Genomic DNA, 104493 nt, shown 5'->3' on the forward strand with positions numbered 1-104493 from the left:
ATTACTTTAATAAAGTATAGGTTTAATAAAATAATTAATTATAATTGTTCAACAATTAAAAATGAGAGTTTTATCTCTCATTTAATTTCTTATTAAATCTAACTAAGGTTGCAATACGTCCATAATAAGTGTTCTTTTAACTTTTGTATTTCTAATTTTTGAAAATTATTTTTATATTCTCTTTCAGCAACATAACCTAAATCTCGTAATACTGTTTCACGATTAGGAGTAAAACTATAATTCATTAAATAACGTTTATTACCAATAATTTTATCTGTTAAAATTTCTTTTCCACTTACTTGACTAATAATTTCTTGTAAATTTTTTGCTTCTTTAATACCAACTTGTTCTAATGTTTTAGTTTCTTGTGCTAGTTTAATAAATTTAGTTGTGCGATAACCACGACTAATTTTATTAAGTCCAGCAAATGCAGGTAATAAATTTAAAAAAGTATTTAATTTTGTTACATTTCCTTTTAAATAATCATAAACTTGATTAATAGTAAAATCAGTTGTAGCATAAATACCAAAATTAATAGTACTTGCAATAAAATCACTTGCACCTAATCCAAGGGCTACACTTTCACTTAATCCACCAGTAAAAGGAGCAAGTGCTACTGCTATAACTTGTACACCAATCATTTCTAAAATTTCTCATCAAAAACTTTTATTTTCTTGTTGTTTACTTATTCTAGTATGTTTTGGTTTATTTATGTTTAAAAGTATTGCTGTACTAGTTGTACCGATTGGCATGATATTAATTTCCTTTATTTAAGAGTTATTTTAATCAGATTTGTTGTTCCTTTATAATTTAAGTCATTAACATTAGCAGTAATAGTTATGTATAAGTCACCTGCTTTTTGTTTTTGATTACTTACATTAGTTTTTCCTTGTGCATCACTAAAATATTTAATAGTTGGATTTGTTAAATTAGGATTTAATGATTTAAGTTCATTAGTACTTTTTATTTGTGTATTTAATTCACTATTATTGTTATTAACATTTGCAGTAATATCAGTTGTTAAACTTGTAATTTTAGTTTTTAAATCAGTTTTATCAGTATTAATAATTCCACATGCCATTCAACGTGATGTTGTTTCATTATTAGAAATATAAGGTATTGCTTGACCTGTAACTTCTCCACCAACTAAATACATTCTTCCAACTTTACCATCTGCCACTTCTTGAACATAAATAATTGTATCTTGCAACATATATCTTTTCATTGCTCTTGGCGTTGCTAAAACAAATGACATAATTTCATCATCATTTTTATCATTTTTAAAAGTCATATAGTCATCCATTACAATTTGACATAATACACCTTTAATATATAAATCATTACCATTTAATCTTAATTGTTGTGCAATTTCATTATCAGTAATTAAACCTTTATTATCTGCCAAGTAAACTATACTATCATAAAGAGCATTAGTAATAAAGAATCTACAATTTGCAATATTTCTATATTGAAATAATGTATTTCATGCCCCCAACATTGCTTCTACATATTTAATTGCTTGTGATTTTGGTTCTGTTGATTTTTCAATCATAAATTTAATTGCATATTTTGCAATTACATTAGTATTGTTATTAGCTAAATAATCTGCTAAATCATTAGCAACTTCATATTGCATACTTTGTAATAAATTTTGTCCATTTTCTGCTAATAAATCTTTTGCTGCAATTGTTTCGCCAGCAACAGCTTCTTCTGTAATTTCTTTAATAATTTTATCTGTATCAGCATATCCGACATCTATTCTTTTACTCTTATCATTTCATTGAAGAACTTTAACTTTTGGGTCTTTTGGTTTTTTAACTATAAATTCAATTCTTGTTGAATTAACCATTTCGATAGGAAAAAAACTTGCCCATGGACTATTTGATTGTTTAAAAAATTCTATAAATTCTGGTGCTTCTACTAATTTTTCGGTATTATCTAAATTTTGTTTGAATGGTACTGCCATTTTTTATTTTCCTTCCTTATAATTTATTTTTATTTTTATAATCCAATAAAGCATTTTTTATTGAATTTGGTTGATTTGTTATTATTGTTTGTGGTTTGCCACCTGTATTAATTGTTTCTTTAAATACTGGTTGTTCTTTAATTATTTTTTTAATAGTTTCTTCAATTTTTGAATTTTCTAAATTATTAGTTTTAAATTTTAAAAAATCATAAAATTCAGTTTTAACTTGATATTTTTTAAATATATTAATTATTTCTTTTTCTTTAATTTCTTGATTAAGTTTATTTAACTTATTTTCTGCTTCATTAACTTTATTTTCTATTTCTTGTTGAGCATTATTTTCAGTTAAAGGTTCAGTTGTTTGTTGAACATTATCTTCATTTTCTAACATTTACATCACCCTTTATTATTTATTTTCTTTATTAATTTTTTCATTTAATTTTGCTAATTTTTTTTGATGTTTGATAATTTTGTTATTTGCTCTAACATGTTTTGGAGTTGTGATAAATCTTTTTAATAAAACAATAATTTCTCTGCAAATTAATGTTCCAACACTTGTTCCAATAATTATTAATTCATGTAAAAATTCTTTCATCTGAATATTTTCCTTTCAATTGTTTATTTTTTAATTATTCATCAAATTGACCACCATTAATTCTTTCAATCATTGATTGTGAATTACTTATAACTTCTACTAATACAGATATTTCTTTATTGAATTCTTCTATTTTTTCTTTATATGTTTTTATTTCTTTATTATAATATTCAAGTAATTTTTCTTTATTCATAAATTATTCACCTCCTTTATAAACTCATGTGATTATAATCTCAATTTAATGAAGCATTATCGTGATTTAATGCTACTTCGCTCATATTATCACTACCGTATTGACTAGTTGTTTCACTATTAATTGTGAATCTATTATCATTTACTAATCTTGCAGTTTCATCATTAAATGATGTTTCTTGCATTTCTTCATTATGATGTGTAGTTTCCATAGGTAGTAAATTATGGATTATTTCACTTGCACCAGCAATTATGGTAGGTACTGCATAAGCATTATTAAAATCATTATTAATACCCATTGCTAGACCACTTGATATTAAACATCCACCAGTAGCCATATTACAAATCTTTCTTATTGTTTCAAATTTATTAGGTATTAACTCAGTTAATCCACTAATAAGATTTGAAATACCATAAGCATTTAAACTAATATATGTATCTCAATCCATTAATGACTGATGTTCTTGTTTATCTAATAGTAATCATGGAGGACCCTCAGTTGTAGTTGTAGTAGTTATTGGAGTTGGTGTTGTTGGAATAATAGGATTAATATTATTTTCTGTTCATTTACTATAATTTGCTAATCCAATTATTCCTAAACCCAGTAATATTTTTTTACTACTATTAATTAGTTTAGTTTTAGTATTTGGTCTTTGATTTAAATTTCATATATCTAAACCTAATTTTTTACCAAATAATAAACTATTAATTGAACCTAATACTGGATTTGCAATTACTTGACCATAATAAGCACTTGTACCAATCATTGCACAAATTGGACTTATTCCAGTTCTAATTAATTTAGTTAAAGTATAATTTGATTGATTTTCTATACTTGGCATTTTATTCTCCTTTAATTTTCTAATTTTTTAATTGTTACTTTAATTCAACCTTGATAAACATCATTATCACCAACTATTAATGCAACATTACTTTCTGGGTCAGAAACAATTATGTGTTTTGATTTAACATTTGGATATTGTCTTAAAATAATTGCTCTAATATCATTACTTGTATGAATTGCTTTTGGAAATGGTGATAATATTTCAATTTCATCTTTATTTTCAAACAAAGTAGGTAATATTATCATTAATTATTTCTCCTTATTTTTAATTTGATTAGCAATTTCACTTAATATTTTTAATACTTTATATTCATTTTTTAATTCTTTAATAATAAATATTAAAAATATTATTAGTGTTATGCTTGTTATTAATATTGGTACTATTAATAAAATTTTTCATAATATCATTTTTTACTCTTTTCATTTTTTAAATCATTTAACATTAATTGAACAAAATGCACGATTTTTAGGAATGTTTAAAGTATTAAAAATTTGACCAGTTACTATAATTTCATCATTTTTGTTTAATAAAATACATCGGTTATAAAATTTTGGGTTATTAAAAATTAAAGTAACATAGTTTAATCCATTTCATTGACCTCTAACACTATAATATAATTCTTTATTACCTTTTTCGTAATATTTTGCTTCAATAGTGTTACTCAGTTTTACTGTTAATTTGACATAATTTGATTTCTCTTTCATTTTTATAATTCCTTATAATTGGGTTTGTTTATACGCATCTTGTTCATGTTTTGTTAATTTTATATTTCCTTGATAATTTGGTATTTTATCTTTATTTTTTGGATGGTTTTCTTGATAATCTCAATTCATAATATCTTGTACTAATACCATTAATGCACCAATAATTTTAGGTGTTGCTAAGGGATTGGTTAATAATTGTTTTGGGTTTAAATAAAAATTTTCTACACTTACTAATACTTTTTTATTATTTAAAAATTTTTTAAAATATAATAATTTTTCTTTATAAATATTTTTACATTCTAAAATAGTTTTTGCTTGGAATGTTTCATGAAAAATAATATTATTAGTTTCATTTGAATAGATAATAATGCCANTTACAATTACAAAAAAAAGACAAGATTTTTATTCTCGTCTTTTGTCATTTATTTTTAATTCAAGGGTAAAAAAAGAAAGGAGCTATTTTTAAAACTTTTTAGTTACCGACATCTTCGGTACGCTCCCAAAAAAAGTTACTTAAGTAACTTTATTTATGAATTTACATTTGTTTTTGAGGCTTTTTAGTAATCTGTGTTTCTTTGTTTTACAAAGTACTAGTTCAGATTAATTCTGTCTTCAAATTTTATCATAAAATGAGCAATTGCTGTATTTCAATTTTGAATAGGCAATGTTCATTTTTTTGTGATATTTTCAATTGCTAAGTAAAAAATTTTAAAAACTGCCATATCATTAGGAAAAACTTTTTTATTTCTAATAACTTTTCGTAATTGGCTATTAACAGATTCAATAGCATTTGTAGTATAAATTACCCTTTTAATTTCTGCTGGATAACTAATAAAAACCATTAAATTTTCTCAATTTTTATATCAAGATTTAGCAATTTGTGGATATTGTTTATTTCATTTACTTTCAAATGATTCTAAAGCTTGCATTGCTTGTTCTTCACTACATGCTGTATAAATTGGCTTTAAATCGATAACTAGAGACTTTCGATGTTTGTATGAAACATATTTTAAGCTATTTCTAATTTGATGAACTATGCATAATTGATGTTCAGTTTTAGGATAAACTGATTGTATTGCCTCTGACATGCCTGTTAAATTATCACTACAAGCAATAAGAATATCATTTAAGCCTCGATTTTTCATTTCTGTAAAATTATTTAATCAGAATTTAGCACCTTCATTTTCACTAATTCATAAACCTAAAACATCTTTTTTACCTTCTAAATCAACTCCTAAAGCTATATAAACTGATTTGTTAATAATACGTTTATCCTGACGTACTTTAACTACGATACAATCAAAATAAATGATTGGATAAACACTATCTAATGGACGATTTTGCCATGCTTTGACATCATCAATGACATCATCAGTAATTTGACTAATTACGCTTTCGCTAATATCTGCGCCATCATATAACTCTTGCAACTGCATTCTAATATCTGATAAAGTCATACCTTTTGCATATAGTGAAAGAACTTGTTGATCAAAACCATCAAATCTTCTCTGTCTTTTTGTGATTATTACTGGTTCAAAATTACTATTGCGATCTCTTGGTACATCAATTTCAATTTTACCTTGTTGAGTTATTAATTTTTTTTGATGTTGTACCATTACGAACATTGTCATTATTACTGCGTTGATTTCTTTCGTGTCCTAAATAATTTTGCATCTCACAATTCAACATTTTTTCTACCAATCGTTTAGTTAATTCTTTATATAAGCCTCCCTCTTTAAAAACTGTTGTTAAATCCTCACTATTTTCTAATAATAAATCTACTGCTTTTGATATTGGATCATTGTTATTAAGATTATCTTTTTTAGCCATCTGTAACTCACTCTTTCTAGATATATAAATTATATTTACTAGAATTAATTAAACATAGTTATTTTTGTAAGTCACACAGATTACTAAACATTCCCTTGTTTTTTTTTTGAAGTCTAAAATTAAATATATTTCTTGTATAAAATAAATATTATTTTTTATTGTTCCATATTTTAAATTTATAACAATTCTTTTAAAAAAATTATTATTTTCTTTATATATTAAATTTAAAGTTTCTTCATTAAAATGATATTTTTTTAAATTATTTTTCAAAATTTGAAATTGTTCATTTGTGATATATTGATAATTTAATGGTGAAGGTAGTATATTCACTAACAATCATTTTTCATAACTTAAATGCATGTTTTTATTAATTATTCTGTTTTTTTCTTTTTAATGCAGTCAATAATATTTGTTATTAAAAATGAATAATTTTGTTTATTAACAAATTCAAGGCTTCCAATTAAAGGTTCTGTTGATAAGAGTTTCCTAAACTTTTTTGTTTCTCTACTAGACATTAAATGACTGTCTGTAAGCTCACAATATATTTCTTTTTTATTTATCAAATTTATTTTATAATCTATTTCTCCTCTATTATCATTTTTATCCAATGATTCATATGATAAAAAAAATCTTTTTAAAATCTTTTGAAGAAAGAATTAAACATGAGATAAAATCATTTATTTTTAAATTTAATGTTTTTTGTTTTTCATCTTCTCTTCTTTTTCTTCTTGCTTTTTTTGTTTCAGAAACTATACTGCCGTCTTCATATATATAATTATTGTAAGTTATTTCATTGGTAGAATAAGAAGCAATATTTTTATTTTCTATTGTATTTAATATAAATTTAGATTCTAATAATTTCATTTAATAATAACTCCATTTAGATAAAAAAATCATTAATAAATGATATTTTTTTTTGTTAATTTACTTTTTCATATTGAGCTTGTAGAAATAAGAATTGATATTAATGTTAGTTTTTACCCCATAATTCCAGCTTCATATAAATGTTTAAAGTGACCTTCTTTAACTTTTAATTCATCAAAAGTACCAACTTGAACTAAACCTTTTTCTTTTTCTAAAACTAAAATCTTATCAACAGTTTTAATTGTTGATAAACGATGGGCAATAATAATACTAGTACGACCAATCATTAATTTATTAAATTGTGCTTGTATTTCCTTTTCGACAATATTATCTAAAGCACTAGTAGCTTCATCTAAAATTAATAGTTCTGGATTTTTTAAAAAGATACGAGCAATAGCTACTCTTTGTTTTTGACCACCAGATAAGTTAATCCCACGTTCACCTAAAATTGTATTATAACCATTAGGTAATTGTTCAATGTAATCATGTAAGTTAGCTTTACTTGCAGCAATTTTGATTTCTTCTAAAGTTGCTCCTTGCTTAGTATAACTAATGTTTTCAGCAAATGTGCCAAATAAAATTTGTGGATCTTGTTCAATATAGCCAATATGATGTAAGTATTGTGCTAAGTCAATATCACGTAAATCAGTATTATTATTAATTAAAATTCTTCCTTCAGCAGGGTCATAGTAACGTAGTAACAACTTAGAAATAGTAGTTTTTCCGACACCAGTTGCACCAACAATAGCATAACTTTTACCTTTTTCAAAAGTGAAAGAGAAGTTATTTAAAATTCAGTCTTCTTTTTCATCATAGCGGAAATTAACATTTTCAAAAATAATATCACTAGTAATTTGTTTTACTGGTAAGGCTTTTTCTTTATTAACTATTTTTGGTTTAATATTAAGAATTTCATTAACTCTGAAAATTGAAGTTGATGTTTTAGCTCAATTACCTAAGAATTGAATACTTTGAATAACTGGGAAAATTAAAGTGTTGACTGCTAATAAAAAAGCAATTAGTGTTGGAATACTAATGATTTGTTTACTTACAAACATGAAACCAGCAACTAAACCAACAATGTTAATTCCTGTTAGTAATGTAATTAGTAATGCTCTAGTAAAACTTTCAAAAGTAATAGTTTTTTTTGCTGCTTGGTAATATTTAAGATGTTCATTAGAAAATCTTTTATTTTCACTTTTTTCTGTAGCATTACTTTTAATTAAAGTAATAGTATTTAGTCGATCAGTAATATCAGCATTAACTTCAGTGTAAACTTTTCTTCATTTATAGTTTAAATAACGAATAATTTGAACATTTAATACTGATATTATTAAAATTGATAAAACAATACCTAAAACAATTAATGATAATTGTCAATTTAAAGAAAAAATAACGTAAATTGAACCAAAAAAAGTCACAATTGAACTAAGCATAGTTAAAGGAATAGATTGAATATTTTCACCAATAACACTAGTATCACTAATTAGTTTTGTTAAAGTGTCACCAATTTTGCGATCTTCATAGTATGACATATCTAAATCTAGTAAATGTTTTAAAACTTTATTTCGATATTCAATTTCAACTTTAATACCAATGATGCTTCCTGTTAAATTACGAAAGTACATAAATAATCCTGATGCAATTTGTAAACTAATTAAAATATAAGCTAAAGTAGTAATTTTTTCTCATTGAAAACCATCGGGGGTAGCTAAAAAATTATTAGTAATTTTAGGAATAATCACTGAAATTATTGAAGAAGCAATAGTGGTTAGTATTGCAATTAGATAAAGTAGTGGATATTTTTTAAAGTATTTAATAACTGCGCTTAAGAAACCACTTTTTTTTATTTTTGATTCATTATAATCAGTCATGCTTTTTTTTATTTTTGCTGTTGTTTTTTCTTTTGTCGGCGAAGCAGTAATTTTTGTTTTATTTTTTTTTGACATAATATTTGATCTCCTTATTAATAATTTATTTTTTATTTGTTATAGTGGTAACCCCAATTCTTTTAATGGAATATAATTAAAAAAATAACGACAATTACTATCTATTATATAATTTAAAGTATCTTTATATTCTGGTTTTTTAAATCAATCACTTAATAAATATCAGTATTCAATTTTGCAATTTAATATTGGTAAAAGTTTTTGTCATTGTTTTCTTTTAAAATCACAAGTTTGTAGTTTTTCATCAACACTTCCAGCAACATTTTGTGTTTTAATTTCAATAATGAAAAAAGTATTATTCTTATATACAAAAATACTGTCATCTGGTAGTAATTTTTTTGATAAAAAGTAATTTCAGTTTAAATTGTGGTGTTTTTCTAAATAAACATAGATTGCATGTTTTTTGAAAATATTAGCAACATGTTCTCCCATATAAAACAATTCAAATGCATCATTTCTTTTTAAATTGTGAATTCCAATCATATTTTTAATTTCATAATTTTCCTGTTTTTTAAAAAATGAATATAACTCTTTTTCTCCTTCAAAAGCGAGACCAGTTTTTGTATTTGCACCACCGATTCGATTTTTAACCATTATTATCATCCAATCTTTTTTTTGCTAGATTAAAATATTCAATATTATTTTCAATTCCTATGAAATTTCTATTGTGTATTTTACATGCAAGACCAGTTGTGCCACTGCCCATAAACGGATCTAAGACAATATCATTTTCATTAGTACAAGCAATTATAATTCTTTTTAAAAGATCTAATGGTTTTTGTGAAGGATGTTTACCATAAATTTTTTCAAATGGTTTAGGGGTAGTTATTGCTCAAACACTTCGCATTTGCTTATCTTCATTCTTAAAATTATCTTCTTCTCATTTAGAATATTTCATATCTTTGTAATTAAAAACATGTTTAGAATTACTATCTTTTTTTGCTCATATTAATGTTTCATGACTAGCAGTAAAATTTCTACAACCAATATTAGGTGTACAATTAGGTTTGTATCAAGCTATGTCGTTAAGAATGTGAAAATTTAGTTCTTGTAAAATAAAACCACAAATATAAATAGAATGATAAGTTCCAGTAATTATTAAAGTTCCATTTGGTTTTAAAATTCTTTTGCATTCTTTAATTCATTTTTGATGAAATTTATAATTTTCAAGAAAACCTTTACTTTTATCTCATTCACCTTTATTAACAGATGTTCTTTTGCCAGCGTTAACACTATAACCATCATTTGATAAAAAATAAGGTGGATCGATAAATATAAAATCAACTAATTCATTTTTCATTTTTTTCATTTTAACAAAACTATCTCCAAAAATAAGATTTATTTTTTTAACTTGATTTGAATTTGAATTATCTATTTTAAGTTTAACTGTTTTTCCATTTTTGGTTTCTAATTCTTTACTCACTAAACTCATTATTAGTACTCCTTAGTTACAATTATTTGTTTATATTATTACAATACTATTTAGTTTATTAAACTTCCCTTTTCTTTAATATTATATATTAAATAATTAATAAATAAGTATTTTACTATAGATACTATTTGTTAATTTTTATTACTTCACGTTTCATATATTGTTAAAAACTTATTATTTAATGGTTTTTTTGTTCTAGTAAATGCTTTTTTAAAATTTCTAGATAGTATTTAAAAGCAACAGTTAAATCTTGAAAGGCAAGTTTTCTTAATTCTTCAACATAATAATGGTTACGTTCAATTGATATTTTATCTGCTAATAATACTATTAATTCTAAAGGTTTCATTTCAGTTGCACCAGTAGTGTGTTTAGCAATTGCATGAAGAACTAAATCATCATGGTACTGATAATGATTTTTTAAATACAATGCTGCTACATAACCATGTCAAATTGGAAATGGTTCTTGTAAAATTTCTTTATTATATTTTGTTAAAAATTTAGTCATTTTATTTTTACTTCATTGTTTGCAAAGGTCATGATAAGTGCCTGCAATTAGGGCTTTATTAGCATCTTCGTTATAATGAATTGCTAATTTAACAGCCATTTTACCAACATTAATACAATGTTCAGTTCTATTGTTATCCAAATTTGCTTTTAAACGCTCATAACTATATATTAAATTATTGTTAATATAATCATTAATTTTTATATCAATTTGATTAATAATTTCACCATTTCTAATTTTGGCAGAGCTAATATCACTACTTGGTCGAACTACTAAATTTTGACACTTGTATTTTGACATTAGTTCTAATGTTTTACGATAATGAGGGCGATTAACAACAATAATTTTAACTAAATTAATTAACTGTTCAATTCCTTGTCATTTATTTAAGGTATATAAATTATCAGAACCAATAATAAAAAAGAATTTGTGATTTGGATAGTTTTCAATAAAGTAGTTAATAGTATTAATAGTATAACTAGGTTGTTTACTTGTTAGTTCATAATCATTTAATTTTATTCAAGAATAGTTTTTAATAACTAAATTAATCATATCGACTCTTTGTTGATCGCTGGCACTGACACTGTCTTTTAACGGATTTTGTTTTGTTGGTAAAATTCAAACTTCATCAAGTGAAAGTTTATGATAAGCTGTATTTGCAATATTTAAATGTTGATTATGAAATGGATCAAAAGTTCCACCAAAAATGCCAATTCTTTTCATTATTTGCTAGTTCCTAATGATTCTAAAATTTCTTTATTATATTTTTTTGTTCTTATCATTTTAATTTCATGTAAATAAGGTGGATGTCCATTAATTCATGGCGTTTCTAAAATTTTTATTTTAGTAAGCAACAATGGATGATAAATAATGTTAATTAAAGTTTGAAAACCAAGGTAACCCATTCCTAAGTTAGCATGACGATCTTTATGAGCATTGATTGGGTTTTTAGAATCATTAACATGAATAACTAATAATTTATCTAATCCAATAAGTTGATCAAATTGTTGTATTACTTGTTCTAAATTATTATTAAGATCATAACCAGCATCAGATAAGTGACAAGTATCTCAACAAACACCAATTAGTTCGGGTCTTTTTACATTATTAATAATATATTGAAGTTGTTCAAAAGTAGTTCCTACTTCACTACCTTTTCCTGACATTGTTTCCAAAGCAATTTTTACAGTTTGTTTTTCTAAACATGCTGCATTTAATCCTTTAACAATTTGATCTAAAGCAGTTTGTGGTAAAGCACCAACAGCACTACCTGGATGTAAAACCAAAGTTTTAATGCCAATATCTTGACAGCGAATTATTTCTTGTCGTAAGAAATCTACTGCTAATTGGTAAGTACTTTTGTTAATACTATTAGCCACATTAATAATATAAGGAGCATGAACAATAAGATTATTAATATTAATATTTTTTTCAATTAGTTTTTCTGTAAATTCTTTAATAAATAATGCTTTGGTTGGTTTACGAATTGTATTTTGTGGAGCACCTGTATAAAACATAAACGTATTGGCATTATAACTTAGAGCTTCTTCAAGAGCACCTAATAAATATTTTGGTGCTTTCATTGAAACATGAGATCCAATAATTAATTTGTCATTTTCCATCTTGCTTCCTCTTTCATTATTAATTTTCATCAAAAAGTTTTTTTCTTCTTGCAATTGCTTGTGTTTTTTTAATTTTCTTAATTGATGCTTTAATGTGTTGTTTTCTTGTTTCTTTTTTTATTGCTTCTAAATCTTTATTAAATTTTTTCTTATAACCAGGAGTTACATTTTTATTTTTTTTAAAGCGATTAATAACATATTGCTCTTCTTTATTTCTTTCTATTTTTCGTTTATGAGCAACGATGTTGTCATTAGTAATTTCTGGTAGTAACTTATTATCTTTAATTTTATAGTATTCTATTGGAACGTTTAAATTTTTTAACTTATAAATAGTAGAATTATCACTCTTATCATAAAATACATAAGAAATACCTGAATAGTTAGCTCGTCCTGTTCGCCCTGCTCGATGAAAATAATATTCTATATTATTTGTCGGTAATTGTAAAGAGATAACATGAGATACCCCTTCAATATCAATACCACGTGCTGCAATATCTGAACAAACAACATATTGATATTCAAAATTTTTAATACGTTTAAAAGTTTGAGAACGTTCTCGTGCTGGTAATCCACCATGTAAGATTGCTACTTTTTTATTTTCTTCAATTAAGACGTTTGCAATTTCTTCAATATTTTCTTTGTTATTAACAAAAATTAAACATAAATAAGGATCAAACATTGTTAATAATGATTGTAGTTGTTTTTTACTATCTTGATGATGATGATTAATAAAAATATGTTGAATTTTTTGAGATTTATTATCAATACTAATTGTAGTAGCGTTAGTAATATATTTTTTTAATCAAGTAACTAGTTGGGGTAATATTGTTGCTGAAAAAGTCATAATTTGAGTATTTTTATTCATTTTAGTAATTAAAAAATCTAAATCTTCCATGAATCCCATATCAAATAACATATCACATTCATCAATAACTAAAGTGTTAGTGGTAGTAATTGCTAACATATTAAGTTCATATAAACGTTTTAATCTGGTTGGAGTGCCAATTACAATTTGTGGTTGATTATTACTTAAATTATTACTTTGACGAATAATATCTTTTCCACCCACTAAACAAGCAATGCTAATATTTTGATCTTTGATTAAAGCTTTTAAAAAATTGAACGTTTGTTGAGCAAGTTCACGAGTAGGTGTAATAATAACTGCTTGTGTTACTTTTAAAGTAACATTACAATTATTTAAAATTGGAATTAAATAAGTATGAGTTTTACCACTACCAGTAGCACTTTTAATAATTAAGTTTTTATTAGTTAATGCTAAAGGAATGATTTCAGTTTGGACTGGTGTTGGATTAATTAGTTTTTCTTTTTTTAAATTTTCAATTAGTCATGGTTGTAAATTAAATTGTTGAAATGACATACGTTCACCTTTTTCTTTAATGCAATATTAATATTTTATCTTATTTTTACTAAGTTCTTTAAAAAATAAGATAAAAAACTTTATTAAAAGTAATAATAATTACTATTTTAATGTTTAAGATTATTAATTTTCAAAAAATAAAAAAATACATCAGTAATTTATACAACTAATTGTTTATCTAAATTTCTAATTTAATAAAAGTAAAATGTCAATAGATTATTTGTAATCATGTAAAATTAACTTAGAAAAAATTTAAGGGCTTAGAAAAGAGGTTTGTAATTTATGTCAGAAGAAGATGAAGAAGAAAAGAAAAAGAAGAAGAAATCAACAAAAATTATTGCTGGTCTTATCGGCTCTGCAGCTTTAATTGGAGCCACCATTGCTGGTGGTATGACAGCTATTGCTGAAACAGAAGGAGAAAAAGAAGAAGAGGAAGAAAAAAATAAAAAAAAATCAAATGGTTCGATCTCTAAACATTCATCAATTAGTGATAATAAACGAATTTTAGCAGTAATTTTAAAAAGTAAAACAAATTTGTAATTAAAAACTGAAGACAAATTGAAAATGACAAGTCCAGAAACTGTAAAGGAGGTTATTAAAGAGAGACTAATTGAAAGTAATCCACAATCAAATTTAATAAAAGAAAAAATTATTTTAGGTAATTTAAAATATAATAATATGAACATTAAACCAACTACTTTAACAGTTGAAATGACTTATGATGACCCTTTAGTTATTGGAAGTGTAATTTTAAATGTAATTTATCCAAAATAAAAGATAAGAAGAACTTGTTTATAAAATGACGCAAATTTATATATTAAGAAAATTTAGGGGGTTATTTATATGCAAAATAATTTAAATATAATGTTTTTAGTTAATTGATCAGATTTTTCATTAAAGGACTGAATAATCATAGGATTATCAATATTATTATTAATGCTAACTTTTATTTTTATTTTAGTTATTTTTCTTTTTAAAAGAAAAAGATTTAATTTTAAAATAAATAATATTATAAGTGATAATTTAGTAAAAATAGGTAAAAATAATTATAAATTTTCAAGTAGAAATGCTTTTATACTCTTTAATGAAATTAAATCAATAATTTTAGATAAGCGTTATAAGTATTTTTATAAATTTAAAAAGAGATATAAAGATGGTAGTTTAAATAATGAACTTTTTGATATAGTTCAAAAATATTATTTAAAAAATGAAAAAGAATTAAAGAAAAAACCAAAACCTTTATTTGAAAATAAAAAAAATGATAAACCCAGTGATGCTGTTAATAAAAAAGATGATAAAAAAGTTAAATTTGTTTTTGATGATCAAGAAATGACAGTAAAAATTGAAGAAGATAAATAAAACTACTCAATTGAGTAGTTTTATTTATAACTATTTTTTATCTTTTAAAAATATGTATAAAAATTTAACACCAAATATTCTAGATATTATGATATAATTCTTTAAACTTAATTTAAGTTTTCAACTCATTATTTTATTTTTTTAAAGTAAATGGATTTTTTATTTTTTTGAAAGGAAGATTAAAAGATATGTATAGTAAAGTTAAAAAAATAAAAAGTATATATAAATTAATTGCTGAAATTAAAGAAGAAATAAAACTTCCAGAAGGATTTGAAGAAAGAAAAATGTACCATGCTTGAGTACAAGAACCAATTTGCAATGTTTTAGATACCACTTGATATCATGAAATTGATATAAAAATTCAAAATATTGAAAAAAGATTAAATAATAATATTAATAAAACTAGTTTAAAAGAAAGGGCGCATAACTTTAACCCTTGGAATCATAATTGGATAACAAAGAACGATATAACTATCGTTCTTTTTTTGTTAAAAGATTAAAACTTAATAAAACTGTCGTAGAAGTCTAATAGTGAGTACGAAATGTAAATACTTCTATATCAGTATAAAAGAGTTATTTAAGAATGTTAATGAAATTGTTGTTGTATGAAATTGAGATTAATTTTGCATAGAAATACACAACCACAAATCCTGTTTTATTTTCTATTTTCAAATAATTGCACCAAAAGGGGTTATGTATAACATACATACGTTATCAAATATATATTATCACAAACGAAAGTAAAACAAATAAAGAAAGGAATGATAGATATGATGTTTTCTATATTTAATTTATTATCAAGTGTTGACCCACAAACTCAACAGTTATTAAACAATTTAATGGAAGTATTGTTACCAATTTTGTATGCAATTGGTGGTTGTGGTTTAGCATTTAGTACTATCAAGTATGCTTTTAAAATTCATAGTGATCCCGAAAACAAAGGAGAGTATTTAAGACATATGGTTTGAAGTGTTTTAGGTTGTGCTTTGATTTTAATGTCATCAGGTATTGCTCATATTATTTTTGCAAGAATGCTAGGTTTATTGTAATTATGAGGTGCAATTATTGTTGACTAAGAGCAAGTTGAAGTATGAAAACTATGCTTTATGGCAACACTTTTTATAAACATATTTGTAACTATCATTTTATTGAAGAAGCAAATTTATTATTAGATGTTAAAGAAAATCTAAAAGAAAAATTAGGTGGTGAAAGTTAATGCAATTTATGTTTAATGATTTTTTAGGAATTAAAACAGCTTTTTTTCAAATACTTTATAACATTTTTGTGAAAGGGCCTTTATACATTGTTCATGGTTTAGGTGATGCTATTACTTATTTATCTGGTCAAAAAATTGTTGATAAAATTTTTGGAACAAATGGTCATTTTTTAAATATGCCTCCACAATTTTTGATTTTTTTAGCAATAGCAATTATGTTAATTGTGTTGTTTGCTGGGGGTGTAATTTTGCATGCTATGGTTCATCAAAATATACGTAGTGAAATTGCTGGTATTGCAAATCGTAGCATGGTGGTTAGCCCTAAATACTGGACCACTTTTGGATAGACAGTTTTAAATTTTTATTTGTGAAATTGGTGGTTTTAGAAATTTAGAATGTATTCTTTCGTAATTATAAAACATAATATATTGGTTTACATCATTTATAGCTTCATTGAGAGAAAAATATTGATTTGAACCTTTAGGTAGTCATTCTTGAGATAAATGAGAAAATCAGTTTTCAGATATTACATTGCCACCAATATCATAAGGTTGTTTTTTGCTTAAAATTATTTGCTTATCAGCAGCTCAATTTGTGATGTCTTGACAATAAAATTCGTTGGCGTTATCTGAGTGTAAAATAACGTTTTTTACTTGGTTTCAAGAGAATTGTTGATTTATTTTTTCAAGTGCAGGAAGGATTAAATCTTGATAGGATTTGTTTGAACATGTATTATAGCTTACAATATTATTTGAATAAAAATCAATAATTACAAAAAGATATAATCAACCTTNTTTTGTGAAAGGGCCTTTATACATTGTTCATGGTTTAGGTGATGCTATTACTTATTTATCTGGTCAAAAAATTGTTGATAAAATTTTTGGAACAAATGGTCATTTTTTAAATATGCCTCCACAATTTTTGATTTTTTTAGCAATAGCAATTATGTTAATTGTGTTGTTTGCTGGGGGTGTAATTTTGCATGCTATGGTTCATCAAAATATACGTAGTGAAATTGCTGGTATTGCAAATCGTAGCATAATTGTTATTTTGTTATTACTTTTAATTCCTTTATTTTTTTGGGTCATTAATTTTACAGTTATTTCAATAATTCACATTATTATGCCTGAATTTGTTCATGGAGAGAAATTAGCTAATATGGTTGGTGCATTAGGATTTACTGATGGATTAAATCATCAAGACTGACATTATGATGTAGGATATCCTGATATGGAAAACTACAATTTGTTTTTGGGTACACTTGGTAGTTTCTTTTGTATGATTATATTTTTCTATTTAGGTTTAAGTTTAATTCAACGAATTTTTGATTTGTTTTTATTGTATATAACTTCACCAATTATTTTTTCAACTGCAACAAGTGGTGTTAAATGACAAAAAATAAATTTGTGAAAAGATTTAGTTATTGGAAGATTTATTTCATCACTTGGAATTGTTTTGAGTTTAACTTTATTTATAAATTTAGAACCTTTAATGTTAAATGCTGGTAATGATGTAAGTGATAGTTGAATACGTCAGTCAACATTTAAATTGTTATTTATTACTGGTGGAGCTGTTGCTACATATAATTCGCAAATGTTGTTTGCTTCCATGGTTGGACAAACAGTTGGCATTATGGAGGGGATGCGTATGTTAACAACAATGAAATCTGCAAGTAGTGGTTTAAAAGCAGGAACGATTGGTATGTTTGGTCTGGGTAAAAGTTTACTTATAGGAAAAAGAAAAATGCTAGGCAAAAACAAAGATGGAGAAGGTAGTGGTGTTTTAAATAGATTACAAAGTGGTGGACTTGCAAAATTTGCAAGGTTTAGTACCAAAGCAACTGTTGGTTCAGTCTTAGCTACTGCTGGATTTATTGGTGGTTCTCTAGCTACATATAAAACATTTGGAGTAAAGGGTAGTTTAAAAAGAGCAGGTAAACACGCAATTGTAAATCCTACTAAAAAATTAGCCAATATAGTTAAATCAAAAAGTTCACAACAATATGCTAAAGGTACATCAAAACATGAATCACATAATTTAAAAAATGAACTTAAAAATCAATTTAAAAAGACTCCTTTTAAAAAAGAAGATATTGATTTATCAATAGTTGGCAGTGCAACAAATAAAAATGTTATTCATGGAACAACTGCACGATATACAAATAAACCTCGTAGTGAAGTTGACCAAAAAATTGTTGATAAGTATTTTGAAAATGGTCAACCAAATTGATATGACAATCAATCTAAAAATAATACTGAGAAAATAAAAAGTGATTGATTTGATACCAAAAACTTAGGTAAAAAACCTATGAGAAAAACAAAAAATAATTTGTTAATTGGTATGAAAAAAGATAAAAAAGGAGAAAAATAAATATGGCATACGTTTATTTAATAAAATATAAAGTTAATTATACATTTGAAACAAAATATAAAGCCTTTTGTACTTTTGTAGAGGCTAGTAATTTTCATAAAAATTATAAAAATCATTTATTAGAAAATGCGTTTATTACACATTATGAAATATTAGTATTGGAAGTTGATATGAATTGTACCAATCCAGAAAAACATTAATGAAAGGAAAAATATTTATGGAATGTAGAGAATATAGAATGGTTGGTTCTTGTGATAAATGTAGAAAACAATCTTCTTTTGGTAATAGATTATGTAATAAATGTTTTTGATTATTAATAGGTAGAAAGGAAAGTTATAAATATGAAAATTAATGGTAAAGAATATGATCGTTTTAAATTTGTTAATAGTTTTTATAGAGATAAATATAAAGAATGTAAAGAAAAAAATATATCAGATGATTTAATAAATTATGGAATGTTAAAAATATTAGAAAAACTTATTAAAAAAGAAAAAGATATTGATTATGCATTAAAAATTATTGAAGGTTGATATGCTTTTTTAGAAGCCAAACGTGATGGATATGCCTAAATTAATTTTTAAAAAAGAAACACATCAGTATTTTATTGATAATCAAGAATTAATATCAGTTTCTAGAATTATTGATAATTATTTAGGATTTGGATATAGTCATATAGCACCAGAAGTATTAAAAAATGCTTCAGTTCGTGGTAAATGAGTTCATAAACTTAATGAATTATATTTACAAAATATTAATGAAGAAAATATTATTAATAATTTATTAAAAAAATTAAAACCAGTAACAAATTCAATAAATTATTCTTATTGTAAAAAATCACTTATGTTTTTAAAAGAAAAATTTAAAGATAAAAATAATTATGAATTTATTATAGAAAAACCTATTAATGATAATGTAATTGCTGGAACACCAGATTTAGTTTATTTAAATAAAAAAGAAAATAAATATTATTTAGTGGATTATAAAACTTATGCTTGTATTGATGAAGATAAATTAAAAAGAATTCAATTACAATTAACTGCTTATTATTGTTTGCTATTTAAAAATCAAATGGATATATCAAATATTGCATATATTTATTTAACTAATAAAAATATTCAAAAAGAAATAGTAATTGAAATAACAGAAGAATTAATAGATGAATGATTAATAGCAAAATGAACTTTTAGAAAGTATTAATAATATTTAAAGGAGAAAACAAAAATGAAAATGAATAAAGAAAAATTACTTAATTATTATCATGATAAATTAAAACGACATGAAAAAGATTTAGAAGACATAAGATTAAATGAACGTTTAATTGCTAACCTTTTAATGGATGCAGAATGTATGATTGAGAGAATTAATAAAGGTGAATTTGATAATGAATAAATGTACATTTAATCAAACTACTAAATTTACTAGTTTAATACCGCCACATGATGAGCATTTTGAACAATTACAATGTGAAAATATGACAGAAGAGCAATTTGATGAATATGGTAGAGCATATTGTAAAGAACATAGAAATCAAGTTGATGAAATTAATAAATCAAGACATAAAAATTGTATTAATAAAGAAAAAATACTTAATTATTTTAGAAATACAATTGGTACAAATGGTAATTTTAATATTTTAAAAAGTCAAGAATTAACAGCAATGTTAATTTCTCAAATGATAGAAAATGGTGAATTTGATAATGAGTAATAATAAAAATGAATTAAAAATTCCTAATTTTATTAAAAGTAATAAAGAAGAATTATTAAAATTTAGAAATTATTATGAAATGATTAGAAATTCTAGTAAAGATTTAAGAAATATGAATCAACAAAGTTTATTTAATGCTTTATTTAATTTATATAAATTAAATCTTTCAATTAATCCTATTAAAAAAGAATTAGCATTAATTCCTTATGGTGATGAATTACAAGTTCAAATTCAAGAAGATGGTTGATTAACATTATTACAAAGAACTGGATTAGTAGTTGATTTTCAAAGAGAAAAAATAACAACTGCACATAAATTTAATAAAGAAAATAATAAATGAGAAATTAATCCAGCATTAATTTTTGAAAGAAAAACTATTAATACAATTGGTTATTATTGTTATATTTCACTTTTAGATAAAAATGGTAAAATTAATAATTTTTATAAAGGAATGACTGTTGAAGAAATTAATCAACATAAAGATAAATATGGCAAAACTTATAATAAAAAAAGTCAAGAATGAAAATTAAATCATATATGAACTTCTGCTTTTGACCAAATGGCTTTAAAAACTGTTGTAAAAGCATTAATTCGTGAAATTAATAAAACACCAATTATAGTATTAAATAATCAAGATGATATTAATTTAGCACTTCAATTAGACCAAGGTGTAGTAATTGATGAAGAAACAATTGCTTATAAAGATAATACTGGTGATGAAGTTAAAATTATTAATTCAAATAATGAAACTGATAATAATGATTTAAATTCTGCTTTATCTAAATTAGAAGAATTAGAAAAAGAAGAAGAAATAATAGAAAGTTTTGAAGTTTAATATGAATAAAGAAAAATTAATTATTTGATTAAATAAACAAATTAATATTTGTTTATGTGACTCTTTAAAAGAAGTAGGTAAACTTACTGCTTATTATAAAATACTTGAATTTATAGAAAAAGGTGAATTTGATAATGACTAAACAAGATATTTTAGAAATAATAGATAAATTAAAAGAATTAAAAAACTTAGATGGAATAACTATAAATATAAAAATTGAAGATATTAATATTGAAAATAATTAATATTTAGGCATTTGACATATACTGTTCTTAATTTAACTCCTATTCCTTATTTTATTTCTCGCTTAAAATATGTCAATGTAAGTCCTAAATTTTATTTTATAGTGGTTAGCCCTAAATACTGGACCACTTTTGGATAGACAGTTTTAAATTTTTATTTGTGAAATTGGTGGTTTTAGAAATTTAGAATGTATTCTTTCGTAATTATAAAACATAATATATTGGTTTACATCATTTATAGCTTCATTGAGAGAAAAATATTGATTTGAACCTTTAGGTAGTCATTCTTGAGATAAATGAGAAAATCAGTTTTCAGATATTACATTGCCACCAATATCATAAGGTTGTTTTTTGCTTAAAATTATTTGCTTATCAGCAGCTCAATTTGTGATGTCTTGACAATAAAATTCGTTGGCGTTATCTGAGTGTAAAATAACGTTTTTTACTTGGTTTCAAGAGAATTGTTGATTTATTTTTTCAAGTGCAGGAAGAATTAAATCTTGATAGGATTTGTTTGAACATGTATTATAGCTTACAATATTATTTGAATAAAAATCAATAATTACAAAAAGATATAATCAACCTTCTTTAGTATTTATTTGTTTAGTGTCCATTGATCAAATTTGATTTGAAGAGGTTGTACTTTTATAATCTTTGTTTACTTTATCCATTGTAGGTATTCACTTATTTGGATTTTTTTTGTTTTTAGGATAGTTATTTTTAGTTTGTTTTAATCCTTGAAGATTGTGATCTTTCATAATTTTTCGCATTTGTTTTGTTGATAATTCTAGATTTAAAATAATATGTTTGTATTGTTTTAATCATTCTTTAAATGCTGAAAAAATTCGTAAATAGCCATAAATTTGTCCTTTTCTTGTAAAATGAAATTCAAGTAAAAGTTGGCATAATTCTTGATATTTATGTGTACAATTACTAATTTGATTTTTTTCTTTTTTAATAGGGTTTTGTTTGTTTTTTACAAAATAATATGTTGATCGGTTTAGTTGAAGATGTTGGCAAAGATATCTAATTGAATATTGGTTTTTGCTATCATCAATAATTTGAATTTTTTGTTTGATATTTAACTTGTTAATTACTAATGCTATTTGTTTAATTTTATCCATTATTAAAAATCCTTTCATGTCAAAATTAGTGTTAATTGTATAACACAATTGTTTTTCGAATACATTCAAGTTTTTTTTAAATTAATGGTCTAGTAAAAAGGGCTAAGTAGCAAGTAGCAAGTNCAGGATAAACGTATTATTAACAAATCAGTTTATATAGCTTTAGGAGTTGATTTAGAAGGTAAAAAAGATGTTTTAGGTTTATGAATTAGTGAAAATGAAGGTGCTAAATTCTGATTAAATAATTTTACAGAAATGAAAAATCGAGGCTTAAATGATATTCTTATTGCTTGTAGTGATAATTTAACAGGCATGTCAGAGGCAATACAATCAGTTTATCCTAAAACTGAACATCAATTATGCATAGTTCATCAAATTAGAAATAGCTTAAAATATGTTTCATACAAACATCGAAAGTCTCTAGTTATCGATTTAAAGCCAATTTATACAGCATGTAGTGAAGAACAAGCAATGCAAGCTTTAGAATCATTTGAAAGTAAATGAAATAAACAATATCCACAAATTGCTAAATCTTGATATAAAAATTGAGAAAATTTAATGGTTTTTATTAGTTATCCAGCAGAAATTAAAAGGGTAATTTATACTACAAATGCTATTGAATCGGGCGCATAACTTTAATGGATAGATTCATAAAATAAAACGGATAACAAAGAACGATATAACTATCGTTCTTTTTTTTGTTAAAAGATTAAAACTTCATAAAACTGTCGTAGAAGTCTAATAGTGAAAAAAATGAACATTGCCTATTCAAAATTGAAATACAGCAATTGCTCATTTTATGATAAAATTTGAAGACAGAATTAATCTGAACTAGTACTTTGTAAAACAAAGAAACACAGATTACTAAAAAGCCTCCTATTTTTTGATATTTTATTTTCTATTTGGTTAATTTCCAACGCCATTTTTTTAAGATTTAAATAATTTTTGTCTAATTGTTTTAATCTTTCATTAATTTTGATTATTTTATTTCCTTGTCCTAGTTTTTTCATTTAAATAATTTATTCTTTGATTTACATTTTCTATGAATAAATTGTCATATCTTTTTTTCGATTTATTAATTTCATCTTTAAAATAATCAAAAGCTTCAATGCCAATTTCATTTTTATTAGTATTTATTGTTTTTAATTCAATACTATCTTCTTTTTGTTCTTTTTTTTCTAAAAACATTGTTTCTCATTCTGGATTCATTTTCTTTTTCATAATAACTTCAGTCCTGAATAATTTAAATTTTTACTGATTTCGATTTAGTACTACTTGTTGAAGGTTGATTTTGCAAATCTATACAATTTATTTCATTTTTACAATTTAATGAAAAAGTTTCTTTTGAATTTAGAAACTTAGGATTAAAAATGTCTCCTGTTATTAAACAAGGTTTATTTGAAAATAAATTCATTTGTTTTAGTATTTCACTTTTATTAATTAAAAATTTTCTTTCTTGTTTTTTATTTTGAAAAATAGGTGATTGATTAATATAATTTGCACCTAAATTAACAAATTTTTGTTTTTCATCACTTAATCTATGTTTTCACATAAGACCAAATAACTCTTTAATGGCTTCTTTATCAAGACCATCAAATTCTGGTTCTCCATTACAATTGAATTTATATTTTTCTATAAAATCAATCATTTTTTTAGTTTCTCTTAATTCTTTAAATATTACTTTATAAGTCTGTTTGTAGATTTGTTGAAATATACTTTTATTCATAAAATTTTCCTTTCAAAATAATAAAAATTTATTTACTTTTAAAATAAAGTAAATGAGTTAAAAACTTATATTAAGTTTAATTAAATTATACAAAAAATTTTCTATTTTTAATATAGAAAAAACTAAATTTTTAGGGGTTATTTGAAATTTTTGAATTTATGTTTATTTAGTAGTGTAATTTTTTTCAAAATAGTTTATTTTTTTATAACTTTTTTTGGGAAATTTTTACTCGATATTGACATTGACGTTCTTTTTCGTTGTATTTTTTTGATGGTCAAAAATTGATTTTAATTTTTTATCATTTTTAATTTCTGATTTATTTTTCTGATAATTAAAAGCAAATTTTACTTGTTCTTTATAATTATCAATGGGTTTAAATCTTGGAATATAATGCTCAGGATTTTCAAAAACTTCACCAGTTTTAGGATTTCTAACAGTTCGCTCATTTATTTTCATAACTATAAATTTACCAAAATTTATTATATTTACATTTTCACCTTTAACATTAGTTTCAATAATAATTTTAAATAATTCATTAACACACTTTTGAACATCAGTTTTATCAACTCATGTTCTCTTGTGAATTTCTTTGATTAAATCATTTTTAGTCATAAATTCACTTCCTTAAATTTTTTATTATTTTAAAAAAATAAAGGTTCTACATTTAAAAAACTAAAACCAAAAATATCATCATTTTTATTAAATTTCATACAATCGTTATAGCCACTAAGTTTTAATTTAACAAATTTATGTTTTTTTTGTAGTTGAATGAAATTGATTTGGTAAATTAAAATATTCAACTACAAAACCTGATGCATCATTCTGTTTAAAAACTATTTCTTCTAAATTTAATTCAAGAAAATATCTTTTTAAAGATCAAGATGTAGTTACTAAATCTTTAAATTCACCCTCACTATATCGTATAAATTCTTTTTCATTAATTTTAGTTCTTTCTTTATTAGCATATATATATATATATATATATATATCATACGTTTCTATATCAACTCCAACACTATTAAAAATATAATCAAAATGTTTTGTTCAATTTAAATCTAATTGACCTTCACTTTTTGTCAGTTGTTTTGATTTCATAAATTACTTTCCTTATCTTTTATAAAATATATTTATTTCTTTAATTTAATTTTTAATCCTTTATTTTTTGCTAGTTTTAGCAAGCAAATATCGTTCTTTATCCGCATTAGCTAGCGCTTGATATTTTTCTTTTTCAGTTATGTCTAATTCAATTCATTGTTTATTTAAAGATTTAACAATTTCAGTTGATTTTAAATCAGGATGAGTCAATTTGAAATCGTTTCGCTTATTTTTAAGAAAAAAGAAATAAGCATTCATTGGTTGTTTTGGAGCATTAACATCTTTTATCTTTTTAGTTCTTTTAATTTTCTGATTTTTCAGTTGCTTTGACATATAAATAACCTCCTAAGTTTTTTGATTTAAATCCTATATTTTTAATTTTTAAATTGATTTTCATTTCCTTCTTTTTTTAAAGAACAACTGGGACATTTATTAGGATAACTGACATTACAACTATGACAACTAATAGATTTATTTACTTTTTTGTTTTTACAAAATAAACTTTTTATTTTTTTAAACATTTTGCTTTTGAATCCTTTCTATGATTATTTTTATGCGATTATCATAACTAATACATTAATAAGTAATAATAATTTTACAATATTTCTACAATTAATTTTTAATATGCTTTACTTATAAATATTTAACAAATAAATCTATCCATGATTACGATTTTTTAAATTAGAATTTTTTAATAAAATAATTTCTTTTTTTAATTGTCTTATAGTGTTTCTATAATTAATTAAATCAATATTAAATTCAAGATTTTCTTTTATTTCCATTTCTTGAATTTTAATAAATAAAATACTTCTTTTATCTAATTTTACTATGTTTTTATTAATATCAATTCACTTTTGATTAACTCACTCAATTGTTTTTTCAACTGCAACAAGTGGTGTTAAATGACAAAAAATAAATTTGTGAAAGGATTTAGTAATTGGAAGATTTATTTCTTCACTTGGAATTGTTTTGAGTTTAACTTTGTTTATAAACTTAGAGCCTTTAATGTTAAATGCTGGTAATGATGTAAGTGATAGTTGAATAGGTAAATCAACATTTAAGTTGTTATTTATTACTGGGGATGCTGTTGCTACATATAATTGGCAAATGTTATTTGCTTCAATGGTAGGACAAACAGTTGGCATTATGGAAGGAATGCGTATGTTAACAACAATGAAAGGTGCAAGTAGTGGTTTAAAAGCAGGAACCATTGGTATGTTTGGTCTTGGTAAAAGTCTACTTATTGGAAAAAGAAAAATGTTAGGTAAAAACCAAGATGGAGAAAGTAGTGGAGTTTTAAATAGATTGCAAAGTGGTGGAATTGCAAAATTTGCAAGGTTTAGTACCAAGGCAACTGTTGGTTCAGTCTTAGCTACTGCTGGATTTATTGGAGGAACAGTTGCTACATATAAAACATTTGGAGCAAAGGGTAGTTTAAAAAGAGCAAGTAAACATGCAATTTTAAATCCTACTAAAAAATTAGCCAATATAGTTAAATCAAAAACTTCACAACAATATGCTAAAGGTAGATCAAAACATGAATCACATAATTTAAAAAATGAAATTAAAAATCAATTTAAAACGACTCCTTTAAAAAAAGATGATATTGATTTATCAATAGTTGGCAGTGCAACAAATAAAAATGTTATTCATGGAACAACTGCACGATATACAAATAAACCTCGTAGTGAAGTTGACCAAAAAATTGTTGATAAGTATTTTGAAAATGGTCAACCAAATTGATATGACAATCAATCTAAAAATAATACTGAGAAAATAAAAAGTCATTGATTTGATACCAAAAACTTAGGTAAAAAACCTATGAGAAAAACAAAATCTAATTTGTTAATTGATATAAAAAAAGATAATAAAGGAGAATAAAAATGGAAAAAGTAAATTTACCAAAAAGTACTAAAAAAATTCATTATCAAATTTTTCGGGGTATAAACTTGACTGATTTATTAGTATTATTGATTTTTATAAGCATATCTATTTCAATAGCGTTTTTAATTTCAATTAATATTTATTTAAAATTTTCTTTAAGTTTAATAATAATGGCACTTGGTTTTATGTGTATTCAAAAATTCAAAAATGAAACAAGAGCGTATGAAATGATTGTTCGTGCAGTTACTAATCAAAGTGCTGGGATTATGACACAAAGATTATTTAATTTTTTAATAAAAACAGTACAAGAACAAAAAACAAATAATATTAAAGGTAATAAAAATAAAATACATTTTCTTGCTACTGATTTTTGTAAATATTTTTCTATAAATCAGAATGCTTTATATAATTCTATAATTTATAAAGAAAAGCAAACTACTGTTTTAAAAAAAGAAATAGATGAATTAACCAGTTTAAAATTTGAATTTTTAGATGAAACAAATAATAAATATGATTTAATTAATTTATTTAATTCTGGTGGCTATCATAACGGCATAATATATGTGCAACCAAATACCAATCTTTTTAAAAAACATTGTATTGATTTAAAAAGAGATTATACAAATATTTTTTTACCTTATACAAAAAATATAACAAGTAAGTATTCATTGCGTTTATATGAGTATTTACGTAGTTATTTACATATGAATGCGAAAACAAAAAAAACACCAACTTATAATCATGAATGAGATTTTGAACAACTTGCTAAAATTTTAAATTTATCATTAAATAGTAATTATTTTAAAAGAATTAACAATTTAAAATCAAAAGTTTTAGAACCAGTTAAAACAGATTTGTTAAAAACAGATATTATTTTTACTTATGAATTGCAAAAAGTTGGTAGAAAATATAGCAAAATTATTTTAAATACGCATTTGGATTTAGAAAAATTTAATGCTCAAAATCCTGAATTAGAAAAAGTACCAACTAAAAAAGAATATAAAGAATATGCAAATAAATCAAAGCTAATAGCAAATTATTTTGAAAAACAAAAAAATAAAATAATTGAAAAGACAATTTTAAGTGATGAACAGGTACAAGATATTTTAAATAATATTGATAGTAATTAATTGCTCATTTTATTATAAATAAATATTTTTATTTACTTTTCTGTATAATAATAAATATAAATAATTAATAATAAATATTTTTAAATATAAATATTTAAAGAAAGGAATATAAATGAAAGTAATTACTTTTGCAAACTCTAAAGGTGGAGTTGGAAAAACAACTTTAACTTTAAATCTAATTAATGTTCTATCGCAATTAAACAAGAATATTTTGGTTTTTGATATTGATCCTCAAGCTAATTTAAGTAGAGCCTTATTATCAAATTATACTAGTAAAAAAAATATCGAATTATGGTTTAAAGACTCTGAACAGAAAGAATTATTAAATTCAATTGAAAAAACAAATTTAGAAAATGTTTTAATTGTTCCTGCATATAATAATTTGGTTTTAGAAACAAATACATATGTTACTGCTATGAGTATGGGAGAATTAATTCTTAAAAATAACTTATTTAAAATTAAGGAAATTTTAAATAAAAAATTGATTATATTTTTTTTGATTCATTTCCATCAATGAATAAAATTTTATTAAATGTTTTATTGGCTAGTGATGAAATAATAATTCCAACTGAACCACATAAATTTAGTTATGAAGGATATAAAACAATCAAAGAACCTTATGATAAAGCAATTAAAACATTAAATCAACTTGGTTAAATATAAAAAATAATATGAATTATTTTTTAATTAATAAAGTTCAAAGGAATAAAACTCATGAAGCTGTAATTGAAGCTATTAAAAATAGTGAAATTGGTGAAATGATTTTAAAAACTAAAATTCCTTTATCAACAATTAAACAAAAAGAAACTATGTTGATGAAATTTCATTCTATTACAGATAAAAATCCAATAGGCTTTTTAACAAATGAACTAATTGAAAAAGGAGTATTATAAATATGAGCGGAAAAAACAGTACATTATTTGAGAGCATACAAAAGAGTATTGACTCTGTTGATAAAGGATTTGTTAAAAAAAGTGAACTTAAAAAAGAAAACTTGTTAAATGATAAACATATTTATAGTATAGAATTGAATAAAAAGATTGTTAAAACAATTTCTATTGATCAAAAAACTCAAAATATGTTAAATGAACTTAAAGAGAATAATTACAAAGTTAATTTATCTCAATTAGTTCGTCGCGAAGTATCTAAAATATATAAAGAATTGATTATTTAAAATAAATAATAATATTTATTTTAGTAAATAAAATTATTTATTTTTATTTACTTGTATGTATAATAATAAATATTAATAAATTTGTATATTAAAAATAGAAATAAAAATACCTAACCAAAAAGGCTAGGCAATTGGGGAGATATACTCCCTTGCACAGCATTACCTGTACTAACAATTTAATTATATAATTAAATTGTAAATATGTCAAATTAAAAAGGAATTGAAATGAAAAAAATATATTGATGAGAATTAAGAAAAGGTATTGGAATAACTATTTGTATACCAGGTGATGAACATGATGGTATACAAAGCAAAAGACCCGCTATTGTTTTAAAAACACATCCAGAGTTTATAACTGTCCAACTATTATCCACACAACCAAGTCAACATGATTTAGATTGAGTTGTTATAAATAATAAAAAACAATATATTAGACCTATTTATTTAAAAAATATTACAGAAAACCAAATATCAGATTTTTGATTTGATTTTTCTAGTAGAAAACCTTTTTATTTAAATAAATCAAGCAAATTAATGAAGAACATTGAAAATAACAAATATATATCTAATTCAATAACATTAAAATTAGATGAATATTTGGAACTTAAAAAAAAGATTGTTAGACAAACTCAGCAATTAAAAAAACAAGACTCATATCTAAAAATCAAGAAATTAAAAATTGAAAATAAACAACTTAAAAATGAAATTGAATTATTAAAAAATTCTCAGTTAAAAAATCGTAATCGTGGATAGATTTCTTTGGGAATGTTTAGTAATCTGTGTGACTTACAAAAATAACTATGTTTAATTAATTCTAGTAAATATAATTTATATATCTAGAAAGAGTGAGTTACAGATGGCTAAAAAAGATAATCTTAATAACAAAGATCCAATATCAAAAGCAGTAGATTTATTATTAGAAAATACTGAGGATTTAACAACAGTTTTTAAAGAGGGAGGCTTATATAAAGAATTAACTAAACGATTGGTAGAAAAAATGTTGAATTCTGAGATGCAAAATTATTTAGGACACGAAAGAAATCAACGCAGTAATAATGACAATGTTCGTAATGGTACAACATCAAAAAAATTAATAACTCAACAAGGTAAAATTGAAATTGATGTACCAAGAGATCGTAATAGTAATTTTGAACCAGTAATAATCACAAAAAGACAGAGAAGATTTGATGGTTTTGATCAACAAGTTCTTTCACTATATGCAAAAGGTATGACTTTATCAGATATTAGAATGCAGTTGCAAGAGTTATATGATGGCGCAGATATTAGCGAAAGCGTAATTAGTCAAATTACTGATGATGTCATTGATGATGTCAAAGCATGGCAAAATCGTCCATTAGATAGTGTTTATCCAATCATTTATTTTGATTGTATCGTAGTTAAAGTACGTCAGGATAAACGTATTATTAACAAATCAGTTTATATAGCTTTAGGAGTTGATTTAGAAGGTAAAAAAGATGTTTTAGGTTTATGAATTAGTGAAAATGAAGGTGCTAAATTCTGATTAAATAATTTTACAGAAATGAAAAATCGAGGCTTAAATGATATTCTTATTGCTTGTAGTGATAATTTAACAGGCATGTCAGAGGCAATACAATCAGTTTATCCTAAAACTGAACATCAATTATGCATAGTTCATCAAATTAGAAATAGCTTAAAATATGTTTCATACAAACATCGAAAGTCTCTAGTTATCGATTTAAAGCCAATTTATACAGCATGTAGTGAAGAACAAGCAATGCAAGCTTTAGAATCATTTGAAAGTAAATGAAATAAACAATATCCACAAATTGCTAAATCTTGATATAAAAATTGAGAAAATTTAATGGTTTTTATTAGTTATCCAGCAGAAATTAAAAGGGTAATTTATACTACAAATGCTATTGAATCTGTTAATAGCCAATTACGAAAAGTTATTAGAAATAAAAAAGTTTTTCCTAATGATATGGCAGTTTTTAAAATTTTTTACTTAGCAATTGAAAATATCACAAAAAAATGAACATTGCCTATTCAAAATTGAAATACAGCAATTGCTCATTTTATGATAAAATTTGAAGACAGAATTAATCTGAACTAGTACTTTGTAAAACAAAGAAACACAGATTACTAAAAAGCCTCGTTTCTAAATCTAATAATGTAGTTTCTTCTAAATTATTTACAATTGTACTTTTACCACTACCTCATGAACCATTAATATTTAATACATTTTTTCCAATATCATTATCATCATTTTTTTTATTTGATTCTAATTCATTAAAAAATGATTTAATAAATTCATTAATTGGATTAATAGCAATATCAATCATTTTCATTTTGTCATTTTCACTTGTTAATTGCATAATTTTCTCCTAATTTTATTGATAAATATTAAAAATATTAAAATAAAAATTTAGTTATTACAATAGTCATTTACAAAATAAACTGCACAATTGTGCAGTTTTGAAGTATTTAAAATATTTACATTTTTTGTGATTTACTACTAGAACTTTGACTTTTGCTTGTTGAAGCTTCATTATTTATTTTTGATTTATCTTTTTCAAATCCAAGAGCATTGGCAACTCTTTCTCGTCTTTCGCGTTCGTTTTTTTCTCCTCACGCTTTATTTATTCTTTCAGCATCTTTTGCTTGTTTTTCTCTATCTGCTTTGCTTCAATCAATTGGTTCTCATGGCATAATTAATTTTTCCTCTCTTTATTATTTTTGAATATTTTTTTCTACCCTTAAAATATTCAAGAAAAGTATATAATTTTAAAACAAAAAATGTGTAAAAAACAATAAAAAATCACTATTTTGAAAAAATAGTGATTAAAAATTTATTACTTATTACTTATGTAAATAAACATTTTACTTTATTTCAGTTATGATTTGAAATTATTGAAGGTTGTGTGTCTTGATTGTTTACTGTGTTTCGTATAGATGAATCAAAATTATGATTATTTTCTGATTCAATACTTGAATTTTTTAAAATACTATTTGAGTTATGATTTATTGTTTTATTACTACTTATTAGTTTTTCTGGATTTTTATCTTTTCTATTGTCTAATTCTTGTTTTAAAATGTCATATTGAGTTTTTAATTTAGTTTCTAATTTATCACTAGTTAAATTTTCTATAGTTTTTTTAATGTTATTTTTCATTTCTTTTTCTTCTTTATTTTTACCAATGGTATTACAAAATGGTAATTTTCGAAGTAATTGAAAGATACTATCTTTTGTTTTTGTTTTGATTTTTTGGGTTTTGTGTGACACAAGGTTTCATAGTACTTTATCTAAGGCTCCAATCACTAAAGTAGAAACTGCTAATATTCCTATTTTTTCAGCTATAATAATACCTACAGTTGCTCCTAATATAATTGTGGGTAGATATATAGTTAAAACAATAGGAACAGATAAAAGACATAAACTAAAGATTGAAATCGCCAAAAATGTTATTCATTCAGATTTTGCTATATTTAAGTTCAATTCTTCTTGATTATTTAAAAATTTTTTAATAGGCATTTTAGAAAAAGATATATTATTTTTATTGGTTGAAGTGTCTTCAATTAATGAAAGATGATTTTTATATTTATTTATATTTTCATATTTTTTTAATTGATTAACAACTTGTATATCGCCATTTATCAGTTCTTGAAAATAAATTATTTTTTCAGTAATAGAATTATCAATTTGTACGAAAGTTGTTATAAAAATTATTTTATCTTCAATTAATAAAATTTCTTCGTACATTTTTTCAATTCTCGTTTTTTTTCTTTGTTTTTCATCATAAATTGTCACAGTATTATATTTAAACTTATCGAAATTCACATTGCTTCGTTTTATTTTTAATTTTTCATTTTCTTTTTTAATTTGCTGAATTTCTTTATCTTTTTCTAAATTACTTTGCTCTAGTTGTTCAATATATTTTTTTTGAGTTTGTATTAGTTCTTCTACAGTTGATGTTGTTCAATTTAAGTAATTGGTTAATTTTATTCAAAAATTATTATTTGTTTTTTGTTCTTTTTCGTTATCTGTTAAATTAGTAGCAACTATTTCTAAATTTTCATCAATATTTTCGGACAGGTCATCATTAATTTTTTGATCATTAGCATTAATTTTTTCAATTATTTTAAATGTTGAACCACTATGTCTTCTTTTTTCTTTAACCTCAATGTTTGTTTGTTTTTTAATATCTTCTATGGTTTTATTTTCTAATAGAAAATTATATGTTTGAGATTTTGTTTTCTCTCTCATTTTAATCTCTCCTTTTAAACATTAAAACCCATTTACTTTTAAAATAAAGTAATGGGTTAAAACTTATATATTGGATAACAACTGTATGTTATCAAATTTTGTGTATTTTACAAGTAGTTAAGTTTTAACCAAAATTGAGTTATGAAATATCAATATTATTAAATATTTCAATGTGATGTTGTTCTAGTTTTCAGTTATATGCCTGAATTTGTTCATCAACAAATTTTTTCATGTTTTCATTTGGTACAAGTCATTTGATGTGAATGTTTTGTAGTAAATAACTGCGTAAGTTATTTAATTTCAATTTAAATTTGTCTTTTGATTTGCGTGTTCGTTCAAATTCAATAACCACATCTTTGTTTTCATAATGAACTAGTAAATCAGGATATCCTTGTTTACTTTTGGTATTTCCTCAAACATCTTTTATTAAATGGCCTTCTGATTTGAGTTCTTTTTCAGTTTGATAAGAAATTATGTCATTTTGTTGACAAAGTCATTTGATGAGTAAATCTTGATGAGCTAGTTCGTTGTAATTAATTTTAATTATTTTATTGCCTTGTCCTAATTTGTTGTTACCTGGTGGTTAGCCCTAAACTTGAGAGCATGTAATAATTTTTTCTTGTTAAATTATCAATTCTAATTAACTTTTTAATTGTTAAAGATTTTAATAAAGTTATTGTAGTATTTTTATTTTTACTTAATAATAAGGCAATTTGTTCTGTGTTTAGGTATCCCCAACGGTTAATGATTTCTAGAATTTTTAATTGTTCCATTTTGTTTCAACTCCTTAATGGTTAATGTGATAACTTTTTTCAAAAGTTTTCTTTTTGCAAGCGTTTTTCAAAATCGGACTTTTTCTTTTTAAAAAGAAAAACAGGTAAAAGATATAATATTCAATTATTATTTATTTATTAATAAATCATTATAATAAAATTATTAATATTTATTTTTGTTAATCATATTTTTTTATTTCAATTTTCTTTATAAATTGATTTGCATTTGTTAATAATATTTTGCAGTATGCTTGACCAGTTTTTAAACATTTTAAATCATTTGGATGAACAATATATTCTTCAACTTCTCTTATTGAACCCTTGGAACTTTTTTTATTTTTGGTATCATATTGCTTAGTAATTTTTTCAACTGTTCTGGTTCCAAAAACTTTTGCTATATATTCAGGACTTTCAACATCACTTACTTTATGAGCTGGATATAACATAACAAAAAATGCTTCTAATAATGATAGTTGACTATTAAATGTATCTGCATTATCATGACTATTGTCTAATTTATAAATTTCTAGATAAATTTCTAGTGGATTTATAATATTACCTTTGGCTCCTGAACCATTAACTACTTGTCCATTTAAGCAATTAGTTAGATTAGTAAATTCACGTTCAGGGTCCAAAATAAATATTTTTCTATTATTTTGATATGCCTGATTTAAAAGAATTTTTTTAGTAGTAAATGATTTACCACTTCCACTTTCTCCTAAAATAACCATATTATGATTTATGCGTTGAGAATTTTTCTTAAATAAATCTCAAATAACTGGTTTTCCGGAATTAGTTTCAGCAAGTAAAAATCCTTGTTCATCTTTAAGTGGCATATCAGGAATTGGAAAGCTTGTTGCAAAAGTATCACAAGTCATTTCAATATCAGTTATTTTAGCAATATGATTTGTTCATGTATAACTTGCCAAAAGACTATCTTGTTGTAAAAATAATAAATTATTATATTTTCAACTCATAGTATTTGCTAAATCAATTAATTGTCTTTTAGTATTATTTAATGTTGTTTTATTACCATAAGCAATAATAAATATTGACATATCTTTTAAAAAATCAACATCATCAATAATTGCTTGTTGTTGGTCTAAAAAAGCATTGTAATACTGTTCTGATTCACTTTTTTGACTTGGAGTTAAAGCATATTGTTCATTGGTCTTACTTTTACTTAAAGCATTATCTAATTGTTTTTTTGCTTTTTGTTTATTAATAGGATTTAAATTAATACAAATATTTACATTACTTAAAACAAACAATTTATTTAATCAAAAATAATTTATTTGTTTTGGTAAATTATTAATAGCTCATACAAATCCTTTTTCATTTCTTCCTTGAAAATTTGAATAATTTGTTTTTATATTTTCGTTATTAAATGTAAAATTATTTCAAAAAATATTAATTTCATCTTGTAATAGTTTTTTTATATTTAAACTACTAAATGAGTTATTAGAAATTAATGATTTTAATTGTGATAATATATTTTCTTTATTTTCACTACAAAAAAACAATATAAACTGATGGTGTAGTTAATAATTTTGTTTTTTGAATTGATTGTAATTGTTCAATTTGTAAATCAATTAAATAATTATTTTCATAACTACTTCTTTTTGTTTTTTGTGATTTCAAATTATTAATTTGTTCTACAAAATCATAATTTTGATTTGTTTTTATAATTTTACATGGTATTGTAATTGTTTTTAATAAATGAGCAAAATCAGCAAGTACGGTTGCTTGTTGAGATTCATTTAATAAAGTTAAATTTATTGTTTCTAATTTAATACCGGACATAAAAAGATTGTTTTTTAAGTATTTAAATTTAACAATATTTTTATCATTTTCTAATTCAAAATTAGGATTTAAATTTACAGTTGAACTTTTACCAATCATTGTTAAATATTTAAAAGCACGAACAATAATTTCATAAGCTCTTGTTTCATTTTTGAATTTTTGAATACAAATAAAACCAAGCGCCATTACTATTAAACTTAAAGAAAATTTTAAATAAACATTAACTGATAATAAAAATGCTATTGAAATAGATATACTTATAAAAATCAATAATACTAATAAATCAGTCAAATTTATACCCCTAAAAATTTGATAATGAATTTTTTTAGTACTTTTTGGTAAATTTACTTTTTCCATTTTTATTTTCCTTTCTTAGTATCTTTATCAATATTTTTCATTATTTTTTCTTTATATTTTTTGGTTTTCTTATATTCTTTATTTAATTGATGTTTTGTAATTTGAGTTGCTTGTGTAGTCACTTTATGCTTATTCATGCCTTTTTTAAAGTTTTCAACACTTTTTGTTTTTATTATTTTTCCGATTGAAGTTACAAGTCTCATTACTTGTTTACCTGCTCTTTTTAAACTACCCTTTGTAAAAATATTGCTTATAAATTAGGTTTAGAAGATAAAAAAATTTTACTAATTGATTTAGATCCACAAGCTAACTTAACCATGGACTTTGCACAAGAAAATATTAAATTCAAAAATTCACTAATGGATATTATCACAACAAAAAATAACATTGAAAATATTGAAATTAATAAAATTATTAAAGTATCTAAATATAAAAATATTGATTTAATATCTGCACAAAAAGAATTAACTAAAAGTTCTTTAATAATTGGAACAATGTATGAAAAACAAGAAATATATAGTATTTCTGATATGTTATATCAATATAATCAAGAAACATTTGATACTTATGATTATGTATTAATTGATTATCCACCAACAATAAATGAATTAAGTTTAAATTTTCTGATTCTTTCTGATTTGGTAATAATTCCAATAAATGACGCATTAAGAGCTTTTAAAGGTATTTTAGATTTAAAAGATAATATTAATAAAATATGTAAACAAGAAAATAAAAAAACTCCAAACATGAAAATTGTTTTTAATAATGTAAAGGAGAGTTTTAATTTTGTTACAATAGAAAAATGAATTCAAGATGAAAATTTAGGAAATTTAGTTATAAAAAGTAAAATAAAATATTCTGATGCCTTTAAAACAATTGAAAATGAATTAAGCAGCATTTGAACTAATCCTTATTATTGACGTCAAAAACAAGCTTATGAAGAACTTATTGCAGAAATTATATAAAAAAATAAAAAACACCTAGTTATTTCTAACTAGGAGAAGTCGGGAGATATACTCTCTTGCACAGCATTACCTGTACTAAACAAATTAATTATATAATTAATTTGTAAATATGTCAAATTTAGAACTAGAAAGTAAGAAAAAAATGCAAGTAAAATGAAGACAACTACAAAAAGGAACTGGCATAAAGGTAACAATTACTGGAGATATTGATGAATTAGGTAAGCAAAAGTATCGTCCAGCCATTGTTATTAAATCCTATCCAAGTCATGTTAAAATACAACTTCTTAGTACAAAAAAAGGTATAGATACTTATTATAAATGTTTGATTGGTAATAAAGTATCTTATGTTAGACCGATTTATCATGTAACAATCAGCCATTCTGTAATTCACAGTTACTGATTTGAAAAAGGAAAAAGAATTCAAATTAATAAAAAGAATGTTTTCTTTCAAAAAATTATTGAAATGGAATATAAAGAAATTTTTGATAAAGAGTTGAATTTACACCAATTGCATAAAGAAATTCAGCAGCTTAAAAATGAGATTGAGTTATTGAAAAATTCTCAGTTAAAAAATCGCAATCGTGGATAGATTCATTTAAAAATAAGCATATGAAGAATTCATTGCAGAAATATTGTAAAATTATAGTAAGAAATTTAAGGGGGAAAAAATATGTCAAATAAAATTAAAAGACCAATGAATGCTTATATGCTTTTTAGTAAAGAAAAAAGAGCAGAAATAATTCAACAAAAACCTGAACTTAAATCAAAAGTTGCAGAAATTGCAAAATTGATTGGTAATCATTGAAAAGAAATGACAAGTGAAGAAAAATCTAAATATGTAAAAATGGCAGAAGAAAACAAAAAATATATGAAAAAGAAAATAAAAAATAAACAGCCCTAAATTAGGGCTGGGAATGTTTAGTAATCTGTGTGACTTACAAAAATAACTATGTTTAATTAATTCTAGTAAATATAATTTATATATCTAGAAAGAGTGAGTTACAGATGGCTAAAAAAGATAATGTTAATAACAATGATCCAATATCAAAAGCAGTAGATTTATTATTAGAAAATACTGAGGATTTAACAACAGTTTTTAAAGAGGGAGGCTTATATAAAGAATTAACTAAACGATTGGTAGAAAAAATGTTGAATTCTGAGATGCAAAATTATTTAGGACACGAAAGAAATCAACGCAGTAATAATGACAATGTTCGTAATGGTACAACATCAAAAAAATTAATAACTCAACAAGGTAAAATTGAAATTGATGTACCAAGAGATCGTAATAGTAATTTTGAACCAGTAATAATCACAAAAAGACAGAGAAGATTTGATGGTTTTGATCAACAAGTTCTTTCACTATATGCAAAAGGTATGACTTTATCAGATATTAGAATGCAGTTGCAAGAGTTATATGATGGCGCAGATATTAGCGAAAGCGTAATTAGTCAAATTACTGATGATGTCATTGATGATGTCAAAGCATGGCAAAATCGTCCATTAGATAGTGTTTATCCAATCATTTATTTTGATTGTATCGTAGTTAAAGTACGTCAGGATAAACGTATTATTAACAAATCAGTTTATATAGCTTTAGGAGTTGATTTAGAAGGTAAAAAAGATGTTTTAGGTTTATGAATTAGTGAAAATGAAGGTGCTAAATTCTGATTAAATAATTTTACAGAAATGAAAAATCGAGGCTTAAATGATATTCTTATTGCTTGTAGTGATAATTTAACAGGCATGTCAGAGGCAATACAATCAGTTTATCCTAAAACTGAACATCAATTATGCATAGTTCATCAAATTAGAAATAGCTTAAAATATGTTTCATACAAACATCGAAAGTCTCTAGTTATCGATTTAAAGCCAATTTATACAGCATGTAGTGAAGAACAAGCAATGCAAGCTTTAGAATCATTTGAAAGTAAATGAAATAAACAATATCCACAAATTGCTAAATCTTGATATAAAAATTGAGAAAATTTAATGGTTTTTATTAGTTATCCAGCAGAAATTAAAAGGGTAATTTATACTACAAATGCTATTGAATCTGTTAATAGCCAATTACGAAAAGTTATTAGAAATAAAAAAGTTTTTCCTAATGATATGGCAGTTTTTAAAATTTTTTACTTAGCAATTGAAAATATCACAAAAAAATGAACATTGCCTATTCAAAATTGAAATACAGCAATTGCTCATTTTATGATAAAATTTGAAGACAGAATTAATCTGAACTAGTACTTTGTAAAACAAAGAAACACAGATTACTAAAAAGCCTCTTAGGGCTGTTTATTTTTTTTTAATACTAAACCATATAAATTTTTATTTCGTTTGTCTATGAGCAAATTAGATACCTTATAATATATTTACATTTGTGGTGACTTTTGTTGATATAGACTTGTTGAAGGTTGATTTTGTAAATCCATGGAGTTTATTTCATATTTTTTATTTTCATTCAAAAAATTACTAATTCCTTTTATTTTTTTAAATTGCTCTTTATTTTTTTCTAAATATTTTTTTAAGTCATTTGAATAATTTGTTTTAGAATCACTAGATTTTAATACAAAAGCATTTACATGTCCAACGCGAATAAAATTTGCTACTGGCAAAGCTTTACTTTCATAACTTTTTGAATTATTCAATTTACAATAAATTTCATTATTATAAGGAATAACAGAAACAACAGGTGAAAAATTAGGTAATAAAAATGCTTCTATTTCAATATTTTCTTGCTTTTGTATACTGTCTTTTACTTTTTGCATAATAAATGTTAAAGAACGTGTTATCGATTGTCTTGGAAAAGGAGTTACAATGAAATATTTTTTATCTTTAATAGGCAATAATATTAATTCATCCTGTGAATTTTCAACTTTTAATCTTTTCTGAGATACAATTATGTTTCCTTTTTTCACGCAACTATACAAATTTCCTAGGAAATTTGTATTAATTATTTCATTCATTAAATTTATACTGTAATCAATTAATGGATTATATGTTTGTATTGTACATGTAAATGGAAAATTTAAATCAATTAGTTTTGATAAATTCTTAATTCATTATCTAGAAAATCTAGAAAATCAATAATTTCGTTATCTTTTAAATTAAAATTAAAATTTCTTTGAACCAATAATTTAAAACTTTGATATGCTTCCTTAACGCTTTCATCATTAGGAGCAAATATAGACACTTTTTCAGAAAGTATACAAGATAAAACAAAAAATAACTGTTCTTTCTTTAAATTTACTAAAGGATTAATTATTTCAAATAGTAGTTCTGAAGAAGGTTGTTTATTTGCTTCGCATTTTTTAGACGAAATTTTAGTAAAAAATAATTTTTCACATTTAATGAGTTTTTGAATATATTGAAAAATTATTAATCCCTCTTCTGTTAATTTTTCTGGTAAATCATTACTTGTTTTATAAAAACTTGAAATTTGAGTTAGGTGGTTAGCCCTAAATACTGGACCACTTTTGGATAGACAGTTTTAAATTTTTATTTGTGAAATTGGTGGTTTTAGAAATTTAGAATGTATTCTTTCGTAATTATAAAACATAATATATTGGTTTACATCATTTATAGCTTCATTGAGAGAAAAATATTGATTTGAACCTTTAGGTAGTCATTCTTGAGATAAATGAGAAAATCAGTTTTCAGATATTACATTGCCACCAATATCATAAGGTTGTTTTTTGCTTAAAATTATTTGCTTATCAGCAGCTCAATTTGTGATGTCTTGACAATAAAATTCGTTGGCGTTATCTGAGTGTAAAATAACGTTTTTTACTTGGTTTCAAGAGAATTGTTGATTTATTTTTTCAAGTGCAGGAAGGATTAAATCTTGATAGGATTTGTTTGAACATGTATTATAGCTTACAATATTATTTGAATAAAAATCAATAATTACAAAAAGATATAATCAACCTTCTTTAGTATTTATTTGTTTAGTGTCCATTGATCAAATTTGATTTGAAGAGGTTGTACTTTTATAATCTTTGTTTACTTTATCCATTGTAGGTATTCACTTATTTGGATTTTTTTTGTTTTTAGGATAGTTATTTTTAGTTTGTTTTAATCCTTGAAGATTGTGATCTTTCATAATTTTTCGCATTTGTTTTGTTGATAATTCTAGATTTAAAATAATATGTTTGTATTGTTTTAATCATTCTTTAAATGCTGAAAAAATTCGTAAATAGCCATAAATTTGTCCTTTTCTTGTAAAATGAAATTCAAGTAAAAGTTGGCATAATTCTTGATATTTATGTGTACAATTACTAATTTGATTTTTTTCTTTTTTAATAGGGTTTTGTTTGTTTTTTACAAAATAATATGTTGATCGGTTTAGTTGAAGATGTTGGCAAAGATATCTAATTGAATATTGGTTTTTGCTATCATCAATAATTTGAATTTTTTGTTTGATATTTAACTTGTTAATTACTAATGCTATTTGTTTAATTTTATCCATTATTAAAAATCCTTTCATGTCAAAATTAGTGTTAATTTTATAACACAATTGTTTTTCGAATACATTCAAGTTTTTTTTAAATTAATGGTCTAGTAAAAAGGGCTAAGTAGCAAGTAGCAATATTTTAAAGAAAAAAGATAAACCTAAAAGTAAAGATAAATAAAAATGATTATAGTCCCAGTAAGTTCACTGGGACTATAATTTGGGTGAGCCACGTAGTGGCGAGGGACGAAGTCCCTATATACTTGTTAGTATAGGTAATCCTGTGCAAGAGAGTATAGCTCTCGAATTCCCAACCCTAGCTGTTGGGGTTTTTTATATAATTTTAATAATTTTAAAATGTTTTATATTTCTTAAATTTAAATAGGTGTTAATAAATTCATTAATTCAGTTTCTGTTAAATTAGTAATCAATTGTGTATCATTATTACCATCAAATACTGAATTAATAATGTCTAATTTTTTATTTTGAATAGTAATGATTTTTTCTTCAATTGTTCCTTTAGTAATTAATTTTATTACTTGAACAACCTTTTTCTGTCCAATGCGATGAGCACGGTCTGTTGCTTGATTTTCAATGGAAGGATTTCATCAAGGATCAAAATGAATTACAACATCTGCTGATGTTAAATTTAAACCAACTCCACCAGCTTTTAAAGAAATTAAAAAAACACTAATATTGGTATTATTATTAAATTCTTCCACCAATAATACTCGTGATTTAGAATCCGTTTTACCATCTAAATATAAATAATTAATTTTTAATTTTTTTAAAATTGGTATTATTTGTTTTAATATTTTAGTAAATTGAGAAAAAATTAAAATTTTATGTTTAAAAGAAATAAGTTCTTCTAAAATATCATGTAAAATATTAAGTTTAGCACTTTCTTGTTCATAATTATTATCAACAATGCCGGGATCACAGCAAATTTGTCGCAAGCGCATTAATGCAGTAAGAAATCGAATTTTGTTTTTATTAAAATTTTTATTATTAATAGAATCTTCTAATTCCTTGCGTGCTGCCATAGCATAAGCCGCATAGATTTTTTTTTGACGAGAAGTCATTTCAACAATAACTTTATTTTCTATTTTGTTAGGTAATTCAGTAATAACTTCATTTTTTAAACGACGTAAAATAAATGGTTTTGTTTTATTAATTAATTGTGTTAATAATACTTTATCTTGTTTACGAGTGATAGGTATTTCATATTGTTTTTGAAATTTATGGTGTGAAAGCAATAACCCTGGTAGTACAAAATCAAAAATTGATCATAATTCGGTTAAATTATTTTCAATTGGTGTTCCAGTTAAAGCAAATTTAATTGTAGAATTAATACCTTTTGTTACTTTAGCATTTAATGAAGTGGGATTTTTAATATGTTGCGCTTCATCAATAAAACAATGTGAAAATGATAAACTCTCATATTCAATAAAATCACGACGTAATAATGGATATGATGTAATTAATATTTGGTAATTTTTATAATTTTTTAAAATTTCTTTACGTATTTGTTTAGTTCCATCAACGATAATTTTTTTTAATTGTGGGGCAAACTTTTTCAATTCATTTTTTCAATTATAAATAATCGAAGCAGGAGCGATAATGAGGATTGGCTTCATATGTAAATTTAACTCATATTCTTTAACAATATAACTAATGGTTTGTAAAGTCTTCCCAAGACCCATTTCATCAGCTAAAATACCACCAAAACCAAATAATGCTAATGTTTTTAATCATTTATGTCCTTTAATTTGATAATCACGAAGAACAGCATTTAATGAAGATGAAACAGTAATATTATTATCATTAAAATTTGTAATTTTTGTAATTAACTCAGTAAAGTATAAACTCTTATTAAGAGATACATCTTTAAAATTAGATAATTCTTCATTCAAAAAAGGAGCATGATATTTAGGAATTAAAAATTTACCAGTTGCAAAATTTTCTAATGGTATATCAAACTTATCTGATAATTTAACGAAGTTTATTAATGTTTTATTTTGTAAATCAACAATATTGCCATTTTCTAAACGGTGATATTTTTTTTCATTTTTTATTGAAATAAACATTGATTTAAGTTCGTTTTGTGTAATATTTTCTAAACTAAAATTAAATTCTAAAAGTTGTTGATTTTCATTAATACTAATATTTGAACTATTAATTTTTGTTTTTAGTAATCGCACATTTTTAAAATTTTCAGTATAGTAAATAATTGATTGCTGTTCTATTACAAATAAAAGATTAGATACCAATTTAATAATTGATTCTAAATCATTTAATACCAATTTATCACCAATTTTTTCAAAAGGCAGTGTAGAAAAAAGATATAAGTAATTTTTCTCTTTTATGTAATCACGAATAACAATTTTATTTGGATTACTACTACTATCATTAATATCAAAAATAATATCATCATATTTGAAAACATATTTTAAAATAACATATTCTCCATCAAAATCAAAATAACTTTCAATAATTAGTTTAGTATTAATAATATTATTAGTGATTATTGGATCAATAACAATAATATTGTTATTATGTTTTAATAACGGTGAAATTATATATTGTATAACGTCTTGTTTATCATTTTCATCAAATAATATTTGATTTTGAGAATTCATAGTTTGTAAAATTTTACAATTATTTTTTTGATTATTTGTTAAAAATAAAACTTTTTTATTTTCTAAAATACTTTGTAGTTTTGAGCTTAAAAATAAAGGTTTTTCTTTTTGATTACTAATAATTATCTGGTTATTAACTAAACTAATATTTAATTTTGATTCATAGTTTTCTTCGGTAATTAAAATGTCATTATATATTGCTCTTAAATATATTAAGTCTATTGTTTCACCTTTTATTTTTTTTAAAAGGCGTTCTAATTGAACTGGTAATAACCTAAATTTACTATTATTATCCTCAAAATTATAAAAATTAATAATGTTCCCATTAGGTAATTTCATATTAAATATTTCAAATTCATCATACAAAAAATTAACAATTTTTTGTAAATTAATAGATAATTTTTGTTCTTGTTTATTCAATGAAAAGCCATATTTTTTAAAAAATGTTTTTTGCTCAAAAATAGTAGGGCTAATATCAGTAATCAATTTAATAAATTCAAAAATATTTTTAACTTCAAATAATTGATTAATACCAACTTTAAGTTGTAATTTTGCTAATGACATATTTTCAATAATAATTATAATATTACATTTTACTATAGGAATCATTGAATTTTCGTTTTGTTTTTCTTGGTTTTTAAAAAAAGAAATTAAATTTTTGTGTTCATTTTCTAAACCTGATCAAATTAAAAATTGATTTGATGATTTATGATAACAATAAATTAACGAAGCAATGATGTGTTTACAAGTTGCATTATTAATTTGAAAATACATGCAATCACAATATTTGTTAGTAAAATTAATATCACCATCATAAAAATCAAAATATAAATTTACTTCGTATTCTTCCTGACTTTGTGAAGATAATACTTCACATTCAATTATTAATGATTGATTTTTTGCATTATTATTTATCTTTTTGTTTATTAGTTTAATACTGTTATTTTTATACATAATTAAACCACGATTAAAAATAGAATTTGAAACTTGTTCTTTAATAAATTCAAGATTAAATTTTGACATTATGTTTTCCTTTAAATTAATATTTTTTAAATTATCTTTTAACATTTTATTTTTTATAAAATTTTGTTACTGCATTATCAAATAATTTTTGATAACACTTTCCACTACAATATATAAATTTATATATTGTAGTTTTAATTGCTACTTAACTATCTTATTGAAATGAAGATTGAAGATACATTATTATTTTATATAATTTCTTTAATAAGTTCTTCATAAGCTTGTTTTTGACGTCAATAGTATTGACTATCTCAAATACTACTTAAATCATTTTCAGTTTTAATAAATGTATCAGAATGCTTAATATTGGTATTTACTAAATAATTGCTATATTTTTTTCTTTTAGTCAATCTAATATATTAGATGTATTTTCATTATCCTTTATATTATTAAAAACTAATTTAATTATAGGCATATATCTTTTGTTAATATTAGTAATATAATTCAAAGTATTTTGTAAATCAACTATACCCTTATAACTACCTATACCACTATTTATTGGAATTAATATTAAATCACTAATTAATAAATAATTTAAACTTAATTCATCTACTGTTGGCGGATAATCAATTAACACAACACATAATCATAAATATCAAAAATATTTTTATTAATTTTATATATTAAGTCTCCAATTAAATATTTTTCTTTTTCTTCATATAAATCTTTTATTAAAAAAATTGATTTTCTAACATTTTCACTAGAAGCAATAATATCTATATTTTTATACTTAGATTTTTGAATAATTTTATCAATACTTATATCTTCAACAGAAGCAATTATTTTCGCCATTGTCTTTTTAATGTCTGTATTATCTTGTTGTAATTCTAATGTTATAGTACCTTGACTATCTAAATCAATAACCAAAACTTTTTTATTTTCTAAAGCTAATTTATAAGCAATGTTTTTACAAAGGGTAGTTTTACCAACCCCACCTTTTTTGTTACAAAAACTAATCATTTTCATTTTTTTTGTTTCCTTTCCCATAACGTTCTCTGAGAATTTCATTCATTAGAGTTTTATATAGTCACTTTTTTTCTTTAGCTTCTTTTCTAAAAGCTTCAACAAGTTCTTTTTCACAATACATATTAGGTATCATATCTGTTGTAAATCTTTTATCTTTTACTTTTGAATTTTCTTTTGAAAAAGCTGCAGTATTTTCTACACGTTCCAATATTTTATTTTTTATACCATTTTTGGTTTCAATTGGCATTCTTTTCACTCCTTTATATATTGATTATATATTATTTTATATATTTTATTCGTAAAATATATTTTACAATAATAAATATAACTTTATCTTATATTTGTAAAATATGTAAAATTAATAAAATATATTTTATAATTAATTTTTTAATATATTAAAAAATTATTCTGTGATTAAAATATGATATTTTAATCATTATCAATATTTTTCAAAATATTTTGTAGTTGTTTATCATTTAAAATTGTTTTTTCAATTATTTTACTTTTTGGTTTTGAACCACTTTCAGTAAAATCATTTGCTGTTAGTTTTGATTTATCCGCATATACTTTATATTCTTTTTTAGTTGGTACTTTTTCTAATTCAGGATTTTGAGCATTAAATTTTTCTAAATCTAAATGCGTATTTAAAATAATTTTGTTATATTTTCTACCAACTTTTATCAATTCATAAGTAAAAATAATATCAGTTTTCAACAAATCTTTTTTTACTGATTCTAAAATTTTTGATTTTAAATTATTAATTCTTTTAAAATAATTACAATTTAATGATAAATTTAATATTTTAGAAAGTTGTTCAAAATCTCATTCATGTTTAAAATTTGGCATTTTTTTGGTTTTTGCATTAATATACAAATAACTTCGTAAATATTCATATAAACGCAATGAATACTTACTTGTAACAGTTTTTGTATATGGCAAATAAACATTTGTATAATCTTTTTTTAAATCTAAATAATATTTTGTAGTTAAATCTTTATTCACTTTAAGTTCAACATAACCATTATTCAAACCACCTTCTAAAAATAAATTCACAAATTTAAAATTTCCGGTTTTTTCATCAAATAATAAAAATTTTAAACTAGTTAAATTATCTAATTCTTTCATAATTACTGTTATTTCGGGAATGTTTAGTAATCTGTGTGACTTACAAAAATAACTATGTTTAATTAATTCTAGTAAATATAATTTATATATCTAGAAAGAGTGAGTTACAGATGGCTAAAAAAGATAATCTTAATAACAATGAATATATTTTGTTTCATAAACATAATTAACTTTATATTTTAATAAATAAGCATATTTCATTTTTAATTTCTCCTTTATTTTTTTTATTGTGTTATGATATTGTTAATGAGGTATGTATTTATATATAAACCCCCTATTTTTTTAAATAATACAAATGTAATTATTAATTAGATTAATGGGTTCTTTACTGAGCCATAATAAGGCTATTCAAATTAATCTATAATTACATTAAGCGATACAGTGTAACATTTTAACTTGCTTAACATTAAATGCTCTTTTATTCTGATATAGAAGTATTTACATAAAGTACTCACTATTAGACTTCTACGACAGTTTTATTAAGTTTTAATCTTTTAACAAAAAAAGAACGATAGTTATATCGTTCTTTGTTATTTCTAAATCTATCTATTAAATTAATGCGCTCGTAAATCTATTTAAAATTTTATATATGAAAAAATGATATACAATAAAAGTTATTCAATATAATTTATTAATTAAATTTTTATTATAAAAATTTTTAAAGTTAGTTTTAAGATAATTGAAGTTAAAAAAATACATAGTAATGTATTTATAAATTACCAAAATTGTTTTTCTTGTAGTAGAATATTTATACAACTAAATAACAAGGAACTTTAGATGTTCGGGAAAAAGATGAGAATTCTTTGCTGCCCCAGCAACTGTGATGTTAATCAACGTTACAAAACCATTGAAGATAAAACTTTGAGAAGGGTAACAAGTAAAATGAAGCTAAGCCAGTAGGCCGGTCTAATTTTTTAAGTAATATTATATTCCTGGGTGTGAATTAATGATTATTTTTAATAATTACTTTTATTTTTTAATATTTGTAATTTTAATAAAGTAATTTTTAATAATGACAACATTCTTTATATAATATAGGGGATGTTTTTAGTTGTGTAATTAAGTAGAGGGGTAATAATAAATGGCAAAAGATAACAAATATTTTCAACAATCACAGTCACCATTAGAATATATTATGAAAAATTTTAATGGAAAAATGCGGTCTGTAAATTGAAATGTAATCAATGATGAAAAAGATTTAGAGGTTTGAAACCGTATTACTCAAAATTTTTGGTTACCAGAAAAAATTCCTGTTTCTAATGACTTAACTTCTTGAAAAACATTAAATCCAAAATGACAAGAGTTAATAACAAGAACATTTACAGGTTTAACTTTATTAGATACAATTCAGGCAACAGTTGGTGATATCGCACAAATACCTAATTCTTTAACTGATCATGAACAAGTTATTTACACAAATTTTGCTTTTATGGTAGCAGTTCATGCTCGATCATACGGAACAATTTTTTCAACTTTATGTTCTAGTGAGCAGATTGAATCTGCTCATGAATGAGTGATTAATAATGAAAGTTTACAAGCCAGAGCACGTGCACTAATTCCTTATTATACAAGTGATGATCCTTTAAAATCCAAAGTAGCTGCCGCTTTAATGCCGGGTTTTTTATTATATGGTGGTTTTTATTTACCATTTTATTTATCTGCTCGTAGTAAATTACCTAATACTTCAGATATTATTAGATTAATTTTACGTGATAAAGTTATTCATAATTATTATAGTGGCTATAAATATCAAAGAAAAGTTGAAAAGTTACCAAAAGAAAAACAAGAAGAAATGAAAAAATTTGTATTTGATTTGTTGTTTAAATTAATTGATTTAGAAAAGCAATATTTGACAGAATTATATCAAGAATTTAATTTAGCTGAAGATGCTATTAAGTTTAGTTTATATAATGCTGGTAAGTTTTTACAAAATTTAGGATATGATTCACCTTTTAGTGAAGAACAAACAAGAATTAAGCCGGAAATTTTTAATCAATTATCAGCTCGAGCTGATGAAAATCATGATTTCTTTTCAGGTAATGGTTCATCGTATGTAATGGGTGTTACTGTAGAAACGCAAGATGAAGATTGAGAATTTTAATTTTAAAGGAGAAAAAAATGCATAATGATGTTGTAAAAGTTTCAAATCAAAAAATATTAAAACCAGAAGGAAAAATTCATGTTGTTTATTTTTCTTCTTTGTCAAATAATACTCATCGTTTTATTCAAAAATTAGAGGTTTTAAATTCAAGAATTCCTCATGATCTACAAGAGGAAATTTTAGTTGATAAAGATTATGTGTTAATAACACCAACATATAGTGGGGGTGGTGATATTAAAGAAGGGGCGGTTCCTAAACAGGTAATTAAATTTTTAAATAATAAGCAAAATCGTAATTTTTGTCGTGGTGTTATTGCGTCGGGGAATACTAATTTTGGTGATACTTTTGCAATTGCTGGGCCAATTCTTTCAAAAAAATTAAATGTCCCACTATTATTTCAATTTGAATTATTAGGAACTAATAATGATGTATCAACAATAAAAAATATATTAGTAGATTTTTGAGATAAAGATAAAAAAAATACCAATGAAATAAATACTTTATCTGGAACTTTAGAAAGTGATGAATATGTTACTTTAAATGCTAGAGCAAAAACTACTAATAATGCACAATTTGATTTGCAAGCAGCACAATCTTATATGAAAAATCATATTAAACCAAATTTATTGCTTTTTAAAACCGTTAAAGAAAGAATAGAATATTTAGTAAAAAATCAATATTATGATGAAACAATAATTAATAAATATTCAATTACGGAAATTGAACGATTAACAAATGAAGCATACAGTTTTAATTATCAGTTTACGAGTTTTATGGGTATTTTAAAATTTTATAATTCTTATGCTTTAAAAAGTTTTAATGGTAAACAATATTTAGAAAATTATGAAGATAGAGTTGTTATGAATAGTTTATTTTTCGCTGATGGTAATATTGAACATGCTAGTAAAATTTTAAGACAAATTATGTCTGGTAGATTTCAACCAGCTACTCCCACATTTTTAAATGCAGGGAAAAAACAAAGAGGTGAATACACTTCATGTTATCTTTTACGAATTGAAGATAACATGGAATCAATTGCTCGCGCTATTACTACTTCATTACAGTTATCAAAACGTGGTGGTGGAGTTGCTTTGTGTTTAACAAATTTAAGAGAATTTGGAGCTCCAATTAAAAATATTAAAAATCAAGCAACAGGCGTTATCCCAGTTATGAAAATTCTTGAAGATTCATTTTCATATGCTAATCAACTAGGTCAAAGACAAGGTGCTGGGGCAGTTTATTTAAATGTTCATCATCCAGATATTATGTTATTTTTAGATTCAAAGCGTGAAAATGCAGATGAAAAAATTCGTATTAAATCAATGTCTTTAGGAGTAGTTATTCCTGATATTACTTTTGAATTAGCAAAAAACAATGAACAGATGGCACTTTTTAGTCCTTATGATATTGCAAAAGTTTATGGTAAAGCAATGACAGATATTTCTATTACTAAAGAGTATTATAATATGTTAAAAAACCCTGATATTAGTAAAAATTTTATTAGTGCTCGCAAATTATTTCAAATGATTGCTGAATTACATTTTGAAAGTGGATATCCTTATTTATTATTTGATGATACAGTAAATAAAAATAATGCTCATCCCGGTAGAATTGTTATGAGTAATTTGTGCAGTGAAATTATTCAAGTAAGTACAGCTAGTCAATTTAATAGTGATTTAAGCTTTAAAGAAATTGGTGAAGATATTAGTTGTAATTTAGGAAGTATTAATATTGCAAAAGTAATGGAAAGTGGAAGTGAATTTGGTGAGGTTATTTTTCAAGCAATTCATTCATTAGACCACGTATCAAGAAGTAGTGATTTTTCTAGTGCTCCGTCAGTTGCATATGGAAATAAAAAAAATCATGCTTTGGGTTTAGGCGCTATGAATTTACATGGATTTTTAGCAACAAATCATATTTTCTATGATTCAAAAGAAGCAATTGATTTTACTAATATTTTCTTTTATGTTATGGCTTATCATGCTTTTAGTGCTTCAAATAAATTAGCATTAAAATTTGGAAGTTTTAGTGGATTTAAAAATTCAAAATTTGCTGATGGTTCATATTTTGATAAATATATAAAATGTCAGTCAGATAAATGAACTCCTGAAACAAAAAAAATACAAGAATTATTTACAAAATATAACATTATGATTCCAACTCAGAAGCAATGGAAAGAATTAGTAATAAAAATTAAAGAAACGGGATTGGCTAATTCACATTTAATGGCAGTAGCACCCACTGGTTCAATTAGTTATTTATCTTCGTGTACACCAAGTCTACAACCGGTAGTCGCTCCTGTTGAGGTACGAAAAGAAGGGAAATTAGGTCGTGTTTATGTTCCTGCTTATAAAATTGATGATAATAATTTATCATATTACACTGAAGGTGGATATGAATTAGGTCCTAATCCAATTATTGATATTGTAGCAGCTGCACAACAGCACGTTGATCAAGCAATTTCTTTAACTTTATTTATTACTGATAAAGCGACAACTCGTGATTTAAATAAAGCTTATATTAGAGCCTTTAAAAAAGGTTGTTCATCAATTTATTATGTTCGTATTCGTCAAGAGGTTTTAGAGGATAGTGAAAATTATCAATGCAATGTTTGTGTTGTATAAATTAATTAGATTATTGAATAGTAGTTTCAAGTAAAAAATAAATTTGTAACAAATTTAGTAATATATTATTTATTTAATTTAAAAAATAGTGAAATTTTATTTTGGAATATAGGATTTTTAAAAAAAAAAATTAAAAAATACATAGTAAATTTTAAAATTAAAGTTATAATAATAATTGTAAAAAAAATAATTATTATAACTTTGGAGTGGTACTCAAGAGGCTGAAGAGGACTGATTGCTAATCAGTTAGGACGGGAAACTGTCGCGAGAGTTCGAATCTCTCCCATTCCGCCATTATTTAAAAAGCATTAATTGCTTTTTTTTACTTTTAAATAATAAATTTATTAATAATTAGATATAATTTAATAAAGAACTCTTTATATTAAGGAGAAATCATGCGTAAACGAGTAAACTTACTTTTATCATTAATCTTACATATTGCTTTGATTGCAACAATAGTTTTTGTTATATTTAATTATATTAAATATTCATGAATTATTTTGATGATAATTATTACTTTAACTATTTTAACTGGTATTATTATTTTCATTACCAATCGTATGCAAGATGCAAAACTATCATGAATTATGGTTACCTTATGTTTGCCAATCATCGGTATTTTTTTATATTGAACTTTTGGTCGTCCTTATCGTTATCGACGAAAACAAAAAACTTATTTAAAAACAAATAGTTATTTTTATACCCAAGAAGATTGAACTTTTGCTAATTCAATTTTAGAATCAAAAAAAATAACTTTGAGTGAGGATACTTTATGTTTATTTAACTATACAACAAGAATTTCTCATCGACCATTTTATAATAATACTGATGTTCAAATTTTAAATAATGGTCCTAATAAATTTGTTAAATTAATTGAAGATTTAAAACAAGCAAAAAGTTATATTTTTATTAATTATTTTATTCTTGGTGAAGGGGAGTTATTAGAAGTAATTATTAATGTTTTAAAAGCAAGGATTGAAGCAGGAGTTAAAGTTTATATGATTTATGATGATGTTGGTTCATATTTTAGTTTATCTAAATATAAAATATGAAAAATGAAAAAAATGGGAATTATTATTCATAAATTTTCACCAGTTAGATTACCGTTTATGACAGGAAATTATAATTTTCGTAATCATCGTAAAGATATTATTATTGATGGGAATATTGGCTATGCTGGTGGAGTTAACTTAGCAGATAACTATATTTATCTTTCTGCAAAGTATGGCTTTTGAAGAGATACCCAAATTAGAATTGTTGGGGAAGCTGTTAAATCAATTGATTTAATATTTAGACAAGATTGGCATTTTATTACTGGTAATATTCTTGATATTAGTGCTGAAAAATCTGAAATAAAAATTAAAAATAATATTATTGTCCAAGTAATTGATGATGGGCCGATTACTAAAGAAACAATTCAAAAAGATTTATTTATTAAATTTATTAGTAATGCTAAAAAGCGAGTTTGAATTAGTACTCCTTATTTAATTCCAACTAGCGATTTAATTACTGCATTGCGTAATAGTGCTTATTCTGGTGTTGATGTTAGATTATCATTACCCGGAATTACTGATAAATTTTTATCATTAGATATGTCAAGAACTTATTATGATTCATTGATTGAGTCAGGAGTTAAAATTTATGAATATAATAATGTTTTTAACCATTCTAAGTCTGGTATTTTTGATGATGATATTACTATTATTGGTTCAACTAATCTTGATTATCGTAGTCTTTATTCAGATCATCAAACTTTAGTAATTGTTTATGATAGTAAAACAAATAGTGATTTATCTGCTTCATTTGAAAAAGATTTTATTCATTCTAGTTTAATTATTAGTAATCCACTACTACATCGTAGTTTTGCTTATCGGGGTGTATTTTTATTATTGCTTAGAATTTTAGCACCATTATTTTAAAAAAATTTAGTATAATTAGGTAAATATTAATAATAAGGTGGTCATAATTTATGGGTTGAAGTCGACGAATTAAAAAAATTAAAGAATATTTTAGTGATGAAAATCAACCTAATTTGGATATTTCTAAATTATCAGAAGACAATGAAAAAAAAAATCCTTTTTTTAATAGGTTTAAAAAACAAAAAAAATCTAATAAATCTTCTACTTTAACTAATAATAAAAAACGTAATAATATTTTTTTAAATTTTAAAAGAAGATCAACTATTCAAATTATTAAACATTTAGAAAATAAAAATATTTTTAACTTATTTTTTTATACTGATGTTAGTAATATTACTTTAATATTAGAACAAGGAATTAAACCTTCTTCACAAATTAAATTATTGCCAAAGCAAGAATATATTGTTTGAACTTATTTAGAACATGCTACTTATTTAGAATTAGAGTTAGGTAATTCAACACGTCATTTTTTTTGAAAGTGATGTGCAGAGCAAAATGTTGATGTTAATAAAATAGCTATTATTTCTGTTGATATTCATAAACTATTTCAAAGCACTACTAAAGATTGAGGTTTAAATGTTGATACTAATCGTGTTCAAATATATGAAATAATTCCTGTTGAAGCTATTGATTGAATTTTGGTTAAAGATCGCAAAATGTTTCGTTTAGCTAAATTATATATTGATAATCAAAGACTAAAGTTAAAACTTTTCCAAGGAAATAATCGTAATATTACTTTAGGCTCTGATTAAATGGAGGTAAAATTATGCGTTGATCTGCAATTGTAATTATTGCTTTAATTCCTTTTATGACAATAATAATTATTTTATTTATACGTTTAAATCATCGTAATAATCAATATTATAATGTTATCCATGGTGATTTGTTGAGTTTAGTTCCATTGAAAATTGATTTAAAAAATGAAATTATTACTTTTTCTGAACGCTTAGAAGTTTTAAATCGTAAAAAACGAATTTCATTATTTGTATTTAAATCAATGATGAATCGTAAAACTAAAGTAAAAATTGAAATTTTTATTCAAGATTTATTAGTCAATAAAGTTCCATTTGAGCCGTGTCATTTTTCGGTTTCCTTTCAATTAGGAAGTAAAGTTATTGTTTATGATTTATCAATTGATTATTTTGATAATAATAATAAAGTTTTGTATGGTCAAATGCAAAGTAATATTCGTTATAATCGTTTTGCTATTTCACAAGCAATTATTTTACAACAAGATGAGTTAACAGTGGTAAAGTCAGTTTTTGTACAAACTATTTTAGATAATTTTAGTCAAAAAAAATATAATAAAAAAATAAATAGTCAATTTGAATATATGATTTTAATAAAAATAAAAAATTATTTAGCATTAGAAAATATTTTAACTGTTAATAATATTGAACGAATGGAATTATTAATTTCATATTATAGTAAAATAACTTTAGGATTAGATAATACTATTATTTGTAAATATTATGATGGTCAGTTTTTAATTTATTCTAGAAATAAGAAAATAAATTTATATCGATTCCAAAAAAAAATAAATAGTTATATTAAACGTAATTTAGTAGAAAAAAGTAGTTATTTGCAGATTCAAAGTCAAATATTATGTGTTTATGCTTCAGTAAAAACTGATGCTTCAAATGTCTATATATTATATAATAAAATTATTGATAAGAATCAATTAGAAGTAGTACAAAGTAGAGACTTAATTGAAATCAAATTGAAGACAAATGATATTTTAAATTATCCCGATTATAATCATTATTCACTTCTACAATCAGAACAAATGGAAAAATTATTAAGTGTTAGTATTAGACCAGTATATAAAAGTGATAATTCAAATGAGTCAAATTGTTACTATGCTTGATGAAATTTTGTTAAAAATTCTTATTATGTTTCGTTTATTGTTTTGATGCGTAATATTCAAGATTCAGGATTGTGATGAAAAGTAAATGAGCCTTTATTTATTCAAACATTTGAAAAATTTGCGAAATTAAAACAAGAAAAAAACCTTATTCTTCCTGTTAGTTTAATTGAGTTACAAGATAAAACTATTTTAACAAAGTTAATTGCTCTTGTTAATAAGAGAAAAAATCTTTTTGAAAATTGTGATTTAATTTTTGATTTTCAAGATATTGGTGAAATTAATAGTTGGAATAAGTATGATTCAATTATTAAAACTATTCGTAGTAATAAAATAAAAATTTCTTTTACTCATGATTTACGTCATATTGATAATTTTAAATTAATTAATCATTTTAAACCTGATTATGTAGTTTTAACTTCTAATTTATTAGAACAAGTTACTTTTAGTTTTAGTAAATATATTGATGTTATTATTTGTTTGCATTATTTAAGAATTTTAGGTATTAAAAATATTTTAGCTCGTGGTATTATTAACGTTCCTGAAATTATTGTTTTAAAAGGATTAAAGGTTGACTATTTACTAGGAAAAGTATTAGAATCAGAACAAGCAAATAAAGTGCTAGATGCTTTAAATTACCCAAATTATTGGAAGTGACATAAAAGTCAATCAACGAAAGGTGAATAGATCATTATGAATAATGCAAAGAATAAAAATATTACAGCAAGAGAGATTGATTTTGCCAAATGATATACTGATGTTATTAAGCAAGCAGAACTTTGTGATTATGGCGCAGAAAATGGTTCAGCAGCCGGTACCATTATTTTTCGTCCTCGCGGATATGCAATTTGAGAAAATATTCAACATTTATTAAATCAAAGATTTAAAATTTTAAATATTGAAAATGTAATGTTACCACTTTTAATTAGTCAAAAAGCATTTCAAGTTGAAAAAGATCATATTGAGGGTTTTGCACCAGAATGTGCAACTGTAACTAAAGTTGGAAATAATCAATTATCAGAAGAACTAATTATTCGTCCTACTTCAGAAGTTTTATTTTGTCGTCATTTTTCAAAAATAATTAGTTCATATAAACAACTACCATTATTATATAATCAATGATGTAATGTTGTTAGATGAGAAAAAAATACAAAACCATTTTTAAGAACTAGTGAATTTTTATGACAAGAAGGACATACAATGCATAATAACGATGAAGAAGCACAAAACTTTACATTAAAAATGATTAAGTTGTATGCTGATTTTGTTGAAAAACAATTAGCAATTAAAGTTATTGTTGGTGCAAAAACAATTCACGAACGTTTTGCTGGAGCAAAAATGACATATACAATTGAAACTATGATGCAAGATGGACAAGCATTACAAGCCGGTACTAGCCATTATTTTGGTCAAGAGTTCACAAAGGTATTTAATATTAAATTTAGTAATAAAGACAATAAACAAGAATTAGGATATCAAACATCATGAGGTGTATCGACAAGATTAATTGGTGCTTTAATTATGGCGCATAGCGATGATCTGGGTTTAGTATTGCCATCTACAATTGCACCGCATCAGATTATGCTTTTAAATTTATCACTTAAAAGTGATAAAGTTAAAATAACTGTTGAAAGAATATTTAAAATTTTAAGTTCTCATTTCCGAGTATTAATAAATGAAGATAATAAAAGTTTTTCTTATAAGAAAAGTGAAAGTCAAATTAAAGGTATTCCAATTACTATTGCAATTGGTGAGCAAGAAATTGAAAACCAAGTAATTAAATTAATTTTACGTCATAATTTAGATACTATTGATGTTGAAATTAATAATGAAAAACTATTAGTAACAACTATTATTAATCAATTAAATAAATTAAATAAAGATTTATTTAATAATTCACAAAAAAAATTAAATACAAGTTTAAAAGAGTTAACAGATTTCAATGAATATCATAAATTAGTTAAAATTCATAAAGGGTTCTTTATTGTACCTTTTTGTGATCAAATAAAGTGTGAAGAAGAAATTAAAAGTTTAACTGGTACAACATCACGTTGTATTCCTTTAGAACCGTATAAAAAACCAAGTAATTGTTTTAAGTGTCAAACTCCTAATAGTGTCTGAACTTATTTTGCAAGATCATATTAAAATTAGTCAGTTAAATAGAAATAAAATAGAGGAAAGATAATTATTTGTTCTTAAATTATTATTGAGGGGTGGTTAGCCCTAAATACTGGACCACTTTTGGATAGACAGTTTTAAATTTTTATTTGTGAAATTGGTGGTTTTAGAAATTTAGAATGTATTCTTTCGTAATTATAAAACATAATATATTGGTTTACATCATTTATAGCTTCATTGAGAGAAAAATATTGATTTGAACCTTTAGGTAGTCATTCTTGAGATAAATGAGAAAATCAGTTTTCAGATATTACATTGCCACCAATATCATAAGGTTGTTTTTTGCTTAAAATTATTTGCTTATCAGCAGCTCAATTTGTGATGTCTTGACAATAAAATTCGTTGGCGTTATCTGAGTGTAAAATAACGTTTTTTACTTGGTTTCAAGAGAATTGTTGATTTATTTTTTCAAGTGCAGGAAGGATTAAATCTTGATAGGATTTGTTTGAACATGTATTATAGCTTACAATATTATTTGAATAAAAATCAATAATTACAAAAAGATATAATCAACCTTCTTTAGTATTTATTTGTTTAGTGTCCATTGATCAAATTTGATTTGAAGAGGTTGTACTTTTATAATCTTTGTTTACTTTATCCATTGTAGGTATTCACTTATTTGGATTTTTTTTGTTTTTAGGATAGTTATTTTTAGTTTGTTTTAATCCTTGAAGATTGTGATCTTTCATAATTTTTCGCATTTGTTTTGTTGATAATTCTAGATTTAAAATAATATGTTTGTATTGTTTTAATCATTCTTTAAATGCTGAAAAAATTCGTAAATAGCCATAAATTTGTCCTTTTCTTGTAAAATGAAATTCAAGTAAAAGTTGGCATAATTCTTGATATTTATGTGTACAATTACTAATTTGATTTTTTTCTTTTTTAATAGGGTTTTGTTTGTTTTTTACAAAATAATATGTTGATCGGTTTAGTTGAAGATGTTGGCAAAGATATCTAATTGAATATTGGTTTTTGCTATCATCAATAATTTGAATTTTTTGTTTGATATTTAACTTGTTAATTACTAATGCTATTTGTTTAATTTTATCCATTATTAAAAATCCTTTCATGTCAAAATTAGTGTTAATTGTATAACACGATTGTTTTTCGAATACATTCAAGTTTTTTTTAAATTAATGGTCTAGTAAAAAGGGCTAAGTAGCAAGTAGCAAGGATAGTTGGTGGAAAATCAAGATTAGATGAGGCTTTTAAGTTTTCTGGTAATAATATTAATACTGCAAATATAGTGCCAATAAAAATAAAACGTTATCTAGTATCACATTTTCCAAAAGTAAAAGATTATTATGATGATAAAGAAACAATATTACGTAAAATATTAATATTTAATAATAATTTTGATTTACAACAAAATACATCATTAAATATTAATGAAAATCTATCAAAATTTTATCAAAATAATAAAATACCAGCTTTTTTATTACGTAATAAAAAAAATATTGATGAATATTATTTAGAATTTTATAGTACTATTTATAATAGCATTGTAAATAAAATAGTATTGAATGATGAAATAGGAAAAAATCAATTTGATTTACCAAGATTTGAATGTTTTCACTTTAATATAAATATTCCATTTAATTTTTAAACCTTTTTTAGATATGATATTAATTTAAAATTTATTGAAGAAAGTAGTGAACCAATTATTGGTGGTTCATATCATTCTATTTTTATTAAAAAATTAATAAGAAATAATAGTGAAAATTGAGTGGCAGCCACTAATTTTACTTTAACTTACAATGAAATATTAAAATTTTATAGTAGTGATAACTTTAGTTTTATTGATTATAAGTATTTAATTCATAGTCAAATAAAGGTATAAAATGTTTATACGTAGGTTACAAATTAGCATTTTAATTATTACTATCACTGTTACATTAAGTATTATGTTATTTTTTATTATAAAAAATTTTTCAACTAATAAAAATTTAAATGAAATGGTAAAAGAATATGATGTAGAATTAGATACCGTAGATGATAAAAAAGAAAGTTTAAATCCAGACATAGTTGTAGAAGCTATTGATATTAAAAAATTAAATGAAAGTATTACAATTATTTTAGATAAAAATAGTACTATCTTAGCAAATCAGTCACAGATTATATATAAAATACAATTTAATCAAGATTTATTTCAATACATATTTTTAAAGTTAATCATTAAAACATTTCCACAATGAAAAATTAACAATTTTATTTTTTATTTTAATATTTTAAATAATGCTGTATGAGTTGAATATAATACTAATTTAAAACTAGATTATTTAGAATGATATTTTAAAATAACAAATAAAATTTAATGCTCTATGTTATACTAAGTATAACTATTAATAAAAATGATTTAAATTAGGAGTGAATTTATGGATATTTTAAGCGAAATTCATCAAATTATTAAAAAAGATTATCCAGAAATTAAAGAAAAAATTACACCCAAAACTAAATTTAAAGATGTAAAAATTGACTCTCTTAAATTAGTAATGATTGTTATTAAAATAGAAGAAAAACATAATGTAAAAATTAATGATAATAAATTACTGGATTTACAAACAAAAACAGTTCAAGATTTAATAAATGAAATTGAAAGATTAGTAGCAATTGAAAATAAAAAAAAGTAATATTATATTTTATCAGGAGATTAGTATGAATAAAAATTTTGAAAATATTATCCAAAAGTTGAAAGATAAAGACTATCGTTTAACTGATGTTCGTAAAGCAGTTATTAAAGTATTAACGCTTAAGCAACACGTTAGTATTAATGATATTATTAGTTTTTTAACAAAAGAAGGTAATGATAATATTAATATTATGAGTATTTATAATACTATTGATTTATTAATGACAGAACATATTATTCATGCTAATGTTTTTGAAGGAAAACAAATAATTTATGAACTATCAGAAAATACCGTTCATATTATTTGTAATTTTTGTAATAAAATTATTCATGCCTCTTTCGAAGATAAACAACAAATTTCACCATTACAAGAAGAAAAACTTGAAAAATTAGCAAATAAAAATAATTTTTATTTTTCACATTATAAGTTAGAAATTCATGGAATTTGTGATAAATGTGAATTAAAAATAAAAAAAAATGAAATTTTAATTGAACTTAAAACTTCTTTCGCGTAAAATTGAACATGTACTATTTAAATTAAATATTTTAATTAAATATTTTAGGGGTGTAGTTCAATGGTAGAACATCGGCCTTCAGATCCGAGTGTTGTGGGTTCGAGTCCTGCCACCCCTGCCATTATTAAAATTCACTTTTAAATGTTTCTCATAAAAGTGAATTTTTTATTATTATAATTTTGGTAACTTATCTTTATCTAAATTAAAAGCAACAAAACTGAAGGTTCCAATTCCTGTATGAGCACAAATTACATTTCCTAAATTAATAGTTTTGACGTTTTTAATGCCATAATCTTTAACAAATTTTGTAATTTTTTCTATTTCTTTTGCCTCAGCAAAAGCATGAATAATGTAAAAGAGAGTAATACTTTCTATTTTTTTACTTTTATTAATTTCTTTAAGAGTATTTTTAATAGCTTTATCTCATGTTCTTGTTTTATCAAATTTATCAATGGTTCCGTCAAAAGATAAAATTGGAGTTATTTTTAACATAGTAGCTAAGGCTGCTGCTGATTTTGAAATTCTACCACCACGAACTAAATAATTTAAATCATAAGGTAAAATAAATGCTATATAGTTATCTCTTATTAATTTTAGTGCTTCTATAATATCATTAACATTATTTTTTTCGTTAAGTGACATTTGATATGCTTTTTTAACTAATAGTCAGTTAATAACTGAAACGCCATTACTATCAAAAACAAAAACTTTATCTTTAAAATTAGATTCTTTTGATAACATAGTAGCAGTGTTATATTGACCCGATAACCCCTTTGATAAAGGAATAAAAATAATCTTTTCAAATTTAGTTAAAGCATCTTCTCAAATTATACTCATTTGACCAAGTGGTGTTTGCGAAGTTTTGGCAGATTGTTTTTCATAAACTATTCTATTATAGAATTCTTCATCCTTTAGAATGTTAGGGTTATCAGTAATAGTTGTATCATCACTAAAAGTGATTAATAATGGACAAAATCCAATATTCATTTCTTTTAAATCTTTAATTGAAAATCCTGAAGAGGAATCAGCAACAATACCAATTTTTTTTTTCAATTTTCTCACCCTAACTATAATATTTTTTACTTATTTATTAAATTATAACATATATTTTTTACTGGTGGTTAGCCCTAAATACTGGACCACTTTTGGATAGACAGTTTTAAATTTTTATTTGTGAAATTGGTGGTTTTAGAAATTTAGAATGTATTCTTTCGTAATTATAAAACATAATATATTGGTTTACATCATTTATAGCTTCATTGAGAGAAAAATATTGATTTGAACCTTTAGGTAGTCATTCTTGAGATAAATGAGAAAATCAGTTTTCAGATATTACATTGCCACCAATATCATAAGGTTGTTTTTTGCTTAAAATTATTTGCTTATCAGCAGCTCAATTTGTGATGTCTTGACAATAAAATTCGTTGGCGTTATCTGAGTGTAAAATAACGTTTTTTACTTGGTTTCAAGAGAATTGTTGATTTATTTTTTCAAGTGCAGGAAGGATTAAATCTTGATAGGATTTGTTTGAACATGTATTATAGCTTACAATATTATTTGAATAAAAATCAATAATTACAAAAAGATATAATCAACCTTCTTTAGTATTTATTTGTTTAGTGTCCATTGATCAAATTTGATTTGAAGAGGTTGTACTTTTATAATCTTTGTTTACTTTATCCATTGTAGGTATTCACTTATTTGGATTTTTTTTGTTTTTAGGATAGTTATTTTTAGTTTGTTTTAATCCTTGAAGATTGTGATCTTTCATAATTTTTCGCATTTGTTTTGTTGATAATTCTAGATTTAAAATAATATGTTTGTATTGTTTTAATCATTCTTTAAATGCTGAAAAAATTCGTAAATAGCCATAAATTTGTCCTTTTCTTGTAAAATGAAATTCAAGTAAAAGTTGGCATAATTCTTGATATTTATGTGTACAATTACTAATTTGATTTTTTTCTTTTTTAATAGGGTTTTGTTTGTTTTTTACAAAATAATATGTTGATCGGTTTAGTTGAAGATGTTGGCAAAGATATCTAATTGAATATTGGTTTTTGCTATCATCAATAATTTGAATTTTTTGTTTGATATTTAACTTGTTAATTACTAATGCTATTTGTTTAATTTTATCCATTATTAAAAATCCTTTCATGTCAAAATTAGTGTTAATTGTATAACACAATTGTTTTTCGAATACATTCAAGTTTTTTTTAAATTAATGGTCTAGTAAAANTACCATATGAATTTAAAGATATATATGTATCTCAATCCATTAAATGATTATCAATAGTATCATGATTACTAAATAATAAATCTGGTGGAAATGGGTCAACAGTAGTAGTTGTTATTGGATTTTCTGTTGGATTAGGATTAATATCTGCATTAGTAAATTTACTATAATTAACTAAACCAATTGTTCCTAATCCTAATAATATTTTTTTACTACTATTAATTAATTTAGTTTTTGAACTTGGCATTTGATTTAAATTTCAAATATCAATTCCTAATTTTTTACTAAATAATAAAGCATTAATACTTCCTAAAATAGGATTTCCTATTAATTGACCATAATAAGCACTGGTACCAATCATGGCAGATAATGGTGCTATTCCAGTTCTTATTAATTTTAATAAAGTATAATTTGATTGTGAGTTTTCTGTATTTGGCATTTTCTATTCTCCTTTTATAAATTTAAATTTCATATTTCCAATAGTATCTCTATTATTACCGACAATAATTAAATATCCAGTTTGATTATTTTCTAATATTCATGAATAATAAATATCTTGTGGATATAATTTTGGATATAAATTTAATGCTAATAAATAACATAAAGCATCTTCTTTATTTTTTAATAAACTTACTGTTTTACATATTATTTCTTTAGGACTTTTTTCATTATAAAATCATTCAGTTTTAATGTTTCTCATTATTTCACATCCTTTTATGAACTCATCAGCACCGTTTACTACGGTGGACTATAGAATTATAATGTTATCCAAATTTTAATAATTCTATAGTTTCGTTCTGTATAAAATAAAATTTAGGACTTACATTGACATATTTAAATAAAAATAGGAGTTAAACAGGTTATATGTCAAATGCCTATCATTTTATTTAATCTTTTATTATTGCTATTGCTCCTAAAATAAGAGCAACTAAACAAAATAATAATATGATTGCTACTGGTGTAGTTGCTATCACTATTAATAATATTCCTCATCAAGGCATTATTTACTCTCCTCTTTTCATGTCATTTCAAACTGAATTTTAAATTTTCCAAATAAAATAAATGCTAGTAAATTATAAGGAATAGAGATTAAAGATAATAATAAAAATATTGGTAAAATTAATATTCTTAATAAGATATAAAATAATTTCATTAATCAAATTCACCTTTTTCTATAAATTCAAGTACTTTATAATAAGCAGTAAGTTTACCGGCTTCTTTTAAAGAATCACATAAACAAATACTAATTTGTTTTTTTATTCAAATAATTAATTTTTCTTTATTCATATTAAATTTACCTTTCACTAGACCTCAAAATTTTCTATAATTTCTTCTTCTTTTTCTAATTCTTTTAATTTAGATAAAGTAGAATTGATATCAGTATTATCAATATTATTATTTGAATTAATAATTTTAACTTCTTCACCAGTATTATCTTTATAAGCAATTGTTTCTTCATCAATTACTACACCTTGGTCTAATTGAAGTGCTAAATTAATATCATCTTGATTATTTAATACTATAATTGGTGTTTTATTAATTTCTCTAATTAATGCTTTTACAACTGTTTTTAAAGCCATTTGGTCAAAAGCAGAAGTTCATATATGATTTAATTTTCATTCTTGACTTTTTTTATTATAAGTTTTGCCATATTTATCTTTATGTTGATTAATTTCTTCAACAGTCATTCCTTTATAAAAATTATTAATTTTACCATTTTTATCTAAAAGTGAAATATAACAATAATAACCAATTGTATTAATAGTTTTTCTTTCAAAAATTAATGCTGGATTAATTTCTCATTTATTATTTTCTTTATTAAATTTATGTGCAGTTGTTATTTTTTCTCTTTGAAAATCAACTACTAATCCAGTTCTTTGTAATAATGTTAATCAACCATCTTCTTGAATTTGAACTTGTAATTCATCACCATAAGGTATTAATGCTAATTCTTTTTTAATTGGATTAATTGAAAGATTTAATTTATATAAATTAATTAATGCATTAATTAAACTTTGAGTATTCATATTTTTTAAATCTTTACTAGAATTGATAATCATCTCATAATAATTTCTAAATTTTACATATTCTTCTTTATTACTTTTAATAAAATTAGGAATTTTTAATTCATTTTTATTATTACTCATTAGTTGATTCTCCTTTTTTATTTAATAATTCTAAAATTTCATCTAATTTTTTATTAATTTTTCCTAAGTGTTTTAATAAAATTAAAATTGATTTATCCATAAGTTACTCCTATCATTTTTTAATTGTTTTAAATCTATTATCTAAATGTACTTCAATATTTTTACTAGGATTAACTATTAAATGACTATTAATAACAATTCAATTTTTTTCATTACTATCTAATTTTTTAGGTAATTTATCAAATTCAATTGAATTACAAGAATAAATAGTTTTTTCTTTAATTGTTTTTTCATTAATCATTTTTATCATTCTTTTTTAATTTAAATTTAAAAATAAAATCTATATCATTTTCTTCAAATTCTTTTTTTACTATTTTATTTCAATTTTTATATTGAATTTCATTTTTAAAACTTAATAATATACCTAATAAGTTATCTTTTATTTCTTCATAATTTCATTGTTCATCTGTGATTATTGATGTAGCACAAATAATTTTTTTTACTTTTCTATTCATTTCATTCTCTACCCCTTCTTAATCATTCTTTAATATTATTTTGTAAAAAACAAACAAAACCCTATTAAAAAAGAAAAAAATCAAATTAGTAATTGTACACATAAATATCAAGAATTATGCCAACTTTTACTTGAATTTCATTTTACAAGAAAAGGACAAATTTATGGCTATTTACGAATTTTTTCAGCATTTAAAGAATGATTAAAACAATACAAACATATTATTTTAAATCTAGAATTATCAACAAAACAAATGCGAAAAATTATGAAAGATCACAATCTTCAAGGATTAAAACAAACTAAAAATAACTATCCTAAAAACAAAAAAAATCCAAATAAGTGAATACCTACAATGGATAAAGTAAACAAAGATTATAAAAGTACAACCTCTTCAAATCAAATTTGATCAATGGACACTAAACAAATAAATACTAAAGAAGGTTGATTATATCTTTTTGTAATTATTGATTTTTATTCAAATAATATTGTAAGCTATAATACATGTTCAAACAAATCCTATCAAGATTTAATCCTTCCTGCACTTGAAAAAATAAATCAACAATTCTCTTGAAACCAAGTAAAAAACGTTATTTTACACTCAGATAACGCCAACGAATTTTATTGTCAAGACATCACAAATTGAGCTGCTGATAAGCAAATAATTTTAAGCAAAAAACAACCTTATGATATTGGTGGCAATGTAATATCTGAAAACTGATTTTCTCATTTATCTCAAGAATGACTACCTAAAGGTTCAAATCAATATTTTTCTCTCAATGAAGCTATAAATGATGTAAACCAATATATTATGTTTTATAATTACGAAAGAATACATTCTAAATTTCTAAAACCACCAATTTCACAAATAAAAATTTAAAACTGTCTATCCAAAAGTGGTCCAGTATTTAGGGCTAACCACCATTGGTACAATTCATATCAACTTCCAATACTAATATTTCATAATGTGTAATAAACGCATTTTCTAATAAATGATGTTTATAATTTTTATGAAAATTACTAGCCTCTACAAAAGTACAAAAGGCTTTATATTTTGTTTCAAATGTATAATTAACTTTATATTTTATTAAATAAACGTATGCCATATTTATTTTTCTCCTTTTAAATATTTTAGATATTCATTATCAATAAATATTTCATTTTCTTTACAGCTAGTATTATTTTTATTTCTATTTTTACAAAATATATTTCAACCATCACCAAAATAATCACAATCAATATTATGATTTTTATATTTTGGATTTAATTTTATTGCTAATTCGATTATTTCCTTTTTTTCCATATTATTATTTTCTCCTTTATTTTATTTATTGTGTTATGATATTGTTAATGAGGTATGTATTTATATATAAAACCCCCTATTTTTTTAAATAATACAAATGTAATTATTAATTAGATTAATGGGTTCTTTACTGAGCCATAATAAGGCTATTCAAATTAATCTATAATTACATTAAGCGATACAGTGTAACATTTTAACTTACTTAACATTAAATGCTCTTTTATACTGATATAGAAGTATTTACATTTCGTACTCACTATTAGACTTTTACGACAGTTTTATTAAGTTTTAATCTTTTAACAAAAAAAGAACGATAGTTATATCGTTCTTTGTTATTTATGAAACTATGAGTTAAATTTATGCGCCCTAATTATGAAAATTTTTTTATTTTTAGTAAAATTAAGTGTAAAATTAATAATATTATAAAGAAGTGGAAGTGACAAAATGAGTCAAAACATTATTTTTGCTTTTGAAATTATTGCCTTAATTATCGCTATATTATTAGTAATTTTAGGTTTATTACAAGGTAAAAAAAATCATAATGGTCTTGGTGCTTTAAGTGGGGGTAATCAAGAATTATTTGCTAGTACTAAAGAACGTGGTTGAAGTAAGTTATTTTCTATTGCCACTTTAGTATTAGGTATATCGTTATTTACTATGGCAATAATAGTAAGAATTCTTATTAATACTATTGGAGTTATAAATTAATGATAATTATTTTATAAAAAGGCACACTAAAATGTGCCTTTTTATAAATTTTAAAAGATAGATTATAATTAATTATATAATTAGGATAAAGTTGGGATTGATTGAAATGAAGCAAGAGATTATTAATGAGTTACAAAATAGTATTACACCTTTATCAACGGTTGATTTAACAGTGAAACTTAATATTACTAATCATCATCAACAGCAAGAACTTATTGCTGATTTAGAAGAATTGAAAAATAGTGAAATTATTTTGGAAAATAAAGAACAACAATTTTATATGCTAAAAAATAATAATTTATTTATTGGCAAAATTCAAATTACTAAAAAAGGATTTGGATTTGTTAAATTATTAAATAGTGAAGAAGAATATTATGTTAATATAAAAAACATAAATAATGCGTTAAATAATGATGAAGTATTATGTAAGTTAGTAAAAATTAATAATCAGAATGATGAGGCTATAGTATTAAAAATTATTAAACGTGATACTAATCTTCTTGTTGGTACTGTTATTGTTAATGCAGATACGAAAGTAAAAACATTATTAATTCAAAATGCAAAGTTACAACAGTATGAAGTTAATATTTTAAATCCTGATAAAGCGTTAGAAAATAATATTGTTGTTGCAAAAATTAAAAATTTTGAACAAAATATTTTTAATGTTACTATTACTAAAATCTTGGGTAATATTAATGATCCTGGTGTTGATATTTTAGCTGTTATTTATGAAATTGGCATTAAAGCACAATTTGATGTTGAAACATTAGCAGCAACAGATAAGGTGCCATTAACAGTTTTAGAATCAGATAAAATTGATCGTATTGATTTGACTAAAGAGTTATTAGTTACAATTGATGGTAAAGATGCTAAAGATTTTGATGATGCTATTTGTGTTACTAAACTAGCTAATGATAATTATCGTTTAATTGTAGCTATTGCTGATGTTAGTCATTATGTAACAGAAAATAGTCCTTTAGATGAAGAGGCATTTACTCGCGGTACATCTGTTTACTTAGCAGATCGTGTTATTCCTATGTTACCAACGCAGTTATCAAATGGTATTTGTTCTTTAAATGAACAAGTAGAACGTTTATGTATGGTTTGTGATATGGAAATTGATAAGAATGGTTTAACAGTAAAACATAAAATTTATCAGGCATTTATGAAATCAGCAAGAAGAATGAATTATGATGAAGTAAATGATGGATATAATGGTAAAAATCCAAATTTTATTAAAACACATCCACAAATTTGAGAAATGTTACTAAAAGCAAAAGAATTGCACCAAATTTTATGAAAGTTTAAACAAGATGCTGGAGTAATTGATTTTGAAATTAATGAAGCAAAAACAATTATTAATGGCAATAGAGAAGTAACTAATATTATTTTAAGAACTCGTGATATCGCTGAAAAATTAATTGAAAGTTTTATGATTAGAGCTAATGAAGTAGTTGCTAAAACTGTATTTGATATGAAATTACCTTTTATTTATCGTGTTCATGAACATCCTCGTTCTAAAAAAATACATCAAATGGTTACAATTCTGAAATTAATGGGCATTAAACTAAATCCAAAAATCACAAATATTAGTTCAAAAGATTTACAATTATTATTAAATTCTTTAAAACAATTATCAACATTTCAAGTTTTATCAACTTTATTATTAAGAAGTATGGAAAAAGCACAGTATACTAATAAATGTATTGGCCATTTTGGACTTGCTAGTGATTATTATACACATTTTACTTCACCAATTAGACGTTATCCTGATTTAATAGTTCATCGTTTATTGCGTCAGTATATAGTTAAAAGAGAAATAAATGCTAAAATAATTCAGAAATATCAAAGTTTTACTAATTGAGCAGCTGAGCAATCTAGTAATATGGAATTAAAAGCATTAGAGTGTGAACGAGCTGTAGATCAAATGAAAAAAGCAGAATACATGATGCAATTTATTGGTCATAAATTTGAAGGTATAATTTCTAGTGTAACTGGCTTTGGATTATTTGTTGAGTTAGATAATACAATTGAGGGTTTAATTAGAATTGCAGACATGACTGATGATTATTATATTTTTAATGAAAAAGCAATGATTTTGTTTGGTGAAAGAAAACGAAAACAGTATGCTCTTGGTCAAAAGGTGAGTGTTCTTGTTAAAAGTGCAAATAAAGTTGCTAGAACTATTGATTTTATTTTAGAAGAAAATGGTCAGCAAAATAAAAACCGTGATAAAAATAATAATAATCAATCATCAAAAATGTATAAAGCAAATAATTTTAAATATAGAAAAAAGATAAAACTAAATGGTAAAGTTAAAAAAAATAAAAGTGAAAAGAAAAATGGAGTAAAAAAATGAAAATACAAGGGCAAAAAAGATTAATTCAACAAAGCAATCTTAACATTGAATGCTATTATTATAATTATTTTAAATCGCCAGGCTTAAAACAATATCCGGATTTATTATGAGTTAATGAAGATTATAACTTAATTAAGCAAGTAAATATTGAACAAGATACTGTAATAAGATTAGCAACTAATTTATTTGAAGTTGGTCAAAAATTTAATTTGTTTGAAAATTTAGATTATTTTATTATGATGCCAAAAAAACCTACTTCAGTTAGTAGTTTAGAATTAGTAATAATTGAATTAGTTAAAATTATTAAAAAAAAATTAAATTATGAGATATTATTTATTAATAATATTTTCCAAGTTGATAACTACCGTAAATTTTGAGAAAATAAATTAAAAGTTAGCGAAAGACAAATGGAAATTACTAATAAAATTCATTTATTATCTAAATATATTAAATTTTTTAATAAAAAAAACATTATTATTATTGATGATATAGTTGCCTCAGGGATTTCTATTGCCCAAACTATTTTAGAAATTATCAATAATAACAATGATTTTAAAATTAAAGCTTTGTGTTATGGTTCAGTTTATAATTGAGAAGTAATTTATAAATAGTTAAAAGAGTTTCCTAATTTTTTTCTTTTTTTCTTCTAATGAGTCTGATTCAGATATATTATAAGAATCTTCAATATTATTTATAAATGCATAATTAATTTCAGCATTAATTTGATTTTTAGCAATAAGTTTTAAAATAAAATCAGCAGTATCTGCTTCTAAAGCAAATGTGTAAATTTCAAATTCATCTTCATTAATAATTTCCGTTTTCGTAGAAATTTTTAAAATATGATTTTGTTCATCAATAATAATTTTGCAAACCTCAAGTTTTTTACCAGTTAAAATCTTATAAATAATTACTTTATCATTATTATTTTTATCAAAACCCAAATCGCCTTGATAAAATTGACTATTTTTTACTGCTGTTGGTTTAGTATTTAACTCTCCTGCCATGTCCTTAGACTCCTTTCAGTTGTTTATTAATATATAAAATTAACAAAAACCCGTAAAACAAATATAAAATCTATTTCTTGGGTTGCTATACAACAAATATTAATTTTATGTTTAATTTTACATTAATCATTGCTAGAAAAACTATTGATTAATCTAACCTTCATTAAATTATAGCATGTTCTTAATAAAAAACAAATTTAAGTAAGTATTTCAGTATTTATGAAATTATTATTATATAATCTAATTATAAAGTTTATTAAAATAATGGTGGAAACAATGAAAATAATTGCAAAAAATAAAAAAGCGTACTTTAATTATGAATTATTAGAAAAATTAGAAGTGGGAATTGTTTTGACTGGTTCTGAAATTAAATCAATTCGTTTAGGTAATGTATCTTTACAGGATAGTTATGTAACTTTTAGTAATAATGAAGCTTATATTATTAATATGAACATTACTACTTATAAATTTACTACTAGTTATATACTTGATCCATTAAGAAAAAGAAAATTACTTTTAAATGCTCGTGAAATTAAAAAAATTCAACAAGAACAAAAGCAAAAAAACTTAACTGTTGTTCCAACAATGATATATTTAAATAGTAAAAGTAGAGCAAAGTTAGAAATAACATTGGCTCGTGGTAAAAAAAATTATGATAAAAGAGAGACCATTAAAAATCGTGATGCAGTAAGACAAATCAAAAAATAATAATTTAATTAAGAAAGAAAAAAACTATGATAATATGATTACCTTTGAGGCTTTTTAGTAATCTGTGTTTCTTTGTTTTACAAAGTACTAGTTCAGATTAATTCTGTCTTCAAATTTTATCATAAAATGAGCAATTGCTGTATTTCAATTTTGAATAGGCAATGTTCATTTTTTTGTGATATTTTCAATTGCTAAGTAAAAAATTTTAAAAACTGCCATATCATTAGGAAAAACTTTTTTATTTCTAATAACTTTTCGTAATTGGCTATTAACAGATTCAATAGCATTTGTAGTATAAATTACCCTTTTAATTTCTGCTGGATAACTAATAAAAACCATTAAATTTTCTCAATTTTTATATCAAGATTTAGCAATTTGTGGATATTGTTTATTTCATTTACTTTCAAATGATTCTAAAGCTTGCATTGCTTGTTCTTCACTACATGCTGTATAAATTGGCTTTAAATCGATAACTAGAGACTTTCGATGTTTGTATGAAACATATTTTAAGCTATTTCTAATTTGATGAACTATGCATAATTGATGTTCAGTTTTAGGATAAACTGATTGTATTGCCTCTGACATGCCTGTTAAATTATCACTACAAGCAATAAGAATATCATTTAAGCCTCGATTTTTCATTTCTGTAAAATTATTTAATCAGAATTTAGCACCTTCATTTTCACTAATTCATAAACCTAAAACATCTTTTTTACCTTCTAAATCAACTCCTAAAGCTATATAAACTGATTTGTTAATAATACGTTTATCCTGACGTACTTTAACTACGATACAATCAAAATAAATGATTGGATAAACACTATCTAATGGACGATTTTGCCATGCTTTGACATCATCAATGACATCATCAGTAATTTGACTAATTACGCTTTCGCTAATATCTGCGCCATGATATAACTCTTGCAACTGCATTCTAATATCTGATAAAGTCATACCTTTTGCATATAGTGAAAGAACTTGTTGATCAAAACCATCAAATCTTCTCTGTCTTTTTGTGATTATTACTGGTTCAAAATTACTATTGCGATCTCTTGGTACATCAATTTCAATTTTACCTTGTTGAGTTATTAATTTTTTTGATGTTGTACCATTACGAACATTGTCATTATTACTGCGTTGATTTCTTTCGTGTCCTAAATAATTTTGCATCTCAGAATTCAACATTTTTTCTACCAATCGTTTAGTTAATTCTTTATATAAGCCTCCCTCTTTAAAAACTGTTGTTAAATCCTCAGTATTTTCTAATAATAAATCTACTGCTTTTGATATTGGATCATTGTTATTAAGATTATCTTTTTTAGCCATCTGTAACTCACTCTTTCTAGATATATAAATTATATTTACTAGAATTAATTAAACATAGTTATTTTTGTAAGTCACACAGATTACTAAACATTCCCAAANCAAGTAAAAGTTGGCATAATTCTTGATATTTATGTGTACAATTACTAATTTGATTTTTTTCTTTTTTAATAGGGTTTTGTTTGTTTTTTACAAAATAATATGTTGATCGGTTTAGTTGAAGATGTTGGCAAAGATATCTAATTGAATATTGGTTTTTGCTATCATCAATAATTTGAATTTTTTGTTTGATATTTAACTTGTTAATTACTAATGCTATTTGTTTAATTTTATCCATTATTAAAAATCCTTTCATGTCAAAATTAGTGTTAATTGTATAACACAATTGTTTTTCGAATACATTCAAGTTTTTTTTAAATTAATGGTCTAGTAAAAAGGGCTAAGTAGCAAGTAGCAGTTTAATTATTATACCAATTAATATGCTTACGCTTAATATTTCAACTATTACAATTTCAAAAATCAGTTATTTTATTATTGCTGCTTTGTGTTTTTCATTTTGACTTTTTTCATGTCTTTTCTTTTGCGAGAAGATCCAAAAAATATGGGTATGCATGATGAAATAGTTTTAAAAAAAATTAAAACTATTTCTCAATGAAAAATAATAATTTTAATTATGTTTGGATTAACTATTTATTTAATTTATTATTTAATGAATTTTCAATTTTTTAATTATAAAATAAGTAATATTGATATACTAGCCATAATTATATTGATTTTAAAATTAATATTCCTATTAATTATCCATCTTATGATATTCATAAAGCAACGATAGAACAATATGCTAATATGCTTAATCAATATCTATATGATCCATTACATCCAAAAAATGCAACAAATTTTATGATTACTAGTGAAGCTGCTTTACAGTTTTATAACGATAATTTTAAAGGAAAAACTGATGAGTATCCATATGCTAATCGAAACTATAGTGAAATAGATATTAAAAATGAAGCTAAGTTATATGAAATAATGTCAATGGGAATGTTATATAAAGATATTGAATGACAACATGCTGTTATGGTCCGTGATTTATTAATTACTAGTAAAAATTTTGCTTTTATTGAAACAGGACCTGAATATATTGTTAATAAAGCAATTATTGTCAAAGATGGTGGCCCAAGTTTAACAGAAAAACCATTACAAGATAATGAAATTTTAATTTACAAACATTTTGCTGAACTAAATAATTTACATATTGATCAAAATTATGTAATTGCTGGACAAACGTTTATTATTCGTGGTTATGCTACAAGCTCATTAGCAGCATTTTTTGGTCGTTATTTTGGTAATTCACTTGATTTAAAAAATAATACTGTCGCTTTTACTAATGGTAATATGATGCGCAAAGTTGAATCTGATTTAAAGGCATTTAGCAGTAATATTGATGATTTTTTTTAGGTATTAATCCTGATTTGGCTAAAAATATTGATTCACAAATAAACAATGAATGAATTTATAATTATCTTCATGCAACTTATAAAACACCTACTGATATAGCAAGTACAAAATATTATAATAATGTTATTGATTATAATAAAATAGTTTCACCTTTAAATATCAATAATCTTAGATTTTATACTAGTATGCAAGAATGATCTTTTAGTTCCATTAATAATAGAATTAATGTTATTGAAGAGATTTCTAGTTTATTTTTAATTTTGATTTTTATTGTGACTACTATTATTATTTTTATTATTACTTTTAAAATGATTGATCGTAATAAAAAATTAATTGGAATTTTAAAAGCAACAGGATATAAAAGTTGGCAGTTAAGTATATCATTAGTAATTTCAATTATTGCTCCTTTAATTATTTTTGCTATTATTGGTGTTTTATTTTCGATTCCAGTTGCGCATTATTTAATTTATATTACTAATATTACTACTGTTGGCTTAATTAGTTATGGTTGGTACTTTAATATTGTTACCGCTATTTTATTACTTGTTATTCCAATCATTAGTTTAACTTTCATTAGTTTTTTAATGGTATTATTCTTATTAAGAAGTAAACCCTTAGATTTAATTACTAATAATATTTCAAAACAAAAATATAAAATAAATATTAGTTCAACTTTTACTTTTATTGCAAGATATGTGATTGGTAGATTTAGTTATCGTAATAAGTTGGCCGTTACTACTTCACTACGTAGTTTTGGTAAAACATTAATTATGTGTTTTACTAGTATTTTTGTTGCAACATTAGTATTCTTTGCGCTTGCTGCTAGTGGTTTAGTTAATAATATGTTAGGTTCACAATTTGCGGGAACTAATTTTAATTATCAAAATGGTTATCAATTTGATGATAATATTAAAACTAACTTTATTAATAACGAAAATAAATTAATGTATCAATTTAATAGTGTTGATAATATTAAAAGCAAAATTTCATTATATCCAGAATTATTAGCGGCAATTAAACGATTTGATCCTCTTAATCCTAATAAATCAATTATGATTAATGTTCAAAATCGTTATATTATGGGTAGTGAATTATTAAAAATAAAACAGTGAATTGCTGCTAATCCATCAAAGATTCCACCAATAGTTAAGGATTTCTTAGAAAAAAATAAAATATTATTTAATTATTTAACCAATAATAATGGTAAAAACAATACTGATTTATTGATAAGTTTTGGTTTAATTTCTTATGATGAACAGTATGAAGTACCATACACACAATTAGAACTTGATAAGGCTAATTTGTTACTTCCTAATCAGCGTGGTGCTGTTTTTGATAATGATACACAAGCCTTATCAAAAGAATCTTTTAAAAATTGAAGTGTACCAAGAACTGCTTACGGTATTGATGATAGTTTAAGTGATTTTTTATCTCTAAATTTTAGTATAAGTGATTTTTCTACTTTTAGTAAATTAAATTTAGCTGATATGGAAGTTTCTAATAATTGGCAAGATAAACAATTTATTAATATTCGTAATCATTTAATTCAAAAATTAGGAATTAAAAATCCAGATAGTAGTGCTGTTCAATTTATTCCAATGGCCACTTCTGCTTTACCTTCGGTTATCAATGTTTATAATGGTGGAGAACAACTTAATAATAGTGTTATTTATAGGTATAAAGGATTAGATAATCAAATAAAATATATAATTGGTATTGCTTATGATTATATTAATAAATTAGATCCAAAAATAATAGTAATGCCTAAACTTTGACTTAATGAGATTTTGTTTGGTAGTAAAAGTGATTTATTAGAAAATAATTTTGCTAATAGTAAATTAAGCAAATTTACTGATAATGAGTTTAAACATTACTTACCAATTATTAGTAATAAAAATGATTATAATATTGATTTAGCACAAATTTCACACTCAGGATATTTGGAAAGTAAAGGTATTAGTACTTCATTATCATTGGTGTATGATATTAGTAATTTACGTACTATTATGAAGAACAATCAATATAGTTTACAAATAATCATTTCATTTTTTGGTATTTTTAGTGTTATATTATCATTAATGATTATTGTTATTGTTACTAATATTAGTGTTCGTGATAATTTAATATTAATTAATATTTTACGAAGTTTAGGTTATACTGCATTAGAAGTTTCTTATAATTTCTTTCTGGTAATAATACCGGCATTGGTAATGAGTAGTTTGGTTGCTGTTTTTATTCTTCCTTCTTTAGTAATGGTACTTTCTAATTTATTAGCAACTTTTGCAAAAATCGCATTTCCTATTGTTTTTCGTTGATGATATTTTGCATTGATGATTAGTATAAATATTTTAATTTATTTAGTTTCATACATTATTACTTGAAAGTTAAACGTTAATAATAAACAATTAATGACATTAACTAAATAATATATAATCTGCTTTGCTGCTATTAAATAAAAAATTACACATTAAAATGTTTTAATTTTAAAAATATTTTTAAATTGATAAAATTAATTTGAAGTATCAACTGAGGTTAGTGGAATATGGTAAAAATATTTTTTAATTATTTGCGTGAACAAAGAAAAAATATTATTCAAGTTTTAGGGTTAGGCTTTTTAGTTATGATTATGATTATAACTTTTTTAAGCATTCAATTTTCTGATCAATATGTAGAAAATCAATATTTAAATGATATTAGTCAAAATACTAATTTTCAAGAATTAAATGAATTACCAATTGAAAAAAATAGTTTTGAAAAAGAATATAATTATTATAAAACAACACATTTAGGATTATGATTGGAAAATATGTCATATTATAAACAAGATGATAGTATTGATACTTTTAAATTAAATCATGCAACTTTTCAAATTGCTTTAGTTAATGCTAATACCGATACTTATCGTTTTATTTTTAATGGTAGTAGTGATTTAAGTGATTCTCATGCTAATAATTATTTACAAATTGGAAATAATATATCTACTAAATTTCATCATGATTATGTTGATTTTAAACTATTAGTTCCTAATGATTATCGTCAAGGTTATAACTCTTCTGAAGAATATAAAAATGCAATGCGTAATTTAATTAATAGTTATGTTTATGATGGAAAGACAAATATTAATCAAGTAAACTATTTTATTTTAAATGATAAAGCATTAAAAATTTATAAATTTATCAAGATGAAATTTATCATAAAATATCATACGCTAATCATGAATATAATACAATTGATATTTCTTTGCAATCACAACTATATTTTTTAATTATTAATGGCATGTTATTTCAAAATATTGAATGAAATCAATATACTTTAGTTAATGATTTATTAATGACCGGTAAATCTTTTCTCTTTACACAAACAGTTCCTAAAAATATTATTGATCGACCAATTTTAGTAGGTAATTATAAACAAAGTTTGGAAGAGTTACCATTACAAGATAATGAAATTTTAATTTATGAACAATTTGCTAATAATAATAATTTAAAAATTGGTGATAAGTACAATATTGTTAATCGTACTTTTATTGTTAGAGGATTTGTTACTAGTCGAAATAGTGCTTTTATTGCCAATAATATTAGTGGATTGATGGATCCAAAAAATAAAACCGTTGCTTTTGTTAATAGTAATACAATGGTTAACATCAATAATGATTTTAAGGGTTTTATTGATAAAAATAAACAAAAAAATAGTTTTAATCCCGTTTATCCTGAACGTAGTTTAAATCCATGATTATATAATATATTACATAATCAATTAGCATATGGTCATCATTATCAAAATCTTACTAATGGTATAAATTTGGTGGTTAGCCCTAAATACTGGACCACTTTTGGATAGACAGTTTTAAATTTTTATTTGTGAAATTGGTGGTTTTAGAAATTTAGAATGTATTCTTTCGTAATTATAAAACATAATATATTGGTTTACATCATTTATAGCTTCATTGAGAGAAAAATATTGATTTGAACCTTTAGGTAGTCATTCTTGAGATAAATGAGAAAATCAGTTTTCAGATATTACATTGCCACCAATATCATAAGGTTGTTTTTTGCTTAAAATTATTTGCTTATCAGCAGCTCAATTTGTGATGTCTTGACAATAAAATTCGTTGGCGTTATCTGAGTGTAAAATAACGTTTTTTACTTGGTTTCAAGAGAATTGTTGATTTATTTTTTCAAGTGCAGGAAGAATTAAATCTTGATAGGATTTGTTTGAACATGTATTATAGCTTACAATATTATTTGAATAAAAATCAATAATTACAAAAAGATATAATCAACCTTCTTTAGTATTTATTTGTTTAGTGTCCATTGATCAAATTTGATTTGAAGAGGTTGTACTTTTATAATCTTTGTTTACTTTATCCATTGTAGGTATTCACTTATTTGGATTTTTTTTGTTTTTAGGATAGTTATTTTTAGTTTGTTTTAATCCTTGAAGATTGTGATCTTTCATAATTTTTCGCATTTGTTTTGTTGATAATTCTAGATTTAAAATAATATGTTTGTATTGTTTTAATCATTCTTTAAATGCTGAAAAAATTCGTAAATAGCCATAAATTTGTCCTTTTCTTGTAAAATGAAATTCAAGTAAAAGTTGGCATAATTCTTGATATTTATGTGTACAATTACTAATTTGATTTTTTTCTTTTTTAATAGGGTTTTGTTTGTTTTTTACAAAATAATATGTTGATCGGTTTAGTTGAAGATGTTGGCAAAGATATCTAATTGAATATTGGTTTTTGCTATCATCAATAATTTGAATTTTTTGTTTGATATTTAACTTGTTAATTACTAATGCTATTTGTTTAATTTTATCCATTATTAAAAATCCTTTCATGTCAAAATTAGTGTTAATTGTATAACACAATTGTTTTTCGAATACATTCAAGTTTTTTTTAAATTAATGGTCTAGTAAAAAGGGCTAAGTAGCAAGTAGCGTTATCCAATTTTAATAATTCTATACTTTCGTTCTGTATAAAATAAAATTTAGGACTTACATTGACATATTTTAAGCAAGAATAAAAAATAGGCAATAGGAGTTAGAAAGGATATATGTCAAATGCCTAAATATTAATTATTATTACCTTCTTTATCTTTATTTAATTCTTCATTTTCATATGCTATAAAGCAGATTTGGTGCATATNACTATAGAATTATAATGTTATCCAAATTTTAATAATTCTATAGTTTCGTTCTGTATAAAATAAAATTTAGGACTTACATTGACATATTTAAATAAAAATAGGAGTTAAACAGGTTATATGTCAAATGCCTAAATATTAATTATTATTACCTTCTTTATCTTTATTTAATTCTTCATTTTCATATGCTATAAAGCAGATTTGGTGCATATATCATTTTATTTTTTTTAAATCAAAAAATTTTTTGATAATTTCTTATTCAATTACCATCCATTATTGATTTTTGACAATAATCACATTTATAAATTATCATTATCAAATTCACCTTTTTCTATAAATTCAAGTACTTTATAATAAGCAGTAAGTTTACCTGCTTCTTTTAAAGAATCACATAAACAAATACTAATTTGTTTTTTTATTCAAATAATTAATTTTTCTTTATTCATATTAAATTTACCTTTCACTAGACCTCAAAATTTTCTATAATTTCTTCTTCTTTTTCTAATTCTTTTAATTTAGATAAAGTAGAATTTATATCAGTATTATCAATATTATTTGAATTAATAATTTTAACTTCATCACCAGTATTATCTTTATAAGCAATTGTTTCTTCATCAATTACTACACCTTGGTCTAATTGAAGTGCTAAATTAATATCATCTTGATTATTTAATACTATAATTGATGTTTTATTAATTTCACGAATTAATGCTTTTACAACAGTTTTTAAAGCCATTTGGTCAAAACTAGTATTTCAAGGACTATCTTCACTCTTAGTTTTACTAAATTTTTTTCTTCATTCTTGACATTCTTCAACTGTCATACCTTTATAAAAATTATTAACTTTACCATTTTTATCTAAAAGAGAAATATAACAATAATAACCAATAGTAGTAATAGTTTTTCTTTCAAAAATTAATGCTGGATTAATTTCTCATTTATTATTTTCTTTATTAAATTTATGTGCTGATGTTATTTTTTCTCTTTGAAAATCAACTACTAATCCAGTTCTTTGTAATAATGTTAATCAACCATCTTCTTGAATTTGAACTTGTAATTCATCACCATAAGGTATTAATGCTAATTCTTTTTTAATTGGATTAATTGAAAGATTTAACTTATATAAATTAATTAATGCATTAATTAAACTTTGTGTATTCATATTTTTTAAATCTTTACTAGAATTGATAATCATCTCATAATAATTTCTAAATTTTACATATTCTTCTTTATTACTTTTAATAAAATTAGGAATTTTTAATTCATTTTTATTATTACTCATTAGTTGATTCTCCTTTTTTATTTAATAATTCTAAAATTTCATCTAATTTTTTATTAATTTTTCCTAAGTGTTTTAATAAAATTAAAATTGATTTATCCATAAGTTACTCCTATCATTTTTTAATTGTTTTAAATCTATTATCTAAATGTACTTCAATATTTTTACTAGGATTAACTATTAAATGACTATTAATAACAATTCATTTTTTTTCATTACTATCTAATTTTTTAGGTAATTTATCAAATTCAATTGAATTACAAGAATAAATAGTTTTTTCTTTAATTGTTTTTTCATTAATCATTTTTATCATTCTTTTTTAATTTAAATTTAAAAATAAAATCTATATCATTTTCTTCAAATTCTTTTTTTACTATTTTATTTCAATTTTTATATTGAATTTCATTTTTAAAACTTAATAATATACCTAATAAGTTATCTTTTATTTCTTCATAATTTCATTGTTCATCTGTGATTATTGATGTAGCACAAATAATTTTTTTTACTTTTCTATTCATTTCATTCTCTACCCCTTCTTAATCATTCTTTAATATTATTTTTTAAAATATTTAATTCTTTAATTTGACCTCTTAAAACATCTAATTCTCATAAATTTAATTGATTTAAATTAATTTCTTCAATTTGATATTCTAAAAATTCAATTCTAGCATTAAGATTTTTAACTAATAATTCATTAAAATTACATTTTTTATTTTTACAATATTCCAATTTATATTCCATTTTTATCTTCTCCTTTAAAATATTTTCTTTTTGCATTCATTCATTCGATTATTAATTCATTTGTTATTTCTATTTTTATTTCTTGCTGATTATTTTTATTAGTTAAATAAACATAGGTTTTATTAGATGGATTTATATCATTAAAAAGTAACATACAATAATAAGCAGTTAATTGTAATTTAATTCTTTTTAATTTATCTTCATCAATAAAAGCATAAGTTTTATAATCTACTAAATAATATTTATTTTCTTTTTTATCTAAATAAACTAAATCTGGTGTTCCAGCAACTAAATTATCAGCAATAGGTTTTTCTATAATAAATTCATAATAATTTTTATCTTTAAATTTTTCTTTTAAAAACATAAGTGATTTTTTACAATAAAAATAATTTATTGAATTTGTTATTGGTTTTAATTTTTTTAATAAATTATTAATAATATTTTCTTGATTAATATTTTGTAAATATAATTCATTAAGTTTATGAACTCATTTACCACGATTTGAAGCATTTTTTAATACTTCTGGTGATATATGACTATATCCAAAACCTAAATAATTATCAATAATTCTAGAAACAGATATTAATTCTTTATCATCTAAAAAATATTGATGAGTTTCTTTTTTAAAAATTAATTTACTCATATTTTTTTCTACCTATTAATATTCAAAAACATTTATTACATAATCTATTACCAATTGAAGATTGTTTTCTACATCTATCACAAGAACCAACCATTCTATATTCTCTACATTCCATAAATATTTTTACCTTTCATTAATTTAATTAAGTTTTTTATTTAATTCCTTATTATTAAAATTTATGTCTAATTCCATTACTAATATTTCATATTTTTCAATATAAGCATCTTTGAATAAATGATGTTTATAATTTCTATGAAAGTTAGTAGCATTTTCAACTGTAGAAAAAGCCTTATATTTTATTTGACCAGTATAATTAACTTCATATTTTAATAAGTAAATATATTTCATATTTATTTTTCTCTTTTATTTTTTTATTGTGTTATGATATTATTAATGAGGTATGTATTTATATATAAAACCCCCTATTTTTTTAAATAATACAAATGTAATTGTTAATTAGATTAATGGGGTATTTACTGAGCCATAATAAGGCTATTCAAATTAATCTATAATTACATTAAGCGATACAGTGTAACATTTTAACTTACTTAACATTAAATGCTCTTTTATTCTGATATAGAAGTATTTACATAAAGTACTCACTATTAGACTTCTACGACAGTTTTATTAAGTTTTAATCTTTTAACAAAAAAAGAACGATAGTTATATCGTTCTTTGTTATTTTATGAAACTAGGAGTTAAAGTGATGCGCCCATTAAACTTGAACTAAATTATTATTATTTGGTCAGCAAACCGAAGAAAACAAATCTATTTTTACCATTTTTAATAAGTTTGGTATTACTCCAATTATTGTTGTTAGTGGTTTACACATTAATTTTTTCTTTGTTTTTTTAAAAAAAATTTTTTGATTTATCAAAAATGAATTAATTAAACTTTTAATTTGCTTTGTAATTTTATGTTTTTATTTATATTTACTTAATTGATCTATTGCAGCAATGAAAGCATTATTTTTTTTTTAATTTTTAGTTGTATTTTAAAATTTAATAAAAAAACTATTCATCCAATTTCTATTCTTAGTTTTAGTGCTTATTGTTGTCTTTGTTTATGACCTTTACAATTCTATCTTTTAGGATTTCAACTTTCTTTTGGTATTACTTTTTTGATTTTATTTATTAATAATAAATTTAAAAAATATAGTTATTGGATTAGATTATTATTGATTAATATTGTTTTATTTTTATTCACTATTCCTATTCAGTGACAAATAAATCATGGTTTTAGTTTGTTAACTGTTGCATATTTATTATTTTTTACACCAATCATTATTTTTTGTGATGTTATTTTATTTTTAAATTTATTTTTAAATTCAATTTTAAGTTTTTTGTTTCTCCAATTTTATATTTTTTAATTATTATTATTAAGTTAATAAATATGAGTAATATTTGAATTCGACTTTTCAAATTGAAATTTGAATTTTACAACTTTATTTTTTAATTTTAATAGTTATTTATAACTGTTGACGATATTTTAATTGAAGAATGTTAACAGTTATTATTATTAATTTTGTTTTACTTTCAACATTATGAATGAATAGTATTATTAAACCTTATTATGAATTAACGATGATTAATGTTGGTAATGCTATGAGTTTTTTATTAACTAGTCCTTATAATAAATCTGCTATTTTAATTGATGCGGGCACAGAAGATTTAAAACCAAATAATCCAACTATTTATAATTATCTTTCAGCAAAAGGAATTCATAGTTTAAAAGCAGTATTTTTAACTCATCATGATTTAGATCATATTAGTAATATTGGATTTTTGAAAATGAACTTAAAAATAGATAAAATTTATGAAAATACCAATCAATTATCGCAATATATTATTGATGGTTTTAATCCAATTCATAATTTAGTTTATGGTTTTAATTTGCAATATGTTTCTGAAAATAATAAAAGTTTAGTTTTGTTATTAAAAGTTTATAATTATAAAATTTTATTTACTGGTGATATTGAAGAACAAACCGAAAATTTATTAGTTAACACCCATGTATTAAGTAAAATTAATATTTTACAAGTTCCTCATCATGGTTCAAAAACTTCATCAACTATTAGTTTTTTAAAAACTCTTAATCCAGAAATAGCATTAATTTCCGGACATGCTACTTGCTACTTGCTACTTAGCCCTTTTTACTAGACCATTAATTTAAAAAAAACTTGAATGTATTCGAAAAACAATTGTGTTATACAATTAACACTAATTTTGACATGAAAGGATTTTTAATAATGGATAAAATTAAACAAATAGCATTAGTAATTAACAAGTTAAATATCAAACAAAAAATTCAAATTATTGATGATAGCAAAAACCAATATTCAATTAGATATCTTTGCCAACATCTTCAACTAAACCGATCAACATATTATTTTGTAAAAAACAAACAAAACCCTATTAAAAAAGAAAAAAATCAAATTAGTAATTGTACACATAAATATCAAGAATTATGCCAACTTTTACTTGAATTTCATTTTACAAGAAAAGGACAAATTTATGGCTATTTACGAATTTTTTCAGCATTTAAAGAATGATTAAAACAATACAAACATATTATTTTAAATCTAGAATTATCAACAAAACAAATGCGAAAAATTATGAAAGATCACAATCTTCAAGGATTAAAACAAACTAAAAATAACTATCCTAAAAACAAAAAAAATCCAAATAAGTGAATACCTACAATGGATAAAGTAAACAAAGATTATAAAAGTACAACCTCTTCAAATCAAATTTGATCAATGGACACTAAACAAATAAATACTAAAGAAGGTTGATTATATCTTTTTGTAATTATTGATTTTTATTCAAATAATATTGTAAGCTATAATACATGTTCAAACAAATCCTATCAAGATTTAATCCTTCCTGCACTTGAAAAAATAAATCAACAATTCTCTTGAAACCAAGTAAAAAACGTTATTTTACACTCAGATAACGCCAACGAATTTTATTGTCAAGACATCACAAATTGAGCTGCTGATAAGCAAATAATTTTAAGCAAAAAACAACCTTATGATATTGGTGGCAATGTAATATCTGAAAACTGATTTTCTCATTTATCTCAAGAATGACTACCTAAAGGTTCAAATCAATATTTTTCTCTCAATGAAGCTATAAATGATGTAAACCAATATATTATGTTTTATAATTACGAAAGAATACATTCTAAATTTCTAAAACCACCAATTTCACAAATAAAAATTTAAAACTGTCTATCCAAAAGTGGTCCAGTATTTAGGGCTAACCACCACCACCAACCACCCCTTCAATGTTAATGACTACTATTACATCCAATATTAAGGAAGAAAAAACACTTATGGATTATCATCAATTATACATTCTTGGTGATAGTCTTTCTGATACTGGGAGTTTTGTTGGAGCTGGGAGTGACTTTGTCCAAAAATCACCATTAGCACCTTGATGAGTCGCTCAAGTAGAATTAGGAGATCCATATTATTTAAATCGCTCTTTCAGTAATGGTAAGGTTGCAGCTGAAATTTTAGCTAATAAATTACATTTAAACTTACAAGCAGGATGAAAATATACAATTTTAAATGATGCAGCAACTTATGAACAATTTGGTAATAACTATGCGGTTGGGGGTGCTGTTGCAGCTGAAAATGATTCATGAACAGGAACATTTTATTCAAATCGTTTTAGCCTTCAACATCAAATAGCTGCTTTTTTATCTCAACATCAAGATTTACAAAGTGATGATTTAGTCTTTCTGGAATCAGGAAATAATGATATGTTGGCTGCTATTGATAGTGGTAACTATTATAAAGGACTTGATATTATTTATAATGCAATTATAAAAGAAGGAGATATAATTCAAGAATTAATTAATAAAGGCATCCAACATATTGTTGCTACTGATGTTCCAGATTTTAGTCTTGTCCCAAAATATTATGGAACTAAATCGCAAGTTTTAGCAAAACAATTATCTGATGCTTATAAAACACTTTGAAATCACGAGATATCTTTATATATAACTAATTATTCTAATTTTATTAGAAGATTTAGTTTAAGAGAAGAATTAAGTAAATATGCGCTGATATTTCAACAAGAAGGTAAAAATATTACTCAAAATGCAATTGAATCTGATTATGCTCATATGGCATTAGATGGTGCTGTTACAGCAACATATGTTAATGGTTCAACAAAAGAAACATTAAATAATTATTTCTTCTTTGATGAAGTTCATCCAACAACATTAGTGCATCAAGGGGTTGCTGAAGATCTTTATAATTTAGTTGAAAAGTGATAATGTTTTAAAACATTAGATATAATAATTACTATATAAGATAAAAGTTCAAATTTGGAATATTATCAAAAACGAAAGTATTTTCCAAATATTGAAACACTGAATAATCTTAAAAAAAGTTTATTATTGAGGAAAAAATAAAAGTGTAATTATATATGAAACATTATGATATTATAACATTAACATAAAATATATTAATAATTTTGTGAGGTTGGAAACATGGTTTATATTGTTCATGGTCAAGATGAGTATTTAGTAAGAAAAAATATTGAACAATTAATTAAAAAAAATCATAAAGAAGAAAATTATTATTATAATCTATATGAATTACAAGAGGATACAATTGTTAATATTATTAATGAAATTCAAATTATGACTATATTTGAAGAAAATAAAGTAATCGTAATTAATGATATCAGTAATTTATGACAAAAATATATTAAAGAAAAAAAATTTGTTAATGCTTTGCTTAATCATAATCAAAAAACAATGATAATTATTAAAAGTTTAAATGTTGATTTTAAAATTAGTAGAGAATTTCAACAATTTAATATTATCAAAATTAAAAATTATACAAAATCACAATTATTGTTATTAATTAATAAAGTTTGCAATAATTTTAAAATTAACATTACTCAAGAAGCAACTAATTTTCTTTTAGAATACTTGCCAAATGATGTCAGTATTATTTTAAATGAGTTATCAAAATTAAGATTAATTGGAAAGAAAATAACTTTAGATATTATTATTGAGGTGGTTCCTAAATATTTTGAAACAAATATTTTTAAAACTGTTGAATATATATTAAAAAAAGATTATAACAATTTTTGAACACAATATAACTATTATAATGTTATTAATTATGATAAAATTAAATTGATTAATATTCTTGTATATCAATTAGAATTAATTAGAGATATCAAAATTTTAGTTAAACAAAAAAAAAGTAATGAAGATATTTCCAATATATTAAATATTTCTAAGTTTCAAGTAAAAATATTAGAACAATATTTAAATATTAATTTAAATATTAATAATATTTTGTTAAAATTATATGAATTAGATTACAATATCAAAAAAGGAAAGTTTAATAAAAATATTGCAATTGATTTATTTTTTTTTTGAATATTTAGTATATAATTATAGATGTTTTAAACTCAAGAGGTGATACATATAATGAAAAGTAATAAAAATACTGATATTACAGAAAAAAAGTTAGTAGAAGAAAATAGTGACATTACATTGGTTAAACCAAAAGTAAAAAGAGTTACAAAGAAAAAAGCCGAAAAAGTGTACTCAGAAGAAGATTTAAATGTTGCATTATACTATGAAATATCAAGTACTATATATAACAGTTTAAATAATTTAATTGTTAGAAAATCTATTTTTGCTAATGAAGAACTTTTAAAAATTTTAGAATTACAAATTTCTAATTTATTTTTTCTTGAAAAAGAACTAAAAGAATTAAAAGATAAAAAGTATGCAATAGAATTTTTGCAGTTAATTTCTAATTTGGTAAATCGTAGTTTGAGTATTACTAAAAGTTCTTCTAAAAATCGTATTGAAATTCTTGAAGAGCGTAATTTATTAATAGTTACAATTACTAATATTTGTAAGACTGTGGAAAAAGAAAGTCTTGAACGAATAAGACAGTTTGATAATAATACTTTTAATGAATTAAATGATCAAATTACTGCATTAAATAATTTTAGTGATGATGCTACTGAGGTTAAGCCAAGTTTTACTCCAAATAATCAGAATGTTGATAATAATGTTGATAAAGATAATCCTAATATTGGTGACATTGGAAATCTAGGTAATAATTTAAATATTAATAATCTTGATAATAATAGTTTAGCAAATTTAGCGAAGTTAGGTGTATTACCGCAACATCCCGCCACAAATCCTAAATTTTACCCGTATATGAATAAACCAAAATATATTCCACTTTTAAAGAAAATATTATCAGCTTTTTTCTTATTAACAACAGTGCTAGCAATAGCTACTTATATACTAACTTATTTTATAGTAGGTACTTTTCCGATTAAAGAAAATAGTGCGCCTGACTATTATAATTTTGCACAACAATCAAAAACTATAGTTTTCACTATTGTCACAACAATAGTTCTAAATGGAGGTTTTTTATATTCAATTTTAAAACCACCAAAATTAGGTCGTGATTTATATCGAACATCATATTTTTTAATAGTTATTTTAATTTTTTGAATAATTTATACAATTTCAAATTTAATTTATATGACAACAGATGATTCATTAAAAAGAACATTTACTTCTTTTTTAGATAAAGGTGATGAAATTAATCCTAATGCTTTACCTTGATTAAAAGGATTAGCAACTTTTAAAGCTTTTCAAATATTAACATATATTACAGCAGCATCAGCAATTTTACCAATTGCTATTATACTAGTTATTGCTATTCTTAATCCAAAAATTGATCGTAATAAAATTATGAGAGCCAATTCGGAATATCAAAATGCTATTAATAATGCTTTAAGTGGTAAGCCCTATGAAATCGATCCATCACTTTTTGATGATAGTTTAGATAATGATAATAAAAAAGACACAAAAGATCATAAATTTTGACGTAATAGTGATTTATTTAAATAATAAAATTAAAAAGGACTAAAAGTCCTTTTTAATTTTATTATTTTTAATTATTAGATTTAATATCTTATGCTTGTCAACGTAATTTTGAACTTGCAACTATTGTGTAAATACCAATCAATCCAAGCGCAACTACTAGATATATTCCATAAGTTGTTGTAAAAGTAAAACTTGTTCCACTTCAAGCTTGAATAAATGGATTAAAGTAAGTTGCGTATTTTAAAACAGGACTACTATTAATTAACTCAGCTGGGAAAAATACCCCACTTAAAAGTGCAACTGGAAAATAAATTACATTTGATGCTGCAACTAAAGCAGTTACTGATTTGAAAATTGAGGCCAATAACATTCCTAAACCCATTGATGGAGGCTTTTTAGTAATCTGTGTTTCTTTGTTTTGCAAAGTACTAGTTCAGATTAATTCTGTCTTCAAATTTTATCATAAAATGAGCAATTGCTGTATTTCAATTTTGAATAGGCAATGTTCATTTTTTTGTGATATTTTCAATTGCTAAGTAAAAAATTTTAAAAACTGCCATATCATTAGGAAAAACTTTTTTATTTCTAATAACTTTTCGTAATTGGCTATTAACAGATTCAATAGCATTTGTAGTATAAATTACCCTTTTAATTTCTGCTGGATAACTAATAAAAACCATTAAATTTTCTCAATTTTTATATCAAGATTTAGCAATTTGTGGATATTGTTTATTTCATTTACTTTCAAATGATTCTAAAGCTTGCATTGCTTGTTCTTCACTACATGCTGTATAAATTGGCTTTAAATCGATAACTAGAGACTTTCGATGTTTGTATGAAACATATTTTAAGCTATTTCTAATTTGATGAACTATGCATAATTGATGTTCAGTTTTAGGATAAACTGATTGTATTGCCTCTGACATGCCTGTTAAATTATCACTACAAGCAATAAGAATATCATTTAAGCCTCGATTTTTCATTTCTGTAAAATTATTTAATCAGAATTTAGCACCTTCATTTTCACTAATTCATAAACCTAAAACATCTTTTTTACCTTCTAAATCAACTCCTAAAGCTATATAAACTGATTTGTTAATAATACGTTTATCCTGACGTACTTTAACTACGATACAATCAAAATAAATGATTGGATAAACACTATCTAATGGACGATTTTGCCATGCTTTGACATCATCAATGACATCATCAGTAATTTGACTAATTACGCTTTCGCTAATATCTGCGCCATCATATAACTCTTGCAACTGCATTCTAATATCTGATAAAGTCATACCTTTTGCATATAGTGAAAGAACTTGTTGATCAAAACCATCAAATCTTCTCTGTCTTTTTGTGATTATTACTGGTTCAAAATTACTATTGCGATCTCTTGGTACATCAATTTCAATTTTACCTTGTTGAGTTATTAATTTTTTTGATGTTGTACCATTACGAACATTGTCATTATTACTGCGTTGATTTCTTTCGTGTCCTAAATAATTTTGCATCTCAGAATTCAACATTTTTTCTACCAATCGTTTAGTTAATTCTTTATATAAGCCTCCCTCTTTAAAAACTGTTGTTAAATCCTCAGTATTTTCTAATAATAAATCTACTGCTTTTGATATTGGATCATTGTTATTAAGATTATCTTTTTTAGCCATCTGTAACTCACTCTTTCTAGATATATAAATTATATTTACTAGAATTAATTAAACATAGTTATTTTTGTAAGTCACACAGATTACTAAACATTCCCAAAAAATAACTTTACCATTTACTTACTCCTTTCTAATTACTAATGTGTTCCATGAATAATATGTCCCACAAATTGTTTGATAAACACTAATACCATAAATACAATTGAAATTAACACCGGTCAATTTGTAAGTGTACCACCATCGCCAGTTGTAAATACTCAACCAAAAATATAAGTAAAAGCATTTAATAATTGTTGGCCAACACCACCAATCATATTTAATAATGCTGATAATCCAGCGGGCATATTAATCACCCCCTTTCTCTAATTCTTTTTGTTGTTTTTCCATTTCTAATTTACGTTTCTTCTTTTCAAAATCTTTACGACAAAAAGTACAATCAGGGTCATTTTCTTTTTCCTTTACATATTTTTTATGTTTGAATTTCTGTATACCCTCATGTATTCAATTACGACAAAATCAAAGTATAAGACAAAACCCACCAATATATAAAACATATTTTATAATCTCCTTAAAATCCATTTTAAACACCACCTAACGTATAAGCATAAGAATAATCCCAATTTAAACTTGTTCTATCTAAATTAATCTCAGACATACTATCATCATTTAAATCAATATCAACCATACTGTCATCTGTACTTTGATAATCACTAACACTAGCATTAATTAATCTTGCTCTTTCATCAGTAAATACTTCTTGCATTTGAACAACATTATTAGTATTTCCAAAAGGCAATAATAACTGATTTATAATCTCACTTGCTCCGGCAATAATCGTAGCAATAGCAAAATAATTATTAAAATCATTATTAATACCCATAGCAACACCACTACTAATCAAACATCCACCAATACACACATTTGCTATCTTTCTTATATTTTGAAACCTATTAGGTATTAATTCAGTTAAACCACTAATAACATTTGCTATACCAAAACTATTTAAAGATATATAAGTATCTCAATCTACAAAAGGCACATCAATTATCGGTTTAACGGTTGTAAACGGCGGATATATTGGTCTTGGGGATTCAGTTGGACATGGTGGTCAAAAACAAGGTTCATCTCTTAATAAAGAAACTGACTTATCTACATACTGAACAAACTTAGCATAATTTATTAAACCAATTTTTCCTAAACCTAAAAATATCTTTTTATAACTATTAATAACTTTATTTCTAGTAGTAGGTCTTTGATTAATATTCCATATATCAATTCCTAACTTTTTACTAAATAATAATGAATTAATAGAACCTAATATTGGGTCTTTTAAATATTAACCATAATAAGCACTTACGCCAACCATAGCACTTAAAGGACTTAATCCAGTTCTTAATATTTTAGTCAAAGTATAATTACTAGTCTGGCTACTTAGCCCTTTTTACTAGACCATTAATTTAAAAAAAACTTGAATGTATTCGAAAAACAATTGTGTTATACAATTAACACTAATTTTGACATGAAAGGATTTTTAATAATGGATAAAATTAAACAAATAGCATTAGTAATTAACAAGTTAAATATCAAACAAAAAATTCAAATTATTGATGATAGCAAAAACCAATATTCAATTAGATATCTTTGCCAACATCTTCAACTAAACCGATCAACATATTATTTTGTAAAAAACAAACAAAACCCTATTAAAAAAGAAAAAAATCAAATTAGTAATTGTACACATAAATATCAAGAATTATGCCAACTTTTACTTGAATTTCATTTTACAAGAAAAGGACAAATTTATGGCTATTTACGAATTTTTTCAGCATTTAAAGAATGATTAAAACAATACAAACATATTATTTTAAATCTAGAATTATCAACAAAACAAATGCGAAAAATTATGAAAGATCACAATCTTCAAGGATTAAAACAAACTAAAAATAACTATCCTAAAAACAAAAAAAATCCAAATAAGTGAATACCTACAATGGATAAAGTAAACAAAGATTATAAAAGTACAACCTCTTCAAATCAAATTTGATCAATGGACACTAAACAAATAAATACTAAAGAAGGTTGATTATATCTTTTTGTAATTATTGATTTTTATTCAAATAATATTGTAAGCTATAATACATGTTCAAACAAATCCTATCAAGATTTAATCCTTCCTGCACTTGAAAAAATAAATCAACAATTCTCTTGAAACCAAGTAAAAAACGTTATTTTACACTCAGATAACGCCAACGAATTTTATTGTCAAGACATCACAAATTGAGCTGCTGATAAGCAAATAATTTTAAGCAAAAAACAACCTTATGATATTGGTGGCAATGTAATATCTGAAAACTGATTTTCTCATTTATCTCAAGAATGACTACCTAAAGGTTCAAATCAATATTTTTCTCTCAATGAAGCTATAAATGATGTAAACCAATATATTATGTTTTATAATTACGAAAGAATACATTCTAAATTTCTAAAACCACCAATTTCACAAATAAAAATTTAAAACTGTCTATCCAAAAGTGGTCCAGTATTTAGGGCTAACCACCCTGTTCTAATTCATTAGGCATAAATAAAACTCCTTACTTTATATACTAATAAGGAGCTTGTATATGAATTATAATCTAATCCATTGGGGCTTAATGAAAAATATATAATCCATATATAAGCCCCTTATTTAATTTTTAATTTATACATTATTATTTTCATTCAGTAATATCTACAATAGTACCGGATAAATCCAAAACTAAATTATAATAATTACCAATTTTTAAATTTAATTTATGTAAATATTTTGAAAAGTCATTAACAACTGTTGGATTATACCATTTATCTCTTACTTTACCAGTAGGTATATTTGTTTGTTTATTAATTTCTAAAAAAGTTAAAACATCAAAATTTAAAAACTTACCTTGATTATTTTTATCGGGTATCATCTTATCTTTTTCAATATTAACTAATTGAGTTTTAAACATAAAAATTGCCAATCTTTTCTATAAATTTTAATAAAAAAATAATAAAAGAATTGGAAACAATTAAGTAATTAAATTACAAATAAAATTAATCTAATAAAAAAGTTTCTAATATTAATATTTAACTATCCCGCGAAAGGAATTGTTACCAATTCAAATAAGTTAAATATCATTTAAAAACTAATCTAAAAAAATATAAACTTATGTATTAATACTAACAAATTTTTAAAAAATAACAATAATAATAATCAAAATAAAAAAGTAAGTACTATTATTCCTTTCGCGAAAAACAATAATACTTACTATAAATAAAGTATAACAAAAATATAATAAAATACAAATATAGTATATATTAATTGAATAAATTTAAAATTAATGAAAAAAATCAAGTATTTATTTATATTTATGTTTGTTTAAATATTCCCATATTATCATTTTTATCTCATGAGCGAATAGTATTAGTTACAATTATTAAACCAGTGTCTGGATAATTATGTAAAAAATCATTATAAAATTTAATTATTTCCTCAAAGTTATTAATAATTACATTTACAAATGTAAAAATATCATTTTCAGTTATACTTCCACCAGAACTAGTATTATCTAATCTAGGAAAATTATTAATAATTTCAAAAAAATGATTTTTTATTTCTGATTTATGTTTTATATTATCAAAATAAAATTCTTTAAAATCTTTTTCAAAAATTTGATTACTAATTTTTACTTTTAATCAATCATGTGCTAAAAACCGATAATCTTTTTCAAATAAAATATCATTACTTTCTTTTATATTTTGCTGTAACATATTTTGCGATATATTTATTACTTTAGAATTTTTATTATTAATTAAAGTTGAATTTATAGTTGAAGAAATCATAATAATTCTTAATAAATTTATAATTTTTTTCATAAAATAATAACCTCCCCATATTTTTTTAAACTTTTTAAGTTATTAAAATAGTAATACTTTATAAAAAAATACAAGAAAAAAGATTTAATAAAAAAATTATTTGTTTAAAAATATTTTTTCAATTTTACTTTTATCAAAAACTTTATAAAGAAAATCTAAAACATCATTTTTATTAAACTTATTTTTTAATCAATACCTAAATCTTAAACTATCTAAATTTATATAATGTTGAAAATCTTTAAAATAATCACTATTAGCAACATAATCATAACTTCCACCAATTAATTTAGTAACACCTTGCTCATTTGGTTTACTTTTAAATAAATAAAATTCTTTCGCTTTTTCACATGCTTGTACTAATTCTTGTAAACTCAACATTTTAGTTCCACGAACTACAAGCGGATTTTTACAATTTCTACTAAAAGAATATGCTTGAATACCAACATCTTTTTGATTTAATGATTTAATATTTTCTTGTACTTTTGTTACATATTTACTTAAATACTTAACTACAAACTCATTAGTTCCTTTATGAACAACTCTTAAATCAATACCCTTAGCATTTCCAGCATGTGGTCATCATTGACGTATCATAGAATAAGGTATTTTACGATTAAATAATATATGAAAATGAACTGCACCACGGTCTTGATATTCATAAACATAAAAATGTTTCAATTCACCTAAATATTTAGAACGTTTAGGGTCATTTCATCAACGTTTTAACAAAATAAAAAATAAACGAATATCTTTTTTTGCTTTTCTAATATCAGTTTCATTTTTGTGATAAGTTAAAGTTAAAAAACTTAAAACTCTTGCATTATAAAAATTATGTAATGCTTTTTGAATTAATTTAGACTTAGTACGAACATTATTATTTCTTAATTTAGTAATATTACCAATATTCTTTATACCTAATTTATTTCTATCATTTCTAATGATATCAATAGGTAAAACAACATTTTTAACATAACAAGCATAAAAAATTTTTTTAACATAAAAATTATATGAAATATTCATTTATAATGATCTCGCGAAAGAATTTTTAATAAAATTAAATAATTTATAAATAAATATAAATCTTATAAAGAATTATAACATAAAAAAATATCATTAATAAAAATTAATGATAGTAACAAAAATGATACTTAACTTAATAGAATTATAACAAATCATGTTAATAAAATCCATGCTTTTGATGAATATTTTTTTCAAAATAGAGATAAAGATAGATATAAAGTTGCTAAAAAATGTAATCGTAGTATTATTTTTGAATTTGGTAAAATGATTTTTAATCAAAGAGTTTATTGAGATAAATTAAAGAAAGAATATTATTATCCAGTTTATGAAGAGTTTAATATTGAAAAAAGAGCAAAAATTATTAGTTGATTAAAAGAAGAAATAATATCATATATTGGAAGAAAGAAACATTATCAAGATATACAAGATATTTTAAAATACAGTTATGTTTCAAAAGTAACAATTAGTAAAATTCATAAAAATGCAAAAGTGCAAGAAAAATTACCAGAACAAAAATTTAAAGTTAAAAATAGTGAATATATTTATATTAATGCTGATGATTGTTATGTTCCTGTTTGAAATAAAAATCATAAAAGAGAAATGCAAAAAATTCGTAGTATTAGTTACAATACTGGTAAAAAACAAATAGGTAAAAATAGAAATAAGTTATCAAATAAAATTTATACTTTTATGGGTGATTATAAATATAGTCCTAAAGAAGATTATTTACAAGCAAATCCAACAGTTGATTTTACTTGAAATGGATTAAAAAAATATTATGAATTTGAAAATGCTAAATTAGTAGTTTCTGGAGATGGTGCTGGATGAATATATAATTTAGCAAAATATTTAGGTGCTTATTATGTATTAGATAAATATCATGCTTTTTATTATTTATGAACTGCATATAAACCTGATAAAAGAAAAAATAAAGTTAATCCAGAAAATTTAAAAAACTTTTTAAAGTCTTGAAAATATTTTTGTAATGGTCAATATTATGAATTAATAGCATTTTTAATTGAAACTAAAGTAAATAAAGAAACTTTAAGGATTTTTGAAAATAATAAAGAAGGTATTATTAATCAACCTGCTGATTGAAATATTGGCTGTAGTGCTGAAAGTGATATTCAACATTTAGTTAAATCTCAAACAAAAGGTGCAAAAATATATGCTTATCCAACATTAATTAATATGTTAATGGCTAGAGCCAATTATTTAAATAGTAGAAATTATATTAATAGTGCTTAAAATAATACAATTTAATATTTTTTATTTCTAATTTTAAGATTAGAATTTTTGTGTTGTTTAAATGTAATTTTGTAATTATATTTTTTAACATTTTTAAAATTTATGGTATAATTTAATTAACAAATATTTAGATTTGCTAGTTTTATTGTTTGAATTTAGAAAATCTATCCGTTATATTAATTCGTCCATACTATTAATACAAAAAACTATAAAACTTCTAAAGGCAAGAAGTCAAAAATTTCTGGGTGATTGGCACAAAACTTTAATTCCGAATCATTTTTTTGTTCTTCAATTTTAATTTTTAATTCATTTAATTGTTTTTTTATTTTAAGTAATTGAGCAGGTGCTGGTGGTTGTTTATCTCATTCATCAAATAATGTTTTACCTGTTTTAAAAAGTTTTTCATACTGACATTTTAAACAACTATTTTGCTGTGATTCATGATCATGGATATTTTTGCCAAACATAAAATTACCTACTTTCCTCAATTCTTTTACTTAAATTTATTATACCAAATAATAAAAAAGGAGAATTATTTCTCCTTTTTAACTAGTAAAATGTTATAAAACCGTTGGTAAATAATGTAAGAAAAAACTATTTTCTAATTCTCATCCTCAATCACGCTGATTCTGAGGTGTTAAAATTCATCTAGCAAAACTTTCGGCAAAAAATTCATCATCAAGATTTATATTATATTTACCATTAAATCAGGCACTACGACCATAATTACTATTAACTGTTATTAAACCAAATAATAATTTTTGCTTAATATTAGTTAATTTTGCTTGTTGACCTAAATAATCAATTAAATATCAAGTACGATCATAAATTTGTTTGTTATCATTGTTAACAGTTAGTTTATGAGAAACTGATGTCATATTAGTATTAACATCACTATAACTGCTATCTGGTCACTTTCAATTAGCATTAAATGAATTTCTTTCATCAGCACTTAAACCAATAAAATTACTTAAAGCATGACCATATTCGTGAGTTGTAACACTAATTATTTGATCTGAAGATCAAAATCCCTCTTGAAATTGTTGATCAATTAAATTAATATTTGCAAATTCAGGACCATAACCCATACGTTGATTATCAGCTTTTGAATTAAAAGCAGTTCATGCTACTGTGCTATCACTTACAGCAACTGGTGCTACTTTTTGAATTAGTTTAATAACAGTGTTTTTATGAAAAACTTTAGCAAAAATATTATAAAAACGTAATTGTTGTTGCTCTGCTAATTGTAATTGTTCATTATTTAAACCAGCTTTTTTATACATTTCAACTCAATTAACATCAATGGTTTTACCACCAATTTTAGTATGAGTTAAATCATATTGTAAACTATCATAATTACTTCAAATTACATCACTTTTATTATTATCATACAAGTTATTAAATTCATCAATACTTTCTTTACTTGCCATTTGATGGATTTTATATTCATATTTTTTTACCATCTTTGCATCTTCTGGTGAAAGTTTTCATTTTAATAAACTAGCATTAGCATCATGCTTATTTAAATAGACATAATGATCAGTGTCTGGAGAAAACGTTAACATTAAACCATTAACTGCTACAAGATTTAATGCTGCAATCATAGTTACTAATTTAATACCTTTTTTCATAATTAACCTCCCCTTCATATCATAATTATAATTATGATTTTACATTGTAGCATTTAAATAAAAATCCTGCACTAACTATTCTCATTTATTTTTAATTTTTTTATTAGTAAAAATTTCAACTTCAAAAACAGCAAATTCTTTGCGAACTTTTATAACTTTAAATGAAAAATTTCGAAATTTTAAAAGTGGACTATTTTTCCTTACTTTCTTTACTTTTGTTTTGAACATATATCATTCTTGGACAGTTTGTTTATTATAATTCGGAGGTTTTCTTTTTAAATAACGTTTAAATAATACTTCAAGTTTTGAAGAACCATCAACACGAAACTTATGTGTTCCTATTTCTTGTATCAATCCAATTTCATCAGTTTCATCATAAATTTCACCAACTAATTCTTCAAGAATATCTTCAAGTGTAATAATACCATTAAAATCTTTTTTATCTTTATTATTGCAGACAATAGCCATATGCATTCTTTCGGTTTGTAAAATTTCCAATGCTTCATTTAACTTAGTACGCTTAGAAATAAAAATTGCTGGTAACATTAATTGTAATAAATCTGGATTTTCATTTTCTAACATATTAATAATAAATTCTTTAATATTTAAAATACCAATTACATTTTGATTAACATGATCTAAAACAGGAATTCTACTATATTTTTCTTCTAAATATAGATGTTTAATAACTTTAGGTGGCGTATCATCATAAATATATTTAATTTTACTTTTGGGATGCATAGCTTGAAAAACTGATTTTTCATCAAATTTAATTGCAGATTCAATTAAATCACGTTCTGCTTTTTCAAGAACTCCTTCTCTTTCAATTATTGAAATCAATTCAATAAGTTCTTGTTCAGAACTTGTTGGTTTTTTACTTTTAAATTGAAATAAAGTAACAATAAAAGTTATTGGATAAAAAATAATATTAAGAATATACAAAATATATGCATAATTTAAAGCTATTGTCTCAGGATGTAATTTTGCAACACTTTTAGGTATAATTTCACCAATAATTAAAACAACAATTGCTGAAACTAAAGTTGATATTAAAGGACCATAAGTAGGAGAAACATGAAAAGAATCAATAAATAATATGGTACTTAAAGTACCAATTCCAACATTAATTACTGTGTTACCAAGTAAAATTGTTGTTAAAGTTACATTATAATTTTTAACTAACTTAAATACAATATTAGCACGACGACTTTTCTTACTAAGTAATTTACCAATAGATTTAATTCTTATAACATTTAAAGAAGTTAATGATGTTTCAGCAGATGAATAAAAACCACTTAAAAATAATAAAACTAGCAATATTATTAAATAAATATACCAATTACTGTCCATATAGAAAAAAAACTACTCCTTTTGATTTTTATATTGTTATTAAGATTATAACATAGTATACTTAGTACGTTATATTTAATTATTAATTTATTACTCATATAACTTTATGATATTATATTGAAGGTGATGAAAATAAATGCGTAAAAAATTTGGACTAATAGCAGCCTTAATAATAGGCACAACAACTAGTTTACAAGTTAGTGCTTGTACAGATGATTCAAAATATCAAGAATTTATTAGTGATGTTAATAGTGGGCATGCTTTTTTTGGCATACTTGGTGCTGCTGATAATCCACTTTCTAAGCAAATTATTGACGGTTTACACACAATGCAAATCAAAAATAATAATGTACCAAGTAAATGAGATAACTGATTAACAGAAAAGAAAACTGAAATAAACAGTGTTACTACTAATGGAACTATTGATATTAAAATTTATGAAAAATCTCCTTATGCCAACCCTAGTAGTGATATTGTTAACCAATTTTGAAATGATAAAAAAATTAGTTGACAACAACAAATTTATCATTGACTACTTGATCATAAAATTTCTGATAATAGTTCAGCACCTGTTGCTGATTCAGGTGTCAAGGGAATTCAAAATCCTGTTGATAAAAAAAGAGCATTTAAAGCTTTACCAATTGTTTTTATTGTTAATAAAGGAAAACTAATAACTGTTGGTCAAGAATGAGGAACTATTGATGATCCAAATCAGTTTTTTGATCAATTAACAGCTTTAATCACAGGTAATCTATTAAAAACTGCTGCTAAAAAACTATATAATTTTTAAAAGAAGATATATAATTATCTTCTTTTACTTTTTTATTTCTTAATATTTATTATTCCATTTTTTATAAATTGATATAACTAAAATGCGTGTTTTTTTTTTATTGTATTTTTATTTATAAGGTGCTAAAATTTTAGTAGATAAGCAGATTTAGTAAAAATAACAATAATTCTAAACATTTCTAACTCATTACTTTAAAAAAAGTAATGAGTTTTATAGTTAAAAAGAGGTATCTAAAATGAATAATTTACTTATTAATAATACCAGTGAATTAGTAACTTTTAATACTAACAGTACAGATCCTACTAATATAAAAAATATTACTTGAAAAAATTCTACTCAAGAACACAAAAATAAAGTTGAACAAACATATCAAATTTTTTTAAAATCACAAGAATGAAGAAGAAAGTTAAGACAACAAATAACAACGCCATTAACAACAACTAAATTCAAAAACAGACAGAAAAAAAGAAGCACAAATATATTAGTCTCAACACTCACAACAGAACAAATACAAAAATTATCAACAAAACAACTTAATTGATTAACAAATTGACAAATACAAGCATTTACAGCAGAACAAATACAAAGTTTTACAATTCAACAAATAGAATCAGTCACAAAAGAACAAATACCAGCATTAATGCCACATCAAATTGAACAATTTACATTTTGACAAATCTCTGCTTTTACAAAAGAACAAATACAAAGTTTTACAATTCAACAAATAGAATCACTCACAAAAGAACAAATACCAGCATTAATGCCACATCAAATTGAACAATTTACATTTTGACAAATCTCTGCTTTTACAACAGAACAAATACAAGTACTAACAAAAGAACAAATACAAGCACTCACAACCGAACAAATTCTATGATTTACTAAAGTACAAGTACAAGCATTTACCAAAGAACAAATACAAAATTTTGCAAGTGAACAAATACAAGCACTCACAAACCAACAAATTAAAACACTCACTAAAGAACAAATACAAGCACTCACAACCGAACAAATTGAATGCTTTACAGAAAAACAAAAAGAAGTATTTTGACCAAAACAAGTAATCGCAAAAATTAACACTATGGATTCGCAAAATCAATCAACAACAACTGAATTTAAGCCAAATTTATCAAAAATGTAAAAAAAGAGAGGCTTTTTAGTAATCTGTGTTTCTTTGTTTTACAAAGTACTAGTTCAGATTAATTCTGTCTTCAAATTTTATCATAAAATGAGCAATTGCTGTATTTCAATTTTGAATAGGCAATGTTCATTTTTTTGTGATATTTTCAATTGCTAAGTAAAAAATTTTAAAAACTGCCATATCATTAGGAAAAACTTTTTTATTTCTAATAACTTTTCGTAATTGGCTATTAACAGATTCAATAGCATTTGTAGTATAAATTACCCTTTTAATTTCTGCTGGATAACTAATAAAAACCATTAAATTTTCTCAATTTTTATATCAAGATTTAGCAATTTGTGGATATTGTTTATTTCATTTACTTTCAAATGATTCTAAAGCTTGCATTGCTTGTTCTTCACTACATGCTGTATAAATTGGCTTTAAATCGATAACTAGAGACTTTCGATGTTTGTATGAAACATATTTTAAGCTATTTCTAATTTGATGAACTATGCATAATTGATGTTCAGTTTTAGGATAAACTGATTGTATTGCCTCTGACATGCCTGTTAAATTATCACTACAAGCAATAAGAATATCATTTAAGCCTCGATTTTTCATTTCTGTAAAATTATTTAATCAGAATTTAGCACCTTCATTTTCACTAATTCATAAACCTAAAACATCTTTTTTACCTTCTAAATCAACTCCTAAAGCTATATAAACTGATTTGTTAATAATACGTTTATCCTGACGTACTTTAACTACGATACAATCAAAATAAATGATTGGATAAACACTATCTAATGGACGATTTTGCCATGCTTTGACATCATCAATGACATCATCAGTAATTTGACTAATTACGCTTTCGCTAATATCTGCGCCATCATATAACTCTTGCAACTGCATTCTAATATCTGATAAAGTCATACCTTTTGCATATAGTGAAAGAACTTGTTGATCAAAACCATCAAATCTTCTCTGTCTTTTTGTGATTATTACTGGTTCAAAATTACTATTGCGATCTCTTGGTACATCAATTTCAATTTTACCTTGTTGAGTTATTAATTTTTTTGATGTTGTACCATTACGAACATTGTCATTATTACTGCGTTGATTTCTTTCGTGTCCTAAATAATTTTGCATCTCAGAATTCAACATTTTTTCTACCAATCGTTTAGTTAATTCTTTATATAAGCCTCCCTCTTTAAAAACTGTTGTTAAATCCTCAGTATTTTCTAATAATAAATCTACTGCTTTTGATATTGGATCATTGTTATTAAGATTATCTTTTTTAGCCATCTGTAACTCACTCTTTCTAGATATATAAATTATATTTACTAGAATTAATTAAACATAGTTATTTTTGTAAGTCACACAGATTACTAAACATTCCCTT

The 104493-nt window shown here is 23.3% G+C and carries 130 protein-coding genes, 2 tRNA genes, 3 pseudogenes and 1 riboswitch; of the genes and pseudogenes, 59 read left to right on the top strand and 76 right to left on the bottom strand.

Going from position 1 to position 104493, the window contains the following annotated elements; translation table 4 throughout:
- Positions 1-98: 98 nt before the first annotated feature.
- The 18 genes and pseudogenes from SPIRDC1_RS01760 to SPIRDC1_RS01850 form a co-directional block, all read right to left on the bottom strand.
- On the bottom strand, positions 99-752 hold the full coding sequence (locus SPIRDC1_RS01760) for a hypothetical protein (RefSeq protein WP_174480265.1): 654 nt from the start codon (positions 750-752) through the stop codon (positions 99-101).
- Between the two features lie 14 nt (positions 753-766).
- Positions 767-1966 carry a hypothetical protein gene (locus tag SPIRDC1_RS01765; protein WP_174480117.1) on the bottom strand — a complete coding sequence of 400 codons (1200 nt, stop codon included), beginning with the start codon at positions 1964-1966 and terminating at the stop codon, positions 767-769.
- Between the two features lie 16 nt (positions 1967-1982).
- Positions 1983-2357 carry a hypothetical protein gene (locus SPIRDC1_RS01770; RefSeq protein ID WP_174480115.1) on the bottom strand — a complete coding sequence of 125 codons (375 nt, stop codon included), beginning with the start codon at positions 2355-2357 and terminating at the stop codon, positions 1983-1985.
- Positions 2358-2372: 15 nt separating this feature from the next.
- Positions 2373-2561, bottom strand: coding sequence for a hypothetical protein (locus SPIRDC1_RS01775; RefSeq protein ID WP_174480113.1), 189 nt, complete (start codon positions 2559-2561; stop codon positions 2373-2375).
- A gap of 34 nt (positions 2562-2595) precedes the next feature.
- A complete protein-coding gene (locus SPIRDC1_RS01780; RefSeq protein ID WP_174480111.1) occupies positions 2596-2754 on the bottom strand; it encodes a hypothetical protein in 159 nt (52 codons plus the stop codon).
- Between the two features lie 16 nt (positions 2755-2770).
- Positions 2771-3595 carry a hypothetical protein gene (locus SPIRDC1_RS01785; RefSeq protein WP_174480110.1) on the bottom strand — a complete coding sequence of 275 codons (825 nt, stop codon included), beginning with the start codon at positions 3593-3595 and terminating at the stop codon, positions 2771-2773.
- An 11-nt stretch (positions 3596-3606) separates the two neighbouring features.
- Entirely contained in the window at positions 3607-3843 is a 237-nt protein-coding gene (locus SPIRDC1_RS01790; protein ID WP_174480108.1) for a hypothetical protein, read from the bottom strand.
- A gap of 3 nt (positions 3844-3846) precedes the next feature.
- Positions 3847-4005, bottom strand: coding sequence for a hypothetical protein (locus tag SPIRDC1_RS01795; protein WP_174480107.1), 159 nt, complete (start codon positions 4003-4005; stop codon positions 3847-3849).
- Between the two features lie 3 nt (positions 4006-4008).
- Positions 4009-4302: a hypothetical protein gene (locus tag SPIRDC1_RS01800; protein ID WP_174480106.1), complete on the bottom strand. Its 294-nt coding sequence runs from the start codon at positions 4300-4302 to the stop codon at positions 4009-4011.
- A gap of 590 nt (positions 4303-4892) precedes the next feature.
- Positions 4893-6132 (bottom strand): annotated as a pseudogene (locus SPIRDC1_RS01810) (IS256 family transposase).
- 371 nt (positions 6133-6503) lie between these two features.
- Complete coding sequence (locus SPIRDC1_RS01815) at positions 6504-6740, bottom strand: hypothetical protein (RefSeq protein WP_174480267.1); 237 nt, start codon at positions 6738-6740, stop codon at positions 6504-6506.
- A complete protein-coding gene (locus SPIRDC1_RS01820) occupies positions 6733-6996 on the bottom strand; it encodes a hypothetical protein (protein WP_174480268.1) in 264 nt (87 codons plus the stop codon). Before SPIRDC1_RS01820 ends, SPIRDC1_RS01815 begins: the two co-directional genes overlap by 8 nt.
- Positions 6997-7109: 113 nt before the next feature.
- A complete protein-coding gene (locus SPIRDC1_RS01825) occupies positions 7110-8945 on the bottom strand; it encodes an ABC transporter ATP-binding protein (protein WP_174480269.1) in 1836 nt (611 codons plus the stop codon).
- 39 nt (positions 8946-8984) lie between these two features.
- Entirely contained in the window at positions 8985-9539 is a 555-nt protein-coding gene (locus SPIRDC1_RS01830) for a hypothetical protein (RefSeq protein WP_174480270.1), read from the bottom strand.
- On the bottom strand, positions 9532-10254 hold the full coding sequence (locus SPIRDC1_RS01835) for a DNA-methyltransferase (RefSeq protein WP_174480597.1): 723 nt from the start codon (positions 10252-10254) through the stop codon (positions 9532-9534). Before SPIRDC1_RS01835 ends, SPIRDC1_RS01830 begins: the two co-directional genes overlap by 8 nt.
- A 301-nt stretch (positions 10255-10555) precedes the next feature.
- Positions 10556-11605, bottom strand: a complete 1050-nt coding sequence (locus tag SPIRDC1_RS01840) for a nicotinate-nucleotide adenylyltransferase (RefSeq protein WP_174480598.1) — start codon at positions 11603-11605, stop codon at positions 10556-10558.
- Positions 11605-12504 carry a deoxyribonuclease IV gene (locus SPIRDC1_RS01845; protein ID WP_174480271.1) on the bottom strand — a complete coding sequence of 300 codons (900 nt, stop codon included), beginning with the start codon at positions 12502-12504 and terminating at the stop codon, positions 11605-11607. Before SPIRDC1_RS01845 ends, SPIRDC1_RS01840 begins: the two co-directional genes overlap by 1 nt.
- Before the next feature lie 19 nt (positions 12505-12523).
- Complete coding sequence (locus SPIRDC1_RS01850) at positions 12524-13882, bottom strand: DEAD/DEAH box helicase (protein WP_174480272.1); 1359 nt, start codon at positions 13880-13882, stop codon at positions 12524-12526.
- A 282-nt stretch (positions 13883-14164) separates the two neighbouring features.
- On the opposite strand from SPIRDC1_RS01850, the gene SPIRDC1_RS01855 reads away from it, so the two are divergent.
- From SPIRDC1_RS01855 to SPIRDC1_RS01925, 16 genes are all read left to right on the top strand, one after another.
- A complete protein-coding gene (locus SPIRDC1_RS01855) occupies positions 14165-14422 on the top strand; it encodes a hypothetical protein (RefSeq protein WP_174480273.1) in 258 nt (85 codons plus the stop codon).
- A gap of 18 nt (positions 14423-14440) precedes the next feature.
- On the top strand, positions 14441-14656 hold the full coding sequence (locus tag SPIRDC1_RS01860; protein ID WP_174480274.1) for a hypothetical protein: 216 nt from the start codon (positions 14441-14443) through the stop codon (positions 14654-14656).
- A 69-nt stretch (positions 14657-14725) separates the two neighbouring features.
- A complete protein-coding gene (locus tag SPIRDC1_RS01865) occupies positions 14726-15241 on the top strand; it encodes a hypothetical protein (RefSeq protein ID WP_174480275.1) in 516 nt (171 codons plus the stop codon).
- A 167-nt stretch (positions 15242-15408) separates the two neighbouring features.
- A complete protein-coding gene (locus tag SPIRDC1_RS01870) occupies positions 15409-15741 on the top strand; it encodes a hypothetical protein (protein ID WP_174480276.1) in 333 nt (110 codons plus the stop codon).
- 261 nt (positions 15742-16002) lie between these two features.
- A complete protein-coding gene (locus tag SPIRDC1_RS01875; RefSeq protein ID WP_174480277.1) occupies positions 16003-16290 on the top strand; it encodes a hypothetical protein in 288 nt (95 codons plus the stop codon).
- 41 nt (positions 16291-16331) lie between these two features.
- Positions 16332-16457, top strand: a complete 126-nt coding sequence (locus tag SPIRDC1_RS10185; RefSeq protein WP_255495895.1) for a hypothetical protein — start codon at positions 16332-16334, stop codon at positions 16455-16457.
- Positions 16457-16804 (top strand): hypothetical protein, encoded by a 348-nt coding sequence (locus SPIRDC1_RS01880; protein ID WP_233214962.1) that lies wholly within the window; start codon positions 16457-16459, stop codon positions 16802-16804. The genes SPIRDC1_RS10185 and SPIRDC1_RS01880 overlap by 1 nt, the downstream gene beginning before the upstream one ends.
- A 451-nt stretch (positions 16805-17255) precedes the next feature.
- Positions 17256-18827 carry an Mbov_0396 family ICE element transmembrane protein gene (locus SPIRDC1_RS10460; RefSeq protein WP_174480280.1) on the top strand — a complete coding sequence of 524 codons (1572 nt, stop codon included), beginning with the start codon at positions 17256-17258 and terminating at the stop codon, positions 18825-18827.
- A gap of 2 nt (positions 18828-18829) precedes the next feature.
- Positions 18830-19027, top strand: coding sequence for a hypothetical protein (locus tag SPIRDC1_RS01895; protein WP_174480281.1), 198 nt, complete (start codon positions 18830-18832; stop codon positions 19025-19027).
- Positions 19028-19044: 17 nt separating this feature from the next.
- The gene (locus tag SPIRDC1_RS10190; RefSeq protein WP_255495896.1) at positions 19045-19179 is read left to right on the top strand and encodes a hypothetical protein; all 135 of its coding nucleotides are present in this window, start codon (positions 19045-19047) and stop codon (positions 19177-19179) included.
- Positions 19169-19396, top strand: coding sequence for a hypothetical protein (locus SPIRDC1_RS01900; protein ID WP_174480282.1), 228 nt, complete (start codon positions 19169-19171; stop codon positions 19394-19396). The genes SPIRDC1_RS10190 and SPIRDC1_RS01900 overlap by 11 nt, the downstream gene beginning before the upstream one ends.
- Positions 19389-20024: a PD-(D/E)XK nuclease family protein gene (locus tag SPIRDC1_RS01905; protein WP_174480283.1), complete on the top strand. Its 636-nt coding sequence runs from the start codon at positions 19389-19391 to the stop codon at positions 20022-20024. The genes SPIRDC1_RS01900 and SPIRDC1_RS01905 overlap by 8 nt, the downstream gene beginning before the upstream one ends.
- A gap of 24 nt (positions 20025-20048) precedes the next feature.
- Positions 20049-20216, top strand: coding sequence for a hypothetical protein (locus SPIRDC1_RS01910; RefSeq protein ID WP_174480284.1), 168 nt, complete (start codon positions 20049-20051; stop codon positions 20214-20216).
- Positions 20209-20532, top strand: a complete 324-nt coding sequence (locus SPIRDC1_RS01915) for a hypothetical protein (RefSeq protein WP_174480285.1) — start codon at positions 20209-20211, stop codon at positions 20530-20532. The genes SPIRDC1_RS01910 and SPIRDC1_RS01915 overlap by 8 nt, the downstream gene beginning before the upstream one ends.
- On the top strand, positions 20525-21367 hold the full coding sequence (locus SPIRDC1_RS01920) for a RecT family recombinase (protein WP_174480286.1): 843 nt from the start codon (positions 20525-20527) through the stop codon (positions 21365-21367). Before SPIRDC1_RS01915 ends, SPIRDC1_RS01920 begins: the two co-directional genes overlap by 8 nt.
- 1 nt (position 21368) lies before the next feature.
- Positions 21369-21509: a hypothetical protein gene (locus SPIRDC1_RS01925; protein ID WP_174480287.1), complete on the top strand. Its 141-nt coding sequence runs from the start codon at positions 21369-21371 to the stop codon at positions 21507-21509.
- Positions 21510-21755: 246 nt separating this feature from the next.
- Here the strand turns inward: SPIRDC1_RS01925 and SPIRDC1_RS01930 are convergent, their stop codons facing one another.
- Positions 21756-22751 (bottom strand): IS3 family transposase, encoded by a 996-nt coding sequence (locus SPIRDC1_RS01930; RefSeq protein ID WP_174479968.1) that lies wholly within the window; start codon positions 22749-22751, stop codon positions 21756-21758.
- A 105-nt stretch (positions 22752-22856) separates the two neighbouring features.
- On the opposite strand from SPIRDC1_RS01930, the pseudogene SPIRDC1_RS01935 reads away from it, so the two are divergent.
- Positions 22857-23357, top strand: a pseudogene (locus SPIRDC1_RS01935) (IS256 family transposase); the annotation flags it as partial.
- Between the two features lie 197 nt (positions 23358-23554).
- Here SPIRDC1_RS01935 and SPIRDC1_RS01940 read toward each other — a convergent pair.
- The 7 genes from SPIRDC1_RS01940 to SPIRDC1_RS01970 all read right to left on the bottom strand — a co-directional run bounded on the left by SPIRDC1_RS01940 (position 23555) and on the right by SPIRDC1_RS01970 (position 26699).
- Positions 23555-23743 carry a hypothetical protein gene (locus SPIRDC1_RS01940; protein WP_174480288.1) on the bottom strand — a complete coding sequence of 63 codons (189 nt, stop codon included), beginning with the start codon at positions 23741-23743 and terminating at the stop codon, positions 23555-23557.
- Positions 23718-23954, bottom strand: coding sequence for a hypothetical protein (locus SPIRDC1_RS01945; protein ID WP_174480289.1), 237 nt, complete (start codon positions 23952-23954; stop codon positions 23718-23720). The genes SPIRDC1_RS01940 and SPIRDC1_RS01945 overlap by 26 nt, the downstream gene beginning before the upstream one ends.
- 22 nt (positions 23955-23976) lie before the next feature.
- Complete coding sequence (locus SPIRDC1_RS01950) at positions 23977-24459, bottom strand: hypothetical protein (protein ID WP_174480290.1); 483 nt, start codon at positions 24457-24459, stop codon at positions 23977-23979.
- A 225-nt stretch (positions 24460-24684) separates the two neighbouring features.
- Positions 24685-25071: an HU family DNA-binding protein gene (locus SPIRDC1_RS01955; RefSeq protein WP_174480291.1), complete on the bottom strand. Its 387-nt coding sequence runs from the start codon at positions 25069-25071 to the stop codon at positions 24685-24687.
- 135 nt (positions 25072-25206) lie between these two features.
- Positions 25207-25554 carry a hypothetical protein gene (locus SPIRDC1_RS01960; RefSeq protein ID WP_174480292.1) on the bottom strand — a complete coding sequence of 116 codons (348 nt, stop codon included), beginning with the start codon at positions 25552-25554 and terminating at the stop codon, positions 25207-25209.
- A 60-nt stretch (positions 25555-25614) separates the two neighbouring features.
- A complete protein-coding gene (locus tag SPIRDC1_RS01965) occupies positions 25615-25887 on the bottom strand; it encodes an HMG-box domain-containing protein (RefSeq protein ID WP_174480293.1) in 273 nt (90 codons plus the stop codon).
- Between the two features lie 323 nt (positions 25888-26210).
- Positions 26211-26699: a hypothetical protein gene (locus SPIRDC1_RS01970; protein ID WP_174480294.1), complete on the bottom strand. Its 489-nt coding sequence runs from the start codon at positions 26697-26699 to the stop codon at positions 26211-26213.
- Position 26700: 1 nt separating this feature from the next.
- Between SPIRDC1_RS01970 and SPIRDC1_RS01975 the strand changes: the two genes are divergently transcribed.
- The 8 genes from SPIRDC1_RS01975 (at position 26701) to SPIRDC1_RS02010 (ending at position 31837) form a co-directional block, all read left to right on the top strand.
- Complete coding sequence (locus SPIRDC1_RS01975) at positions 26701-27435, top strand: hypothetical protein (protein WP_174480295.1); 735 nt, start codon at positions 26701-26703, stop codon at positions 27433-27435.
- A 2-nt stretch (positions 27436-27437) separates the two neighbouring features.
- Positions 27438-28568, top strand: coding sequence for a replication initiation protein (locus tag SPIRDC1_RS01980; RefSeq protein WP_174480296.1), 1131 nt, complete (start codon positions 27438-27440; stop codon positions 28566-28568).
- 112 nt (positions 28569-28680) lie between these two features.
- The gene (locus SPIRDC1_RS01985) at positions 28681-29100 is read left to right on the top strand and encodes a ParA family protein (RefSeq protein ID WP_174480297.1); all 420 of its coding nucleotides are present in this window, start codon (positions 28681-28683) and stop codon (positions 29098-29100) included.
- Positions 29082-29225, top strand: coding sequence for a P-loop NTPase family protein (locus SPIRDC1_RS10195; RefSeq protein ID WP_174480298.1), 144 nt, complete (start codon positions 29082-29084; stop codon positions 29223-29225). Before SPIRDC1_RS01985 ends, SPIRDC1_RS10195 begins: the two co-directional genes overlap by 19 nt.
- Before the next feature lie 14 nt (positions 29226-29239).
- Entirely contained in the window at positions 29240-29461 is a 222-nt protein-coding gene (locus SPIRDC1_RS01995; protein ID WP_174480299.1) for a hypothetical protein, read from the top strand.
- Positions 29462-29463: 2 nt separating this feature from the next.
- Entirely contained in the window at positions 29464-29742 is a 279-nt protein-coding gene (locus tag SPIRDC1_RS02000; RefSeq protein WP_174480300.1) for a hypothetical protein, read from the top strand.
- A 225-nt stretch (positions 29743-29967) separates the two neighbouring features.
- Positions 29968-30495 (top strand): hypothetical protein, encoded by a 528-nt coding sequence (locus SPIRDC1_RS02005; RefSeq protein ID WP_174480301.1) that lies wholly within the window; start codon positions 29968-29970, stop codon positions 30493-30495.
- Positions 30496-30598: 103 nt separating this feature from the next.
- Positions 30599-31837: an IS256 family transposase gene (locus tag SPIRDC1_RS02010; protein WP_174480302.1), complete on the top strand. Its 1239-nt coding sequence runs from the start codon at positions 30599-30601 to the stop codon at positions 31835-31837.
- Here SPIRDC1_RS02010 and SPIRDC1_RS02015 read toward each other — a convergent pair.
- From SPIRDC1_RS02015 to SPIRDC1_RS02045, 7 genes are all read right to left on the bottom strand, one after another.
- Positions 31824-32099 carry a P-loop NTPase fold protein gene (locus tag SPIRDC1_RS02015; RefSeq protein ID WP_174480303.1) on the bottom strand — a complete coding sequence of 92 codons (276 nt, stop codon included), beginning with the start codon at positions 32097-32099 and terminating at the stop codon, positions 31824-31826. The two genes, SPIRDC1_RS02010 and SPIRDC1_RS02015, sit on opposite strands and share 14 nt — an antisense overlap.
- A gap of 118 nt (positions 32100-32217) precedes the next feature.
- Complete coding sequence (locus tag SPIRDC1_RS02020) at positions 32218-32433, bottom strand: hypothetical protein (protein ID WP_174480304.1); 216 nt, start codon at positions 32431-32433, stop codon at positions 32218-32220.
- A 154-nt stretch (positions 32434-32587) separates the two neighbouring features.
- Positions 32588-33988 carry a hypothetical protein gene (locus tag SPIRDC1_RS02025; RefSeq protein ID WP_174480305.1) on the bottom strand — a complete coding sequence of 467 codons (1401 nt, stop codon included), beginning with the start codon at positions 33986-33988 and terminating at the stop codon, positions 32588-32590.
- A 572-nt stretch (positions 33989-34560) separates the two neighbouring features.
- The gene (locus tag SPIRDC1_RS02030; protein WP_174480306.1) at positions 34561-34761 is read right to left on the bottom strand and encodes a hypothetical protein; all 201 of its coding nucleotides are present in this window, start codon (positions 34759-34761) and stop codon (positions 34561-34563) included.
- Between the two features lie 179 nt (positions 34762-34940).
- A complete protein-coding gene (locus SPIRDC1_RS02035) occupies positions 34941-36284 on the bottom strand; it encodes a helicase HerA domain-containing protein (RefSeq protein WP_174480307.1) in 1344 nt (447 codons plus the stop codon).
- Entirely contained in the window at positions 36271-36921 is a 651-nt protein-coding gene (locus tag SPIRDC1_RS02040; RefSeq protein WP_174480308.1) for a hypothetical protein, read from the bottom strand. The genes SPIRDC1_RS02035 and SPIRDC1_RS02040 overlap by 14 nt, the downstream gene beginning before the upstream one ends.
- Before the next feature lie 2 nt (positions 36922-36923).
- Positions 36924-37124: a hypothetical protein gene (locus SPIRDC1_RS02045; protein ID WP_174480309.1), complete on the bottom strand. Its 201-nt coding sequence runs from the start codon at positions 37122-37124 to the stop codon at positions 36924-36926.
- A gap of 36 nt (positions 37125-37160) precedes the next feature.
- Here SPIRDC1_RS02045 and SPIRDC1_RS02050 point away from each other — a divergent pair.
- The 4 genes and pseudogenes from SPIRDC1_RS02050 to SPIRDC1_RS02065 all read left to right on the top strand — a co-directional run.
- Positions 37161-37886: pseudogene (locus SPIRDC1_RS02050) on the top strand (ParA family protein); the annotation flags it as partial.
- A 142-nt stretch (positions 37887-38028) separates the two neighbouring features.
- Positions 38029-38475: a hypothetical protein gene (locus SPIRDC1_RS02055; protein ID WP_174480310.1), complete on the top strand. Its 447-nt coding sequence runs from the start codon at positions 38029-38031 to the stop codon at positions 38473-38475.
- Positions 38476-38556: 81 nt separating this feature from the next.
- A complete protein-coding gene (locus tag SPIRDC1_RS02060; protein ID WP_174480311.1) occupies positions 38557-38787 on the top strand; it encodes an HMG-box domain-containing protein in 231 nt (76 codons plus the stop codon).
- Positions 38788-38891: 104 nt separating this feature from the next.
- The gene (locus tag SPIRDC1_RS02065) at positions 38892-40130 is read left to right on the top strand and encodes an IS256 family transposase (protein ID WP_174480312.1); all 1239 of its coding nucleotides are present in this window, start codon (positions 38892-38894) and stop codon (positions 40128-40130) included.
- A gap of 128 nt (positions 40131-40258) precedes the next feature.
- Here the strand turns inward: SPIRDC1_RS02065 and SPIRDC1_RS02070 are convergent, their stop codons facing one another.
- The 8 genes from SPIRDC1_RS02070 to SPIRDC1_RS02105 form a co-directional block, all read right to left on the bottom strand.
- Entirely contained in the window at positions 40259-40804 is a 546-nt protein-coding gene (locus SPIRDC1_RS02070) for a hypothetical protein (protein WP_174480313.1), read from the bottom strand.
- Positions 40805-40923: 119 nt separating this feature from the next.
- On the bottom strand, positions 40924-41079 hold the full coding sequence (locus tag SPIRDC1_RS02075) for a hypothetical protein (RefSeq protein WP_174480314.1): 156 nt from the start codon (positions 41077-41079) through the stop codon (positions 40924-40926).
- 297 nt (positions 41080-41376) lie between these two features.
- The gene (locus SPIRDC1_RS02080) at positions 41377-42372 is read right to left on the bottom strand and encodes an IS3 family transposase (protein ID WP_174479968.1); all 996 of its coding nucleotides are present in this window, start codon (positions 42370-42372) and stop codon (positions 41377-41379) included.
- Positions 42373-42713: 341 nt separating this feature from the next.
- Positions 42714-45998 carry a DEAD/DEAH box helicase gene (locus tag SPIRDC1_RS02085; protein WP_174480315.1) on the bottom strand — a complete coding sequence of 1095 codons (3285 nt, stop codon included), beginning with the start codon at positions 45996-45998 and terminating at the stop codon, positions 42714-42716.
- 316 nt (positions 45999-46314) lie between these two features.
- Positions 46315-46575, bottom strand: coding sequence for an AAA family ATPase (locus tag SPIRDC1_RS02090; protein WP_174480316.1), 261 nt, complete (start codon positions 46573-46575; stop codon positions 46315-46317).
- On the bottom strand, positions 46569-46964 hold the full coding sequence (locus tag SPIRDC1_RS02095; RefSeq protein ID WP_174480317.1) for a ParA family protein: 396 nt from the start codon (positions 46962-46964) through the stop codon (positions 46569-46571). Before SPIRDC1_RS02095 ends, SPIRDC1_RS02090 begins: the two co-directional genes overlap by 7 nt.
- On the bottom strand, positions 46951-47211 hold the full coding sequence (locus SPIRDC1_RS02100) for a hypothetical protein (RefSeq protein WP_174480318.1): 261 nt from the start codon (positions 47209-47211) through the stop codon (positions 46951-46953). Before SPIRDC1_RS02100 ends, SPIRDC1_RS02095 begins: the two co-directional genes overlap by 14 nt.
- Before the next feature lie 182 nt (positions 47212-47393).
- Positions 47394-48089: a replication initiation protein gene (locus SPIRDC1_RS02105; RefSeq protein WP_174480319.1), complete on the bottom strand. Its 696-nt coding sequence runs from the start codon at positions 48087-48089 to the stop codon at positions 47394-47396.
- A gap of 758 nt (positions 48090-48847) precedes the next feature.
- A riboswitch (cobalamin riboswitch) is annotated at positions 48848-49013 on the top strand.
- Between the two features lie 157 nt (positions 49014-49170).
- Here SPIRDC1_RS02105 and nrdF point away from each other — a divergent pair.
- From nrdF to proS, 7 genes are all read left to right on the top strand, one after another.
- Positions 49171-50190, top strand: coding sequence for a class 1b ribonucleoside-diphosphate reductase subunit beta (gene nrdF / locus SPIRDC1_RS02110; protein ID WP_174480320.1), 1020 nt, complete (start codon positions 49171-49173; stop codon positions 50188-50190).
- Between the two features lie 17 nt (positions 50191-50207).
- The gene (gene nrdE / locus SPIRDC1_RS02115; protein WP_174480321.1) at positions 50208-52814 is read left to right on the top strand and encodes a class 1b ribonucleoside-diphosphate reductase subunit alpha; all 2607 of its coding nucleotides are present in this window, start codon (positions 50208-50210) and stop codon (positions 52812-52814) included.
- A 203-nt stretch (positions 52815-53017) separates the two neighbouring features.
- A tRNA-Ser gene (locus SPIRDC1_RS02120) sits at positions 53018-53108 on the top strand.
- Between the two features lie 101 nt (positions 53109-53209).
- Positions 53210-54733: a cardiolipin synthase gene (gene cls, locus SPIRDC1_RS02125; RefSeq protein ID WP_174480322.1), complete on the top strand. Its 1524-nt coding sequence runs from the start codon at positions 53210-53212 to the stop codon at positions 54731-54733.
- Between the two features lie 50 nt (positions 54734-54783).
- A complete protein-coding gene (locus SPIRDC1_RS02130; protein ID WP_174480323.1) occupies positions 54784-55485 on the top strand; it encodes an acetyltransferase in 702 nt (233 codons plus the stop codon).
- Between the two features lie 14 nt (positions 55486-55499).
- Positions 55500-57284 (top strand): hypothetical protein, encoded by a 1785-nt coding sequence (locus SPIRDC1_RS02135; RefSeq protein ID WP_174480324.1) that lies wholly within the window; start codon positions 55500-55502, stop codon positions 57282-57284.
- A gap of 6 nt (positions 57285-57290) precedes the next feature.
- A complete protein-coding gene (gene proS, locus SPIRDC1_RS02140) occupies positions 57291-58742 on the top strand; it encodes a proline--tRNA ligase (RefSeq protein WP_174480325.1) in 1452 nt (483 codons plus the stop codon).
- A 110-nt stretch (positions 58743-58852) separates the two neighbouring features.
- On the opposite strand, the gene SPIRDC1_RS02145 is transcribed toward proS, so the two are convergent.
- Positions 58853-59848 (bottom strand): IS3 family transposase, encoded by a 996-nt coding sequence (locus SPIRDC1_RS02145; protein ID WP_174479968.1) that lies wholly within the window; start codon positions 59846-59848, stop codon positions 58853-58855.
- A gap of 176 nt (positions 59849-60024) precedes the next feature.
- Here SPIRDC1_RS02145 and SPIRDC1_RS02150 point away from each other — a divergent pair, with 176 nt between their 5' ends.
- From SPIRDC1_RS02150 to SPIRDC1_RS02170, 5 genes are all read left to right on the top strand, one after another.
- Positions 60025-60384 (top strand): hypothetical protein, encoded by a 360-nt coding sequence (locus SPIRDC1_RS02150; RefSeq protein WP_174480326.1) that lies wholly within the window; start codon positions 60025-60027, stop codon positions 60382-60384.
- Positions 60385-60733: 349 nt separating this feature from the next.
- Positions 60734-61093 (top strand): hypothetical protein, encoded by a 360-nt coding sequence (locus tag SPIRDC1_RS02155; RefSeq protein ID WP_174480327.1) that lies wholly within the window; start codon positions 60734-60736, stop codon positions 61091-61093.
- Between the two features lie 60 nt (positions 61094-61153).
- Positions 61154-61408: an acyl carrier protein gene (locus tag SPIRDC1_RS02160; protein WP_174480328.1), complete on the top strand. Its 255-nt coding sequence runs from the start codon at positions 61154-61156 to the stop codon at positions 61406-61408.
- A 25-nt stretch (positions 61409-61433) separates the two neighbouring features.
- Positions 61434-61922 (top strand): Fur family transcriptional regulator, encoded by a 489-nt coding sequence (locus SPIRDC1_RS02165; RefSeq protein WP_174480329.1) that lies wholly within the window; start codon positions 61434-61436, stop codon positions 61920-61922.
- 46 nt (positions 61923-61968) lie between these two features.
- Positions 61969-62043, top strand: a tRNA-Trp gene (locus tag SPIRDC1_RS02170).
- A 50-nt stretch (positions 62044-62093) separates the two neighbouring features.
- On the opposite strand, the gene SPIRDC1_RS02175 is transcribed toward SPIRDC1_RS02170, so the two are convergent.
- The 7 genes from SPIRDC1_RS02175 to SPIRDC1_RS02205 form a co-directional block, all read right to left on the bottom strand.
- Complete coding sequence (locus SPIRDC1_RS02175; protein WP_174480330.1) at positions 62094-62975, bottom strand: DegV family protein; 882 nt, start codon at positions 62973-62975, stop codon at positions 62094-62096.
- Between the two features lie 106 nt (positions 62976-63081).
- Entirely contained in the window at positions 63082-64077 is a 996-nt protein-coding gene (locus tag SPIRDC1_RS02180) for an IS3 family transposase (RefSeq protein ID WP_174479968.1), read from the bottom strand.
- A gap of 520 nt (positions 64078-64597) precedes the next feature.
- Entirely contained in the window at positions 64598-64855 is a 258-nt protein-coding gene (locus tag SPIRDC1_RS02190) for a hypothetical protein (RefSeq protein ID WP_174480332.1), read from the bottom strand.
- Positions 64856-65307: 452 nt separating this feature from the next.
- Positions 65308-65442, bottom strand: coding sequence for a hypothetical protein (locus tag SPIRDC1_RS10200; RefSeq protein ID WP_255495897.1), 135 nt, complete (start codon positions 65440-65442; stop codon positions 65308-65310).
- Positions 65443-65459: 17 nt separating this feature from the next.
- Positions 65460-66302 (bottom strand): RecT family recombinase, encoded by an 843-nt coding sequence (locus tag SPIRDC1_RS02195; protein ID WP_174480333.1) that lies wholly within the window; start codon positions 66300-66302, stop codon positions 65460-65462.
- 109 nt (positions 66303-66411) lie between these two features.
- A complete protein-coding gene (locus SPIRDC1_RS02200) occupies positions 66412-66603 on the bottom strand; it encodes a hypothetical protein (RefSeq protein WP_174480334.1) in 192 nt (63 codons plus the stop codon).
- Positions 66596-66817, bottom strand: coding sequence for a hypothetical protein (locus SPIRDC1_RS02205; RefSeq protein ID WP_174480335.1), 222 nt, complete (start codon positions 66815-66817; stop codon positions 66596-66598). Before SPIRDC1_RS02205 ends, SPIRDC1_RS02200 begins: the two co-directional genes overlap by 8 nt.
- 252 nt (positions 66818-67069) lie before the next feature.
- On the opposite strand from SPIRDC1_RS02205, the gene SPIRDC1_RS02210 reads away from it, so the two are divergent.
- Positions 67070-67693: a DDE-type integrase/transposase/recombinase gene (locus tag SPIRDC1_RS02210; protein WP_174480336.1), complete on the top strand. Its 624-nt coding sequence runs from the start codon at positions 67070-67072 to the stop codon at positions 67691-67693.
- A gap of 34 nt (positions 67694-67727) precedes the next feature.
- Here SPIRDC1_RS02210 and SPIRDC1_RS02215 read toward each other — a convergent pair whose 3' ends face one another.
- Entirely contained in the window at positions 67728-67919 is a 192-nt protein-coding gene (locus tag SPIRDC1_RS02215) for a hypothetical protein (RefSeq protein ID WP_174480337.1), read from the bottom strand.
- Positions 67920-67921: 2 nt separating this feature from the next.
- The gene (locus SPIRDC1_RS02220; protein WP_174480338.1) at positions 67922-68116 is read right to left on the bottom strand and encodes a hypothetical protein; all 195 of its coding nucleotides are present in this window, start codon (positions 68114-68116) and stop codon (positions 67922-67924) included.
- Between the two features lie 444 nt (positions 68117-68560).
- On the opposite strand from SPIRDC1_RS02220, the gene secG reads away from it, so the two are divergent.
- The 3 genes from secG (at position 68561) to SPIRDC1_RS02235 (ending at position 71794) form a co-directional block, all read left to right on the top strand.
- The gene (gene secG, locus SPIRDC1_RS02225) at positions 68561-68824 is read left to right on the top strand and encodes a preprotein translocase subunit SecG (protein WP_174480339.1); all 264 of its coding nucleotides are present in this window, start codon (positions 68561-68563) and stop codon (positions 68822-68824) included.
- Between the two features lie 106 nt (positions 68825-68930).
- The gene (rnr, locus tag SPIRDC1_RS02230; RefSeq protein ID WP_174480340.1) at positions 68931-71207 is read left to right on the top strand and encodes a ribonuclease R; all 2277 of its coding nucleotides are present in this window, start codon (positions 68931-68933) and stop codon (positions 71205-71207) included.
- Positions 71180-71794: a hypothetical protein gene (locus tag SPIRDC1_RS02235; RefSeq protein ID WP_174480341.1), complete on the top strand. Its 615-nt coding sequence runs from the start codon at positions 71180-71182 to the stop codon at positions 71792-71794. The genes rnr and SPIRDC1_RS02235 overlap by 28 nt, the downstream gene beginning before the upstream one ends.
- Here SPIRDC1_RS02235 and SPIRDC1_RS02240 read toward each other — a convergent pair whose 3' ends face one another.
- Positions 71795-72187: a hypothetical protein gene (locus SPIRDC1_RS02240; RefSeq protein ID WP_174480342.1), complete on the bottom strand. Its 393-nt coding sequence runs from the start codon at positions 72185-72187 to the stop codon at positions 71795-71797.
- Positions 72188-72463: 276 nt separating this feature from the next.
- Here SPIRDC1_RS02240 and smpB point away from each other — a divergent pair, with 276 nt between their 5' ends.
- A complete protein-coding gene (smpB, locus tag SPIRDC1_RS02245; RefSeq protein WP_174480343.1) occupies positions 72464-72895 on the top strand; it encodes an SsrA-binding protein in 432 nt (143 codons plus the stop codon).
- An 87-nt stretch (positions 72896-72982) separates the two neighbouring features.
- On the opposite strand, the gene SPIRDC1_RS02250 is transcribed toward smpB, so the two are convergent.
- Positions 72983-74221, bottom strand: a complete 1239-nt coding sequence (locus tag SPIRDC1_RS02250; RefSeq protein ID WP_174480344.1) for an IS256 family transposase — start codon at positions 74219-74221, stop codon at positions 72983-72985.
- Between the two features lie 843 nt (positions 74222-75064).
- Between SPIRDC1_RS02250 and SPIRDC1_RS02260 the strand changes: the two genes are divergently transcribed.
- The 4 genes from SPIRDC1_RS02260 (at position 75065) to SPIRDC1_RS02275 (ending at position 79516) form a co-directional block, all read left to right on the top strand.
- A complete protein-coding gene (locus SPIRDC1_RS02260) occupies positions 75065-75676 on the top strand; it encodes a hypothetical protein (protein WP_174480346.1) in 612 nt (203 codons plus the stop codon).
- A gap of 14 nt (positions 75677-75690) precedes the next feature.
- A complete protein-coding gene (locus SPIRDC1_RS02265; RefSeq protein ID WP_174480347.1) occupies positions 75691-78102 on the top strand; it encodes an ABC transporter permease in 2412 nt (803 codons plus the stop codon).
- Between the two features lie 116 nt (positions 78103-78218).
- Positions 78219-78941, top strand: a complete 723-nt coding sequence (locus SPIRDC1_RS02270) for a hypothetical protein (RefSeq protein WP_174480348.1) — start codon at positions 78219-78221, stop codon at positions 78939-78941.
- Positions 78917-79516 (top strand): hypothetical protein, encoded by a 600-nt coding sequence (locus SPIRDC1_RS02275; protein WP_174480349.1) that lies wholly within the window; start codon positions 78917-78919, stop codon positions 79514-79516. The genes SPIRDC1_RS02270 and SPIRDC1_RS02275 overlap by 25 nt, the downstream gene beginning before the upstream one ends.
- Positions 79517-79522: 6 nt before the next feature.
- Here SPIRDC1_RS02275 and SPIRDC1_RS02280 read toward each other — a convergent pair whose 3' ends face one another.
- The 11 genes from SPIRDC1_RS02280 to SPIRDC1_RS02325 form a co-directional block, all read right to left on the bottom strand.
- Positions 79523-80518 carry an IS3 family transposase gene (locus SPIRDC1_RS02280; protein WP_174479968.1) on the bottom strand — a complete coding sequence of 332 codons (996 nt, stop codon included), beginning with the start codon at positions 80516-80518 and terminating at the stop codon, positions 79523-79525.
- 58 nt (positions 80519-80576) lie between these two features.
- Positions 80577-80714: a hypothetical protein gene (locus SPIRDC1_RS02285; protein WP_174480350.1), complete on the bottom strand. Its 138-nt coding sequence runs from the start codon at positions 80712-80714 to the stop codon at positions 80577-80579.
- 272 nt (positions 80715-80986) lie between these two features.
- The gene (locus tag SPIRDC1_RS02290; protein WP_174480351.1) at positions 80987-81136 is read right to left on the bottom strand and encodes a hypothetical protein; all 150 of its coding nucleotides are present in this window, start codon (positions 81134-81136) and stop codon (positions 80987-80989) included.
- Positions 81123-81269, bottom strand: a complete 147-nt coding sequence (locus SPIRDC1_RS02295) for a hypothetical protein (protein ID WP_174480352.1) — start codon at positions 81267-81269, stop codon at positions 81123-81125. Before SPIRDC1_RS02295 ends, SPIRDC1_RS02290 begins: the two co-directional genes overlap by 14 nt.
- Before the next feature lie 17 nt (positions 81270-81286).
- Positions 81287-82105 (bottom strand): RecT family recombinase, encoded by an 819-nt coding sequence (locus SPIRDC1_RS02300; RefSeq protein ID WP_174480353.1) that lies wholly within the window; start codon positions 82103-82105, stop codon positions 81287-81289.
- A gap of 109 nt (positions 82106-82214) precedes the next feature.
- Positions 82215-82406, bottom strand: a complete 192-nt coding sequence (locus SPIRDC1_RS02305) for a hypothetical protein (protein WP_174480354.1) — start codon at positions 82404-82406, stop codon at positions 82215-82217.
- A complete protein-coding gene (locus SPIRDC1_RS02310) occupies positions 82399-82620 on the bottom strand; it encodes a hypothetical protein (RefSeq protein ID WP_174480335.1) in 222 nt (73 codons plus the stop codon). Before SPIRDC1_RS02310 ends, SPIRDC1_RS02305 begins: the two co-directional genes overlap by 8 nt.
- Positions 82613-82843 carry a hypothetical protein gene (locus tag SPIRDC1_RS02315; protein ID WP_174480355.1) on the bottom strand — a complete coding sequence of 77 codons (231 nt, stop codon included), beginning with the start codon at positions 82841-82843 and terminating at the stop codon, positions 82613-82615. The genes SPIRDC1_RS02310 and SPIRDC1_RS02315 overlap by 8 nt, the downstream gene beginning before the upstream one ends.
- On the bottom strand, positions 82833-83486 hold the full coding sequence (locus SPIRDC1_RS02320; RefSeq protein WP_174480356.1) for a PD-(D/E)XK nuclease family protein: 654 nt from the start codon (positions 83484-83486) through the stop codon (positions 82833-82835). Before SPIRDC1_RS02320 ends, SPIRDC1_RS02315 begins: the two co-directional genes overlap by 11 nt.
- Complete coding sequence (locus SPIRDC1_RS10205; protein ID WP_255495898.1) at positions 83479-83601, bottom strand: hypothetical protein; 123 nt, start codon at positions 83599-83601, stop codon at positions 83479-83481. The genes SPIRDC1_RS02320 and SPIRDC1_RS10205 overlap by 8 nt, the downstream gene beginning before the upstream one ends.
- Positions 83602-83624: 23 nt before the next feature.
- The gene (locus SPIRDC1_RS02325; protein WP_174480357.1) at positions 83625-83834 is read right to left on the bottom strand and encodes a hypothetical protein; all 210 of its coding nucleotides are present in this window, start codon (positions 83832-83834) and stop codon (positions 83625-83627) included.
- 1151 nt (positions 83835-84985) lie between these two features.
- Between SPIRDC1_RS02325 and SPIRDC1_RS02335 the strand changes: the two genes are divergently transcribed.
- The 5 genes from SPIRDC1_RS02335 to SPIRDC1_RS02355 all read left to right on the top strand — a co-directional run bounded on the left by SPIRDC1_RS02335 (position 84986) and on the right by SPIRDC1_RS02355 (position 90398).
- Positions 84986-85645 carry a ComEC/Rec2 family competence protein gene (locus SPIRDC1_RS02335; RefSeq protein WP_174480358.1) on the top strand — a complete coding sequence of 220 codons (660 nt, stop codon included), beginning with the start codon at positions 84986-84988 and terminating at the stop codon, positions 85643-85645.
- A gap of 71 nt (positions 85646-85716) precedes the next feature.
- Positions 85717-86712, top strand: a complete 996-nt coding sequence (locus SPIRDC1_RS02340) for an IS3 family transposase (protein WP_174479968.1) — start codon at positions 85717-85719, stop codon at positions 86710-86712.
- Between the two features lie 110 nt (positions 86713-86822).
- A complete protein-coding gene (locus SPIRDC1_RS02345) occupies positions 86823-87773 on the top strand; it encodes an SGNH/GDSL hydrolase family protein (protein WP_174480359.1) in 951 nt (316 codons plus the stop codon).
- Between the two features lie 216 nt (positions 87774-87989).
- The gene (gene holA, locus SPIRDC1_RS02350; protein WP_174480360.1) at positions 87990-88910 is read left to right on the top strand and encodes a DNA polymerase III subunit delta; all 921 of its coding nucleotides are present in this window, start codon (positions 87990-87992) and stop codon (positions 88908-88910) included.
- A 36-nt stretch (positions 88911-88946) separates the two neighbouring features.
- Complete coding sequence (locus tag SPIRDC1_RS02355) at positions 88947-90398, top strand: hypothetical protein (RefSeq protein WP_174480361.1); 1452 nt, start codon at positions 88947-88949, stop codon at positions 90396-90398.
- A gap of 64 nt (positions 90399-90462) precedes the next feature.
- On the opposite strand, the gene SPIRDC1_RS02360 is transcribed toward SPIRDC1_RS02355, so the two are convergent.
- From SPIRDC1_RS02360 to SPIRDC1_RS02380, 5 genes are all read right to left on the bottom strand, one after another.
- On the bottom strand, positions 90463-90756 hold the full coding sequence (locus tag SPIRDC1_RS02360; RefSeq protein WP_368668549.1) for an ABC transporter permease: 294 nt from the start codon (positions 90754-90756) through the stop codon (positions 90463-90465).
- 46 nt (positions 90757-90802) lie between these two features.
- A complete protein-coding gene (locus tag SPIRDC1_RS02365) occupies positions 90803-92041 on the bottom strand; it encodes an IS256 family transposase (RefSeq protein WP_174479940.1) in 1239 nt (412 codons plus the stop codon).
- Positions 92042-92175: 134 nt separating this feature from the next.
- The gene (locus SPIRDC1_RS02370) at positions 92176-92382 is read right to left on the bottom strand and encodes a hypothetical protein (protein WP_174480363.1); all 207 of its coding nucleotides are present in this window, start codon (positions 92380-92382) and stop codon (positions 92176-92178) included.
- Position 92383: 1 nt separating this feature from the next.
- Positions 92384-92617: a hypothetical protein gene (locus tag SPIRDC1_RS02375; protein ID WP_174480364.1), complete on the bottom strand. Its 234-nt coding sequence runs from the start codon at positions 92615-92617 to the stop codon at positions 92384-92386.
- 1 nt (position 92618) lies between these two features.
- Entirely contained in the window at positions 92619-93077 is a 459-nt protein-coding gene (locus SPIRDC1_RS02380; protein WP_174480365.1) for a hypothetical protein, read from the bottom strand.
- 480 nt (positions 93078-93557) lie between these two features.
- Here SPIRDC1_RS02380 and SPIRDC1_RS02385 point away from each other — a divergent pair, with 480 nt between their 5' ends.
- A complete protein-coding gene (locus SPIRDC1_RS02385; protein WP_174479968.1) occupies positions 93558-94553 on the top strand; it encodes an IS3 family transposase in 996 nt (331 codons plus the stop codon).
- 193 nt (positions 94554-94746) lie between these two features.
- On the opposite strand, the gene SPIRDC1_RS02390 is transcribed toward SPIRDC1_RS02385, so the two are convergent.
- The 3 genes from SPIRDC1_RS02390 to SPIRDC1_RS02400 all read right to left on the bottom strand — a co-directional run bounded on the left by SPIRDC1_RS02390 (position 94747) and on the right by SPIRDC1_RS02400 (position 96949).
- Positions 94747-95022, bottom strand: a complete 276-nt coding sequence (locus SPIRDC1_RS02390) for a hypothetical protein (protein ID WP_174480366.1) — start codon at positions 95020-95022, stop codon at positions 94747-94749.
- Between the two features lie 400 nt (positions 95023-95422).
- Positions 95423-95929, bottom strand: a complete 507-nt coding sequence (locus SPIRDC1_RS02395) for a hypothetical protein (RefSeq protein WP_174480367.1) — start codon at positions 95927-95929, stop codon at positions 95423-95425.
- Between the two features lie 96 nt (positions 95930-96025).
- The gene (locus tag SPIRDC1_RS02400) at positions 96026-96949 is read right to left on the bottom strand and encodes a rolling circle replication-associated protein (protein ID WP_174480368.1); all 924 of its coding nucleotides are present in this window, start codon (positions 96947-96949) and stop codon (positions 96026-96028) included.
- A 165-nt stretch (positions 96950-97114) separates the two neighbouring features.
- On the opposite strand from SPIRDC1_RS02400, the gene SPIRDC1_RS02405 reads away from it, so the two are divergent.
- A complete protein-coding gene (locus SPIRDC1_RS02405; protein WP_368668550.1) occupies positions 97115-98197 on the top strand; it encodes an Mbov_0401 family ICE element transposase-like protein in 1083 nt (360 codons plus the stop codon).
- Between the two features lie 206 nt (positions 98198-98403).
- Here SPIRDC1_RS02405 and SPIRDC1_RS02410 read toward each other — a convergent pair whose 3' ends face one another.
- From SPIRDC1_RS02410 to SPIRDC1_RS02420, 3 genes are all read right to left on the bottom strand, one after another.
- Positions 98404-98664 carry a hypothetical protein gene (locus SPIRDC1_RS02410; RefSeq protein WP_174480370.1) on the bottom strand — a complete coding sequence of 87 codons (261 nt, stop codon included), beginning with the start codon at positions 98662-98664 and terminating at the stop codon, positions 98404-98406.
- 93 nt (positions 98665-98757) lie between these two features.
- Positions 98758-99828, bottom strand: a complete 1071-nt coding sequence (locus SPIRDC1_RS02415; protein WP_174480371.1) for a hypothetical protein — start codon at positions 99826-99828, stop codon at positions 98758-98760.
- A 75-nt stretch (positions 99829-99903) separates the two neighbouring features.
- Positions 99904-101178 (bottom strand): hemolysin family protein, encoded by a 1275-nt coding sequence (locus tag SPIRDC1_RS02420; RefSeq protein ID WP_174480372.1) that lies wholly within the window; start codon positions 101176-101178, stop codon positions 99904-99906.
- Between the two features lie 136 nt (positions 101179-101314).
- Between SPIRDC1_RS02420 and SPIRDC1_RS02425 the strand changes: the two genes are divergently transcribed.
- Positions 101315-101968 (top strand): hypothetical protein, encoded by a 654-nt coding sequence (locus tag SPIRDC1_RS02425; RefSeq protein WP_174480373.1) that lies wholly within the window; start codon positions 101315-101317, stop codon positions 101966-101968.
- A gap of 235 nt (positions 101969-102203) precedes the next feature.
- Positions 102204-103109 (top strand): hypothetical protein, encoded by a 906-nt coding sequence (locus SPIRDC1_RS02430; RefSeq protein WP_174480374.1) that lies wholly within the window; start codon positions 102204-102206, stop codon positions 103107-103109.
- Between the two features lie 48 nt (positions 103110-103157).
- Here SPIRDC1_RS02430 and SPIRDC1_RS02435 read toward each other — a convergent pair whose 3' ends face one another.
- Positions 103158-104396, bottom strand: coding sequence for an IS256 family transposase (locus SPIRDC1_RS02435; protein ID WP_174479940.1), 1239 nt, complete (start codon positions 104394-104396; stop codon positions 103158-103160).
- Positions 104397-104493: the final 97 nt, after the last annotated feature.

The organism is Spiroplasma endosymbiont of Danaus chrysippus (assembly GCF_902809815.1).
Classification (GTDB): domain Bacteria; phylum Bacillota_I; class Bacilli_A; order Mycoplasmatales; family VBWQ01; genus Spiroplasma_E.